Annotated in this window: 92 protein-coding genes, 6 pseudogenes and 1 other annotated feature (1 of these 99 running past the window's edge); of the genes and pseudogenes, 17 read left to right on the forward strand and 81 right to left on the reverse strand. The window is 38.9% G+C overall.

The features are described 5' to 3' along the window. The 24 genes and pseudogenes from polA to IGJ49_RS08170 form a co-directional block, all read right to left on the reverse strand. Positions 1-189 carry the beginning of a DNA polymerase I gene (gene polA / locus IGJ49_RS08055; RefSeq protein ID WP_010735309.1) on the reverse strand. 2,457 nt of this gene lie to the left of the window's left edge, so the window shows 189 of its 2,646 coding nt (coding positions 1-189); the start codon lies at positions 187-189; its stop codon lies beyond the left edge, outside the window. 300 nt (positions 190-489) lie between these two features. Beyond that, on the reverse strand, positions 490-1,170 hold the full coding sequence (locus tag IGJ49_RS08060) for a Bax inhibitor-1/YccA family protein (RefSeq protein ID WP_019722650.1): 681 nt from the start codon (positions 1,168-1,170) through the stop codon (positions 490-492). A 1-nt stretch (position 1,171) separates the two neighbouring features. Continuing rightward, the gene (locus IGJ49_RS08065) at positions 1,172-1,645 is read right to left on the reverse strand and encodes a MaoC/PaaZ C-terminal domain-containing protein (RefSeq protein ID WP_010735307.1); all 474 of its coding nucleotides are present in this window, start codon (positions 1,643-1,645) and stop codon (positions 1,172-1,174) included. Between the two features lie 338 nt (positions 1,646-1,983). Continuing rightward, positions 1,984-3,318 carry a UDP-N-acetylmuramate--L-alanine ligase gene (murC, locus tag IGJ49_RS08070; RefSeq protein WP_349519553.1) on the reverse strand — a complete coding sequence of 445 codons (1,335 nt, stop codon included), beginning with the start codon at positions 3,316-3,318 and terminating at the stop codon, positions 1,984-1,986. Between the two features lie 137 nt (positions 3,319-3,455). Continuing rightward, the gene (locus tag IGJ49_RS08075) at positions 3,456-4,214 is read right to left on the reverse strand and encodes a YdcF family protein (protein ID WP_023519770.1); all 759 of its coding nucleotides are present in this window, start codon (positions 4,212-4,214) and stop codon (positions 3,456-3,458) included. Between the two features lie 21 nt (positions 4,215-4,235). Then, positions 4,236-4,703 (reverse strand): SprT family protein, encoded by a 468-nt coding sequence (locus tag IGJ49_RS08080; RefSeq protein WP_438723050.1) that lies wholly within the window; start codon positions 4,701-4,703, stop codon positions 4,236-4,238. Beyond that, positions 4,700-6,880, reverse strand: coding sequence for a Tex family protein (locus IGJ49_RS08085; protein ID WP_409173419.1), 2,181 nt, complete (start codon positions 6,878-6,880; stop codon positions 4,700-4,702). Before IGJ49_RS08085 ends, IGJ49_RS08080 begins: the two co-directional genes overlap by 4 nt. A 299-nt stretch (positions 6,881-7,179) precedes the next feature. Beyond that, positions 7,180-7,917 (reverse strand): metallophosphoesterase, encoded by a 738-nt coding sequence (locus IGJ49_RS08090; protein ID WP_010735302.1) that lies wholly within the window; start codon positions 7,915-7,917, stop codon positions 7,180-7,182. A gap of 191 nt (positions 7,918-8,108) precedes the next feature. After that, the gene (gene trhO / locus IGJ49_RS08095) at positions 8,109-9,047 is read right to left on the reverse strand and encodes an oxygen-dependent tRNA uridine(34) hydroxylase TrhO (protein WP_023519774.1); all 939 of its coding nucleotides are present in this window, start codon (positions 9,045-9,047) and stop codon (positions 8,109-8,111) included. Positions 9,048-9,241: 194 nt separating this feature from the next. After that, entirely contained in the window at positions 9,242-9,613 is a 372-nt protein-coding gene (locus IGJ49_RS08100) for a VOC family protein (protein ID WP_010735300.1), read from the reverse strand. A 439-nt stretch (positions 9,614-10,052) separates the two neighbouring features. Further along, positions 10,053-10,319, reverse strand: coding sequence for a hypothetical protein (locus IGJ49_RS08105; RefSeq protein ID WP_409173420.1), 267 nt, complete (start codon positions 10,317-10,319; stop codon positions 10,053-10,055). Further along, positions 10,320-10,535, reverse strand: a pseudogene (locus IGJ49_RS08110) (TIGR04197 family type VII secretion effector); the annotation flags it as partial. It abuts the gene before it with no gap. Between the two features lie 198 nt (positions 10,536-10,733). Continuing rightward, complete coding sequence (locus tag IGJ49_RS08115) at positions 10,734-12,125, reverse strand: L-cystine transporter (protein ID WP_438723054.1); 1,392 nt, start codon at positions 12,123-12,125, stop codon at positions 10,734-10,736. A gap of 214 nt (positions 12,126-12,339) precedes the next feature. Beyond that, on the reverse strand, positions 12,340-12,738 hold the full coding sequence (locus IGJ49_RS08120) for a DUF1149 family protein (protein ID WP_010735294.1): 399 nt from the start codon (positions 12,736-12,738) through the stop codon (positions 12,340-12,342). Positions 12,739-12,790: 52 nt separating this feature from the next. Beyond that, entirely contained in the window at positions 12,791-13,411 is a 621-nt protein-coding gene (locus IGJ49_RS08125; RefSeq protein ID WP_196228153.1) for an HAD-IA family hydrolase, read from the reverse strand. Between the two features lie 54 nt (positions 13,412-13,465). After that, positions 13,466-13,915, reverse strand: coding sequence for a hypothetical protein (locus IGJ49_RS08130; RefSeq protein WP_438723056.1), 450 nt, complete (start codon positions 13,913-13,915; stop codon positions 13,466-13,468). Between the two features lie 39 nt (positions 13,916-13,954). Then, the gene (locus tag IGJ49_RS08135) at positions 13,955-14,626 is read right to left on the reverse strand and encodes a hypothetical protein (RefSeq protein WP_375152331.1); all 672 of its coding nucleotides are present in this window, start codon (positions 14,624-14,626) and stop codon (positions 13,955-13,957) included. Positions 14,627-14,836: 210 nt separating this feature from the next. Then, the gene (locus tag IGJ49_RS08140) at positions 14,837-15,124 is read right to left on the reverse strand and encodes a hypothetical protein (protein WP_010735290.1); all 288 of its coding nucleotides are present in this window, start codon (positions 15,122-15,124) and stop codon (positions 14,837-14,839) included. A gap of 1,218 nt (positions 15,125-16,342) precedes the next feature. Beyond that, entirely contained in the window at positions 16,343-16,717 is a 375-nt protein-coding gene (locus IGJ49_RS08145) for a P-II family nitrogen regulator (protein WP_010735288.1), read from the reverse strand. Beyond that, positions 16,714-17,487, reverse strand: coding sequence for a DUF1538 domain-containing protein (locus IGJ49_RS08150; RefSeq protein ID WP_409173423.1), 774 nt, complete (start codon positions 17,485-17,487; stop codon positions 16,714-16,716). Before IGJ49_RS08150 ends, IGJ49_RS08145 begins: the two co-directional genes overlap by 4 nt. Continuing rightward, a complete protein-coding gene (locus tag IGJ49_RS08155) occupies positions 17,484-18,167 on the reverse strand; it encodes a DUF1538 domain-containing protein (RefSeq protein WP_438723059.1) in 684 nt (227 codons plus the stop codon). Before IGJ49_RS08155 ends, IGJ49_RS08150 begins: the two co-directional genes overlap by 4 nt. A 358-nt stretch (positions 18,168-18,525) precedes the next feature. Then, positions 18,526-19,332, reverse strand: a pseudogene (locus tag IGJ49_RS08160) (carbohydrate ABC transporter permease); the annotation flags it as partial. 68 nt (positions 19,333-19,400) lie between these two features. Then, positions 19,401-20,270: a carbohydrate ABC transporter permease gene (locus IGJ49_RS08165; RefSeq protein WP_438723061.1), complete on the reverse strand. Its 870-nt coding sequence runs from the start codon at positions 20,268-20,270 to the stop codon at positions 19,401-19,403. A 355-nt stretch (positions 20,271-20,625) separates the two neighbouring features. Continuing rightward, positions 20,626-21,915, reverse strand: a complete 1,290-nt coding sequence (locus tag IGJ49_RS08170) for an ABC transporter substrate-binding protein (protein ID WP_010735283.1) — start codon at positions 21,913-21,915, stop codon at positions 20,626-20,628. Between the two features lie 226 nt (positions 21,916-22,141). Between IGJ49_RS08170 and IGJ49_RS08175 the strand changes: the two genes are divergently transcribed. After that, positions 22,142-23,641, forward strand: a complete 1,500-nt coding sequence (locus IGJ49_RS08175; RefSeq protein WP_169058828.1) for a response regulator transcription factor — start codon at positions 22,142-22,144, stop codon at positions 23,639-23,641. After that, positions 23,638-25,365, forward strand: coding sequence for a cache domain-containing sensor histidine kinase (locus IGJ49_RS08180; RefSeq protein WP_010735281.1), 1,728 nt, complete (start codon positions 23,638-23,640; stop codon positions 25,363-25,365). The genes IGJ49_RS08175 and IGJ49_RS08180 overlap by 4 nt, the downstream gene beginning before the upstream one ends. A 145-nt stretch (positions 25,366-25,510) precedes the next feature. Here the strand turns inward: IGJ49_RS08180 and IGJ49_RS08185 are convergent, their stop codons facing one another. From IGJ49_RS08185 to IGJ49_RS08195, 3 genes are read right to left on the reverse strand one after another with little or no spacing between them, the layout of a single operon-like run. Next, positions 25,511-26,464, reverse strand: a complete 954-nt coding sequence (locus IGJ49_RS08185; RefSeq protein ID WP_438723065.1) for a beta-galactosidase small subunit — start codon at positions 26,462-26,464, stop codon at positions 25,511-25,513. Continuing rightward, positions 26,445-28,322 carry a glycoside hydrolase family 2 gene (locus tag IGJ49_RS08190; protein ID WP_023519786.1) on the reverse strand — a complete coding sequence of 626 codons (1,878 nt, stop codon included), beginning with the start codon at positions 28,320-28,322 and terminating at the stop codon, positions 26,445-26,447. Before IGJ49_RS08190 ends, IGJ49_RS08185 begins: the two co-directional genes overlap by 20 nt. Continuing rightward, positions 28,306-30,540 (reverse strand): alpha-galactosidase, encoded by a 2,235-nt coding sequence (locus tag IGJ49_RS08195; RefSeq protein ID WP_137072504.1) that lies wholly within the window; start codon positions 30,538-30,540, stop codon positions 28,306-28,308. Before IGJ49_RS08195 ends, IGJ49_RS08190 begins: the two co-directional genes overlap by 17 nt. Positions 30,541-30,653: 113 nt before the next feature. On the opposite strand from IGJ49_RS08195, the gene IGJ49_RS08200 reads away from it, so the two are divergent. Further along, on the forward strand, positions 30,654-31,682 hold the full coding sequence (locus tag IGJ49_RS08200; protein ID WP_023519788.1) for a LacI family DNA-binding transcriptional regulator: 1,029 nt from the start codon (positions 30,654-30,656) through the stop codon (positions 31,680-31,682). A gap of 425 nt (positions 31,683-32,107) precedes the next feature. Here IGJ49_RS08200 and IGJ49_RS08205 read toward each other — a convergent pair whose 3' ends face one another. Together IGJ49_RS08205 and IGJ49_RS08210 are read right to left on the reverse strand one after the other, a co-directional pair. After that, positions 32,108-33,238: a 5-methyltetrahydropteroyltriglutamate--homocysteine S-methyltransferase gene (locus IGJ49_RS08205; RefSeq protein ID WP_438723068.1), complete on the reverse strand. Its 1,131-nt coding sequence runs from the start codon at positions 33,236-33,238 to the stop codon at positions 32,108-32,110. A gap of 83 nt (positions 33,239-33,321) precedes the next feature. Next, positions 33,322-33,553 (reverse strand) — a binding site (T-box leader). Between the two features lie 45 nt (positions 33,554-33,598). Beyond that, the gene (locus tag IGJ49_RS08210; protein WP_010735275.1) at positions 33,599-34,363 is read right to left on the reverse strand and encodes a MerR family transcriptional regulator; all 765 of its coding nucleotides are present in this window, start codon (positions 34,361-34,363) and stop codon (positions 33,599-33,601) included. A 97-nt stretch (positions 34,364-34,460) separates the two neighbouring features. Between IGJ49_RS08210 and IGJ49_RS08215 the strand changes: the two genes are divergently transcribed. Both IGJ49_RS08215 and IGJ49_RS08220 read left to right on the forward strand, forming a co-directional pair. Then, positions 34,461-36,209, forward strand: a complete 1,749-nt coding sequence (locus tag IGJ49_RS08215; RefSeq protein WP_438723071.1) for an ABC transporter ATP-binding protein — start codon at positions 34,461-34,463, stop codon at positions 36,207-36,209. Beyond that, positions 36,196-37,983 carry an ABC transporter ATP-binding protein gene (locus tag IGJ49_RS08220; protein ID WP_010735273.1) on the forward strand — a complete coding sequence of 596 codons (1,788 nt, stop codon included), beginning with the start codon at positions 36,196-36,198 and terminating at the stop codon, positions 37,981-37,983. Before IGJ49_RS08215 ends, IGJ49_RS08220 begins: the two co-directional genes overlap by 14 nt. 65 nt (positions 37,984-38,048) lie before the next feature. On the opposite strand, the gene IGJ49_RS08225 is transcribed toward IGJ49_RS08220, so the two are convergent. After that, complete coding sequence (locus IGJ49_RS08225) at positions 38,049-41,063, reverse strand: bacterial Ig-like domain-containing protein (RefSeq protein ID WP_224434823.1); 3,015 nt, start codon at positions 41,061-41,063, stop codon at positions 38,049-38,051. Between the two features lie 189 nt (positions 41,064-41,252). Here IGJ49_RS08225 and IGJ49_RS08230 point away from each other — a divergent pair, with 189 nt between their 5' ends. Next, positions 41,253-42,740, forward strand: coding sequence for a helix-turn-helix domain-containing protein (locus IGJ49_RS08230; protein WP_194179803.1), 1,488 nt, complete (start codon positions 41,253-41,255; stop codon positions 42,738-42,740). A gap of 300 nt (positions 42,741-43,040) precedes the next feature. On the opposite strand, the gene IGJ49_RS08235 is transcribed toward IGJ49_RS08230, so the two are convergent. From IGJ49_RS08235 to IGJ49_RS08305, 15 genes and pseudogenes are all read right to left on the reverse strand, one after another. Next, positions 43,041-43,547 (reverse strand): DUF3114 domain-containing protein, encoded by a 507-nt coding sequence (locus IGJ49_RS08235; protein ID WP_051377618.1) that lies wholly within the window; start codon positions 43,545-43,547, stop codon positions 43,041-43,043. Between the two features lie 253 nt (positions 43,548-43,800). Continuing rightward, the gene (locus IGJ49_RS08240) at positions 43,801-43,929 is read right to left on the reverse strand and encodes a hypothetical protein (RefSeq protein ID WP_010735268.1); all 129 of its coding nucleotides are present in this window, start codon (positions 43,927-43,929) and stop codon (positions 43,801-43,803) included. A 383-nt stretch (positions 43,930-44,312) separates the two neighbouring features. Then, positions 44,313-44,438, reverse strand: a complete 126-nt coding sequence (locus IGJ49_RS08245; RefSeq protein ID WP_264083012.1) for a hypothetical protein — start codon at positions 44,436-44,438, stop codon at positions 44,313-44,315. Positions 44,439-45,066: 628 nt separating this feature from the next. Then, positions 45,067-45,564 (reverse strand): annotated as a pseudogene (locus tag IGJ49_RS08250) (GNAT family N-acetyltransferase); the annotation flags it as partial. 343 nt (positions 45,565-45,907) lie between these two features. Further along, the gene (gene rlmD, locus IGJ49_RS08255) at positions 45,908-47,272 is read right to left on the reverse strand and encodes a 23S rRNA (uracil(1939)-C(5))-methyltransferase RlmD (RefSeq protein WP_375152339.1); all 1,365 of its coding nucleotides are present in this window, start codon (positions 47,270-47,272) and stop codon (positions 45,908-45,910) included. Between the two features lie 163 nt (positions 47,273-47,435). Then, entirely contained in the window at positions 47,436-48,482 is a 1,047-nt protein-coding gene (locus IGJ49_RS08260) for a diacylglycerol kinase (protein WP_010735265.1), read from the reverse strand. Between the two features lie 9 nt (positions 48,483-48,491). Then, the gene (gene gatB, locus IGJ49_RS08265) at positions 48,492-49,922 is read right to left on the reverse strand and encodes an Asp-tRNA(Asn)/Glu-tRNA(Gln) amidotransferase subunit GatB (protein WP_438723076.1); all 1,431 of its coding nucleotides are present in this window, start codon (positions 49,920-49,922) and stop codon (positions 48,492-48,494) included. Then, entirely contained in the window at positions 49,919-51,391 is a 1,473-nt protein-coding gene (gene gatA / locus IGJ49_RS08270) for an Asp-tRNA(Asn)/Glu-tRNA(Gln) amidotransferase subunit GatA (RefSeq protein WP_010735263.1), read from the reverse strand. The genes gatB and gatA overlap by 4 nt, the downstream gene beginning before the upstream one ends. Continuing rightward, complete coding sequence (gatC, locus tag IGJ49_RS08275; protein ID WP_010735262.1) at positions 51,391-51,696, reverse strand: Asp-tRNA(Asn)/Glu-tRNA(Gln) amidotransferase subunit GatC; 306 nt, start codon at positions 51,694-51,696, stop codon at positions 51,391-51,393. The genes gatA and gatC overlap by 1 nt, the downstream gene beginning before the upstream one ends. A 93-nt stretch (positions 51,697-51,789) precedes the next feature. Continuing rightward, positions 51,790-53,832, reverse strand: a complete 2,043-nt coding sequence (ligA, locus tag IGJ49_RS08280; RefSeq protein WP_438723079.1) for an NAD-dependent DNA ligase LigA — start codon at positions 53,830-53,832, stop codon at positions 51,790-51,792. 20 nt (positions 53,833-53,852) lie between these two features. Beyond that, positions 53,853-56,096, reverse strand: coding sequence for a DNA helicase PcrA (gene pcrA / locus IGJ49_RS08285; RefSeq protein ID WP_438723081.1), 2,244 nt, complete (start codon positions 56,094-56,096; stop codon positions 53,853-53,855). A gap of 599 nt (positions 56,097-56,695) precedes the next feature. After that, positions 56,696-58,627: a PTS fructose transporter subunit IIABC gene (locus IGJ49_RS08290; RefSeq protein ID WP_438723083.1), complete on the reverse strand. Its 1,932-nt coding sequence runs from the start codon at positions 58,625-58,627 to the stop codon at positions 56,696-56,698. An 18-nt stretch (positions 58,628-58,645) separates the two neighbouring features. Further along, on the reverse strand, positions 58,646-59,560 hold the full coding sequence (gene pfkB, locus IGJ49_RS08295) for a 1-phosphofructokinase (RefSeq protein WP_438723084.1): 915 nt from the start codon (positions 59,558-59,560) through the stop codon (positions 58,646-58,648). Next, entirely contained in the window at positions 59,557-60,309 is a 753-nt protein-coding gene (locus tag IGJ49_RS08300; RefSeq protein WP_438723086.1) for a DeoR/GlpR family DNA-binding transcription regulator, read from the reverse strand. Before IGJ49_RS08300 ends, pfkB begins: the two co-directional genes overlap by 4 nt. Positions 60,310-60,563: 254 nt before the next feature. Continuing rightward, a complete protein-coding gene (locus IGJ49_RS08305) occupies positions 60,564-61,889 on the reverse strand; it encodes a hypothetical protein (RefSeq protein WP_438723088.1) in 1,326 nt (441 codons plus the stop codon). 126 nt (positions 61,890-62,015) lie between these two features. Between IGJ49_RS08305 and IGJ49_RS08310 the strand changes: the two genes are divergently transcribed. Further along, positions 62,016-62,165, forward strand: a complete 150-nt coding sequence (locus IGJ49_RS08310; RefSeq protein ID WP_010735255.1) for an SPJ_0845 family protein — start codon at positions 62,016-62,018, stop codon at positions 62,163-62,165. Between the two features lie 67 nt (positions 62,166-62,232). Here the strand turns inward: IGJ49_RS08310 and yihA are convergent, their stop codons facing one another. From yihA to IGJ49_RS08345, 7 genes are all read right to left on the reverse strand, one after another. Then, positions 62,233-62,820 carry a ribosome biogenesis GTP-binding protein YihA/YsxC gene (yihA, locus tag IGJ49_RS08315; RefSeq protein ID WP_029594239.1) on the reverse strand — a complete coding sequence of 196 codons (588 nt, stop codon included), beginning with the start codon at positions 62,818-62,820 and terminating at the stop codon, positions 62,233-62,235. Positions 62,821-62,935: 115 nt separating this feature from the next. Further along, a complete protein-coding gene (gene clpX, locus IGJ49_RS08320; RefSeq protein ID WP_010735253.1) occupies positions 62,936-64,183 on the reverse strand; it encodes an ATP-dependent Clp protease ATP-binding subunit ClpX in 1,248 nt (415 codons plus the stop codon). Between the two features lie 187 nt (positions 64,184-64,370). Beyond that, positions 64,371-65,657, reverse strand: a complete 1,287-nt coding sequence (gene tig, locus IGJ49_RS08325) for a trigger factor (protein ID WP_010735252.1) — start codon at positions 65,655-65,657, stop codon at positions 64,371-64,373. A 151-nt stretch (positions 65,658-65,808) separates the two neighbouring features. Further along, entirely contained in the window at positions 65,809-66,744 is a 936-nt protein-coding gene (locus IGJ49_RS08330) for a hypothetical protein (protein ID WP_010735251.1), read from the reverse strand. 88 nt (positions 66,745-66,832) lie between these two features. Next, entirely contained in the window at positions 66,833-67,510 is a 678-nt protein-coding gene (locus IGJ49_RS08335; protein ID WP_224434897.1) for an RDD family protein, read from the reverse strand. Positions 67,511-67,698: 188 nt separating this feature from the next. Beyond that, the gene (gene sppA / locus IGJ49_RS08340) at positions 67,699-68,724 is read right to left on the reverse strand and encodes a signal peptide peptidase SppA (RefSeq protein ID WP_077151451.1); all 1,026 of its coding nucleotides are present in this window, start codon (positions 68,722-68,724) and stop codon (positions 67,699-67,701) included. An 11-nt stretch (positions 68,725-68,735) separates the two neighbouring features. Then, entirely contained in the window at positions 68,736-69,026 is a 291-nt protein-coding gene (locus tag IGJ49_RS08345; RefSeq protein WP_226076926.1) for a hypothetical protein, read from the reverse strand. Positions 69,027-69,417: 391 nt separating this feature from the next. Here IGJ49_RS08345 and glmS point away from each other — a divergent pair, with 391 nt between their 5' ends. Beyond that, positions 69,418-71,226 (forward strand): glutamine--fructose-6-phosphate transaminase (isomerizing), encoded by a 1,809-nt coding sequence (glmS, locus tag IGJ49_RS08350; RefSeq protein ID WP_153829769.1) that lies wholly within the window; start codon positions 69,418-69,420, stop codon positions 71,224-71,226. A 97-nt stretch (positions 71,227-71,323) separates the two neighbouring features. Here the strand turns inward: glmS and IGJ49_RS08355 are convergent, their stop codons facing one another. Both IGJ49_RS08355 and IGJ49_RS08360 read right to left on the reverse strand, forming a co-directional pair. After that, a complete protein-coding gene (locus IGJ49_RS08355) occupies positions 71,324-72,082 on the reverse strand; it encodes an ABC transporter permease (RefSeq protein ID WP_438723093.1) in 759 nt (252 codons plus the stop codon). Next, positions 72,083-73,012 (reverse strand): ABC transporter ATP-binding protein, encoded by a 930-nt coding sequence (locus tag IGJ49_RS08360; protein ID WP_153829767.1) that lies wholly within the window; start codon positions 73,010-73,012, stop codon positions 72,083-72,085. Positions 73,013-73,106: 94 nt separating this feature from the next. Between IGJ49_RS08360 and IGJ49_RS08365 the strand changes: the two genes are divergently transcribed. Further along, complete coding sequence (locus IGJ49_RS08365; RefSeq protein ID WP_349519610.1) at positions 73,107-73,712, forward strand: helix-turn-helix domain-containing protein; 606 nt, start codon at positions 73,107-73,109, stop codon at positions 73,710-73,712. A 4-nt stretch (positions 73,713-73,716) separates the two neighbouring features. Then, a complete protein-coding gene (locus IGJ49_RS08370) occupies positions 73,717-74,067 on the forward strand; it encodes a hypothetical protein (RefSeq protein WP_438723994.1) in 351 nt (116 codons plus the stop codon). A 73-nt stretch (positions 74,068-74,140) separates the two neighbouring features. Here IGJ49_RS08370 and glmM read toward each other — a convergent pair whose 3' ends face one another. The 4 genes from glmM to nifJ form a co-directional block, all read right to left on the reverse strand. After that, positions 74,141-75,496, reverse strand: a complete 1,356-nt coding sequence (gene glmM / locus IGJ49_RS08375) for a phosphoglucosamine mutase (RefSeq protein ID WP_010735243.1) — start codon at positions 75,494-75,496, stop codon at positions 74,141-74,143. Between the two features lie 23 nt (positions 75,497-75,519). Next, complete coding sequence (locus tag IGJ49_RS08380; RefSeq protein WP_438723097.1) at positions 75,520-76,695, reverse strand: CdaR family protein; 1,176 nt, start codon at positions 76,693-76,695, stop codon at positions 75,520-75,522. After that, positions 76,692-77,576 (reverse strand): diadenylate cyclase CdaA, encoded by an 885-nt coding sequence (cdaA, locus tag IGJ49_RS08385; protein WP_010735241.1) that lies wholly within the window; start codon positions 77,574-77,576, stop codon positions 76,692-76,694. Before cdaA ends, IGJ49_RS08380 begins: the two co-directional genes overlap by 4 nt. 170 nt (positions 77,577-77,746) lie before the next feature. Continuing rightward, positions 77,747-81,424, reverse strand: coding sequence for a pyruvate:ferredoxin (flavodoxin) oxidoreductase (gene nifJ / locus IGJ49_RS08390; protein ID WP_438723099.1), 3,678 nt, complete (start codon positions 81,422-81,424; stop codon positions 77,747-77,749). 291 nt (positions 81,425-81,715) lie between these two features. On the opposite strand from nifJ, the gene IGJ49_RS08395 reads away from it, so the two are divergent. Then, positions 81,716-82,231, forward strand: a complete 516-nt coding sequence (locus IGJ49_RS08395; RefSeq protein ID WP_010735239.1) for a DsbA family protein — start codon at positions 81,716-81,718, stop codon at positions 82,229-82,231. Positions 82,232-82,602: 371 nt separating this feature from the next. Here IGJ49_RS08395 and IGJ49_RS08400 read toward each other — a convergent pair whose 3' ends face one another. The 11 genes from IGJ49_RS08400 to uvrB form a co-directional block, all read right to left on the reverse strand. Continuing rightward, positions 82,603-83,802, reverse strand: coding sequence for a hypothetical protein (locus tag IGJ49_RS08400; RefSeq protein ID WP_148294492.1), 1,200 nt, complete (start codon positions 83,800-83,802; stop codon positions 82,603-82,605). A gap of 380 nt (positions 83,803-84,182) precedes the next feature. After that, positions 84,183-84,995: a hypothetical protein gene (locus tag IGJ49_RS08405; protein WP_155237740.1), complete on the reverse strand. Its 813-nt coding sequence runs from the start codon at positions 84,993-84,995 to the stop codon at positions 84,183-84,185. A 126-nt stretch (positions 84,996-85,121) separates the two neighbouring features. Beyond that, positions 85,122-85,406 carry a helix-turn-helix domain-containing protein gene (locus IGJ49_RS08410; protein WP_023519818.1) on the reverse strand — a complete coding sequence of 95 codons (285 nt, stop codon included), beginning with the start codon at positions 85,404-85,406 and terminating at the stop codon, positions 85,122-85,124. 37 nt (positions 85,407-85,443) lie between these two features. Beyond that, complete coding sequence (locus tag IGJ49_RS08415) at positions 85,444-85,863, reverse strand: hypothetical protein (protein ID WP_010735235.1); 420 nt, start codon at positions 85,861-85,863, stop codon at positions 85,444-85,446. A 202-nt stretch (positions 85,864-86,065) separates the two neighbouring features. Next, positions 86,066-87,001, reverse strand: coding sequence for a DNA-binding protein WhiA (gene whiA / locus IGJ49_RS08420; protein WP_010735234.1), 936 nt, complete (start codon positions 86,999-87,001; stop codon positions 86,066-86,068). Positions 87,002-87,037: 36 nt separating this feature from the next. Then, the gene (locus tag IGJ49_RS08425; protein WP_010735233.1) at positions 87,038-88,033 is read right to left on the reverse strand and encodes a gluconeogenesis factor YvcK family protein; all 996 of its coding nucleotides are present in this window, start codon (positions 88,031-88,033) and stop codon (positions 87,038-87,040) included. Then, positions 88,030-88,914 carry an RNase adapter RapZ gene (rapZ, locus tag IGJ49_RS08430; protein WP_010735232.1) on the reverse strand — a complete coding sequence of 295 codons (885 nt, stop codon included), beginning with the start codon at positions 88,912-88,914 and terminating at the stop codon, positions 88,030-88,032. The genes IGJ49_RS08425 and rapZ overlap by 4 nt, the downstream gene beginning before the upstream one ends. 375 nt (positions 88,915-89,289) lie before the next feature. Then, on the reverse strand, positions 89,290-89,994 hold the full coding sequence (locus IGJ49_RS08435) for an amino acid racemase (RefSeq protein ID WP_010735231.1): 705 nt from the start codon (positions 89,992-89,994) through the stop codon (positions 89,290-89,292). 3 nt (positions 89,995-89,997) lie between these two features. Beyond that, complete coding sequence (locus IGJ49_RS08440; RefSeq protein WP_438723104.1) at positions 89,998-91,263, reverse strand: D-aspartate ligase; 1,266 nt, start codon at positions 91,261-91,263, stop codon at positions 89,998-90,000. Between the two features lie 262 nt (positions 91,264-91,525). Continuing rightward, positions 91,526-94,345 carry an excinuclease ABC subunit UvrA gene (gene uvrA, locus IGJ49_RS08445; RefSeq protein WP_010735229.1) on the reverse strand — a complete coding sequence of 940 codons (2,820 nt, stop codon included), beginning with the start codon at positions 94,343-94,345 and terminating at the stop codon, positions 91,526-91,528. A gap of 9 nt (positions 94,346-94,354) precedes the next feature. Next, positions 94,355-96,349 (reverse strand): excinuclease ABC subunit UvrB, encoded by a 1,995-nt coding sequence (gene uvrB / locus IGJ49_RS08450; protein WP_019723722.1) that lies wholly within the window; start codon positions 96,347-96,349, stop codon positions 94,355-94,357. 198 nt (positions 96,350-96,547) lie between these two features. On the opposite strand from uvrB, the gene IGJ49_RS08455 reads away from it, so the two are divergent. Next, entirely contained in the window at positions 96,548-98,137 is a 1,590-nt protein-coding gene (locus tag IGJ49_RS08455) for an amino acid ABC transporter substrate-binding protein/permease (protein WP_309296177.1), read from the forward strand. Position 98,138: 1 nt separating this feature from the next. After that, a complete protein-coding gene (locus IGJ49_RS08460) occupies positions 98,139-98,876 on the forward strand; it encodes an amino acid ABC transporter ATP-binding protein (RefSeq protein WP_019723724.1) in 738 nt (245 codons plus the stop codon). Positions 98,877-98,936: 60 nt separating this feature from the next. Here IGJ49_RS08460 and IGJ49_RS08465 read toward each other — a convergent pair whose 3' ends face one another. The 5 genes and pseudogenes from IGJ49_RS08465 to lacG all read right to left on the reverse strand — a co-directional run bounded on the left by IGJ49_RS08465 (position 98,937) and on the right by lacG (position 104,018). Next, positions 98,937-100,568 carry a glycosyl hydrolase 53 family protein gene (locus tag IGJ49_RS08465; RefSeq protein ID WP_438723108.1) on the reverse strand — a complete coding sequence of 544 codons (1,632 nt, stop codon included), beginning with the start codon at positions 100,566-100,568 and terminating at the stop codon, positions 98,937-98,939. A 20-nt stretch (positions 100,569-100,588) separates the two neighbouring features. Then, positions 100,589-100,909, reverse strand: a pseudogene (locus tag IGJ49_RS08470) (lactose/cellobiose PTS transporter subunit IIB); the annotation flags it as partial. Positions 100,910-100,986: 77 nt separating this feature from the next. After that, positions 100,987-102,271, reverse strand: a pseudogene (locus IGJ49_RS08475) (PTS transporter subunit EIIC); the annotation flags it as partial. A gap of 18 nt (positions 102,272-102,289) precedes the next feature. Then, positions 102,290-102,601, reverse strand: a complete 312-nt coding sequence (locus IGJ49_RS08480) for a PTS lactose/cellobiose transporter subunit IIA (RefSeq protein WP_010735223.1) — start codon at positions 102,599-102,601, stop codon at positions 102,290-102,292. Positions 102,602-102,617: 16 nt separating this feature from the next. After that, positions 102,618-104,018, reverse strand: a complete 1,401-nt coding sequence (gene lacG / locus IGJ49_RS08485) for a 6-phospho-beta-galactosidase (protein ID WP_010735222.1) — start codon at positions 104,016-104,018, stop codon at positions 102,618-102,620. Between the two features lie 226 nt (positions 104,019-104,244). Between lacG and IGJ49_RS08490 the strand changes: the two genes are divergently transcribed. Together IGJ49_RS08490 and IGJ49_RS08495 are read left to right on the forward strand one after the other, a co-directional pair. Continuing rightward, on the forward strand, positions 104,245-105,021 hold the full coding sequence (locus IGJ49_RS08490; protein WP_023519826.1) for a DeoR/GlpR family DNA-binding transcription regulator: 777 nt from the start codon (positions 104,245-104,247) through the stop codon (positions 105,019-105,021). 10 nt (positions 105,022-105,031) lie between these two features. After that, positions 105,032-105,730 (forward strand): HAD family hydrolase, encoded by a 699-nt coding sequence (locus IGJ49_RS08495; RefSeq protein WP_438723110.1) that lies wholly within the window; start codon positions 105,032-105,034, stop codon positions 105,728-105,730. A 28-nt stretch (positions 105,731-105,758) separates the two neighbouring features. On the opposite strand, the gene dnaJ is transcribed toward IGJ49_RS08495, so the two are convergent. The 7 genes and pseudogenes from dnaJ to IGJ49_RS08530 all read right to left on the reverse strand — a co-directional run bounded on the left by dnaJ (position 105,759) and on the right by IGJ49_RS08530 (position 113,291). Next, positions 105,759-106,925 carry a molecular chaperone DnaJ gene (gene dnaJ / locus IGJ49_RS08500; protein ID WP_010735219.1) on the reverse strand — a complete coding sequence of 389 codons (1,167 nt, stop codon included), beginning with the start codon at positions 106,923-106,925 and terminating at the stop codon, positions 105,759-105,761. A 354-nt stretch (positions 106,926-107,279) separates the two neighbouring features. Further along, complete coding sequence (gene dnaK / locus IGJ49_RS08505) at positions 107,280-109,109, reverse strand: molecular chaperone DnaK (protein ID WP_010735218.1); 1,830 nt, start codon at positions 109,107-109,109, stop codon at positions 107,280-107,282. A gap of 55 nt (positions 109,110-109,164) precedes the next feature. Next, positions 109,165-109,713: a nucleotide exchange factor GrpE gene (gene grpE, locus IGJ49_RS08510; protein WP_010735217.1), complete on the reverse strand. Its 549-nt coding sequence runs from the start codon at positions 109,711-109,713 to the stop codon at positions 109,165-109,167. A gap of 79 nt (positions 109,714-109,792) precedes the next feature. Beyond that, complete coding sequence (gene hrcA / locus IGJ49_RS08515) at positions 109,793-110,836, reverse strand: heat-inducible transcriptional repressor HrcA (RefSeq protein WP_023519830.1); 1,044 nt, start codon at positions 110,834-110,836, stop codon at positions 109,793-109,795. Positions 110,837-111,068: 232 nt separating this feature from the next. Beyond that, positions 111,069-112,250: a radical SAM family heme chaperone HemW gene (gene hemW / locus IGJ49_RS08520; protein WP_349519635.1), complete on the reverse strand. Its 1,182-nt coding sequence runs from the start codon at positions 112,248-112,250 to the stop codon at positions 111,069-111,071. A 358-nt stretch (positions 112,251-112,608) separates the two neighbouring features. Next, positions 112,609-113,051, reverse strand: a pseudogene (locus tag IGJ49_RS08525) (IS3 family transposase); the annotation flags it as partial. Positions 113,052-113,060: 9 nt separating this feature from the next. Next, positions 113,061-113,291, reverse strand: a complete 231-nt coding sequence (locus IGJ49_RS08530; protein WP_438723115.1) for a hypothetical protein — start codon at positions 113,289-113,291, stop codon at positions 113,061-113,063. A 111-nt stretch (positions 113,292-113,402) separates the two neighbouring features. Here IGJ49_RS08530 and IGJ49_RS08535 point away from each other — a divergent pair, with 111 nt between their 5' ends. Beyond that, positions 113,403-113,948: a hypothetical protein gene (locus IGJ49_RS08535; protein ID WP_438723117.1), complete on the forward strand. Its 546-nt coding sequence runs from the start codon at positions 113,403-113,405 to the stop codon at positions 113,946-113,948. 10 nt (positions 113,949-113,958) lie between these two features. Further along, complete coding sequence (locus IGJ49_RS08540) at positions 113,959-114,411, forward strand: hypothetical protein (protein ID WP_375148460.1); 453 nt, start codon at positions 113,959-113,961, stop codon at positions 114,409-114,411. The last annotated feature ends 932 nt before the right edge of the window (positions 114,412-115,343 follow it).

Genomic DNA, 115,343 nt, shown 5'->3' on the forward strand with positions numbered 1-115,343 from the left:
AAAAGCAACCAAAACATGCGTTGGTTGTTCTTTTTGCATGACATTTTCAAACATATTATGAAACGCATAGATTGCGTTGGTATGCAACCCATTACGATTTTTAAAACGTTCCAACGAATTGTGCAACGCAAAGAATGCACGAAAGGCCACACTATTTCCGTCAACGAGTAATAATTTATTTTTAGTCATCCGCTTAACTCCTTACTATAAAGTTCTTTCTCATTCTAACAAAGAATGCCAAAGAATGCGAAAAGAAAAAACGGACAGGCAAAAGGTTGTTAGAAAAGCGGTACGTACTAAGGCGTAAGACACCAGTCTTACTTTTTGAATACCGTTTATCCTAGATTGCGAACAAAGTAATTTAGGATAAAAATAGTGATTACTGGTATCGAGGACCCAAAAAAGAACCCACTAGAATTTGACGATCAAATTCTGTGGATTCTTTCTTTTCATATGAGAGATATTTTTATCTTGCTCTTCGTTTATTGCTTAGTTATTACGTCCAAAGATTCGTAAGAATGCCAAGAACAAGTTGATGAAATCTAGATATAGTTGAAGTGCCAAGAATACGGCAATCCCACTATTTGCTTGTCCATTTGATTGAACATATACATTTGCGATCTTTTGGTTATCATAAGCAGTGATACCTGCAAAAATCACGACAAGTAGTAATGAGATGAACAGTTCAACTGCACTACTTCTTAAAATAAAAACATTCAAGACCATCGCAATGATCACACCGATCAACGCTGCCATTCCGGCACGACCCACACCTGATAGATCTTTTTTAGTGAACATCCCGATTGCTGACATCCCAATGAACATCCCAGTTGCTGAAATAAAAGCAGTTGTGATCGTTCCGATATCATAAAAAGCTAATGTAACAGCTAAAACGATACCATTCAATAAGGAATATGCGATAAATCCACCGATTGCTAAGCTTGGATTTTTTTGTGCTTTTGCTCCTAAAACTAAAACCAAAATGATTTGGACAATCCATAATCCCATAAAACCTAATGGAAAATTATTGATGAAGCTTGCTACTTGATAAGGAAAAACTTGGATCGCTAAATAGGAAGTGATCGCACTCAGCGCTAGACCGATTCCTAAAAATCCGTAGACTTTCGCATAAAAGCGGTTGATACTATTTGATATGATTTGATTGTTCATCTTATTCACCTTCACTTTCAAGAGTTAATTCTTGTTCTAATTCTGGTGGTTGTACCATGACTACTGCATCTAATACACGATTGTCTTGTGTATTCGTGGCCTCCACTGAAATAGTCACAACATTTTTCATCTTATCCACTCGAATGACTTCAAACTGAAAAGTCAATGTTTCATAATGAAAAACCGGCTCGACAAAATTAGCTGAAAAATTCACCACATGAGAACCTGGACCAGGCAAGTGTTTTGACACTGCACTTGTTATGATTCCCATTAACATCACAGTTGGAACAATGGGTTGATGATATTCCGTTTTCTGTGCAAAATCATGTTGGATATATAAAGGATTGGCATCGTTTGTTAATCCTAAATATAATAATAACTGACTATCTTCAATTGATTCTGTTAAAGATAACGAGTCGCCTTCCTCGATTTCATTGATTGTTTTTCCTAATTTACGCGGTTTACTTATGTTCAAGTTTAAACCCTCCAGTTTATTTATTCATTCGTACCAATTGTACCAAATCATACAAAAAACGCAAGTTACAGAACATGCTTTGGTCTTTCACTTATGTAAGCAATCACTTCGATGATCGTACATTATTTATTGAAGACTATAGCATAGTTGAATAAAAACCGTTCGTATTTTGTCTGGATACTTTAGGATTTCTTAATTCGATTGAATACGTACGGTCACTATAAGCAGGCGAAACATTACTGAAAAAGAACTCTACCTATCACCCACAAATAAACGCCAAAAGGGGCTGCCACCTGACAATCCCTTTTGACGCTAACTTCTTTTATTCACTTAGATGATTACAGAACGTTTTTCGTTGTACTGCTCAATAATTTTTCATAGGCTTGTTCAAATTTTTGAACATCACCAGCACCCATGAAAATAATCACTGCTTCGTGGTAGTCTAATAACGGCGAAACGTTATCTTCTTTGATTACTTGACCACCTTTTTTGATTTTTGCCCCTAGGTCTTCGATTTTAACGTCCCCTTGTTCTTCACGGGCAGAACCAAAAATATCACATAGATACACACGGTCAGCTAAATCTAAGGCTTCGGCAAATTCATCCATCAAGGCAATCGTACGAGTAAATGTATGTGGTTGGAAGACTGCAATGATTTCTTTGTCTGGATATTTCTGACGTGCGCCATCAATAGTTGCTTTGATTTCTGCTGGATGGTGAGCATAGTCATCAACGACTGTCATATCAGCCACGATTTTCTCGCTAAAACGACGTTTCACTCCAGGGAATGTCAACATTTCGTCAGCAACTTCTTTCACGTCTAACTTCTCGAAGTAGGCAACTGCAATAACACCAAGTGCATTCAAAATATTATGTTTTCCAAATGCTGGAACTGTAAAGTGTCCAACAAACTCTTCGCCATGGAACACATCAAAAGCTGAACCAGTTGTCGTACGTTCAATATTACGTGCTTGGATATCGTCATCTTCATTCATACCGTAATAATAGATCGGCACATCCGCTTCTAACTTTCTTAGATAGTCGTCATCTCCGTAAGCAAAGATCGCTTTTTTGACTTGTTTTGCCATCGTTTGGAAAGCGGAGAAAACATCATCGATACTTGTATAATAATCAGGATGATCAAAATCGATATTCGTCATGATCACATAATCAGGAGAGTAAGCTAAAAAGTGGCGACGATATTCACATGCTTCAAAAGCAAAGAATTCTGCCTCTGGATCACCATGACCAGTGCCGTCACCAATCAAGTAACTTGTCGGACGAATCCCTGTCAATACATGTGATAATAGACCTGTCGTACTTGTTTTCCCATGGGAACCAGTGACAGCGATACTCGTATAATTTTGGATAAAATCTGCAATAAAATCATGGTAACGGATCACTTCTAATCCAAGCTCTTTTGCACGTTGGATCTCTTCGTGTGAATCTGGAAAAGCATTGCCGGCGATCACGATCATTCCTAGTTTGACGTTTTCTGCATCAAACGGCAAGATAGAGATATTGGCTTTTTCTAAATCTCTTTGAGTAAAGAAATATTTTTCGATATCTGATCCTTGGACGTTTAATCCTTTTTCATGTAATACAAGTGCCAAAGAGCTCATTCCTGAGCCTTTAATACCAACAAAGTGGTACAAATTTTCTTGATTTTTCATTTGAATCCTCTTCTCTTAACTATCATCCATTATTTTATTCATACTTTCAACACGAAACCCATTATCTTATAAACAATAAAAAATTTCAACCAAATTTATTCGGATGATTTTTAGTTCCTTAAATATTAGTGCCCTGATTACCTTTTTAGCGAAACTTTTTCATTCATCGCTAAGAGACGTAAATAAGCAGACCACACCTCATCTGGGATGTCGACATGACCGATAAATCCCGTTCCATTAGGTCCGTAACCTTGGGCATCATCTTTCAAACGAACTATTTCTCCAAATACTAAGGCTTGGAAATAATCAGAAGGCCACAAGTCATTTAGTCTTTGATCAGAGAAGTTGAATCCCTTGGTACTTTCTGTCACTTGTGGAAGTATCGGTACATAATTATAAAAATGAATAGACTCATTGCCCCATTTCTTCTCAAAAGTCGCCTTTGTTCGTCGTTGCAAGGTGGGATCATTCATTAAAAGAACACGTTCAGGTAATGGGCCCTGTGCTTTTAATAAATTGTAAGAAAATGAAGCATTCTCGCCACAATTGGTTGACTTCGTTTCTAACAATAGTGCCTGTTCAGGTAACCTATATTTTTCAAGCAAATAGCGGGCACAAATCTCACTTTCACTTAAACCTTGTTCAAATAAGAATCCTTGTTTTTCAAAATTTTTATAGAGATACTTCGTCGCATGTCCGATCCCACCAACTAAAACGATTTGCGCAACCTGCTGGTTCAAGTAAGCCTTTGCTGCTTCATCTACTAGGACGGGCAGACAATTCCCAGCTAAAATCAGTGTTGGTGCTTTTAGTTCCGAACACTCCTGTGGGTCAGGGTCTGCTAAAAAATCCAATAAGCAATTCCAGTCTGCAATTCTTGATGGTTCACCTGTCATTCTGTTTCTCTCCTCATACAATTATTCAACATCGAAGTACGTGGTTTTTTGCCATACCAATCGTCCTCTACAACGCCCACACAAATAGCGATCTGTATTGATTTTCCTTTTACGATAAATCCATTCAGCACACTTTTGGCATTGATATCCTTCGATTTTTTGCCTTCTATTTGAAGGAATAGCAGGTGCATAACGTAAGCTACCCGTCTTTACCAATAACTGTTTGAAATCTGAGTCACGATGGCGATACCCTTTTCCAGTCAAGTGAAGATGATAATGACACAGCTCATGTTTGATGATCCCGATGATCGTTGCTTGATCGGCTACTGCAAACATCGTCGGATTAAAATCCAAATGGTGATCATTTAAATGATACCTACCACCTGTTGTTTTCAAACGTTTGTTGAACATTGCTTGGTGCATGAACGGACGCTGGAAGCTTGTCCAAGAAATCTCTTCGACTAACTGTTGCAATTCTTCTTGTGTCACGCTTGATCCTCGTAAGGCGAAAGCATCGTCAGACTGATACGCCCTTTGTTCGTATCCACTTGTTCGATCCAAACAGTGACGACATCACCAACGGAAACCACGTCAGTTGGATGTTTGACGAATTTATTGCTTAATTTAGAAATGTGGACTAAACCATCTTGTTTCACACCAATATCGACGAATGCGCCAAAATCGATGACATTGCGAACTGTTCCTTTTAATTCCATGCCGGGTTTTAAATCTTCCATACTCAATACATCTGAACGTAAAAGTGGCGCAGGCATTTCATCTCGCATATCTCGTCCTGGTTGGGTCAACCCCTCAAGAATATCTTTTAATGTTTCTTCACCTACTTGCACTTGTTGTGCCAAGCGTTGTGGAGAAATCTGACTTAATTTTTCAATTGCTTCTTTCGTTCCTAAATCCTTTTCAGATAATTGGTTTGCCTGTAAGATCTCTTTTGCTACTGCATAACTCTCTGGATGGATCGCGGTGTTGTCCAGTACATGTTTGCCACCAGGCACACGTAGGAAACCGATTGCTTGTTCATATGCTTTTGGCCCTAAACGTGGGACCTTCTTCAATTGCGTTCGAGAAGCAAATGCACCATTTTCTTCACGATACGTTACGATGTTTTGAGCAGTCGTCTTATTTAGACCAGAAATATGTTGCAACAACTGAGGACTCGCTGTATTGACATCGACCCCTACTTGGTTCACTGCCGTTTCAACAACAAAATCCAACTGTTCTGCTAATCTTTTTTGTGAAACATCATGTTGATATTGTCCCACGCCAACAGCCTTCGGATCGATTTTCACTAGTTCAGCCAACGGGTCTTGTAATCTTCGAGCAATCGAAACTGCACTCCGTTCTTCGACTTGTAACTCAGGAAATTCTTTACGGGCAATATCACTTGCGGAATAGACAGAAGCTCCGGCTTCATTGACGATGGCATAAAACGCTTGATGTTTGGCTAACTTCAACTGTTCTGCCACAAATAACTCCGATTCACGGCTCGCCGTCCCATTACCGATTGCAACCATATCCACGTGGTACTGATCAATCAATTTCACAAATGCAGGACCTGCTTCGGCTCTTTTTGCTTGATTTGCCGGTTTATGCGGGTAAATCACTTCGATCGCTAAAACCTTACCAGTCGCATCCACCACTGCTAATTTACAGCCGGTACGATAAGCTGGGTCAAAGCCTAAGACAACTTTCCCTTTTAAAGGTGGTTGTAATAACAAGTTACGCAGATTTTCACCAAATATAGCGATGGCTTGCTCGTCCGCTTTTTCGGTCAATTCATTACGGACCTCCCGCTCAATCGCAGGTTGGATGAATCGTTTGTAACTATCGTGAATCGCTAAACGAACAGAATTAGCAGAAGACGAAGCTGTATCAGGAATCAATTGTTTCTCCAAATAAGTTAAAATCGCAGCTTCATCAACCGTAAGATTGACTTTCAACACTTCTTCTTTTTCTCCACGATTGGTTGCTAAGATGCGATGAGAAACAATTTTATGAATTGGTTCAGAAAACTCGTAATACATTTCATATACGCCTTTTTCATCATTTTCTTTGTTCTTGACGGTACTTTCGTATAGCCCCTTATTGTACGTATATGAGCGGACCCATGTTCTGAATTTTGCATTGTCACTTACCTGCTCTGCAATGATCTCATGGGCACCTTCTAAGGCTTCTTCAGGAGACGGAACTTCTTCAGTGACGTATTTAGTTGCTTCGGTCAAAACATCTTCAGATGAAAAGGTCAATAACCAAGTTGCTAAAGGTTCTAACCCTTTTTCTTTCGCAATCGTCGCTTTCGTTCTTCGTTTTTGTTTGTATGGACGATACAAATCCTCTACTTGTTGCATCTTTACAGATTGTGTAATACTTTGTTGTAATTCTGGAGTCAATTTTCCTTGTTCATCAATCAAACGCAAGACTTCGGTTTTACGTTTTTCCAAATTTGCTAAATAAGCATAGCGCTCTTCAATTTCACGGATTTGTACTTCGTCCAAGCTTCCGGTCATTTCTTTACGGTAACGAGCAATAAAAGGCACCGTATTTCCTTCTGCTAATAGATTTAAAACAGTCGTCAACTGTTTTGCTTGATAATCTGCCAATTCTTTCTTTACAAGATCTAGAATCGTTGGATTTACTTTGTCTGTCATTAAATAGCCTCTTTTCTAAGTCGAAATCGATTCCTACTACGGTTTATTCATTAAAAAGCAAGAATCAAAAAATCATACTGATTTATTTTAGCATAGATTCTGGTATTTCTAAATGTAACTAAACAGTGTCTAGAACAAAAATAAAATTCATTTTTGTTTTTAATTTGAAAATGTATAATCGGTTTTCCAAAATCTGACCTTCAGGACTAAGCTAAAAAGCCCAAAAATTTGAAGAACAAATTTCGGGTTTCTCGGCTTATTTATCAGAACTATACACTTTTATCAAAAACTTTTTCTGATCAATCACGTGGTTGCCATGGTCCTTGATTGTTTTGATACTCGATATCTTGGATGATTCCAGTTGGTTCAAAAACGACACCATGCATCGATCCGCCAAAGACAGCCCCACCGTCGATCCCGATTTTCTGATCTTGTATCCACAAATCAGTTGTCTGCATATCTCCATGGAGTAATGGCGTGATCGTATGACCAAATACGATCGTCTTATCAGTCCGATTCTTATGCTCATGAAAAGGCTCTCTGATCCATAAAAAATCTCCAGGGCTAGTATCACGCCAATCTTTTTTAGTTAGATCAACACCCGCATGGACAAAAAGATAGTTTTCCCATTCATAATATAAAGGCAAATTACATAAAAAATCGACCAATTCACGATATCTTGAACGAATCATCATGGCAATCTCAGTTGGTGAATATTCTTCTGCTGCACCTGGATGCAAAAGACTTTCCATTGTTTCTCTTCCACCGTTTCTTAAGTAAGACGGATACCAGTCTTCTGGTTCTTGGAGAAACTGTAAGAAGTACTCTTCATGATTGCCTCGTAAGTAGACCGCACCAGTTTCTTTCACTAACTTCATTCCTAGTAATAAGCAATCTTTTGTTTTTGGTCCACGATCATTCAAATCACCAATCAAGACTAATTGATGAATATGTGGATCATAATGTGTTAATAGCTTTTGAAAAAGATTATAACTTCCATGGACATCACCGATTGCATAGACAAATGGTTTATTCATGACACCACCACCTTTTCATTTGATTATATCGCAATTTTATCCTCATAGGTAGCAACAATTTCCGAATAGTTAAGAGAAAAATCTCCTGATTTCAGATGAAAATGAGAGCCACGAAAATTTGAAGAACAAATTTCATGACTCTCATTTTATTTTATAAACACTAACTACGTCAGCTTTGATTTTTAGAAAAATTATACAAATGCTGCTAAATGAGCGTCGATTTCTTCCGCAGATAGATTTCTTTCTTTGACATAGCGATTATGCGGATGTTTAGCACAGGCTACTGAACATGAGCCTAAATGTTTTTCTTCATTTTCCACTGAGGCTAACATTTGACGATTACACTCTGGATTTCCACAGTTGATGTAGCGTTCGCAAGGAGTACCATCAAACCAGTCTTTCCCAACGATCTGCTTATCTACGCGATTGATATCGACAGCGATACGCTCGTCAAAAACGTACATTTTGCCATCCCATAGTTCTCCTTGGACTTCTGGATCTTTACCATAGGTCGCAATCCCCCCATGCAATTGACCGACATCTTTGAATCCTTCTCTCACTAACCACCCAGAAAATTTCTCACAGCGAATCCCGCCCGTACAATAAGTCACGACCCGTTTTTCCATAAACTCTTCTTTATGGTCACGAATCCATTGTGGTAGTTCTCTAAAGCTACGGATATCAGGACGAACCGCTCCTCTAAAATGCCCGAGATCATATTCATAGTCATTTCGTGCATCGATCACAACCGTATCTTCATCAAGAATCGCTTCTTTAAACTCTTTAGGCGACAAATAAGCGCCCGTCATTTCTTTCGGATCAATGTCATCTTCTAGTTTTAGTGAAACTAGTTCAGGACGCGCACGAACAAACATTTTTTTGAAGGCATGACCCTCGCTAGGATCAATTTTGAAAAATGTGTCAGCAAAACGTTCATCTGCCAACATCGCTTCCATGTATGCCTCAGTTTCTGCGATCGTTCCAGAAACTGTCCCATTGATCCCCTCTTCTGCGACAAGGATACGTCCTTTTAAATTTAGTGATTGGCAAAAAGCAAGATGCTCTTTCGCAAAAAGTTCAGGTTCTGTGATTGTTGTATATTTATAATATAGTAGTACTTGGTAATCCATTTAGTTACTTCCTTCCATCAATTCATTCCATAACAGTATAAAGAAGTATAAATGAAATGACGATATTTCTGCTTGTGTATTTTTGCGCAAGTATAGTTTACATAATATGAATATCGTAATTTTATGTATTCAAAGACACAAAAAAACCGACTAAAATTTCAGTCGGAGTTCTTGCTTCATTCTTACTAAGTAGGTTATTTTCCTGTCACAGCAAAGTAATTGCCATCGGGATCTGCAAAATTGAATACATATTCTTCACCTAAATGGACTAAATCACCTAATGTCACTTCTAATTGTTGCATCTTTTTGTATAAACCAAAAATATCCTCACTATAAAACATCAAAGAAGGTGCCCCACTAGCTGTACCTGGTGAATGCTGTTCGATAAATTCACGATCATATAAAACAAACGCAGTACCCGCATCTTTTGATTGGGCAATCTCAATAATCAATGTACCATCCATTTCTTGACGATCCAACACAACAAAACCGATCTGCTGCCAGAAATTTGCATTTTTTTCAACATCATCTACGTATAACATGATTTTCATTTCATTTGTAAACATCTATTCATTCCTCCACTTTTTTCGTCCTAGCTAGTTTAGCATAGCTGGTACTGAAAATCTATGTTGGAGAGGTACGAATGAGAAAAGTGATTTATGTCATTCATTTTATAAGTAAACTCATCTTTTACTAGTCAAGTCTATGCTATATCATAGTCATCAGTTTTTTTATCTACTATATATTCTTCATTTAAACTTTTAACAATGTGTTTGATGTTAAATCCATAAATTATATCTGTGAACATATCACCTTCTGATACATCACAATCACTACAAAAACATTCAATGGAATATAAGCCATCTGAAAGTAAAATATCAGCTTCTCCTGAGTCTTCATCTATTCAGTTTACTTTTTTTATATTAATCATCTTGTATTATTTCCTGTGATTTTAAAAGATACAATTTCATTAATTAAAACATTGATTTCAAAGTTCTTCTATTTTTATTTATCCGCCCTATATTTTTTTATCCAGTCAAGAGTTTCTTCTTTATTTGTTATTAGAATAATAAAACTTTCTTCCGTAAATTTTACACGGGTGTCTTTTACACTAACACCATGATCCTCACTTATCATATCTATTATCGTTACTTCTCCTTCAGAACTAGCTAATAAATATTGATTACCTTCTAAAAATATTCCCTCGTATTCGTCTCCTTCATACAACTCATCTTTAAAATTACTATTTTTACTAGTATCAGCAGTTTGCAATTGACTAGCTGCGCCTGAGATGGCTGAGGCAATTTGATTGGCTGAGTTTTTGGCGGACGTTATGCTACTTTGAATGTCTTGATTGCCAATTAGCGTTGTACGTGTGTCATTTTGAAGCGATGATGCTTGGTTTAAAGGGGTGGTTGCACTGGTGATTTTTGAAGTGGACTGCTGGGCTTGTGAAGAATCATTGCTGAATGTTCCTCCTCGAATAATATAGGCTGTATAGAACGCTTACACATTCATTATAGCAATACATAACCCTTCGGTGAATAAGAATTGTATTAGATAGTTTTTGTTACCTTATATTTTTATAGATTTTTGTATCAATTATTTTAAGTTTTCACTTTTCGGAATATATTTACAGAGTAAAAAAAGCGAGAGCATTTCGCTCTCGCTTTTTGTTTTTTTTTATTAAGCATTCACGTCAACGACTTTTGCTTCATCTTTGATCACATCTCGATCAAGATCATTGATACGTGCACTTGTAACAATACCTGCTACCATACTGCCACTTACGTTGACAGCTGTACGAGCCATGTCGATCAATGGTTCAACGGAGATAACTAAACCAACGATTGCTACTGGTAAGTTCATTGAACCTAATACGATCAATGAGGCAAAGGTTGCCCCACCACCGACACCAGCTACTCCGAATGAGCTGATTGTTACAATGGCTACAAGAAGCAAGATGAATTGAATGCTAAAGACATCCATTCCAGCTGCTGGTGCAACGATTGTCGCTAGCATGGCTGGGTAAACACCCGCACAGCCATTTTGACCGATCGATAAACCAAAGCTGGCAGCAAAGTTTGCTGTGGCTTCATCCACACCAAGCGCTTTTGTTTGTGTTTCGATATTCAATGGCAAAGCACCCGCACTTGAACGTGAAGTAAATGCAAAACTTAGTACTGGAAATGTTTTTTTCAAGTAGTCGATCGGGCTGACTTTCACACCGATCAAAATCAAGAAATGAACGATCATCACTGCAAACAATGCAAGATAAGACGCTAACACAAATTTACCTAAGTTCAAAATGGCATCAAAATCACTTGTTGCCATCACGTTCGTCATCAATGCGAACACGCCATAAGGTGTCAAACGCAAGACTAACGTCACGATACGCATCACGATACGGTACAAGCTATCGATCATATCAGCAAAGAATGATGCTTCTTTTGGTGCTTTTCGTTTGATTCCTAAGTAAGCAACCCCAACAAATGCCGCAAAGATCACGACAGCAATCGTACTTGTTGCACGAGTTCCGGCAAGGTCTGCAAAAATATTTTTAGGAATAAATGACAAGATTTGTTGTGGGATACTTAATCCTTCCACTGTTTCTTGTCGTGTCGCTAACTCAGAAATACGAGCAGTTTCGGCCGCTCCTTGCGTAAATTCAGCACCTTGAAGACCAAATGCGATCGTCACACCGATCCCGATCAATGCGGAAATAGCCGTTGTTGCTAATAAAGTGGTCAGCACCGTTGCACTGATTTTACCTAATTTTTCTGATACTTTCATTTTTGTAAAAGCCGCAACGATTGAAACAAAGACTAAAGGCATGATCAACATTTGTAAGAAACTAACGTAGCCGTTCCCAACGATACTGATCCAATCCATGGATTGCGTAATAACCTCGTTTTCTACTCCAAAAATCAGTTGCAACGCGCCCCCGAATACGATACCGGCAGCTAGCGCAGTGTAAACCCGCGTTGAAAATTTTGCATGGCGCTTTTGCATACGATAAAACATATATAATAATGCCGCAAAAACTAGAACCACTAAAACTGTGATGAGTGTTGTCATTTTCATCCTCCTCTTAATTTGTAATGACAAGTCCATCTAAGGAAGTAAAGGTTCCCGAGAAGAACTCTTCAGCTCTTCTCCTGAAAATATTTTTTTCAGTGACTTATTCATTCTAGACTATTTCCCGAAATTTTTCCTTACTTTTGCTTACAATTAGTAATAGAAAAAAACACCAGTGATAGCTAATAACTATCACTGGTGTTTTCTCTTAATTTTATTCTTTGGTTTTTTCTTCTTTTTCTGATTGGAAGTTCAATTTCACACCTGGCGCATCCAAGGCGATCTCTGTTACTTCATAGGCCAGACGTTTGACCATTTCAAAAAGTGGGGCCACTAATTCATCGACCTCTTCTTGCGTCACATCATTTTGATCTTGGACTTTGCGATTCAAGATGTGGTTGATTTGACTAACGCTTCCAGATAACACATATGTATCAAATACTAAACGAAATTCTAAACGGGCACCAACGATGCTATGTTCTTTCGGATAGTTTTCAATTGTCTCTTTTAGTGGTGAAAAACCTACTTTTAAGTCAGTTTGTACCTCTTGATCAGGTTTTAAAAAATCATAATGAAAAGCTTCTACTACTTCTTTTTGTCTTCTAATTTCCATTTTATCACTCCTCTGTTTAAATTATAGCATAACTAAAGTTGAAAGGGGATACTTATTCTGCATTCTTTTCGATTGCTAAAATATCCGCTAGATTCGCCACAATATGGTCGGCAGGAATCTCCCCTAAGAAATGATCGATATCATATAGGCAAGTGTGGATCTTTGCGTTGATCCCCGCTTCAATATCTAATCTTCGATCCCCTATCATCATTGTTTTTTCTGGGTCTAAATGATAACGATCGATCAAGTGACTGATTGCATCAGGTGCTGGTTTTCTGGCAAATCCTTGGTCGATACCAATCACTTCTTCGATCAAATCTGCTAGCTCAAAGACTTTTAAAAGTTTCCAAGTAGAAGCCGTTACACGATGTGTTAAAATATAATGTTTTGCTCCCTTCTGTTTTAAACGACGTAAAACCATTTCAGTCTCTTTGAACGGTACTGAGAGTTCTTGATATTGTTCTTCATATTGATGAAACAATTGATTGAAGGAGGCTTCTTCTAATTGATAACTTTCTCGTAGTTTTCTCACCGATTCTTGCTTCATCACGCGATATATTTCCTTTTTTGGTCGTTCGATACCAAAATCTTGTAATGCTTGAGATACTCCTTCAACCATCGCCGGATACGTATCGAACAATGTCCCATCAAAATCCCAAATGTAATTTTTAATCATTCTTTTACTCCTTTTTACTCATTTCACTAGACCTTTGCCTAATATTTTTTCTTATACCTTTATTGTGAATTGCGTGCCGCACTTTTTACAAGTCACTCGAATCTCACCCTTGCCTTTCGGCGCCCTTTGCTTGAGTTGACAAGTTGGACATGAAAAAATCGTGTAGGTAGTGCTAGCTTGTTGTTCGGATTGACGTTTCAGTTTATTTTTCATTTTCGTAAACCAGCTTTTGATCGCAACTGTTTTTTGTAAATACGCTTGATTTTCGTTTGAACGAACATAGATTTTCTTTGAACTAAATCGAGCGATGGTCAAAGCGATAAAAACGAAGAAGAGTAGATAGCCTAAACTGAGAGGCAACCAATATCTAACGACAAAGAAAAATAATCCTAAAACTAAAAATAAACGATTCAATGGATCAAGACGCGCATATCTCCCTTTCATGACTTGTTGATATTTTTGTTGAGCTTTCATTATACGTTGTATCCAAATAGGTCCCATTTTTTTCTCCATTTCTCTTTTATTCAAAAAGAAAAAGCCTTAGTTGGCCTTTTCCATCGTCATTTGTTGTAACACATGACGGTTCCTCATAAAATCGATCACGATCAGTTTTTTTTCATCTTCACGTTTTACTACTCGAAAGGTATCTTGTAAAGGGAATGTTAACTTCTTAGATCGGATTTCCTTCAAGCGTACAAAACGACGGATCAATGAGAGCAATTGTGGAAACTGGATCGATGTGTGTAATAATTCTGGATATTTTTTTAGTAACTGCGTTGTTTTAAACAAATTTCTTTTTCGGCTGATTTGTTTTAAAAAACTTTTTAATATCTTTTGCTGCCGCTGAAAGATTGAAAGAGAGCCTTCTTCATCGATCTGGTAACGCATCTGACGTTGTAGATCTTTCACCGATAGATGTACTTCAGTGGTACCTGACTCTACGTTGATTCCTTGAGGGAAAAGTTCTGAAATTGCTTTGTCCCACTCATTTAATGATACTTCAAGATAGTCATTCAATGGCAGTTGAAGTTCTTGAACAAAAAATTGCTTCGCAGCTTGAATGCCACCTTGTTCATAAATTTCCCCAATCGTCAACCCTTCTAAATGAAACTCCGGCGAAAAATGCAAGACTGTTTTTTGTTCATCGATTTGCGTATAGATGAATGTCGACCGTTTGAGAATCGTATCTTTTAAAACAACTAAAAAATTCATTCTTTTCCCCCTTTTTTCTACTACAAAATAGCATATTTTCAACTGTTTGTGTGCAAATATGCTGAAGATTTCATAAAATCTTATTCTTTGAATTTTATGCGCATATAAAAAACTTTTTCATGGCTCTATTAGTTTTTTATTCATGTATTTGATATTATGGGAGATTCGATAACCGTTACCGAGTATCTGAATCTAAAGGTGTCTGACAACTTATAGATTCATTTCGGCGCGCCTTCTGATTTTTTGCTCGTTAATAAGCCTTGTATTCGTATCATTACTATTTGTTTTACCTATATTTTTAATTGTTGAAAAAATGCTATTTCCCGAAGGGGCCTGTGTAAGCTGTGAGACGTTGATTGCTGTCGTTATTTCCGCGTTTTCTAAGGTAGTTTCCAATGGATGCTCGTATATTAAATTCTCCACATTAACTACTTTCATCACAGCAAGAACAAACAATAGGTCGCCGTTTCCTAGTTGGTCAGCTAGACTTCTTTTCATTGGTGCGCGCTCAAAAAAGTTTCGTCCTAATCCAATTTTCACGAAGACAAGCCATTAGCATCTCAGCATCGGTTATTTGAAGGTTTGCTTTTAACATTTTGTCAGTCAGTACAGCATTCAAGACAGCTTGTTTTGTGACAGTCGGCAATTTTAACATGTCACTTACATTTTCCACAAAAGAATTAACCCCCTCGCCATGAATTAGCTTCAGAAATTTTTTCGTATCTCTTTCGAAGATCTTCTCCACTATCCCTGAAACCTATCGGACTCCTTAGATAACTTATCAAATCGTCCGATGATGCGACAATATGGGTCACTTCGTGCATAAGAGTATCCTTGGGACTTGGCTGCACTTGAATCCTTGGTCTAGTAGCTGGATTCACATGAAAAACTATCAAGCATGAAAATAATTCGACATTCAGGGGCAAACCGCATGACAAACGCATGTGCACTCATGAATCCTTTAATTTGTGAGTAGTGATTCTTTGTCACCCCATCATGCAATAAATCAGTAGAAACAAGCCAAATATTTTTAAAATTAAAATCCTCTATTTGTTGAAGAAGCTGTGCACTTTTTTTCAACTGATAACAAGCGCTTCATAATTTTTTTTACATTTGTTCTTGATTTCTGCATCACCTCGTCTAAACCTTTCGATTAAGTAAGCTTCCGCAGGCGTAGTTGCAAGAGTCTCTTCTTTTGATAGTTCCTTCTCTATAAATTTCTGGAAATCTTCCTGCGCATTTTTAAACTCTACAGTAAATTATTCTAGAAATGGTTTGAGTGATTCTAGCACTTTAGTGATATCGATACCAGAAAATACACGATAATTCGGATTTGAATCTTCGGGGAAATCCCCTTTAATCGCTGAAGTAATTAGCTCTCTTAATTTAGCTTCACCACTAATTACAGAAGACGGGAATTCTGGGACAAACTCTTGATATAGGTTCTACCTGTCTCTGAAATCATCAATCCCAAATCATCTAAAGTTTATCTAATCAAAACTTTCTTTATTCATAATTTTAAGTTATAACCTAAAAAAATACTGATCCAGCAAAATAGACAAGGATTTTTGGTAAAAGAAAAAGCCGTAAAAAACTTAAAATAGCACAAGGTCTATTTTGTTTTTTTCGACTTATTGTCAAAATAAGATTATCAAATTTTAGTATATTTCAAGGTAAGTTCTATTCCAAATTTAGCAACTTGCATTTGGATGAGTTTCAATTATCTTCTAATAAATCTTTCATGTCAACGACTTCGCGATATTGATGGATTTTCGTAATACCAATCACTTTATCGATATCAATACTAAAACAAATACCATTGCCCGGAACATCGATCTTGATACCTTTTCCGATCGCATCCATCACTTCATTTGTCAAAGTATCTGGTACTAATGTCAGAACGATATCCTTTTCCGGTGAGATATCCAACCCTAAGAATTTTCCTGTGTCATGGACTCCAGAACCACGTCCATGTAAAATCGTGCCCCCAGATGCGCCAGCCTTCTTTGAGTAATCGATCACATCTTCCCCAATACCACCATCCACGATCGTGACGATCATCTCGAGATTTAGTGCGACTAAATCATTCATTGTTGTTCCTCCATTTGTTGTAATTTTTCTTTGTTTTTCTGATCTTTTTTGTCTTTTTGTTTATATATGAACCCTAAGACTAATGTCGATAGTATCGGTGTCAATGCGATCATTGCCACCACACCAAAACCATCAAGAATTGGATCTCGACCATCGATCTGTGTGGCGATTGCCACACTCATAGACAAAATAAAGGTAGAACACATCGGTCCTGTGGCGACGCCACCGTTATCAAAAGCCATCGATAGAAAAATCTTGTCAACTTTTGCACCTAAGACAAATGCTAAGCCATATCCAGGGACCAAGAAATAATAAAGAGAAAAACCAGCTAATAAGCGCCACATGGACAGACCGACTGCTAAACCGATCCCAATCGAGATCACTGCTAACATTACTTTTGCATGAATCCGACCTTCACTTAATTCTTCGACTTGTTTGACCATCACATGGATGGCTGGCTCTGCAAAACCTACTAAAAATCCCATAACAAACCCTAAAGGAATCAGGATCTGATTATTCGCTAAAGAAGCAATTGCACTCCCCAGGTGTTGTCCCACTGGTACATAAGCAACATTTACACCATGTAAAAATAGAATTAATCCGATAGTTGTGATCAAAAAACCTTTCATGATATCCAAAAAACGTTTTTTTCTTAATTTAAATGAAAGAAAGTTCATCAGTACAAATAAGATCACGATTGGTGCCACCGCAAGGATGACTTCATATCCGACTTGTCCAATACCTGTAAAAAAAGTGACCAAAAAATTCATTGGAAGATCACCCCCAAGATCATGACAGCCAAGATAGGACCAAGTGAGGCAATACCAACCATTCCAAAGCTATCATTTTCATTTTTCCCTTGGCGGATCATGCTTGTCATTCCACCAGCCAAGGCTAGAATAAACGGAACAGTCACTGGGCCGGTTGTGACTCCACCTGCATCAAAAGCAATTGGCATAAATTCATTACTTGTGAAAAAGGAAGCGATGAGTACCGCAAGATAACCGATCACCATCAATCGATAATACGACAGTTTAAATACGACTCTTAGTAGGGCAAAAGCTAAAAATACACCAGTTCCCACACTGACTATACCGATCAATAAGACTCGACCAATCTCTCCATCCGAAATATCAAATACTTGTTGACCTAATACTTGTACAGATGGTTCGGCAATCGTGATCACGATTCCAATCAGAAAACCCAAACTAATAACGATTGGTAGACTTTTCTTTTTGATCATATATTTACCAACTAAATCACCAACTTCCATCATCGAATAATCCGCACCAAACAAAAAGAGACTCATACCAACCATCATCATGATTGCTCCTAAAATGAATCTTCCCATGCTTTCAACATCTAATGGTGCAAATACAAAGGTCAGGATAACGATCAATATCGTCATGGGCATGATCGCAATGGTTACTTCTTTAAAATTTTTTCTCATGTATCCTCCTCCTTTACTTCTAGTTTACCTGATTAAAAGTAAGTTTACGAGGAAAAACAGTAAGCGATACCATTTTTATGTAAAAACGGTAAAAAAAAACAGCAAAAAAACTAACTAGAGCATCAAAAAAAATCGACGAATATTGTTTTATATCTATGCAAAAAAAGGCTAAAATACATGCTATAAGCAATAAAAGCCAGAAATAGATAAACTATTTCTGGCTTTTACCGCTTATTTTAAATAAGTTTATTTTATAACAAAAGTTATCCGCATATTGTAAATCTAACGGTGACGTTTTTCATATTTTTGATCATTCAAGTGATAGTGCCTGAAAATGAAATTTCAGCCTTATTTCTGTCTATTTGACAGAACCAATCATCCCTTGAACAAATTGTTTTTGTAAAACGAAAAACACGAGTGCAGTTGGTAAGGTCGCAATCACCAGTCCACTCATGATCATGCCATAGTCTGGTGTATAGGATGCCCCCATGGCTGATAATACTAATGGAACTGTTCGTTTATCTGGAGATTGTAATGCCACTAAAGGCCAGAGGTAATTGTTCCAACTACTCATAAACGTGATGATCGCCGCTGCGGCATACGTATTTTTAGCTGTTGGTAAATAGACACGAAAGAAAATACTTAATTCTTTAAGACCGTCTAAACGTGCCGCCTCTACTAGGTCCTTAGGAAAGGATTTCGCGTTTTGGCGGAAAAAGAAAATCAAAAAAGCGGTACTTACTGAAGGTAAGATAACGACTAGAAAACTATTGATTCCTAATATCGTACCATTCAATTGTGAAAACATCCGATATAGCGGGATCATCAATGCCGCAAAAGGGACCATCATCGATAATAACAAAATATTAAAGACGACTTCTTTTCTTTTACTCTTATAGATCTCAAAGCCATAACCTGCCATGGAGGAGATCAATAAAGCAAAAATCGTTGTAACCACAGCGATCATTGCAGAATTAAGTAGAGAGCGTGAAAAATTCAAGTCATTCGAAAAGAGATTTTGGAAATTGATCACTAAATTTTCACCGATCATCAGTTTACCTGAACTAATATCGACTGCTGTATTTGTCATCCCTAAAATCATCCAAACAAACGGGAAAATTGAAATAAAGGAAACGATGACTAAAGAGGTATATTTAAAAATGCTTAAGAGTAACTGTCCGATACTCACTTGCTTTTTTGTAATTGACCGGGGTTGACTACTTGTCATTTCTCTCATTTGCTCTCACTCCCTATTTTAGTTTGAATCACTGATAACAAGACAATAAATAGTACGATAACGAAAGAAACAGCTGCGGCATAACCAAAATTCGGAGTGAATTTATAACTCAAATTATAGATATATTGTGACAATGTCGTTGTTGCATTTGCTGGCCCACCACCAGTGATATTTTGTACCTCATCAAATAATTGCAAGGTACCGATTGTTGAAGTGATCGACGTAAACAAAATGATTGGTTTCAAGTTAGGTATCGTGATTTTAATGAACTGTTGCCACCTTGATGCGCCATCAATATCAGCAGCTTCGTATATTTCTGGATCGATGTTTTGCATACCAGATAAAAAGAAAATCATATTATACCCTGTCCAACGCCATGTGATGGAAATAATGATCAATACTTTTGCCCAGAATGGATGAGTCAACCAACCGATCGGGTTATCAATCAAGCCAATTCCAACTAAAAGGTTATTGATTAAACCTGATTGGGAAAATAAACTTTTCATGATCAAAGAATAGCTGACCATTGAGGTAATACATGGCAAGAAGATCGCTGTTCTGAACAATCCTTTGAACTTCAATTTTTTATCATTCAATAGATTGGAAATAAACAATGCCAAAAACAACATGACAGGAACCTGTACTAATAAGTATAAAAAGGTATTGAAAAATGCTTTACGGAAAGTTGAATCTCCTAACATTCGTTGATAATTTCCTAATCCGTTGAATGTTATGTTTACCGGAGGTCCACTTTGAAAAGAGGTGATCAGCGCTAACCCCATTGGTATAAAAACTAAAATTGAGATCATGATCACTGGAAGGACTAAAAACGCGTTGCCATTTTTAAATAAATCCTTTTGTTTCATATTATTCCCCACTTTCATTACACATATGTCGAAGAAATACATGCCTCACAGAAAGTCAGACAAAATTGCTAGTTATTTTCTTCTAAGCTTTTTACCACTGCCTCAATGATTAGTTCCATCGGACAGAGAATAGCAAACGAGTGGAATTTCTTATTTTTTCGAATACCATTGCTAAAGTTATACGGGATAGCTAACGGTGCGAATGTCTCCTATCGACATTTCAATTAATTGCTTATTCTATAAACGATACCTTCAAACGAAAGAACAATACTCTCGTTGATCCGTTTGAAGAGATCGCCACTTATTTCTTTGTTATTCCATTCATCATAGGTTTACTGTTGACGCTGAATATGACTTAATTGGCTAATTGAGCTTCGACTTGTTTTTGCGTATCTGCCAAAACTTTTTCTGCTGATTCACCATTGATGATTCGGCTCAAGGATTCCGCCACAACAGATTCAATGGCATAAGTTTCATGACCATAGTTCACTTCAGGGATTTCTGCTGTCCATTTTGAAAAGTCATCGAATACTTTTTGATTACTATAGAACTCAGACGGCTGTTGATAAGCTTCTTGGTCATTCGCGCTCAACATAGTCGATACTAAACCGATCTCTTCTGCTAATTTGCCCATCAATTCTTCATTCGTTGCGAATGTCTTTTCCAAGAAATCTTTCGCATTTTCTTCACCAGCTACGCCCTTGATCACATACCAGCCGGCACCACCCAAGTTGGAAGCTTGTGCTTTTTGCATGTTAGCAGGTAGAGCTGGAATCGGTGCGATCTTCCACTTACCTGATTGATCTTCTGCCCCTTGAATGGTTGAAGAATACCAAGCACCAGTTGGTGTAGAAGCAACAGCTCCTGATTGGACCGCCGTAACCCCAGCATTCCAGTCAGATGTTTGTTCGACTAGATCTTCTTTAAGCAAGGTAGCAAAGAGTTCTAACCCATATTTTAATGATTCATTATTTTCGATCGTCACTGTTTCTCCATCTTCCGAGGTATACCATTCTCCGGCTTGTTGCATGATCATGCGCACACGACCTAAATCGGAAGGATTGACTTCAGAGATTTTTTTTCCTGTTTTTTCTTTGACATCTCGTGCAACTTGTAAATAATCATCCCATGTTAAGTTCTTCATATCTTCTTCTGAATAACCAGCTTCTTCTAAGATATCTGTCCGATAGAAATTGGCTGTCACACCTGAGTCAAAAGGTACACCGTAAATTTTATCGTCAACTTTGTTGACTGCAAATTTATATGCGGCAAAGTTATTTTCATCCACAATATCTGTCAAATCAGCAAACGCATCTGGGTAAGAGGTCAGATACCCTTGGATACGGTAGTCTTCGATCAACACAACATTTGGTAAACCATCGGTATTTCCGCTAGCTAATGCCGTATTCAGTTTTTGTACGATATCATCTTGAGACATCGTTACTACTTCTACGTCAACATCCTCATTTTCGTAAAACTCTTTGGCTTCATTGACGGCTTTGATATTAAAGGCTTCATCCCATGCCCAGACCGTTACTTTATCTTCGTTTCCCGAAGCATCACTGGAAGAATTGCCACACCCGGCAAAAAGTGTAACTGCTGCTGTTAGGACGAAAGCACTAGCTAAAATTTGTTTTATTTTCATTTTTATACCCACCCTTTTTAGTGTTTGTTTTTTTCTTACATGCTTATCATAACAGACTTGCAAACGTTTTCTTCGTTGATGATCGTTCTCAAGAAAAATATCCTAAAATAAGAAAAAAGTACAATTTTGTCATCTTTTGATTTAGTAAATGAAATTTTAGACTTGCATTTGTAAACGTTTCCCAGTATTTTTAACTTACGTAACAAAGGAATAGGGGGGAAAAACATTGAAAAATATCGTATTGATCGATGATGAACAGACCATTCTCTCTGGTCTAAGTACCCTGATCGATTGGCCAGCGCACGACTTCCATCTCAAAGGGGCCTTTTCAAAACCACTAGAAGCGCTCGAATTTATTAAGCATCAGCCTCTTGATATCGTCGTAACGGATTTGATGATGCCAGATTTAAATGGTATCGAACTTTCTCGATTGATCAAGAAGGAACAACCTGAAGCAAAAATCTTAGTTTTATCTAGCTATGATGACTTTCAATTGGTCAAAGATTCATTCAAAGAAGGCGTTTCAGATTATTTACTTAAGCCAAAATTGAATCCTAGTGAGTTTTTAGCTTCTTTAAAGAGTCTGGTGGAACAATCTACAGAAGTAAAGAAACCACGTTTGACAGAACTCGAAAAAATGAGTCAGCTACTCAGCACTTATTTGTCCGGAACTTCTCTTGATTTAGGTATATCACGCGAACAATTCCCACATGACTACTTTTTTTTAGTCTATTGTGAAGAAAAGCAATCGGAAAAACTGCGTCGAAGTGAACAATTGATTGCAGAAGCACCACAATATACAAATCAGCTCGCCTCTGTCTTCCCTTTTTCTACGACAGCAAATGATATTGGTTATTTTATCAATGTCGCTTCGAAGAAGGCATTCGATCAGCTGATTGAACGATTTCAGCAAGAACACCAGACAGATTCTTGTCTCTATGTTCTATCTGATGTTCTGGATTTTGAAAACTTTTATTCTGAATTCCTTACATTAAAGCAAAAAAGTAGCGGACAGCACTTTTATCTGACAGATCACTGCGTTATTTGTGAAAAGCTATTATCTCCCCTACTCTCTTCTTATGAACAACAAACAAAAAGTTATTTGACCAAGATCATGAACAAAGATTTTACGTCTGCCATCGAAGAATTGGACAATTACATGAGTAAGGTGCTTGATCAACGTTTGCAACCAAGCTATCTGAAACACGAGATCATCAATCGACTCTATGCCTTGATCAATGCGATCGCGGACGAACATGAAAAAAGAGAAGAAATCATGACACTAAAAATCACAATTCCAGCACAGATCACGCAAGCAGAACGGTGGGATGATCTGGTTTTGATCGTCAATAATACGACGAAGTTATTACGTGAAGTCACCACTACATTCAGAAAAGACAACTCAGATGTGTTGACGTTGATCTATGAGTATGTCCAAGAGAATTATCATCAAGACATCAGTCTACAAACGCTATCCGAAAAATATCATTTTTCTTATAGTTATTTATCAACGATCTTTACAGAAAAGTATGGGATCAATTTTACGAAGTACTTAAAAAAAGTCCGTATCAACCAGGCAAAACTATTGTTGAAAGAATCGAATCTTTCGTTAAGTGATATTGGTCAGCAAACTGGATTTACTGAACTTGGTTATTTTTCTCGGGTATTCAAAGAAGAAACTGGATTGACTCCTTCACAATATCGTAAAGGAATACTGACCGTATGATTAAAAAGCTAAGAGAACACGAGCTTTTGACCAAACTTTTGATCATTCTTTTTATTGCTTTATTCACTCAAGCAGCGACGATTTCTTTGTTTATTTATCAACGCTCAAGAGACGCCTACATCCAACAATTCGATCAATCCAATCGAATGACCTTACAAAAGATCCAACATGATTTTGAAACATTGAATGACAATATAGAGAACACTTTGACATTATTGGCTGAAAGCTCTGCTGTAGAGGGGTATTTCAAAGAAGGCCAACAAACGACTTTGGAGAAAATCAATCAACTACGTACGGTGCAAAAAATGAATGATTCATTGGCACCGATCTTTCCAAACATCAAAGATGATATTTTTCTTTTTGGGGAAAATGGTCGGATGTTCATTAGTAATGACATGGTGAGTGATCTCACTGCTGATGACTTTTTCCAATTAGAGTTGATCCAGAAAGTCAATGAGAATCCAACAGCGACACAAATGGTCTTTACTCAGTTCGGACTGACGAAACGCGATAAACATTCACCAAGTGTCTTGTTTATCAAAAAGCTTAGATCTACTTTGAACCAAACTTATGGTTACGCTGTCGTAGCCATCACTTCTGATGAGTTGGCAAAAATATTCAGCCAATCGGTCGATCCGGAAACCACGCAAATCGATTTTGTGACAGATGAGAAAAAAATCTTTGCTTCAAATGTTCAGAACCGGATCGGAACGACGTTTGATTCATTTGATGAGTTAGTCGAACACGAGACGTTGACCAAAGCCAATCAGCGGATCACTCGTTTACCACTTTACCGACAAAACTCGGCTTTGGTCAGTGAGGTCAATGTCCACTCGATCGCCGATCAAATGAATGTCATTATTCCGATCATCCTTTATAATATTGGAACGCTGATTTTAGGCGGTATCTTAGTGGCGATCTATTTAAATCGCAACACTCGCTCCATCTATCAATTAGTAGATTCATTGAACCAAATCAAAGAACCAGTAGCAGCTACTGTTCCGATCCAAGGAACATATGAGATCCGAACACTCGCTACTACGATCAATCAGCTGCTAACAACGATCAGTGACAATCATACGCAATCTTTACAAAATGAAAAGAAAAAACGGACATTAGAGATACAAGCGATGCAAGCACAGATCCAGCCTCATTTTATATATAATACGTTAACTAGCCTCAAATTTTTAGTGTGGCAACAAGAAAATGAAAAAGCAGTCGCAGGCATCGATAGTTTTATCGACCTTTTGCGCAGTACGATTGGCAATAAAAATGAAATTATCCCTGTAGAAGAAGAACTGAACAGTGTGAGAAGTTATATTGCGATCTTGACACTGCGTTACGGTGATGCGATCTCAACCAAAATCATGGTACCAGAGGAACTTTATTCTTTATATATGCCCAATATGATTATCCAACCGATCATCGAAAATGCTTATTTGCATGCGTTCCAAACGAAGAAAAATGGCTACATCACTTTGTATGGGATGATCCGAGAGAATAAATTGACGTTTGAAGTCATGGATACAGGTGATGGCTTTGATACGGAACAGCCAACGAAAAACAGAGACTATTTTTCAGGTATCGGTAGCAAAAATGTTCATGAACGAATCCAATTACTTTATGGTGAAGATTATGGCTTACACATTGATTCAGTAGTTGGTGTGGGTACATCGGTAACGATCACGTTACCGATCATAAAAAAAGAGAGTAATACTGAATGAACGTGGAGACAGAAACAATCCCTTCATAAAATCAGGCGAACTACTTCTTTCATGACTTTTAAGTATCAACCGCAACTCATAGAACCCACTAAAAATCCATTCTGCGGATCTTTCGTGGGTCCTATTTTTGATGTTCCAATTTACATTATTTAATGATAAAACTAAATTCGTGGTCTTCTTCACCACTAATATGATAGGCTTCTTCTACATCCGCTCCCCATGAATCAATACCTCCGACTCCTCGGACTTTCGCCAACATCGTGACAACCGTTCGCCGTTCCGGTGGTAGTTCCTCCATGTGTGTCGCCTGTTCTAATTCTTCTGCTTTGAATGGTAATGCCGCAAAAGCAAATGGCGAATCCTTTTGTTCAAATCTTAAGGAAAACTCTTCCTGACTTTTATCTGCATTATTCAAGGTTGTCTTGCGCGTAATCTCTAACCACTTGGTATCCATATGGACGCCACAATCTTGTGGCACTAAATAAGGTGGGATTGGCAAGCCCTTCACATGATAGACCCCTGGTGCGCCACCAGCTTTACGATCCGGATAAGTTTCACCTGACAGGCCTTCATAATCGAAATGAGTGGCTTTTGTTGGCATGATCATGCGAAATCCTAATACTGGCAGCTCGGGTAATCCTTCCTTGCCATGATAGTACATGTTCACGTGTAGATCCCCTTGTTCGTTGACACGATACGTCATATCGACGGTCGTTTGTGGGGTTGTGTTGACTGCCAATGTGAAAGTGATCTCGACTGTATTTGCATACTCTTGGTTACTATAACGATTGTTGACTGGTGCGATCGGCAGTTCGATGGCTTGGTCGTTTATTGCAACATGGATTGCTTCCACTTTTAGATACAACCCTGCGCCAAGCCACATACTAGAGCGATACCCAAAGCCATTTCCTCGATCATTATCTGTCAATGCTCGCCAAAAAGTCGGTTGCGTTTCACGATAAAGCCATTCTTTTCCATTCTTTTTAAGTGATTCCAAACCACCTCTGGTGTAAGAGAAAATATAATGTTTTTCTTCTGTTTTGATTCCTAAAGTGCAGTCGCCATAAATGATTCTCAATTTAGGATCTGTATTTGCCATAATAGTATCTTACCTCCTGTAATGCTGGTTTTTCTTGTCCATTTGCAAAAACGATGCCGTTTCCGGAAAACTCATAATCACTTGGACGATCATCAAAATCCCCGCCGTAACGCATGACTTTTCGATTGGTCACTGGATCAAGTACCTCAAGTGCTTGATCTTTAAAATCCCAAATATATCCGCCTTGATACATCTCGTATTCATCTAATAATGCCATATAAGAACCTAATCCACCTAAAGAATTTCCCATATCGTGCATGTACTCGCACAAGATATATGGTTTATCTGCCTGATTCTCTAGATAATCAGCGACCGCCGCAGGTGTTGCGTACATACTACTTTTCATATCCGAAACAGAAGCTTCAAATGTGGGATCAACATAATTCCCCTCATAGTGAACAAAACGGTCTGGATCAACCTTCTTGAAGTATTCATTCATCAACCGAATATTCTCCCCTACATAGGACTCATTGCCTAAGGACCAGAACAAGATACTTGTATGGTTCTTGAACGTTTCAAAATGGGTTTTTGCTCGATCTAGCACCACTTCTCGCCATTGCGAAATGCCTCTTGGTACATTATAGGATGGCTCAAAAGCACCCATTTTTTGCCATGACCCATGTGATTCTAGATTGGTTTCTGCCATCACGTGGATACCTGCTCGATCGCAGAGGAAATACCAAGGAATCTGGTTGGGATAATGTGAGGTCCGGACGCCATTGATGTTGGCATTTTTAATCACTGCCAAATCCTTTTCCATGTCATCTAAGGTGACCGCACGTCCTGTTTTTTCACTCCACTCATGACGATTGACTCCATTGATGATCAAGCGTTTTCCATTCAGATACATCACTTTATCTTTTAACTCGATCTTGCGAAACCCGAATGGATACTCGACATATTCAGTCACTCCGTCACGGTCCCTGGTTTCAATTTCAAACGTATAGAGATTCGGCGCAAAATGATCCCATAATACCACTTCACCTAAATCAATACTGAGCTGCACTGTTTCGCCTATCGCTTGCTTTTCTTCATAGATCGTTTGTCTGTCTAAATCAAGGACCCGTACCTGTAAGTCGCTTTCAGCTGTAAGATTTTCAAAAGATAAGGACACATCCAATTTTCCTTTTTGATACGTGTCATCTAATTGAGGACGTAACCACAAGTCTTCTAAATGATTCTTGCCACGAGCAACTAAGACGACATTTCGAAAAATCCCAAAGAAACGGAAAAAATCTTGGTCTTCTAAAAAGGCAGCTGTGCTACGTTTGTGGACTTCGACTGCCAAACGATTCTCTTCTTCAAGATAAGGGGACAAATCAAATTCAGACGGTGTAAATGAATCTTCTGCATAACCGACGAAATGACCATTCAACCACACATACATGGCTTGTTCGACACCTTCAAAACGAATCGTGACATCTTTTCCCTTCAATCCCTCTGCTAATTGGAAAGTCGTGACATAGGACCCTACTGGATTTTCTTCAGCTTGAGAGAACATCCCTGCCATTTCCTTTTCTGAAGCAGTTGTATAAGCGGGACGACGAAACTCATGACCTTCCCAAGGATACATCGTGTTGATGTAATGGATCTTATCAAAATCACTTAGTTCAATGTGGCCAGGCACATGGATCGTGTCGAATGAACGATCATCAAAATCTTGTTCAAAAAACTCTTTGGGGCGCTTTTCTGCATTTTCAGAAAAATAAAAGCGCCATTCACCATTTAGCGACTGTAGTCGGGAACTTTGACTTCTTATTTCTTCTTTTGAACCGTAGACCGTATGATCACTGTGTGCCTTTCGCTGATTCACACGAAAAACTTGTGGATCATCTAACCAATCAATTGATGCTTGCATGTTCTTCTTCCTCTCCTGTAACTATTTTCTCAAAGTGAAAAATTTCTGTTTGAAAATCTCCGTGAAAATCAGGGAGATAAAACCCCATCGTCATTAACTCCGAGCCTGAATAAATCAATGAACTTTTACGTTCACGATACATCCCTTCCTCCAAACCAACCAAGCGGATCTCATGAAAAGGCGGTTGTCCAGAAGTTAATCGTCGTGCCATAAAGACCATGATCTCCTTTTTATTTGGAGAAACAAATTGCCACGCCGCAATGTTTTGTTCAAAGGGATTTTCTAAGCGGTCAAATTTTCCTTGTTGGATTGTTTGACGAATTTCTTTATACGTGCTGATCTGTTCTTTGATGATTTTCTTTTCTTGTTCGTCTAATGCGGTCAAATCTAGTTCATAACCAAATACCCCGCTCATCGCTACATCCCCGCGTGTCTTTAAATCTGTCACACGTCCACTTTGATGGTTAGGCGATGCAGAGACATGGGCACCCATGGATGAGATGGGATAGCCGAGACTCGTGCCATATTGGATATCGATCCGTTCCATTGCATCGGTATTGTCACTTGTCCAGGATTGTGGCATATAGTAAAGAATTCCTGCGTCAAAACGGCCACCCCCACCTGAGCATCCTTCCCATAAGATATCTGGGTAAGCTGTGATCAACTCTTCTAAAAGGTTATATAATCCTAAAACATACCGGTGATAGACCTCTCCTTGATTCTCCACGTAAGCAGAGTAAACATCTGATAAGGAGCGATTCATATCCCATTTCACATAATCGATCGGTACCTTATCCAAAATCTTTCGTAATTGCTGACTGATCGAATCTCGCACTTCTTTTCGTGTAAAATCCAAAACAAATTGCGACCGAGATGCTGCAGGCGTGCGTGCTGGTTCTTGCATCAAATAATCAGACGCCTGACGATACAATTCAGAATCGATCGAAATCATTTCAGGCTCCACCCATAGCCCAAATTTGAGGCCTCTTTCATGAGCATACTCTGCAATTCCCTTCAATCCATTCGCCAATTTCCCTTCATATTCAAACCAGTCTCCTAAAGAAGAAGTATCTGCATCTCTTTTCCCAAACCAGCCGTCATCTAAGACGAACATTTCCATACCTAACGCTGCTGCTTCATCGATCAGTGCTTCGATTTTTTTGCTAGTAAAGTCAAAATAAGTCGCTTCCCAATTATTGACCAAGATTGGACGTGGTTCGTACTGATACTTCCCACGTGCCACACGTTCTCGCAACAGCTCATGATGTATGTGGCTCATGCCATTTAATCCTTCGTCTGAATAAGAAAGGATCATTTCTGGCGTTTGAAACGCTTCATCGGTTGAAAGTTGCCATTGGAACTGATACGCATTGATGCCACCAACGATTCTTAGTTGATCGATTTGATCTTTTTCGATCTCGAACGCATGATTGCCAGAATAGATAAACTGTAGACCGATGGCTTCTCCAAGAACTTCCGTTGTATGGGTATGTGTCAAAGCGATAAAATTGTTCATTTGGTGACTGCTGCTTCCTCGTCGACTTTCAAATGATTTCACCCCCTCAGTGATCCGTTGTCTTGAAATCAAACGCTCTCTAGCGTGGGCTCCAGGTAAGGCGATCACTTCAGTAAATCTGCCCGAATTCGTCATATCTAATTGAAAAGAAGCTGCTTTATCTAACCAGATCATTTGTTCCGTTTGATTACGATACTTAGCAGATCGAACGATGGCCCCTCGTTTTTCATAGATCGTATAAAATAGATCTACATAAATTGGTAAATCGCGATCTTTCAATGTAACACATAACGTTTGTGCCTCTTGTTCATCCAATACATAGGTTTGTGGTAATCCTGTAAGCTTTGGTTTACCTTGGATGATCTGATACGTTTCATATCTTAAATCAAGCAAGCTAGAGCCATTCTCACGTGTGATGATCGTGGCTGGAATGCGATAATCCATACTTCCGTGTCCCGAAAATTCTTGTGGCAGCGTATCTTTTGAAAATGCCCGCTCATCATGCAAAGGAACATTTCCTGAAAAACCACGATCTCTTCTTGGGTATTTTTTGTTATTAGTATAGTTACTCACTTTTTTACCAAAATGAACATGGGTCAACACACCAGATTCTTCAATTTTCATCACATAAGAAATCAATGGATTCGACAAATGAAAAACATTTGTATCCGAATCGAATGCAATCAACGATTGTCTTTTCATTTCTTCACCTCACAAATTTTTAGAAACCGTTTACTTTTTAACTAACTCCTGTATACTGTTTACTAAACATATTTGTCAATAACTTTTTTTATATTTCTTAAAGGAGTGATTTTATGGTAGGGATTCGTGATGTCGCTCGAAAAGCGAATGTCTCTCCTGCAACTGTTTCACGCATATTGAATCAAGATAAGACAATCCATGTCGCACCAGAAACAAAGAAACGGATTTTTGAAGTTGCAGAAAAATTGAACTATGATATCAATAAACGAAAATATATCAAAAAACGAATGCCATCGATCGGTGTGATCTCGACGATCAGTAAGGCAAGTGAAGCACAAGATGTCTATTACAAAGAATTACGTATGGGATTAGAAGAAGAAGCAAACCGCCTGCATATTGGCATGAATCGCATCTACAATCTCTCTGACAATCCCAAGGAATGGAAAGACTTAGATCAACTAGGAGCGATCATCGTAGTTGGAACAGTGACGAAGCAGTCGATCACTGATCTATTGACACAAAATCAGCATTTGATCGTTGTTGATAATCCTGATATCCAACAAGAAGTCGATATGGTTTATGGAGATTTGGAGCGAATGACCAAAGCTGTTTTAGAGTTGTTTCTAGAGAGTGGGCATCAACGGATCGCCTATATCGGTGGCTACCAAGTCGATATGGATGAACGAGGAGGCAAGACGATCAATCCAGATGAAAAACGCATCCGTGCCTATTTGCATTTCATGTCCGATCACCAGTTACAAGATTACAGTACGCACTATCTGGGAAATTGGACCGAAGAAGACGGTGAACGATTAGCTGAAGAGCTGATCCAAAGCTCTGATCCACTACCAACCGCACTCCTTGTAGGAAGCGATCCAATGGCAATCGGCGTCTATCGCACAATGAAAAAACACCATTTGGCCATCGGTAAAGACATCATGATCGCCAGCTTCGACAACATTGAAGCAGCCAGTAAACTAACTCCTGGCTTGACCACCGTCCAAATCAATGCCAATTCCATCGGTAAAGCCGCCGTACGCTTAGCCGTCGAAAGAATCGACCAAATCCGCGACGAACCCATTATTTTGACCTACCCCACCCGATTAGTGGTAAGAGAAAGCTTTGTGCCAAAGAGGTCGTGAAAGGCGCGTTCAGCACTGAGGCATAAGATAAAAAAATAGAAAATGGCTCTTTCATTTTTTATTTTTTTGGCTTATGTCCGAAGTGTTGCGCCTTGAACACCGTTTATCAGAGATCGTGAGAAAGCCGGTCAGCTCCGAGCAGTAAGGCGGAAATTGGGAAAATAGCTTCTCATATTTTTTCAATTTTCGACTTAATGTCGTAGGAGTTGGCTTTCGAACACCGTTTATCGAATGTCGTGAAATGAGCGCTTTGACCTGAGCAGTAAGATAGGAAATCGGAAAATAGCTTCTCATATTTTTCGATTTTTTAGCTTAGTGTTGAATATCAGCTCCAATAATTGATTTTTTTCAGCAAAAAAAAAACACTAAAAACAACTGGGTTGTTCTTAACGTTTTTTCTGAATACTTGGTTTATCGGCGTTTACTTAATTCCAGACCTCTTCTGCAATACTCTTGATCAACGCAATTTTCTGCCATTGCGCTTCTTCTGTCAAGATATTCCCTTCTTCGGTGGAGGCGAACCCGCATTGTGGGCTTAAACATAATCGATCTAAAGGGATGTAACGAGTAGCTTCATAAATTCGCTCAATGATTGTTTGACGATCTTCAAGTTCGCCGGATTTTGAGGTTATCAGTCCTAATACTACGAGTTTTTCTTCACTAACTTTCGCAAGTGGTTCAAAACCGCCTGAACGATCGTTATCATATTCTAAATAATAGGCATGAACATTTTCTTCCGTAAATAATGGCTCAGCTACAGCATCATACCCGCCAGCTGCTGCCCAGGTGGAGTGGTAATTCCCTCGACAGACATGGGTATTCAAAATCAAATCTTGTGGTTGATTTCCAAGAACCGCATTATTGATTTGTAAATAGGTCTGCGCCAACTCTTTGCGAATCTTGCTTTCCTCTTTATCACTCTCTGCTAAAAATCCTTCTGGTAAAGGTGCTACTAATACGCCCCACGTACAATCATCCAATTGGATCGTTCTGGCGCCTGCTTCATATAAATCTGCGATCACTTGCCGATAAGCTGTTACGATATCTTGAAAAAGTTCTTCGTTTGTCGGATAGATGGCACGAACATGAGGCAAAATGTCTGGACGTAACAACTCCACTAACAGTTGAGCTGGGGCTGGAATGGTTTGCTTTACTTCGATGCCCTCGGTCGTATAGTTACGGGTAAACCGAAAATGGTCCACAAAAGGATGGCTCTCTCCTGTGATTTTTTCTGTTACAATCACCGTTCCTGGACGTGCCTCTTCTCCGTTAAACTGATAACCACGCTCAGGTACAAAAAACTCGATACCTTGTAAACCAAAGAAAAAGTCCAAATGCCACCAACTCCGACGAAACTCACCATCTGTCACCGCATGTAAGCCAGCAGCTTCTTGTTTTTTGATCAGTTCGATAATGGTTTCATCTTCTATCTCTTTCAAATCAGTAGCAGAAATAAGCGATTCGTTATATGCTTTTCGTGCTTTTTTTAACTTTTCTGGGCGCAAAAAGCTCCCAACGATGTCATAACGAAATGGGGATGTTGAACGAGTAGTCATAAAAAAATTCCTCCTTAGATTGCGTAGTAGATAAAGACCTGATGAAAACAAAAAAACACTCATCCCTTTTGCCAAGTCTTGACAAAAGGGACGAATGCGTCGTGTTACCACCCTTATTTGCATTATCCTCACAAATAATGCCTCAACGATACCATCAGATATCCGGCGAGTTAACGGTCGCAGTCCGGTTTTACTCATTTACTAGTAAAACAAGCTCCAAGTTCATCTTCACTAAGGTTTATGGTCTCCTTTTTCACCCACCGGAGTCTCTTTTTACCGTTGACCGTTAGTTACTCTTCTCTTCTACGCTTTGATATTGTCAATTACTATCCCATGTTTACTTCCGAATGTCAACTAATCCTACTTTCCCTCATTTACTTCGATCCAAGCTCGGTAATATTCAAAGGAAATCTTTTCCTTTGTCGTATGGGTCAACAAGTATTGACCAATCGTTTGTCCTAATCGATAGCCTTGCTTTTGCAACCTGTCTTTTACTTCAGATAGATTATTATTTTTTGTGTTGTTCACTTCGACTTTTAGTAGAAATCGCACGTACTTTTTCGCAGGATCATTCTGCCAGATCGTCTGTGAACCTGGGAGTTCTTTCGTGTGCTCGTCCGTACAGAACCCATAAATACTATTCTGATTATTTTCTGGAAAATAAATCACGAAACTTGAATAATTTTTTAGATATTCCTTTGAATATAAGAGGTCATCAGATGCTGCCACGACGATTTTTTGAAAGGGAATTTCTTCTTCAGGAAATTTATCTGGTTCACTATCGATCATTTCTTTCAACTGTTTTTTTCTTGATAATACTTCTTTATGTTTTTGTTCTAAGATTTTTTTCTCATGATCCAAACGCTGTTCCGTTTCAGCTAAAATGTCGTACATCTCATTTAACGATTTACTATATAGATTTTTCATTTGCTTCATGGGAATATCGAGTTTTCGATAAAAATTGATGTCATATACTTGAAAAATAGCATCGATATCAAACAACCGATACCCGTTTTCCTCTTCTCTTGCTGCATGGATCAACCCTTCTGCATCCCAATACCGAATGGTTGATCGAGGGATATCCAATAACTCCGATACTTCCCCAATCGAATACAATCGTTTCATACCTTTCACCTCAATGATAGTTTATGCTTTTTTTTCTTGACCTTCAAGTAACTTTAAGGTGTAGAATGCGTATTTGTCGGGAAAAGGAGGAAACACAATGACATTATTAAAAACATCTATAAAAAACAATAAAGGAATTGCTTTACTTACTCTTTTATTTATCTGTTTACAACTGCTAGGAACCCTTGGTGTGCCAAAGTTAGTAGCTGATCTCATAGACACAGGGATTGCAAGTGGCGAAGTGAAACAAATCCAACAGATTGGAATTCAAATGTTACTTGTTGCTCTATTAGGCTCTTTTGCTGCAGTTGCCTCAAGCTACTGTTCTGCTTTGTTAGCCGCACGATTTGGCTATCAGACACGAGCAAGTTTTTTCAATAAATTCCAACAATTGTCGATGAAAGATGTCGATCAATTTAATACCGGTTCACTATTGACCAGGATGACCAATGACGTAGATAACGTCCAACAAATGATCGTCATGTTCTGTCAGATGATCATCCCTGCACCAATTATTTCATTATTTACGATTCTGATGATGTTGGAGCATTCCGTCAAGTTGACATTGATTACGTTAGGCTCGATCTTCATCTATGCGCTGATCACGTATTATTTGATGAAAAAAGGAACCCCTTTATCTTTGAGTATTCAACCGAAGATGGATCGTGTCACGACAACGTTGCGTGAATTCTTTACAGGTGTCAATATGATCCGTGCCTTCAACAATCAAGACTATGAAGAAAAAAGAACAAATGAAACCTTTGAAAATTACGCGCAACAGATGATCCGAGTCAATCGAATCTTTGCTTGGGTCACACCGATCGCCTTTTTACTCATGGGTATCGTTTATGCATCCATTTTGTGGTTTGGTGGAGGCTTGGTGGCTAATGGTAGCTTACAAATCGGTACAGTAACTGCCATTGTGGAATATTCGATGTTGACACTTGCCTATTTAATGATTGCCGCAATGGTTTTTGTTATCGTACCAAAATCAATCTCTTGTCTTAAACGAATCGAAGAAGTATTACAAGCTGAAATCGAAATCAAAGACCCCGACCAACCAGAAACTTTATCCTTCGATCCAGTCGATGATACTTTCTTATCCTTCGAACATGTGACGTTTCGCTACAACGAAAACGCCGATCCTGTATTGGAAGACATTGATTTTATTGTACCAAAAGGAAAAACGACAGCCATTGTTGGTGGAACAGGTTCAGGAAAAAGCACGATTGCAAAATTACTGTTACGTCTAAACGATGTTTCAAATGGACAAATCAAATTCGCAGGCACCCCGATCACAAAAATGAACCAAGAAACGCTTCGAAGCTATATTAGTTATGTTCCCCAAAAAGCATTTTTATTTAGTGGAACGATTCGCAGTAATCTATTGATGGGGAACGAACATGCGACAGATGAAGAACTAACCAAAGCAATTCGCATCGCACAATTGGATGAAGTATTAGAAAACCTACCGGATCAATTGGACAGCTTTGTGGCTCAAGGCGGAGATAATTATTCTGGCGGCCAAAAGCAAAGAATGTGTATTGCTAGAGCGTTAGTCAAATCTGCTGAAATCTATGTCTTTGACGATAGTTTCTCTGCATTGGACTATCGAACCGATGCTAAGTTACGTGGGGCGTTGCAACGTGAAATGGCAGATAAAACACTGATTATCATTGCACAACGTCTAAGTACCATCATAAATGCTGATAATATTATCGTTTTAGATGAAGGACGGATCGTTGGACAAGGCACTCATGAAGAATTGTTGAAAAATAATCGTTCGTATCAAGAATTTGCGAAATCACAAGGTATGTTAAAGGAGGGAGTCGATGGAAATGACTAAAACAACGATAAAAAAACAAAGCTTGAAACGTTTCTGGCGAATGATCCAGCCTGAACATAAAATCTTCTATGGTTCATTACTTTGCAGCTTGGTCGGTAATACATTAGTCGTTGCTATGCCACTAATCATGGGTATCGGGATCGATCAACTACTCGGGCGGATCAAAGAGGTTGGACTTAACCATATGACAGTAACAGATGTAAAAGAAACATTGCTTTTACCAGTGATCCTGTTGATACTCTTCTCCTTACTAAGTAGTATCACTTCCTTTATTCAAGAACGAGCGATGGCTTCATTAAGTGAACGAGTGACCTTACGTGTCCGTAAAGAAGTTACAAAAAAATTCAAAGCTCTTCCAATGGCTTTCTATGACCGTCATCAAGTTGGTGATATCATCAGTCGAACAACTACAGGTTTAAATCAGCTATCACAAGTATTGCTCACAGGGATCAATCAACTTTTCACCTCTCTTGTAACGATCCTATTAGCTGGTATCATGTTGTTTTACATCGATATCAAATTGACTTTACTTGTTCTTATTTTGATTATGATCAGCACAACTGTTACAACAAAATTCGCAAACAAGAATAAACAAATTTCTGATCATAACCAAGAAGAACTGGGAGATTTGAATAATAAAGCAGAAGAATATCTAACTGGGAATTTGGTGATCAAAGCCTTCAACCAACAAGCATTAGCGATTGATGAAGTCAAGAAAGCAAATGAAAAACAATCGCAAGCTTTCAAAAAAGCGCAGTTCATGAATTTTGCGATTTATCCAGCCATCCGTTTGATCAATCAATTAGCATTTATCGCAAGTGCGGTCATTGGGGCAATAGCCGTTTTATCTGGTGGGATCACCATTGGTTTCTTACAAGCGTATTTGCAGTATATCAATCAAATATCAGAACCAATCTCCACTGCTTCATATGTCATCAATTCTGTACAATCAGCCATGGCATCCATCGAACGAATCTTTGAGATCATGGATGAACCAGAAGAAGCAATTGATCATGCAGTAGAAAATCCCATCATTGCACCACAAGGAGCAATTGAATTCAAACATGTTCGTTTTGGTTATACATCAGAAAAACCATTGATGAAAGATGTCAACTTCTCGGTCAAGCCACAACAAACGGTTGCCATCGTTGGGCCAACTGGTGCTGGAAAAACAACTCTTGTCAATCTTTTGATGCGTTTTTATGAAATTAATGACGGTCAGATTTTATTCGACGGTCATGACATCACCGATTTGCCGCGCCATGAATTGCGGAATCTATTTGGCATGGTACTACAAAATACTTGGTTATTCGAAGGTACTGTTGCAGAAAATATTGCTTACGGCAAAAAAGAAGCAACCAGAGATGAAATCATTCAAGCAGCTAAAATTGCTCAATGTGATCATTTTATCCGTACGCTGCCACAAGGTTATGACACCATTATCTCAAGCGAAAATGGGTCGATATCTCAAGGGCAACAACAGCTCTTAACGATTGCACGAGTCATTTTAGCTAATCCTGCAGTCGTCATTTTAGATGAAGCAACGTCAAGTGTCGATACACGTACGGAAGCCTTAATCCAAGAAGCGATGGATGCTTTAACTAAAAACCGGACCAGCTTTGTGATTGCCCATCGTCTGTCAACGATTGAACATGCGGATATGATCGTAGTGATGCAAAACGGAGACATCATTGAAACAGGAACGCATACAGAGCTATTGCAACAACCGACACTTTATGCAAGCTTATACAATAGCCAATTTCAAAATAGTTGAGCGATAAAAAACCAACTTAGTCTAGGATCACTCCGAAACTAAGTTGGCTTTTTGATTTTAAAGAATCAATCTTTACGATTTTTCTTTTTCTTGTAGATATAGGTTCCGATTGCTCCTCCAACAAGAGCAAAACCAAGAACGGTTGCACTAGATCGGATCTCACCAGTTTTTGGTAAATTTTTTGCTGCATTTCCTTGGACTTGTTTTTTTGAGGTTGCAGAGGTGTTGGCTGTTTTCTTTTGCTGAGTATTCCCTCCGCCTGTGTTGGCATTTCCTCCGGCAGTCCCTCGTTTACTCACTGTCACTTGACTTGTTTCTGAAACTGAACCATTCGTGTAAGTGATCGTATAGGTTCCTTCTTTGTTGGTATCAACATCGCCTGACACCATATTCTGGTCAAATGCGAGAGTGAACCCTTCGCGATTTGTTGCGGAGACAAAGCCATCGCTTGGGTCCCACGTATCACCGATATATAATTGAAGATCCTTTGTTACAATCGTTTCTCCGTTTTCTTTTACAACCACCACAACTTCTTCTGTTGCTCGACCGTTGGTATAAGTCAACGGATAATCGCCAGCTTTAGTTGTATCTACCGTACCACTAACCATGCTTTCATCAAAAACGATCATTTCCCCATCTTTGTTTGTAGCAGATACAAATTGATCACTTGGCGCCCACTTATCACCGACATAAATGCTGCCATTTTTTGCTTGGATCGTTTCTCTATTTTCAACCACGGTCACTGTGATTTTTTGAGAGGCTTCTCCATTCGTATAAGTAATGATGAAGTTTCCTGTTCGTCCGGTATCAACGGTGCCTGACACCATACTTTCATCAAATGGCAAAGTGTCACCTGCTCTATTGGTCGCTGAGATAAAATTATCGCTTGGATGCCAAACATCCCCTGTGTGGATTCTTGAATCGATCGCCTTGATCGCTTCTTGACTAGCAATGACGGTCACTGTGATTTCACGACTGAGTCTCCCAAAAGTATAGGTGATCTTGTACTCACCTACTTGTGTCGTATCGACTTCGCCGCTGACCATATTTTCATCAAAGGCAACAGCTTCTCCCGTTTTATCAGTAGCGGAAACAAAATTATCACTTGGTGTCCAAGCATCCCCTACAATGATCGTCGAATCTGTGACTTTAAGGGTTTCTTGACTTTCTTCGACAGTCACATTGATCTGTTGACTCGCAGATCCATTGGTATAAGTCACTGGATAGACTCCTGCTGTCGTCGTATCCACAGTACCACTGACCATACTTTCATCAAAAGGAATTGATTCTCCATTTGGATCGGTCGCTAAGACAAAATTGTCGATTGGTTCCCAACTATCACCAACATAAATCGTTGAATCCATTGCGCGGATCGACTCACTAGCGATTGGTTGCCACACATAAGTATCCGCCATACTATTTTGATAAGTTGTCATCAGTGAAGAGGAGCTTAATACATATTCACCAAGTGGGACATCTTCTGTGCCAGATCCCACATTTTGCCAGTAACCCGTATGCTCTTCTGTAGCGAGCAACTCTGGAATATTGGTATCGGTTAAAGAATAGAACTGGATACCTAAAGAAATTTTAGATAAGGAGATTGTACCAGCAAACATCTCTTGCTGCAATTGCACCTTGCCAGTTTTAAAATGTGATAGATCCAATTCAGTGATATTTTGGCAGTTTCTAAACATTCCTCGCATAAATCGAAGATTCTCCGTATCAAAACCACTGACATCGATTGCTTCTAAATTGAGACATTCTGCAAACATAAAACTCATTGTTGTCACGTTAGTAGTTGAAAAGTTCGTAACATCTAACGCCGTCAGACCGGAACAACCGAAGAACATATAGTACATGGAAGTCACGTTTTTCGTATCAAAGCGACTAACATCGAGTTCTGTCAAACCGGAACAGCCATGGAACATATAATGCATGTACATAACGTTGCTCGTATCAAAATGTGTCACATCTAACGCTTGTAATCCCGAACAGCCATGGAACATGAAGGACATTTCTGTTGCTTGACTCGTTACAAAACTAGAAAGATCCAGTTGAGCCAATCCGGAACAACCGCGGAACATATGACTGAAATTCGTCACGTTGGCTGTTTGAAAACCAGTTACATCCAATGTCGTCAAGGCAGAGCAATCATAAAACATGTAGCTCATGTTCGACACGTTCATCGTGTTAAAACTGGATAAATCTAATGAAGTCAATCCGCCCATCCCATAAAATATATGACTCATTTCAGTGACATTCGCTGTATTGAAGTTGCTTAGATCGAGCGTGCTAACAGAAGACACCCCATTGAACATATAGTTCATCGAACGAACATTTTGGGTATCAAAAGCTGTAAGATCCAATGAAGTCAGCTGCTGGCACCATGCAAAGAAATAATCCATATTCGTGACTTGACTTGTATCTAAACTGGATAAATTCTCGATCGTCGTTAGCTGATTCAAATCAAAAAACAATCCTAATGATTCAGCATTTGCTACCACGGGTCCAGTAAGAACAATTTTTTTGATGAGTGAACGGTGAGGAAACCAAGGTGCACGAGCCGCCGACGTTGTTTCTCCTAATGTCCCTGCATCTATGTACAATATACCTTCTTGGTCGATTCGCCATTGGCTGGTACCGAATACGCCAGAATCAACTTGATCATCTACCTCCTGTATCTCACAAACTGTGCGAGCATCTGGATCTGGGATCACTGGTTCACTCGCAGCTTTAGTGACTTCTTCTCCAACAGTTGAAGCAACAGTCGAATCCGTAGTCGATTGCTCTGTCACGGTGGTTACATCTGTTGTCGCTTCCATCGTTGGTTCTGTAGGGGGTTCTGACGGAACAGAGACTGATGATTCTAGGATTTCAGTTTCTTGCTGTTCTTTCGTCTCTTCACTTTTTATTGCTTCCATAGTGACGTCTTCAGCTTGTTCTTCAAGCGTCGAAATAGCCACCTCTTCTGTCATTTGTCCACTGTCTAAATGATCAGCAAATGTCGTGATACTCTGTTGGGATGCGTTCATAAGTAATAACATTGAAGCTGTCATTTTTACTATTTTTCTGTGGTCCATTCCTTATTCAACTCCTCAAATTATAGAAAGATAAAAAAACATACAACTAAATTCTAACGTAATCTGTGAAAGAAAATTTTTTATTTTTTTTTTTTGAAAAAAATATTTGAGAATCGATTTGTATTTCCATAATAAGAAAGATAAAATAAAACAATCGAATAAGAGTCACCCAAACGAAAGGAGCAATTAATGGAACCTTTTTTCAAACTACATGAAAATAAACAATTACATCGCCAAATCAATATTCTTACTTATTTGAGAAAACGAAATGACATCACTTCGATCACAGAACTAGTTCAAGAAATAGGCTGTACACCTCCAACTCTACGTTCAGATATCCAAGCATTGCGTGCCAAATTACCACCATCGATTCATTTGCAATCAATCAAAATGATCGGTTACCGCTTAAAAATACCCGATGGGGAAACACTGGATACCTATCTTTTATCTCTTGTTAGAGAAACGATTACTTATAAAATCATTGACCGTAGCCTTAAGGGAAATCAACAATCCTTCGAAGCCATGCGCTTGGAGTATCATTTGTCTAGTTCGGCTTTACGCAAAATCATTCAACACATGAACCATGAACTAAAAAACTACCGAATCCAACTCTCTCCCAAAAATGGTGATCTTGTTGGAAAAGAAAACGAGATTCGTTTTTTCTTTTTTAACTTTTATACGAGTTTTCGACGAACGATCATAACAGATCATTCCTATCTATTCTCTCAGGAAACATACAAAGTCATGTTCGCTGAACTAGAGCAAGTATTTCAGTCTCATTTACATATTAGTAATTTTCGTGCAACGTTATGGTTGTCCATCTTAAAAGAAAGATGGTTGCGTCGTAAACAAGGTGAAATCCCCTCAGAAACATTGAGTATGATCCAGTCTAGAAAAAGCTTCAAAAGGTTCTCAAAAAAAATCACTCCTTTTCTGAGAGAGATTCTTGGGATTCAACAGCTGTCTGTAAATGAACTAGTTTGGGCTTATTTGATTGCTTTACACTGTATTTCCTATAGCTCATCGAACTATCAAGAGACAAGATCGCATAAAGCGACCCATTACCAAGAAGAAGCACCAGCCAAAAAATGGATCAAGCAATTTTTACTCGACGAAGCGCTGATTGACGGTACAACAAAGGAAGGTATTGAGCAAATGAGTGCTTACTTAGCTAATTTACGCTTGCTTAATAAAATCACTGATGGTTTTGAGAATCACCCATTGGCAATTGATCATTTAGTCGATCCATCCTTTGAATTACTCTATCACTCCTGGCAAGACCGATTGCAGCAACTCAAATGGCAAGAGATCCTACCAATGACCTGCATAAAAGACGTTGCACTATCCTTAAGTATGATCCAATCCTCCTATCAGCAAATCCAAAGAAGGAAAAAGCAAACAATCGTCTTTACTTTTCATGGAGATGCTGGCTATGATAATTTTTTAATGGCTATGATCCAAAAGTGGCTACCTGAAACGTATCACCCTCTTTTTCTTTTTGATCAACCGATTAAACAAACAAAGATCGACGAGTTAGAAGCTTGTCTCATCGTCAGCAACTATGATCTTACGGAGAAAATGACCTGTGAAGTGATTCAAATTGCCCAAATACCGACCCATGAGGAGTGGAAAGATTTGAAACTACACTTGATTGAACGGGCTTCAAGTCATTCATAGCATAGTATCCAGGAACCACTCGACTTTTGCTGTAGACTTAGGGAGAAACGTCTAAAATCCCCCCCTAAGTCTAAGACTTGCGGCTATTCACAAATGAAGCTACTAGACTATGGATGCCAACCAAAGAAGGTAAAACGAAGTGTGAGAGTCTTTCAAAATAGTTTAAGACAGCGAAACACTTGAAATAAATCTTCCTTGTGGTTACGTATAAGATAAACACTTAAAATGGTCACCACAAGCACTAAAACAAAGACATCGATCTGTTTATATGTTCTCGTCTGCATAGAAGGTTCTCTCCTTTCATCTGACTTTTTTGTTCATTGTTCTTTTTCTTTGTCTATGACAAAAAAGAACAAAAAAATGAAACGCCAAAAAGAGTAACAATCCAAGAATCATCGGCGAAATATTAGGGTGCCGATGGAAGTATTCTGTGATACTCGCGCTGATCCAACCTTTTTTTGCTTGTTGACGAACCTGATGATCAAGTTTTTTTGAGGGGGAACTATCTAAAAGTTTATGCAATCGATCATTTTTGCTGGCATAATTAAACGATTCTCCATCAAGTAATTCTTTTCGCAAGTCGAAATGAAATGAATAGTGTGCCGGGTTACTATCTACTCGACCATTTTCCATTTTTAATACATTCCAGCTACTCACAAAGTCCCCTTCAGGATTCAAGATAAATTCAGAGTGAAAGCCTCTATTAACCAATATTTTTCGGTTTTCTCTGCCGATGATACTTTCTTTGAATGTTTTGTTTTTGGGATATTTATTGTGAAATCGAGCGGGAGAATACTGCTGTTCCACTCCCCATCGTTTCCCATATTCCGCTAATGCCTCCTCTCAATTAATGTAATTTAAAAAAATTAAAATAGATAACGTATTTTTTTCAAGTAATCAGTTCTCTCTACTTTTTTAACCATTAATCCTTTATATTTGTATGAACTTTTATGTTTTTAAAGACCTACTTCTTTATTTTAAGACAAAAAAACACCAGTGATTAATCACTGATGTCAGTTTTTATTAACAAATAATTTAGCCGATACTCGTCAGGCGTTTACTATTTATTATAGATTTTAGGTCCTTTTCTCATATTGCTACGATCATTTTTTGGAGTAGCCATCTTTTCTACTCGACCGCCACCTTGTTTCTTTTTGATTATTTCAAGCATTTTTTCTTTTGAATTCATCTGTTTCCCTCTTTTACTCTATTCACTTTTTTACTACTATGATACACACTTCGTTATTGTAACACATTTTTACTTGGAAACTTCAAACTTATTGATTTCTTTATGATTTTATCATAAAAGCGCACGGTTTTTGTGTGTTCATCACAGGATAAGATCACGTAACTTTTCTCATTATAAAAACCTAATACAAAAAGCAGATGAAGAGCACTAACTTGTTGCTGCCTGGAAGTTGATTGGTGCAATTGTGGCATGATGAGGAATCGCCGTAACAACTAGAAAAACCAATGCTTTGGCCAATCGTTGCGGTGTGCGATACGCTTAAACTGCTTTGACAAACGCAAGAAAAGCACCAATGGTGGAATTTCCAGTGATCAACGGGAAATTCACTCGGCGCAAACGATAAAAATGCCACCACCAAAAATCACTGCACTTTCATCTAGAGCAGCACCGAGGTTCAGTAACGCATTTTTTAAGATCGTCAAAATAAAAGAAAAAAGATGAAAACTCATCGTTAATACAAGACCCCAAAAAGTTTTCTGATAAATCTCTTATAAAAGTAAGCAGCTATTGAAATAGCTCACGACGTTAGGTAAATAAGATCCAGTTAATGGTTGCAATATATAGAGGTTTCATAAATGGTATCAGCAAAACGATATCTAGCCTTTTTTTCTCTGTGATCTTTGTCCTGACCGTCAAAAAAGCTAATAGTAACGCAAGCACAGTCGAACAGATCACGACTGCAATGCTTAATAACAACGTACTGATGATCGTTTTTCCTACATCCAGTGATCCATCATAGACTAAAGCACGATAAAATATGACGCCGATAGGAATCCCTGTCAGTATGACTAAGAGAAGTCATATGGGAACTAACGCCCCACATGTCGAATTTTAATCATGTATGTTCATTGAGAAGACTCCACGACGGAAAAGAACTCGCTCGTGATATCAGAAGCGTGTTCCATCATCCAGTCCCAAGCCACATCCAATCATGTTGATATTTGATAAGTTTCCCTATAATCGATTTATCCTGTATTTCTAGCGCTTTTTATCAGAGCATAAATTATGGTAATTTTTAGGAAAATGATCTAAAGTTACTTTGACCCTATATAGATATGAGTCATCATTCGACAAACTTTAGTTATTTTTCACAATATTTGTCCCTGCCAGTATATTCAAGATTGGACCCCAAAAACGTTTAAAAATCTTTTGATAGTTTTCAATTTCAAACACTCCATTAGTAAAAAGGATCTCTAGTTTCTCTCCCCCCATCTTCACAATGTGATGGTCTGGTCGATAGCCATTCCTAAGATAAAATGCTTTACGGATTTTTCTTTGCTCATTGTTGCTAGCAGCTGGATTTTCTGCCTCTAAATTTAATACAATGCAATTATCTGTATAGTTCTCTTTGATATGTGATAATACTTGCGCCCCGTAGCCTTGACTGCGTAAGTCTTGAACTACCGCTAAATACCAGAGGTACGTCAAGTTTTCAAATGTAATGAGATACGCTAGACCGATAAACTTTTCTTCATCGTAATAAGCAATAAAATCGATACCCTCTCTCTTTGAACGCTTCAGCAATGTTCCCATAGGCACTTGTTCAGATTTTGGAAAAGCTGAATGATATAAGTGCTCGACTTGCTGAAAGTTCTGCCATTTGCTTGGTCACCATTTTTATTTTTATCATGTAAGGACTCCTTTTACACATTGGATTTTTATTTTTTTATCTGTCCTCTGATGAGAAAGAACGTTTACTCGAAATTTTTTTATAACTGAACGATATACTCTCTATTTATTATACACTATATTTATAAAGCATTAAAAGATTTATGTCAGTCTTAAAATAACTCTCTTTACTTTCAAATCGCTTATTTCACTCAAACAATTGTATAAAAAAAGACGTTTCTTTTGACAGAAACGTCTTCTAAAATGAGTGTATAGGATATAATGCCTTGCGCTCATCTATTTAAATCACTTACCCTTTGCGTAATAATCCGACACATTCTACATGGTGCGTTTGTGGGAATAAATCAACTGGTTGGACTTTTTCTAACTGATAACCGTCTTCTGCAAACAACTTCACATCTCTAGCAAAAGTTGCAGGATTGCATGAGATGTAAACGATTCGCTCAGGAGCCATCTCGATCGCTGAATCAATAAAGCGTGCGTCTAAGCCTTTTCTTGGAGGATCGACAACTAAAACAGTTGGTTTGATTCCTTTTTCTTGCCATTTTTTCATGACTGTTTCCGCTTTTCCAACTTCATAATGCGCATTTTCGATTTTGTTTGTCAACGCGTTGAACTGCGCATCTTCAATCGCTGCTGGTACGATTTCCATGCCATAAACATTTGCTACTTGATCCGCTATGGATAAACCAATCGTTCCAATTCCTGAATATGCATCAATCACGACATCCTCTTTTTTCAATTCAGCAAATTCGATCGCTTTTTGATACAATACTTCGGTTTGTAATGTATTGACCTGATAAAAGGATTTAGAAGAAATACGATAGGTCTTACCAAGTAACTGATCTTCGATATACGATTGACCAAAAAGAACTTTTTCTTTTTCTCCTAAAATGACATTCGTTTTTTCTTCGTTGATATTTTGGATCACTGACACTACTTCCGGTAAAGCTTCATGGATAGCTTCAGCGATTTCTTTCGATTTGAAGAATTTTTCTTTTCGAGTGACTAAAACCACCATCATTTGATGCGTGTAATGACCTCTACGAACAATGATATGACGAATTTGTCCTTCATTTTTTTCTTCATTGTAGCCACGTACTTGGAAACGTTGCAAGATGTCTCTTACCTTGATGATGGCTTGATCGATTTGTGGGTCTTGGATGAAGAAATCTTCTATTTCCACTAAGTCATGACTATTTTTCTTGTAAAAACCAGTCACTAATTCGCCTTCGACGCGACGAACAGGAATCTGTGCTTTATTCCGATAGCCTGTAGGTTCTTCCATAGCGATCGTTGGTTGTACTGTGACTTCAGGCATTATAGCGATTTTAGCTAAAACATGTTCGACTTGTTTTTGTTTGAATACTAATTGTTGCTCATAACTTAAATGGGCTAAAGGAGCGATTCCTGTACGCAATAGAACATTACTAGTGATTTCTTGACGGTCTGGTGACGTCGTCAACCAGTTTTCGACCTTACCGTAGCCAAATTTATTGCCTGCTTTTACGACAAGGATCTCCACTTGTTCACCTGGCAAAGCATTTTCAATAAATAATGGATAGCCATCAATTTTCGCAACACCTAATCCTTCGTAACTTAAATCGATGATATCAACAGTATACCGTTCATTTTTCTTAATTGTTTGTGTCATTTCATTACTCCTATTCTTTTGAATGGTTTCTAATTTTGTCCGTTCAACAAAGGAAAGAGCTGGGAGATCCATTCATTCCCAGCCCTTTTTTCTTCAGTCTATTGGAAAAAACAAGTAATCCTATGATCTTTGCTTTTTCCTTCTAATAGTCGTCCAATCCTGCTCAGTTCTGATCCTTGTCAGCAATTTTGCCATCGCCATCGATATCTTCATCCGTCAAACGTTCTACTTCTTTGACGAATTCTTTGCTAACTTCTTCTAGCTCTTCTTCCTCAAAACCAGTGATTGCCTCATCTGGAATTTGATCTGTATTTGCATAAAACTCGATATGCTGATGAAGATTTTGAAAATGCATCGGAGCATTCCCACCGTATTCGCCATCTAAATTGATCATGACAGGGCGATTCGCATTATCTTCGGTTTCAACATAAAGAGAACTTGTTTTCGTATAGATGACTCTTGGATCATCGACATGCTTCCCTCCATTGAGCATTAAGGCAGCAATGTGTAGGATCTCAAAAATATTCGCCGTTTTGACGATGATCAAAGAGAATTTTCCATCATCTAGCTTTGCATCAGGCGCAATTTGTTCAAAGCCACCAACGGAATTCGTCAACCCTAAAAAGAACATCGAAGCATTGCCATTATATTCGCCTTCGTCATACTTCAAGTGCATCTTGATCGGTTTGACACGTGGTAACATTTCTGCTCCTTTTGCCAAATATGCAAGATAGCCAAAAATACTTTTCAATTCGGAAGGAACTTCATAGGTCAATTCTGTCAAGTAGCCACCAGCTGCAATATTGATGAAATAGCTATTATCGGATTGACCGATATCCATTTTGACTGTTTGATTCTTTTTGATGACTTCTGCTGCTGCCTTGATATTATCTCTAGGAATCTTCAAGGCGCGAGCATAGTCATTGGTCGTTCCCGCTGGAATGATCGCCATTTTAGGTCTAACTTCCAATGAGGCGATACCATTAACGACTTCATTGATCGTCCCATCGCCACCAGCAGCAACGACAAGATCAAAACCTAACTCAGCGACTCGTCGTGCTTCATTTTTTGCCGAGTCCTGTTCCGGAGTCGTTGCATAAGCACTTGCTTCATAGCCCGACTCCTCCAAAGCTTGGAGGATGTCGGCAAGATTACGTTTTAACAATTCTTTACCTGAGACCGGATTATAGATCACACGCGCTTTTTTCATAGCATCCCTCTATCGTTTCGCTAATTCTTCATTTAGCAATTTGTTGACCACACCTGGGTTTGCTTGTCCTTTAGTAGCTTTCATGATTTGTCCAACTAAGAAACCTACTGCACGGTCTTTTCCGTTTTTGAAATCATCAACAGATTGTTGATTGTTATCTAAGATTTCATTGATGATCGGTAATAACTTCGCTGGGTCAGATAATTGGACCCAACCGTTTGCTTCAACAACACTTTGTGCATCTCCGCCATTCATGATCAACTCACGAAAGACTTTTTTCGCAATTTTAGAGCTGATCGTGCCATCTGCGATCAAAAGAATCATACCCGCTAAGTTTTCAGGTGTTAGTTTCGTTTCAGCTAATTCCAATTTCTCACTGTTTAAGTATGCTGATACTTCACCCATCAACCAGTTGGAAGCTTGTTTGGCATCTGCTCCGTTTTCCAATGTTGCTTCAAAGAAATCAGACATTTCTTTTGATAGCGTCAATACTTTCGCATCATACTCTGGTAAGCCTAATTCGCTGATGTAGCGTACACGACGAGAAGCTGGCATTTCTGGTAAGCTTGCTTTCACTCGTTGGATCCATTCATCATCGATCACGAATCTTGGAATATCAGGTTCTGGGAAATAACGATAGTCACTTGACCCTTCTTTGACACGCATCAAGATCGTCTTATTCGTCGTTTCATCAAAGCGACGAGTTTCTTGTTGGATCTCTCCACCAGATAATAATACTTTTGCTTGGCGTTTTTCTTCAAATGCTAAACCTTTTTTGACAAAAGAAAGGGAGTTCAAGTTTTTCAATTCTGCTTTTGTCCCAAATTCTTCTTGTCCATAAGGGCGTAAAGAAATGTTCGCATCACAACGCATTGAACCTTCTTCTAATTTCACGTCACTGACTTCAGTAAATTGGATCACAGAACGTAAAGCTTCTAAATAAGCATAGGCTTCTTCTGGTGAACGCATGTCTGCTTCTGAAACGATCTCGATCAATGGTGTTCCTTGTCTGTTTAGATCGACATAAGAGTATCCACCGATGCCGTGCATGTTTTTTCCTGCATCTTCTTCTAAATGTACACGTTCAATGCGGATTCTTTTCTTTTTACCTTCTACTTCGATCTCGATCCAGCCATCATGACCGATTGGTTGATCGAATTGCGAGATTTGGTAAGCTTTGGGATTGTCTGGATAGAAATAGTTTTTGCGGTCAAAATGAGTATCTTTCGAAATTTCGCAATTCAATGCTAACGCTGCACGCATCCCAAATTCCAGCGCTGCTTTATTCATTACTGGTAAAACTCCAGGGTATCCCCAGTCGATCACATTGGTGTTGCTGTTTGGTTCAGCACCAAAATGCGCAGGAGCTGGAGAGAAAATTTTTGAGTTGGTTTTTAATTCCACATGGACTTCAAGTCCAATGACTGTTTCAAAATTCATTCGGCTTTCCCTCCTAAAATAGCTGGTTGTTGACGATGGAACTCTGTCGCTTGCTCAAACGCATAAGCTGCTTGATACATGGTTTTCTCTTCGAAATAATTACCGATGATCTGTAAGCCAACTGGTAACCCTTCCGATAAGCCTGCAGGTACTGACATACCTGGTAGTCCTGCCAAGTTCACTGGGATCGTCAAGATATCACTCATATACATCGTGATTGGGTCGTTGATATTTTCACCAAGACCGAACGCAACTGTTGGTGAAGAAGGGCCGATAATCAAATCATAATCCGCGAAAACTTTTTCAAAGTCACGCTTGATCAATGTACGGACTTGTCCTGCTTTTTTGAAATGCGCGTCATAGTAACCTGCACTCAATGAGAACGTTCCTAACATGATCCGGCGTTTTACTTCTTCTCCGAAACCTTCAGAACGTGAATTGACATAAACGTCATCCAAGTTCTTGACATCTTCTGAACGATATCCATAACGAATACCGTCAAAACGTTGCAAGTTCGAACTAGCTTCAGATGAAGCAATGATATAGTAGACAGCCACGCCATATTTTGAATGAGGTAAGCTAACTTCTTCTACTGTTGCACCTAATGAACGGAATGTTTCAGCTGCTTTAAGAATTGCTTCTTTCACGCCTTCATCGACACCTTCACCTAAGTATTCTTTAGGTAAAGCAATCTTCATTCCTTTAATATCACCAGACAAACCTTCTGCAAAGTTAGGGACAGATACACCAGATGAAGTACCGTCTTTTTCGTCGTAGCCACTGATTGCGGTCAATGCTAATGCGTTATCTTTGACTGTCCGGGTCATTGGACCGATTTGGTCTAAAGATGAAGCAAATGCAATCAAACCGAAACGGGAAACACGACCATAAGTTGGTTTCATTCCTACGATTCCATTGAAAGCGGCTGGTTGGCGGATACTTCCACCAGTGTCACTACCTAGAGAAACTGGCACTTGTCCTGCGGCAACTGCAGCTGCTGAACCACCAGATGATCCGCCAGGAACTTTTGTTTGATCCCAAGCGTTCTTTGTTTTTTTGAAGTAAGAAGTTTCGGTACTTCCGCCCATTGCAAATTCATCCATGTTCAATTTACCAACAGGGATCATGTCTGCTTCGTATACTTTTTCCATGACTGTCGCATCGTAGATCGGTTCAAAATTATAAAGGATCTTTGAAGCTGCTGTCGTTAAAAGATCTTTCGTCACGATATTGTCTTTGATACCGATCGGGATACCTGAAAGAACATTGTTTTCGTCGATACCTTTTTCGTCCAAAGCTTTGGCTTGGGCTAAAGCTTTCTCTTCATTCAATGTGATGAATGCATCGATCGCGGGTTCTGTTTCCTTGATTCGATCAAATGTAGCTCTCACTAAGTCTTGTGCAGTGATTTCTTTTGACACTAATAAGTCGTGTAGTTCTTCTAATGAACGATTGTATAATTCTGTCATTATGCGCCAGCCTCCCCATTATCGATGATTGCTGGTACTTTGATGAAACCATCTTCTTTTTCTGGTACATTTTTTAATAATTCATCTCTGCTCCAACCTAGTTGTGCACGGTCTTGTCGCATGACGTTGACAGTCTCAACGACGTTTGATGTAAATGGTACGCCTTCTGTGTCTACTTCTTCCAGCATTTCTACCATGTCAATGATTTTTCCTAATTGGTCAGTAAAACCTGCGCGCTCTTCGTCGGCAAATTTCAATTTGGCTAACTTCGCTACATGTTTTACTTGTTCTTCACTAATCGCCATAGTACCCCTTCTTTCCTAAATGAAAACTTTGCTTCTTATTTTAACATAAGAAATTCGCATTCTGAAATTCTTTCTTGAAATTTATCTGAAAAATTATTCTGCTTCCTCAGCAGGATGACTCTCCGCTAACGCTTCAGCCATCTGATCTTCCGTCCAAACCTCGACACCTAACTCTTGGGCTTTCGTTAATTTACTACCTGCATCTTCGCCAGCGACAACGATATCCGTTTTTTTAGAGACGCTGCCAGTGACTTTTCCACCAAGGTTTTCAATCGTTTCTTTGGCTTCTTCTCTTGTGAATCGAGTTAATTTGCCTGTCAACACGATCGTCTTGTTTTTGAACGGCGATTCTACTTCTTTCAGCTGTGTCGAACGAATGCCTTTGTATTCAAGGTTGACACCTGCTTGTTTAAGTTCTTCCATCAACTCGTGGACTTCTTCGTTGTCAAAATAAGTCACTACACTATCTGCAATGATATCCCCGATCGTATCTAATTGGATGATCGATTCAAAATCGCTGCGACTCAACGTTTCTAAATCGCCAAAATGCTCCGCTAAGATTTTCGCTGCTTTTGCGCCAACGTGACGGATACCTAAACCAAAGATCAAACGTTCTACCGAGTTCTCTTTGCTATTGTCGATTGCTGTTAAAATATTATTCGCTGATTTTTCTTTGATTTTATCTAACGTCAATAATTCTTCTTCTGTTAGTTTATAGAGATCAGCAACATCAGCGACTAACTTCTTGTCATACATCTGTTCCAAGACTCTTGGTCCTAAGCCATCGATGTTCATCGCATTTCGGGAAACGAAATGGTTCAGTCCTTCTTTCATTTGTGCGGGACACTTTGGATTGATGCAACGCAAGGCAACTTCTTCATCTAAATGAACCAACTCACTGTGACAGACAGGGCAATGTTCGGGCATTTTATAAGGCTCGCTGTCTTTTGGACGTTTATCTAAAATGACTTGTGCGACTTCAGGGATGATATCCCCTGCCTTGTAGATTTGGACAGTATCATTCAAGCGGATATCTTTCATTTGGATATAATCGCCATTATGCAGACTAGCACGGCTGACTGTCGTACCAGCCACACGAACCGGTGTCATGATTGCTGTCGGTGTCACTACACCCGTTCTGCCGACCGTCCATTCGATTTCTTCGATGACCGTCTCTACTTCTTCTGGCGGAAACTTATAGGCCGTCGCCCACCGTGGAGCTTTGACCGTAAAACCTAATTGGTCTTGCAATGAAAAATCATTGACTTTAATAACGATCCCGTCAATCTCGTAAGGGAGATCTTTACGTTTTTCATGGTATTCTTCAATGAACGCCCAAACTTCGTCGATTGAATGACAAAGACGTTTTTCATGGTTCGTATGGAAACCGATTTTGTCTAATTCTTCTAACGCTTCGTATTGCGTCGTCGCTTGCATCGGTCCAAAATCTGCTACGGTATATAAGAACGTATCAAGATTCCTTTTCGCTGTGATCTTGGAATCTAACTGGCGCAATGAACCTGCTGCTGCATTACGAGGATTGGCAAAGACTGGTTTGCCTTCTTCTTCATTTTTTTGGTTCAATTTAACGAATGAACGTTTCGGCATAAAACATTCACCACGTACTTCGATACTCATCGGTTCTTTTAATTTGATTGGAACAGAACGCACCGTTTTTAAGTTTTCTGTGATATTTTCGCCGACCGAACCATCTCCCCGAGTTGCTCCCCGTACAAACTCACCATTCTCATATCGTAAAGATACCGATAGTCCATCGATTTTCAGTTCACAACAATAAGCGACTGGACGGCCGATTGCTTTTTGGACACGTTGATCAAATGCTAAGAGTTCTTCTTTATTGAAGACATCGTTCAAACTATATAATGGAATGTCATGTGTGACTTTTTCAAATGAGGAAAGAATCTTTCCACCTACTCGTTGGGTCGGTGAATCTGCGGTGATCAGATCTGGATATTGTTCTTCGATCGCCACTAATTCGGCATAGGTTTGGTCATAGATATAATCTTCTACCGTTGGCTGGTCCAACACATAATACTCACGAGACCAACGATCTAACTGCACTCTGAGTTCTTCTGCTTTTTTTATCGCTTCATCGATCGTCATTTCGTGTTCCATCTTTTTCTCCCCCTATTGAACTAAACTTTTTCGATTGGTGCAAAAGCGGCTAATACACGTTTGACTCCTTGACTTGGAAATGCAATATCAAGCTCAAGGTCTTTTGCATCACCACTAACTCTAACCACTGTACCAGGTCCCCATTTTTTATGTTTGACTTTATCTCCTGGCTTCCAACCACCTGTTTCGCCACCTGTAGCGACTTTTGCTGATACACCTGCTTTTGTCGGCTGTTGGTACTTAGGTGTCGCGTTATTCGCACGAAGAGGCGACGGCTGAGAGGCATTGGAAGTTGGTCGCATCCCGTGGATATCTAATAATTCTTGATCGATTTCTTCTAAAAATCGTGAAGGTCGATTGTATTGCGTACGACCATATAAAGTCCGTGAAAACGCATTGGTCATAAACAATGCTTCTTCTGCCCTGGTGATCCCTACATAGGCCAAACGGCGTTCCTCTTCCAGTTCACTTTCCTCCATCAAGGCACGAGAAAGTGGAAAGACACCTTCTTCTAGACCGATCAAAAAGACGACTGGAAACTCTAGACCCTTCGCAGCATGTAAGGTCATCAATGTCACTTGCTTCGTTTCTTCTTCTAAGCTATCGATATCTGATACAAGTGCAAGGTCATTTAAAAAGACGACCAGCTTGTCCTCTGGCGAATCAGCATTCTCTAGCCCTTCTTTTTCAAATTGTTTATCAAATTCTTGAGTCACCGTCAAAAACTCTTCTAAGTTTTCGATACGTGCTTGGGATTCTAATGTATTTTGGATTTTTAGATCATCCAAATAGCCACTACGTTCTAAGACTTCTTTGGTTAACTCTGTAACGGTCAAATAAGGGATCATTTCAGTCAATTGATGCATCATCTCGCCAAAAGAGCCTAACTGTGTTCCTGCTTTTCCGCCGATGTTCGCTAACTCAACATTTCTTGCAGCCTCTAGCAAGGGCCATTCGTGCATCGTGGCAAAGCTACGAAGTTTTTCCACCGATCCTGGTCCAATCCCACGTTTTGGTGAGTTGACGATCCGCTCAAAACTCAATGAATCTTGAGGATTTGCCATCACATTAAGATACGCCAAAACATCTTTGATTTCTTTTCGATCATAGAATTTGTGACCTCCAACCATTTTGTACGGAATATTGGCTTTCAGTAAGGTTTCTTCCATGACACGTGATTGGGCATTTGTTCGGTAAAGAATAGCAAAGTCTCCATAATTGCGACGATTCGTCTGGATCTCTTCTTGCATTCTTTCTACAATAAAACGTGTTTCGTCACGCTCATTGTCTGCTCGATAGTACGTGATTTTGTTACCGTCTTGGTTTTCTGTCCAAAGATTTTTGGGTTTACGATTGCGGTTGTTTTCGATGACTTGATTCGCTGCATTCAAGATCGTTTTCGTTGAGCGATAATTTTGTTCTAAAAAGATCACCGCGGCATCTGGATAATCTTTTTCAAAATCCAAGATGTTTTGCATATCTGCTCCACGCCAGCCGTAAATACTTTGATCTGCATCCCCAACTACACAAAGATTTCTGAACCGTCCAGCTAATAGATTGACTAACGTATATTGTGCGTGGTTCGTATCTTGATATTCATCTACATGGATGTAATGGAATTTATTTTGATAATACGTCAATGAATCTGGATGCTCGTCAAATAAACGGATCGTATTCATGATCAGATCATCAAAATCCATACATTGGTTGTATAGGAGTTCCTTCTGGTATGCTGCATAACATTTTGCGGCAATTTCTTCATAATAACTGCCTTGCATTTTGGCAAAAGCCTCTGGTGACAACAAACTATTTTTTGCTTGCGAGATTGATCCTAACAAGCTTCTTGGATCGTATTTTTTAGGATCGATATTCAACTCTTTCAAAATTCGTTTCATCAATGATAATTGTTCCGAAGAATCAATGATCGTAAAGTTTCGATTATAGCCGATATAATCCACATCTCGTCTTAAAATACGGACACACATCGAGTGAAAGGTAGAGACCCAGACATCTTCGCCACCTGTTTCTAAAATGGCATTGACCCGTTCTTTCATTTCTTTCGCCGCTTTATTGGTAAAGGTGATTGCCAAAATATTCCATGGATTCACTTCTTTTTCTTCAATCAAATAAGCGATTCGATGAGTCAAAACACGTGTTTTTCCACTACCGGCACCAGCCATTAATAAAAGCGGGCCATCTGTATGTAGAACCGCTTCTTTTTGACGAGGGTTCATTCCCTTTAATAAGTTTTCTTTGGATGACATTCACAACATCCTTTCTATTATCAATCCTTCTAATTATAGCATTAACCCCCTATTCGATAAAGGGAATCTTCTTGTAAAACGTCTTCAACATCACATTAGTCATTGATTCAAGAATAGTCTGACGCATGGTTAAATCGCTTCAGCAAAAAGCCAGAATTTGAGACAACATAAAGGGCCACTTAACGTTTTTGCGATACTATTCTTCAGTCACTAGAAATAATTTTTCAACCTATTGAGAATACCAGACCAATTACATCTTAGAGAATCAGATTTGATTATCTACTAACACAAGTAAAAAAAAGAGAAGTCGGACATTAGTTCTCCCCCACGCCTATAACCGAATAAACGGCGGGAACAAAAGTCCCCTCTTCGGAAATAAGGCTAAACCCTTCCGTCCCAACCTCCTTCACTATTTGATTGAAAAATCTTCACAGATTCATTCCGATTCGACTTTCCCTTACACGGACTTCAAGTCCATGAGATCATGTTCGAGCTTCCTTTCACTCTCACTATACTTGATTACAAGAAAATAGTGGACAAGATATTCCGTCGAATATCTTACCCACTATGCTTAGTCTGTTTTATATTTTTAATAAAGATTAGGCTACTTTAACAGCATCTGGTGATTTTCTTAAAGCACCATAAATTACTCCAGAAACAATTGCACCAATTGCAATGAATACAAGATACATAATCGGATGACTTAGTAAGAAGACAACGAAGATCCCGCCATGTGGTGCTAACAATTTGATACCAAATGCTCCCACTAAACCACCTGTCAATGCAGAACCAATAATGAAACTTGGAATGGCTCTGATTGGATCAGCTGCGGCGAATGGAATCGATCCTTCGGTTACGAAGGAGAGCCCCATAACAATGTTTGTCAAGCCAGCATCTTGGTCTGTTTTACTGAATTTATTTTTAAACAAACGTGTTGCAACGAAGATAGCTAATGGTGGAACCATTCCTCCTGCCATAACGGAAGCCATCACAACACTACCACCGGTTGCGACAGTGGTTGCTAATGTTGCTGTACCGAACACATATGCTGCTTTATTGATTGGTCCACCTAGATCGGCAGCCATCATCCCAGCAAGTAACGCACCTAATAATGCAGCATTTGAACCGCTAAGTCCAGATAAGAAACTATTCAAACCATCATTCAGTGCTTTCATCGGTACATTGACCATCAACATCAAGAAACCGGTAATCAATAATCCAAAAACAGGATAGAATAGAATCGTTTTGATTCCTTCAAGTGACTTAGGCAAGTTTTTAAACAATTTACGTAAGAAGACGATCACATAACCTGCTAAGAAACCACCGATCAAGGCACCTAAGAACCCAGCACCGCCAGTATTTGCTAATGCTCCCGCTGCAAAACCAACGATCAATCCAGGACGGTCACCAATACTTGAAGCAATGAATCCTGCTAAAACTGGTAACATAAAGCCAAATGCAGCTTGTCCAATTTGATTGAACCAGCTTGCTGCTTGGTTGTAATTCCCAAGGTTTGCTAATTGATCTTGTGGTACACCCATGAATTGGTCGACCATGAATGATAATGCAATGGCAATCCCACCACCGATAACGAATGGTAACATGTGAGAAACACCGTTCATCAAATCTTTATAGATTCGTTGGCCGATCGTTCCATCTGCATTTCCTTCGTCAGAAGATTTTTCTTTTCCATCACCATGGAAAACTGGTGCTGAGCCACTGACAGCTAAGTTGATCAATTCTTCAGTTTTTCGAATACCGTCACTTACTGGACGATTGACTAATTCTTTTCCGTCAAAACGATTCATTTCGACTTTTTTATCAGCCGCAATGATGACGCCATCTGCACGAGCAATATCTTCAGCAGTCAAACGGTTTTTGATTCCTTCTGAACCGTTTGTTTCAACTTTGATCTCAACACCCATCTCTTTGGCTTTTTTCTTCAGCGCATCTTCAGCCATGTAAGTATGGGCTATCCCTGTCGGACATGCAGTAACTGCAACAACGAATTTTTTATTAGATGAAGTCGCTGTTTGTGCTGCTTCTTCTTGTTCTGCTACCGCTTCTGCTTCTTTTTGTTGTTCAGCTGTTTGGAACAATTCTTGGACTTCTTCCGGTTTTCCTGCTTCTTTTAATTTTCCAACAAAATCTGGATCGATCAATAAACGTGATAAGGCAGCTAATGCTTGCAGATGTGTGTCGTTTGCTCCTTCTGGTGCGGCGATCATAAAGAATAAGAAAGTTGGTTGACCATCTAGTGCTTCATAATCTACGCCTTTATTGCTTTTCGCAAACAAAACTGTTGCTTCTTTGACAGCAGCATTCTTCGCATGTGGCATAGCAATGCCATCGCCTAGCCCAGTGGATGTTTGAGCTTCACGAGCTAAGATCCCTTGTTTATAAGTTTCGATATCTGAGATACGACCTGCATCATACATTTTTTGGACCATTTCATCGATGGCGCCTTTTTTATCAATTGCCTGTAGATCCATGATCATCGCATCTTTAATCATTAAGTCTTTGATTTCCATGATTTATCCCCCACGATATTAATCAATTTTTGTTATTTCTACTTCTGGTAACAATTCATCAATGAATGGGCGAACCGCTAAATCATCCGAAAAAGCAGTTGCACTTCCACATGCCACGCCCCACTTGAACGCTTCTACCGCATCTCTATGTTTGCTATATGAACCGATAAAACCAGCAATCATCGAGTCTCCGGCACCCACTGAATTTTTCAATGGTCGAACTAATACATTGGAACGGTAGGTTCCTTCTTTTGTGAACAATAAAGCACCATCTCCAGCCATTGAAATCAACACATTTTTTACTCCTTCTGCCAATAATTTCTTGCCGTAAGGAATGATATCTTCAACGGAACGGAATGTCACATCATACAATTCAGCTAATTCGTGATTGTTTGGTTTGATCAACAACGGTTCTTTTTTTAATGCTTCTTTCAAATCATCGCCGGTAGTATCGATCACAAACTCAGCACCTTTTTCACGGATGATCTCAATCAATTCTTGATAGAATCCAGCACGTAAACTCGCAGGTGCGCTTCCTGATAATACCACGATATCGTCTGCTCCAACAGTTGCTAATTCTGCTTTCAAACGTTCAATGGCTTGATCCGAGATTGTTGGTCCTTGTCCATTGATCTCTGTTTCAGAATCAGACTTTAATTTGATGTTGATCCGAGTATCTTCTTCCACTTGTGTAAAAGCTGTTGCGATTTGTTCTTCTTTCAACCAGTCAGAAATAAAATTCCCAGTGAAACCACCAAGAAATCCTAAAGCGGTCGAATCAGAATCGATGCGCTTCAAAATACGGGAAACATTGATCCCTTTTCCTCCAGGGACTTTGAAATCTTCGGTCATTCGATTTAAATCACCGAGTTTTAATCCATCTACTCGTACGATCAAATCGATGGATGGATTAAGCGTTACTGTATAAATCATTGATTTGCCTCCTTAATTGTCGTCCGTTCACTGTAGTCGTCAAGAAATTCTAGTGGACAACGCTCGGTTATGATCGTGGCATCTTGCAGTGGTGCAACAGAAACAAAGGTTTGCTTATTGAACTTCGTATGGTCAAGTAAAACATAACTATCTTGGGCATTTGTAATGGCTAAGCGTTTGACAGCTGCTTCTTCTGGATCTGGGGTAGTAAACCCACGTTCAAGATGAACGCCATTCATTCCCATAAATGCTTTATTAAAATGGTAAGCCTGTAATTGGCTAAGTGTATTAGCTCCTAACACTGCATTCGTTGAGAGTTTCACTTGGCCCCCTAGGACGACCGTTGAGATTTGTAGATCAACTAGCGCGGCAGCATGTTTCACTGAATTGGTCACAACAGTGATCTGTTTATCTTTTAAAAAAGGAATCATCTCTAACGTGGTTGATCCTGCATCAAGATAAATGACTTCCTCATTGTTCACCAGTTCTGCTGCTAATCGTGCAATCATTTGCTTTTCATGAACGTTTTTGAGCGTTTTTTCACTCATGTTTTGTTCAAAACCTAAAAGATCCTCTTTTTTTGCTCCTCCATGGATACGTTGCAATAAACCTTCATCTTCTAACTCTTGGAGATCCCGTCTAATCGTTGATTCAGAAGCATCTAACAAGACTACTAACTCTTGGGATTTGACAATTTTATGTTGTTCCAATAGTTGTAGAATTTTCTGTTTACGTTCTTCTGTAAGCATTTCCACGATCACCTCACGATAGATTCTAGCATATTTTTATTTGACATTCAACAATATTCATTCAAAAACATTCAAAAACGATAAAAATCTTGAATACACACGTAACTTCAATTACAAGTAAGAAAGCATCCACAAAATCATACTTCAATTTTTATGGATGCCTTCTGATATTTTAGATTTTAAACTACTTTACCATTTCACTTTTCCGATCATCTCAGTATGATCCGGCTTTTCTTGCAAATTATTGAAATCAGCTAATTTTTCTGCATCAATAGATTCCCAGACAATTCCGCTTGATCTAACAAGACGACCCGAAGACGTTTTTTTCCTTGAACTGCATCAAAGCTTAAACGTCCTCTTCTCTTGCGTATTCGTTTGAATTGGATCTCTGATAATCGATCGCGGATCTCCTCGATGGGAAAATCAGCTAAAAACTTGGTCGGCAAGTAAATGCGCAATGAGGTCAAATAGTCTTGGTACATTTCATCGGGGGCTTCAACATTCAAGTATTCATTAATATAATAACTATAAGCATCGATTCCCTTATCTAACATGAATGTTGGATCGATCACTTTATAACAGATCAACTGGCTATGGCTTTCATCGACCCAAGGAAAAAATGCTTGACGATTCAGGACACCTCTCGCTCTTTTTTCTTTGTAATCGTAAGTAGCAAAATCATAGCTTCTTGTTACGAAAAATGTTGCTTTCTTCTTTTCTGTTGGTTGCATCAAATGATTTTGATACTGGACCGCTTGCAAGGAGTCCTGAGTATAGGCATACTCGACAAATGGCTCTTTCAGTAAACCAACGCCGTTGTCCCACGACAAATGATCAAAGCCTAATTGATCTCGATAGTATTGTTGAAATTTTAAATTCGCTTCACTTTGCCAACGAAATGGCTCGCGATACAACTGGATACCAATGACTTGATTCTCGTATTGGGTGATTTCCTCCACCTGTTGCATTTCCAAAAAAATCTCTTTAGGGATCAGTCGATAATAATATTGACTATAATACATTTCCCAACAAGAAGTAAAACAACGCCCTTCTACGATTAGATCATAACCGGGAAACTGGTTACAATCTACCTCAATCTGCCCATTTCGACCTTTGATTTTAGGCAACTTCTCGATGTTCTCGGCAGATTCAAAGGATAAACGCTTTTCGATTTCTTTCGTATTATGATATAAATATTCTTCGACACTTCTCATATAAGCAAAAATACCATTTTTTTGCATTTTTGTTTGAAGATAGTTTCGAATCACCGATTCATTTTTTTGAAATACCTGCCACAAAAACTGATAATCAATTTGGAGATGATGATAGCCAAATTCGAAACGGCAAGTGAGATCATTCTGATAAATTTCAAACCAACCGATCTCTTCATCAGAGATTTCTTCTAAGGCTTTTTTTAGTGCAATTAAGGTATATGATTCTTTCGAATGACGAGAGGATTGGAAAAAGTCAGGAGTAAGCAAGATAAGAGTCAGCATGGACCAATCATAGGCTTCTTCTTTTTCGTTCGTACAATCTCTGGTCAACACGAGACGGAACATCATTTTTTCTTTCGACACCATATTTCTCACCTCTCTCAAATCTATTTATAATCAAATTATAACGAATAATAAAAAAAAACTAAAACTTTTCGTCTTATGCCACCGATTGAGGGGTAGCATGTTAAAATAAAGAAAGAGGTGATAAACATGGGATTGAAATTTGAGCGTACAGATAATTTCGACAAACTATTTGAATCTTTTGGCGTTGATCCGGAAAAGACCGTTGCTCCAAAAGAAGACATTGACCGCTTTTTAAAACCAAAAAGCGACCCAAAAAAAGACAAAAAAAAGAAATAAACAAAAAAGACTTGATATTTAGCTTTTGAAAGTTTGCCTTTCAACCTAAGTATCAAGTCTTTTTTGTTTACTCGCTGATCGCGTCTTCGATCGCTTTCCACGCTTCTTCTTTTCCTTGTTTAGTTACAGAAGAAAATAAAATGAATGTGTCATTGCGATCGAAATTCAATGCTTTTTTAATTTCGCTTTCGTGTTTGTTCCATTTTCCACGAGGGATCTTATCTGCTTTTGTCGCAACAACGATCACTGGGATATCATAGTATTTTAAGAATTCATACATTTGGATATCTTCTTGCGATGGTTTATGGCGAACATCCACCAGTGACACCACAGCTTTTAATTGTTCTCTCGATGTCAAATAAGTTTCGATCATCTGTCCCCATTTCGCACGCTCAGTTTTAGAAACTTTCGCGTAACCATAACCTGGAACATCGACAAAATGCAGCGCATTTTCGATCAGATAAAAATTCAGGGTTTGTGTTTTCCCTGGTTTACCTGATGTACGTGCGAGATTCTTTCGATCGATCAGCGTATTGATAAAGGAAGATTTCCCGACATTTGAGCGACCTGCTAAGGCAATCTCTGGTAGATCTGTTTCTGGATATTGTTTCGGTGCAACAGCACTGATCACAATATCCGCATGATGGACTTTCATATGCTCTCTCTCCTTCAAAGCGGCAAAGTGGCTCAATCCCTCTCCACTTTCTTCGACAGAATGAAAAGGAGTAGTCGAAAAAGCTGCTAAAACTTTCACGACTGCTCCTTTCATTTTATCCCGCTTTTTTTTCTGAGTCTTTGTAAATAACTGTTGGTTTGCCGGTAAGTTCGGCAGCTTCTTTTGTAATGATCACTTTTTCGATCGTTTCATCAGAAGGAATATCAAACATGACATCCATCATGATTTCTTCGATAATCGAACGCAAACCACGTGCACCAGTATTACGCTCAATTGCTTTTTTCGCAATGGCTTTTAGTGCTTCTGGTTCAAATTCTAAAGCAGTGTCATCTAGTGAAAGTAATTTTTGGTATTGTTTCACTAACGCATTTTTCGGTTCCGTCAAGATACGAACTAAATCGTCGGTTGTTAGTTTTTCTAACGCAGCCATTACAGGTAAGCGTCCGATAAACTCTGGGATCAAGCCGAACTTCAATAAATCTTCAGGAATGATATGTTGCATGACACTTTCATTTTCTGAGAGTTTTTGGTTTTGTGTACCGAAACCAATCGTTTTCTCGCCCATACGATTTTTTACGATTGTTTCGATGCCATCAAACGCACCACCGACAATGAACAACACATTCGTCGTATCGATTTGGATGAATTCTTGATGAGGATGTTTGCGTCCACCTTGTGGCGGCACACTGGCAACTGTTCCTTCCAAGATTTTCAGTAAGGCTTGTTGTACACCTTCCCCTGATACATCGCGTGTGATCGATACATTTTCGCTTTTACGTGCAATTTTGTCGATCTCATCAATGTAGATGATTCCTTTTTCCGCACGTTCAACATTGTAATCAGCAGATTGCAAAAGTTTCAATAAGATATTTTCGACATCTTCACCTACATAACCCGCTTCTGTCAAACTTGTTGCATCAGCAATGGCAAATGGTACATTCAATGTTTTTGCTAATGTTTGCGCTAAGAATGTTTTACCTGAACCAGTTGGACCGATCAGGCAGATATTGCTTTTTTGCAATTCGACATCATCGCTGTCTTTTGCTTCTTGATTGACACGCTTATAGTGATTGTAAACAGCTACAGCCAATGAACGTTTTGCACGTTCTTGTCCAATCACATAATTATCCAATACTTCAAGAATCTCAGAAGGTTTCGGTACTTCAGTAAACTCTCGTACTGCTTCTTCATAGAATTCTTCATCAATGATTTCTTTACATAGGTCGATACATTCGTTACAGATGTAGACCCCCGGACCTGCTACGATTTTCTTTACTTCTTCTTGTGTTTTACCACAAAAAGAACAGCGTACAGTCTCATTACCACTTGGATTATCATACATGGTCTTCACCCCTTAACTTGCGTTGATTCGCAAGAAACTATCAAAGACTTTACAGTCTTTCCCTATCATACCATAATTTAAAAAAAAGCAAAAGTATCAAAGAAGTTTAAAACAAAACGAAAGAGTCTAGGCTTCATCTAAGCGCCTGGACTCTTTCATATAGATGCAGATCAACAATTCTATTCGCTTATTCTGCTTCTTTTGCTGTACTTGTAATCAATTCGATTGCTTTTTTCATGATCACATCATGTTTTAGCATATCTTCTGTCAATACACGTTTGATTTGGTCAATTGGCATATTGTAAGTTTCTGCTAATTCTTGGATCTCTGCAGTGATTTCTTCTTCTGTTGCATCTAAGTTTTCAGCAGCTGCTACAGCTTCGATCACAAGGTTTGTTTTTGTACGCATTTCTGCTTCTTCTTCAAACTGTTTGTGCAAGTCTTCTTCTGTTGAACCAGTTAATTGGTAGTACATTTCTGGTGAGATTCCTTGACGTTGCATGTTGTTTAAGAATTCGTCCATTGAACGGTGAACTTCATCATGGACCATAACATGTGGAAGATCAACGATTTCCGCATTTTCGACTGCCAATTTGATTGCTGCTTCATCTTTTGCATCTTCTGCAGCTTTTTCTTTCGTTTCAGTCAATTCTTTCATGTATTTTTCTTTTAATTCTGCTAATGTAGATACTTCATCGTCTACATCTTTTGCGAACTCATCATCTAGTTCAGGTACTTCTTTTGTTTTCACTTCGTGGATCGTTACTTTGAAGACTGCTTCTTTACCCGCAAGATCTTCTGCTTGATAATCTTCTGGGAATGTCACAGTAACATCTAAGTTTTCGCCTGATTTGTGGCCAACTAATTGGTCTTCAAAACCAGGAATGAATGAACCTGATCCTAATTCAAGTGAATGGTTTTCGCCTTTTCCGCCTTCAAATGCTTCATCGTTGATGAAACCTTCAAAATCGATGACAACAGTGTCGCCATTTTCAGCTGCAGCATCTTCTTTGATGACTAATTCAGCTTGCGCTTCTTGTTCACGTTTAATACGTTCTTCAACGTCTGCTTCTGTTACTTCGCGGTCTTGTTTTTCAACCACTAAGTCTTTGTAATCACCTAATTTTACTTCAGGTTTTACAGTTACTTCTGCTGTGATTGTCCAGTCTTGACCTTTTTCCATGCTTGCTACATCGATCTTAGGTTGAGAAACTGGATCGATTGCTGCTTCTTTAACAGCTGCTTCATATGCTTCAGGTAAGACAGCGTTCAATGCATCTTCGTACAATGCTTCTTCTCCGTACATACGGTTGAATACTTGACGAGATACTTTTCCTTTACGGAATCCAGGAACGTTCAAGTTTCCTTTTACTTTATTAAAGGCAGTTGTCAATCCTTTTTGGATTTGATCTTGCCCGATCGTAAATGTTAAAACACCATCATTTGTGCCTTTTTTTTCGAATGTTGCAGTCATTTATTTCCCTCCGAGTTTAGAAATTCATTTGATACATCAAAAACGTTTCATGCATACCTTTAAATAGTACACTAACCCTTCCAAATTGTAAACATATTGAACGAGGGGAATCCACGTTTTTCATGACTTTTTTATCTTTTCCTCTGTTTTTTTACGTATTGAATAATAATAGTTCTGTCATTATTTTATTTCTTTTTTCAGTGAATTCGTGTTGTTCAGATGCTAAAAGATCCTCACATGGCTGATTCGTATAGGTTGCTACTGTTTGTTTGAACCATTTGTCAAGATTTCCAATGTAGCTATCATAGATCGGATAAACGATTGCCGATTGCATCGCAAACTCTTCTTTCAAGTTCTCACTCATTAAGGCGTCTTCTCGTTCATATGCTTCCGCCATTTGTTTGATTCGTCGATAGGAAGTTTGCTCTTCTGGACGCACCATTTTCTTTGGTATCACTTCGATCAACTCTTCCTCGATCGTCAAGTATGCAACTGGTGCTGCTTCTTCGACTTGAACGAGCGACTCAAGCAACTTAGCCCTTACAAGAACATGGACCGTTTTTAAAACGATCAACTTTCTAGCGGTCTGGATAAATTCGTGGTAAGGCAGTTGCTCGATTTCTTGAATATAACTCAACTGGGTAGTTGGTTTTTCAAAAGGTAATTTTTCTACCAGTTGATAGATTTCACGAATCTTCTGTCTTCGCATCTGTCCGACTAATTCTTCTGATTGTTGGATTTTCAACAAAACTGCTTGCTCAAAATCATCGGGAAAATCAGCACTTGCAATCAATTTTCGTGCATATAAAAAATCTTTTGCTGTAATCAGTAGATCAAAGTAAAAAGTAGCCAATTCTTCATTCATCAAATACTGTTTTTCATGCAAAAGTGCTTGATGAAGTGCTTCTTCCCACATATCCAATTCTGATAGTGCCAACACGTATAACGTATTCGCTTCAAATGTTGCTTCAAGTTCATATGCACGTTCAAACAGCTCTTTTGCTTGACTGTACTGATGATCTGTTAATGCCTGTTGGCCAATACGCATCAAATTGTCGTATTTATCAGGAAAATCGATCGGTCTCACTTAGGTTCTTCCCTTCAATGTTTTATCATTTGTCTGACACGACTTATTGAATAATAACCATATTCAGCCATTTTCTCTACCTAAAGCATCAAGCATTCATCTCTTGATTAAATGCTTTGATCATATTGATGGTTACTACACTCGTATTTGAGAAATAATCACCGATGTGTTGTTTTTTCTTACTAAAGATAACTGGGAGATAGCCGATAAAAAGTAACGGAAATCTCAAAATGAAGCGACAAGCGCCCTCACGGACTAATACTGTACTCCATGAAAGTTCCTCTTCATCAAAACTGATCACTCGAATACCAAAAATCATTTTTCCAATCGTCTGTCCGTGATTCCATTTCGTCAATAAAATAAAATAAGCTAAATAGGCGATCAACGACAAACTACCATAGATACTCAAATAAGAATCAGAAACTTGAAGCCATCCTAGGTTCACTGCGATACCTAACGTTAAGCGAGTGATTGACCCAATACAAATCAAATCAACCAAAAACGCAGCAAAACGAACCCAAAAACCGGCAAAGAAATAATAAGGAAAACGATTGATACTTGGTTCCTCGGTTTTTTGTTCTGTATATTTTTTCCATTTTTTCTGATTTTCTTTGATCTCAGTTTCTGACAGTGGTTTTTCTTCAAAGGAACTTAGCACCTTTTGAGAAAATCCCGCATCTGGTCCTACAGCCGGTTGGTCATTTTTTGCTTGTGCTGCAAACTCAAGTTCTTCCGAAGAGCTACTTGTGTTTTTGTCAGCTGTAATTTCGTCTTTAGGAGCGACTAAAGCGTCTACTGTATCCTGGCTTCTACTAGTAGGATCTACTAATTTATTTTCTTCTACCTTAAAAACTTGTTTAGATGATCCCTCTGTACGTTCAGCTACTTTCGGTTCCTCATTGGTTTTTGAGCGTTCTTCGGGTGTTGACGCGTTCGTTGATTTCTCATTCATGCTTACTCACCTCCATATAGATACATTGCTCTTGGAGATTCTGCTGTTCCTAGACTTTCAAGTAATGACAAGATCTGACTTGTTTCAGAAGCTTGCAACCCTTGTAATTCTGCTAATTTTGCACCAAACCAAGTATTGCCAAATCCAGTAGAACTAGTTGAGTATTCGACTAACTCAGCATCTTGTAGATCAAGATCTTCTCTCATCGCAGCTAAAGCATCTGTTGGATAGCCGATTTCGTCCACCAAACCTGCTTCTTTCGCTTGTACACCGTCGTAAATACGACCATCTGCGACTTTTTTCACTTCATCTTCTGATTTGTTTCTTCCTTCACTAACAACTTTAACAAAACGATTATAGGCGTTATCGATGTAAGCTTGCAACACTGCATGATCTTGCTCAGTTTCAGGTCGAGTAGCCGATCCCATATCTTTTAGTGCGCCACTTTTTACTGTTGTATCTTCGACACCGATTTTTTCAAGTAAGCCCGAATAGTTGAGTCCGGACATAATGACACCGATTGAACCAGTTACTGTTTCTTCCGTTGCAAAGATTTTATCTGCTTGTGCGGAAATATAGTAACCACCACTGGCAGCCATATTTTTCATGCTGACATACATCGGTAGATCACGTTCTGTTCGGACCTCGTTGAGTAAGTTGGCAATTTCTGCACTTTCATAAACTCCGCCACCCGGAGAATTGACTTCCAATAAAATCCCACTGACGCGTTCATCGGCTTCGATCGCTTCAATTTGTTTCAAGAAGTCTTCATGATTATAACTCTCAGTAGCAAATAAACCAGAAGAGCCTCCACTAGCTATGGCACCATCAACGGACAATTTTGCGATCCTTCCCATGCCACTGCCTTCTTCAAGTACCACCGGTGACATTTCATCGTCCCCATATAACCAACTATTGATGTTCCCCATCTGCACCTCTTCTTGCGGTTGCGTCAAACTTGATGATACCAACGAAACAACCAATAAGCCGGCAGCAATCAGTACTGCTATCCAACGTTTCTTATTCATTTTACACGCTCCTAATATAGATTTCTAATCACGATCACCGTTTCAGAACTAGGTTTCGCATTCATCTTTTCTGCTTTTTCTTCAAGGGTGTAACCAGTAAACTGTTCGTGGGTCAATTCATCTTCAACGACAAACTGTTGCGCATGTTCGATTTCGAACGCATCAGGGGCGATTTCTTGGATACTGTCCCATCCGGTATCCAAAAAGATTTTAGTGTCATCCGTCACGTGTTCTGTTTTTTCAAATGCTGCAATTTGTTTTTTTAACATCCCCAACGTCATGATTTCTATCTTCTCTTCCATCTTTCATCCTCCTTCTATCTATAATTATTGTACCGAACTACAAGAAAAGATGATAGTCGAATTTGATATTTTTCTTTCGCCCATCCCAATTAGATATATACCAATTTATTTTTTTGTCTTTTTCATTGACAAACCTCACACATTAACGTTATGATTTTAGATGTTTCCAAAGAAAATAATAACAGGAGGATAATTAGACCAATACGGAATAGCGCCAGGTCTGTTTTAACAGATGACGAGGAAAGGGTTGATCGAAGGATTCGGCGGATGGCCCTAGGGACTGCATCCTAAAAAGAAACATAAAAACTACCTGTGAAGGTAGAACAAAAGGTTTCTTACGCAGTTGGAAACGCTAATATCAAGTTTATAACAGAAAGTAGGATGTTTTTTTATGTGCGGAATTGTTGGAATGATTGGATTAGAGAACGTGACACCAGGGTTGATCAATGGTTTAGAAAAATTAGAATATCGCGGGTATGATTCGGCGGGTATCTTTGTCTCAAATGGAAAACAGGACCATTTAGTCAAAGCACGCGGTAGAATCCAAAACCTTAAAGATAAATTATCTCCAGAAACCACTGGTACAGCAGGTATCGGTCATACAAGATGGGCAACTCATGGGGAACCCGCTGAGAAAAATGCGCACCCCCACCACTCACAAAGCGGACGTTTTGTTTTAGTCCACAATGGGGTGATTGAAAATTTTGAAGAATTGAAACAACAATACGTAGCCACTGATGACTTCATCGGCGAAACAGATACGGAAATCGTTGTTCATTTGATTGAAAAATTCGTGGAAGAAACGCAAGATACACAAGAAGGATTTAGAAAAGCGCTAGAAGTCATCGAAGGTTCTTACGCTTTTGCCTTGATGGATCGCACAGCTCCTGAAACAATTTTCGTTGCCAAAAACAAAAGCCCTTTATTGATCGGTAAAGGCCAAGGATTCAATGTGATCGCAAGTGACGCGATGGCGATGCTTGCTTACACTAAAGAATTTATTGAAATCGAAGACCAAGAAATGGTGATCGTTCAAGCAGATGATATCACGATCCAAACAATGACTGGTACGATCATAGAACGTGATTCTTATGAAGCACAAGTAGATGCTTCTGACATTGAAAAAGGAACATACCCTTACTATATGTTGAAAGAAATCGACGAGCAGCCGATCATCATGCGTAAAATCGCGCAAACCTATGTGAATGAGGACAATGAAATTCCTTTAGATCACAAATTGATGGATGAACTGTTAGCAAGTGACCGTATTTACATCGTGGCATGCGGCACAAGTTATCATGCAGGATTAGCGAGCAAGCATTCCTTCGAACAAATGACTGACATTCCAGTAGAAGTCCATTTGGCCAGTGAGTTTGGTTATACCATGCCTTTATTATCGAAAAAACCATTCTTTATCTTTTTAAGTCAAAGTGGCGAAACCGCTGATAGTCGTCAGGTGTTAGTCAAGATCAATCAATTAGGTCATCCTTCATTGACGATCACGAACGTTGCTGGTTCTACGTTATCAAGAGAAGCTGGCTTCACTCTGTTGCTACATGCAGGTCCGGAGATCGCTGTTGCTTCAACTAAAGCATATACTGCTCAAATCGCTGTACTAGCTTTACTTGCAAAAGCAGTCGGTGATCAAAAAGGCAATAAACGTTCATTGACATTTGATGTAGCGCATGAATTGAGTATGGTAGCGAATGCGATGGAAACAGTAATTACCCAAAAAGATGAACTCCAAGAACTAGCTGCGGAATTCTTGAATGACACGCGCAACGCTTTTTATATCGGTCGTAGCAACGATCACGATGTCGCTTTAGAAGCTGCTTTGAAACTAAAAGAAATCAGCTATATCCAAGCAGAAGGTTTTGCTGCCGGTGAATTGAAACACGGTACCATTGCACTGATTGAAGAAGGCACACCAGTAATTGGGATTATTAGTGAGGAAATCACAGGGGCTCATACACGTGGCAACTTAAAAGAAGTTGAAAGTCGTGGTGCAAAAACCTTAGTGATCGCGTCACATGGATTAGAAAAAGAAACGGATCAATTAGTGATTCCTGCTGTCCATCCATACCTTTCTCCTCTTGCCATGGTCATCCCGACGCAATTGCTTGCTTATTACGCTACCCTATTGCGTGGATTCGATGTAGACAAACCAAGAAACTTAGCTAAATCAGTCACGGTTGAATAATTGTCCGATTAAAAAATAAGTAATCAATAGCAAAAAATCCAGTGAGAAAAACGAAAAGTTTGTTTTCTCACTGGTTTTTTTATTGTAGTTCGATAAGTTATTTCCACCTCACACACTTATTAAAAGCCAATAATGCTAAGAAACTAAAAATCAAAATCAAACTAATACTCCATAAAAATGCTTGCTTTAATGGTGGATTTGGGAGACCTAGTAGCAACCCTCGAAGTGCTTGGATGATTGGTGTCATCGGTTGGTACTCAGCAAATAGTCTGATCGCTGTAGGCATATTTTCAGTCGGTGCGAATCCTGAACTTAAATAAGGTAAGATGGTAGTCAGGAGAGTAAATAAGCTTGCCCTTTCTGCTGATTTCGCTAATAACCCAAACAAGGCCGAAATCCAAGTAAAGGCAAGGATAAAACAAAGAATGAGCAACCAAACAAGTAGCCATTTTGCAAAGGTGGCGTTTGGATGAAAACCGATGAGCAATGCCACGGCTAATACGACAAAACTGCTCATCACACTTCTAAAGGCAGCTGCAAATACATGTCCATTTAGAAATGCTCCCCTTGAAAGATTTAGTGTTAGGAGTCGTTCAACCATACCAGAACGGACATCTTGGTTAATGACTAACCCGACGACAGAAGCACTTTGAGCAATACATTGGACTAACACTCCGGGCAAAACAAAATCAACATAAGATAGCTCACCTACATCCATCGCTCCTCCAAGTACATAAACAAAAAGCAACATCAATATCACTGGGGTTAGTAGTCCACCGATAAATGTTTCCAGGCTAAGAAAAGATAATTTAATATTACGTTTAAATAATGTATTTGTTTCTATGATTGCTTTCAATTAGACCACTCCTTGTACTAATTTTAAAAAGATGCCTTCTAAAGATGCATTTTTCTGCTGGAAATTTGTGATCCTGATCGGTAATCGTTTTAACTCGTTCAGAAGATCAACTGAATCATTGAAATGATCCCCTACATTGACAGTCACAGAAAGTTTTTCTTCATTTTTTGTCAGTAGTCGTCGTTTAAAATGTGCAGAAAGTAGATTAAAATCCTCTATGGTCAATACATTGATCTCCATTTTCTGTTTGTCATATGTGCTTTTGATCATTTGTGGCGTAGCATTCACAATGATTTTACCTTCATGTAATATAGCCACTTTATCTGCAAGATACTCTGCTTCTTCCAAATATTGCGTAGTCAAAAAAATAGTCCGCCCTGATATTGCGGTTTCTTTGATCAATTGCCACGTTGCGATTCGGTTCTGGGGGTCCAAGCCTGTTGTCGGTTCATCGAGAAAAATCACTTGCGGATCACCGATAAAACTCATCGCTATATCTAAACGTCTTCGCATTCCACCTGAATAATTTTTAACTAGTTCTTGGCTGTATATTTGCAAATCAAACCGTTTCAATAAGTCACTGACAACCTTGTGCTTATCTTTCACATGACGAAGAGCTGCAATCATTTTCATATTCTCGTAACCTGTCAACATCTCATCAACTGCGGCAAACTGTCCAGTCAGACTAATAGCTTCTCGCACTTTAACTCCGTCTTTCAGTAGATCATGTTCATTGATTCGAACTTGCCCTCCATCAAAAGGAAGAATCGTAGTCAAAATTTTACAAAGTGTTGACTTTCCAGCCCCATTAGAGCCTAAAAGAACAAAAATTTCACCACGTTTAACCGTAAAATCTACGCCTTTTAATACTTGTTTTTTACCAAAATCTTTTTTTAGATCAATACTTTCGATTATTTTTTCTTTTTGCATGGCTTCTTCCTCGTTTCTATAAGATAATTCAACTATATATAAAATTAGAAGTATTATTTATTTTAGTTCAATATATTGAAAAGAAGGTGCGCGTATGAAAAGTTACGGAAAAACAATTAAAGAAATTCGCTTAAGTAAAGGGATTTTACTTAAAGGACTGGCGGATAAACAGCTATCGATGTCTCTTCTTTCTCAGTTTGAAAATGAGAAATCAACGATCTCATGCGAGAGATTCCATCACTTATTGTCAAAGTTACAAGTAACACTTGATGAATTTATATTGATGCAAACTGGGAATACTTTTTCTGCTTCACAATTGGCGATTATCGAATATATGGAATATATGTATATCGAAACAATCCAAGACTGGATAAAGTTAGAAGAACAGTATGAAAAATTGTATATTTATTACCAAGAAAATTATTCTTTAGAATTGGATCATGTGTTACAATTATTTCGTTTTGATTTGGCAATGAAAAAGGAGATTATTCAAGATACGCCTGTCCTTGAAGCATATAAAAAGCATAATCATTACTTAGAACCTGCCAAACACTATTTATTGAATACTGATACTTGGGGTATCTACGAGTTAAAATTATTCGCCCGTATCTCTATAGCAATTGAACCTTCTCTATTATTTCGTTGCTTGAAAAATTGCGGTCAAGAAAAGTCAGCGTTTATCCAAAATACCGGGAAATAAAGATATTCTCTATCAAACCTTTACAACAATATTTTCGGTCTTTTGTTTCTTCGAAGAAGTAGCTTACGCTAAAGAAACATTCAAACTATGGAAAACATGGGTCTTTAAAGAAGAGCACATCGAACAAGCCATTTTTATTCCTTTTTATGAAGGTTGGATTGCTTTTTTAGAAAACGATGTGTCTCTTGCTGATCGAATGATGGAACAATCACTCCATCATTTAGAAACATTAGGCATGTCAAAGTCGTTAAAAGGTTACCGAATTTTCAAACAACTCATTCTAACCAATGAATTCCCCGGAATCATTGTAAATGATCCCCTATTTGGCGATTTTTTAGATATCAAAAATTACTAAAGAACGTGCATTTGATCAAAAGAAAAGAGAATCAACATCCTCTACTTGAGGGTTGATTCTCTCATCGTACGTTTTAATCGATTCCAATCTCAGCTTTGACAACTGCTGCGATTTTGTCAACATAATAGTTTACTTTTTCATCAGATGGTGCTTCTGCCATCACGCGTAGTAATGGTTCTGTTCCGGAAGGGCGAACTAAGATACGTCCTTCACCGGCCATTTCAGCTTCTGCTTCTTCAATGACTTGTTTGATTGCAGGAACTTCCATTGCACCGTTTTTGTTACTTACACGGATATTGACTAATTTTTGCGGATAGATCGTTACTTCTGCTGCTAATTCTGATAATTTTTTACCAGTTTGTTTCATGATATTCAACAATTGGATCCCAGAAAGCATACCATCTCCAGTTGTATTGAAATCTAAGAAGATCATATGACCAGACTGTTCGCCACCGAAGTTGTAGTCATTTTTACGCATTTCTTCGACCACATAGCGGTCGCCCACTTGTGTCACAACATCTTTCAAACCGATTTCTTCGACCGCTTTATGGAAGCCGAGGTTACTCATGACCGTTGTAACGATCGTATCTTTTTTCAGACGATTTTTAGCTGACAAATATTTCGCACAGATAAACATGATCTTATCGCCATCTACGATATTTCCTAATTCATCCACCGCAATGATACGGTCGCCGTCGCCGTCAAAGGCAAGACCGACGTCTGCTCCTTTTTCTACTACCATTTCTGCTAGACGCTCAGGATGCGTTGATCCGACACCGTCATTGATGTTCAAGCCATTCGGATTTGTTCCCATCGTGTAGAAATCAGTTTCCAAATCAGCAAACAAGCGATTGACAGATGTTGCTGTTGCACCATTTGCCGCATCTACACAGACCGTTAAGCCCGAAAGATCGCCGTTGATCGTCTGTACTAAGAATTGTGAATATTTCAGCAACCCTTCTGGGAACTCTTCGACTGTACCTAATCCCTCAGCAGAAGGTCGTGGTAATTCATCGACTTCCGCATCTAACAATGCTTCGATTTCTAATTCTTGGTCATCATCTAATTTAAATCCATCTGCACCAAAAAACTTGATGCCGTTATCTTGAGCTGGATTGTGTGAAGCAGAAATCATGACACCTGCGCTTGCTTTTTGCAAACGTGTCAAGTAAGCCACTCCTGGTGTAGAGATCACACCTAATTGAAAAACTTCGATCCCGACAGATAACAGACCAGAAACTAACGCTTCTTCAAGCATTTGACCTGAAATTCTTGTGTCACGTCCAACCAATACACGTGGACGTTTTCCATCTTTCTCATGTTGGCTCAGTACATAACCGCCGCAACGTCCTAATTTGAAGGCCAATTCCGGTGTTAGTTCTTTATTCGCTTCTCCACGGACACCGTCCGTTCCAAAATATTTACCCATAGCTGTAAATTTGCTCCTTTAACTTAATTTTCCGATGAATCCTCTTGACTATTCGGTTGACTACTTGATTGTGTCGTCTCACTTGATGATTCATTCGACCCTTCACTCGATGTTGACTGCGTCTCTTCAGACTGACGTGTCGTCGATGACGAAGAGTTCGCAGGTGTCGACCCTGCACCAGAAGTTGTACTTCCTCCCGAATTTCCGGAATTTCCCGAATTAGAACGGCTAGTGTTTTCCGTGCTTGTTTTCAGGACCGGTGTAATCTCAACATCGATTGAAGGTGGTGTGATACTAAGTCCACTCTCTACCGGAATATCAATATTTCTTGTCGTCCGGTGGACGATCCCAGAAATATCGATTGGTATCGTGATGCTATTTCCTAGTTGAGCCAGTTGACTCTCTGAACCAGTGACTTCTGCTTCAATGTCAGAGAAACTGAAATCGTAACTCTCCACATTATCTGCGGGGGTCCCTTGTGCTGTTCCATAAAGTCGAATCGTTTTCGTAGGCTTTGTTACCGTTGCTTTTGCAGTGACTTGCACTGGATCTGAAACAATACTTAAAGGTTCTCCTGCACTATTCAATGCTTGAACAGTGACTCTCGTATCGACCCCATCGTCCGTGATCATCGCAGGTTCGATCCTCGCTACGACCTGTTGGATCTCTTCCAGTGTCTGATCGCCAGTCGTGACCGTCACTTTTTTTGGTGATAATTCAAGGTCATTCAATTCGAATCCAGCTGGAGTTGATTCTGTTGTGAGTAAAGGCGTGACCTCAAATTCTTTTGTCACTTTTTTCTCGATAGTCACTGTGATCGTATCCGGCTCTAGTTTTGCTTTGACTGCACTGCTCAGATTTCTGATTTTCAATGGTACTTCATGTGTTCCTTCACCTAAACCAGTGAGATCTGCTGTCACCCGAAACATTCTTGTATCTTCAATTGCTTCGGCATTCAACTGAACACGATTGGCACTGGACAACTTCGCTGTGACCATACTCTCATATCCATGGATATAATATTGATCCGTATCGTATAAAAGTTGTACTGACACATCAGAAACGTTTTGCGTATAGGCTTCATTTCCTGACAGCGTGTCTTGGACAGATTGTCCATTTGCATTAAAATACAGCACAATACTGAATAATAACGCAACAAACGCATATAAGATACTTTTACGCCTATCTTTTGAGATCATTTGTGATCCCCTCCTTTAGTCATCACGTCTAAGAAGGTTTGGAGCGTATTTTTATTTTTGTTTTTTTCTTCGACGATCAAATTTTTACGCAAGATCGTCAAATATTCTTCTTGAGATAAGCCAGGCATCAATTGGTTATCCAACGTAATGCTGACATCTCCTGTTTCTTCTGAGACAACGATCGTAATCGCATCGCTCGCCTCACTGACTCCGACAGCCGCTCGGTGACGGGTTCCGAATTCTTTCGGAATCAACATACTTTCAGATAAAGGCAAGTAGGCACTGGCTACTGCAATTTTTCCATCTTTTACGATCACTGCACCATCATGCAGCGGTGTATTCGGAATAAAAATATTGATCAGTAATTCGCCAGTGATATCGGCATCTAAAGCAATCCCTGTTTCGATATATTCATCCAACCCGGTGTGGCGTTCGATCGTGATCAAGGCACCGATTTTACGTTTGGACATATATTGGATCGCTTTGTCGAAAGAAAGGATCATCTGTTCATCTTCTTGCTTCTCACTCTTCGATTGTTTGAAAAGTGAGCTACGACCGAGGTGTTCTAATCCACGCCGTATCTCTGGTTGAAAAATGACGATAGCCGCAATCACACCATACGTGATCACTTGATTCATCAACCAAGATAAGGTATGTAGACCAATAATCTCGGCTAAGATCCGAATAACAACAAAAATCCCTACCCCTTTTAGCAATTGGATTGCTTTTGTTCCTCGCAATAGTTGAATGAGTTTATAAACTAAATACCAAACAACCAATACATCGAGTATGTTCACCAAAAAATTCTGAGAAAACAAGTCACCGGAAAACATTTGTCGCCAATAGTCTAAATTAAAAAGTTCTCCGATTTGAAATGACATAGACAGCCTCTCTTCTCTTTTGAGATTTCCTCTTTAGTATATCATATGTTTCCTCAGAAGAGACTTATCTGCTTGGAATTTCCTAACAAAAACCAATTTTTTTCAAGAAATTTACATTTTCCATTTATTCACCAATAAGTTATTCTATTTCCTTGGATCGTTTCGTTTTATCATTCTTTGGTTTTTCTTCGTTCCGCTCTAGCGGCACGTCTGGCAGCACGTCTAGCTTCTGCTTCCGGATCAACCGTTCGTCCTTTTTTGACTCTCGGTTTTTCGATCTCTGGACTTTCAGTACCTTCTGTCGGTTCGATCTTCGCTTTGATTTTTTCTAATTGACCAGTCATCGCCGCATAGTTGTAAAACCGTTTTTTCGCATCTTGGATCGTTTTATTGAATAACTGCTCCGCTGCCTGCGGATGAATCGTTTCAAGCGATGAAAAACGGACTTGCTTGCGCATGAAGTCAGCCATCATGGTAAAATCAGGCTTTTTATAGTCTAGCGTCATCGGCGTTTTCTTCTTTTCGATCAATTCAGGATTATAGCGATACAACGACCAATAGCCTGAAGCCACTGCTTCTTTTGCTTCTTTGATCGATTCTTTCATTCCACCTAGTAACCCATGAGCAATACATGGCGTATACGCAATGATCAACGATGGTCCAGGGAATTTTTCTGCTTCTTCAAATGCTTTGATCGTTTGCATTTGATTCGCGCCTGAAGCGATCTGTGCTACATACACATTCCCATATGTCATCGCCATCATACCTAAATCTTTCTTCGAAGCATATTTCCCATTTGCTGAGAATTTAGCGATTGCTGAAGCAGGTGTAGCTTTCGAGACTTGTCCACCTGTATTGGAATAAACTTCGTTATCCATGACTAAAATGTTTACATCTGCGCCACTTGCCAAGACGTGATCGATTCCGCCAAAACCGATATCATACGCCCAGCCATCACCACCAATCATCCATTGACTATTTTTGACAAATAGATCTTTTTCTTGGTAGATCGTTTGTAATTCAGGAACAGCTTCAAGCTCATTTTCGATTGCCCCACGTAATTTAGCTGCCCGTTGTTGGGTTCCTTCGCTTTCAAACATATGCGCCAACCAATCTTCCATCAATTCACGTAGTTTTAAGGAGACTTTAGACATCACTTTTTTCATCGTTTCTGCTAAAGCTTCTCTTCTTGTTTGTGCGGCTAAAAGCATCCCATAACCAAATTCAGCATTGTCTTCTAATAATGAATTTGACCACGCAGGTCCTTGCCCACAATCATTTGTGGTAAATGGTGAAGCCGGCACTGCTCCGCCCCAAATAGATGAACAACCTGTCGCGTTGGCGATCATCATACGGTCACCGAACATCTGTGTCAATAGCTTCACGTAAGGCGTTTCCCCACAACCGGAACATGCCCCGGAAAATTCTAATAAAGGTTGATTGAACTGTGTTGATAGCACTGTATTTTTGCCTTTGATCGGATTTTCTTTTTGTCGCAAGGTCATCGCAAATGCCCAGTTGATTGCTTGTTTCTTTTGTTCTTCATAGGGCTTCATCACTAGTGCTTTACCTTTTGCTGGACAAGCTTCAACACATAGGCCACAACCAGTACAGTCTTCGACAGACACTTGGATGCGATACTTCAAACCATCTGGCCCACGCATTTCTCGAACAATGAACCCTTCCGGTGCTTCTTCTAGTTCTTCCTCATCGGCTAAGAATGGTCGAATCGCTGCATGAGGACAAACGAACGAACATTCATTACACATCGTACAGCGCTCACTGATCCATTCAGGTACTTCAAGTGCTACTCCGCGTTTTTCGTAAGCAGTGGTTCCTAAAGGCATATCGCCTCGTGTCATTCCGTTTTCTGCTAAGGTCCTCACTGAGAGCTGATTTCCTTCTTGAGCGTTGATTGGTTCAAGGATGTCTCTGATATAGCGATTTTGAGTATTTTTCTCCTTATCAGGAAGCGCCAATGTTGCCCATTCAGCCGGCACTTCGACTTTATGCAACAATTCCACTGTACGATCGATCGCCTTGATATTTTTTTCAACGATCGCTATTGATTTATGACCATAACTCTTCAAGGCTTCCTCTTTCAAAATCGGTAGGACTTCTTCGAAAGGTATGATATTCGCCAACTTGAAAAATGCTGTTTCCATCGCCGTATTGATCCGCCGACCTAGACCTACTTCTTGCGCCAAACGCATCGCATTGATCGTATAAAATTGGATCTCATTTTCAGCTAAATATCGTTTTAAATGGGTCGGTAGATGCGTAGCTAGTTGTTCGTCTGACCAAAGTGTATTCAATAAGAAAGTCCCCTTAGGTTTCAACCCTTTGACTAAATCATAGCTGTGAAGATAAGCAGGGGTATGACAAGCTACAAAATCGGCATGTTCGACTAAATAGGTCGAACGGATCGGTGTATCGCCAAAACGCAAATGTGAAACAGTCAGACCACCTGATTTTTTTGAATCATAGTAAAAATAGCCTTGTGCGTATTTGTTTGTATGGTCACCAATGATTTTGATCGCTGATTTATTTGCTCCAACTGTTCCATCAGATCCAAATCCCCAGAATTTCGCTTGGAAAGTATTCGCTTCAGTCAAATCAAGTGATGGGCCAACCTCCAAAGAACAGTAAGTTAAATCATCAATGATCCCGATCGTGAAACGTTTCTTCATATCCGTTTTTTCTTTTTTCAATTCATCATATACCGCTACAATCTGATCAGGGGTGACATCTTTTGAACCAATGCCATAACGTCCGCCGATCACTTTCAGATGACGTTCTGCATCATATAACGCACTTTGAACGTCTAATAATAAAGGTTCTCCCCCTGCTCCCGGCTCTTTACTGCGATCTAGAACAGCAATTGCCTTTACGGCATTCGGTAGTTTTTCAATCAATGTTTCAATTGGAAACGGACGATATAAGTGGATATTCAAGAAGCCGACTTTACGACCGTTTTGGTTCAAGTAATCAACTGTTTGTTGGATCGTTTGCGCAACTGATCCCATTGAAATAATGACTTCTTCTGCGTCAGCCGCTCCATAATAAGTGACCAGATCATAAGAAGTTCCTCGAAGTTCATTGATTTTATCCATATACTTTTTCACGATTTGGGGCAAACGATCATAGTATCGGTTGATCGTTTCTCGTTGTTGAAAGTGGACATCAGGGTTTTGATTCGTCCCACTGGTCTTCGGCCGATTAGGATTCATTCCACGTTCACGAAAGGCCTCCAATTTTTCTTGAGGAATCAAAGGAGCTAATTCATCATATTCCAACACTTCGATTTTTTGGATTTCATGACTCGTTCGAAAACCATCAAAAAAGTTAACAAAAGGGATTTCTCCTTCTAAGGAAGCTAGATGCGCAACTGGCGCTAAATCCATCACTTCTTGGACGCTGCTTTCCGCAAGCATCGCAAATCCTGTTTGGCGAGCGGCCATCACATCGCCATGATCACCAAAAATATTCAACGCATTCGTCGTCACTGCTCGACTAGCTACGTGAAAAACACTAGGTAAAAGTTCACCGGCTATCTTATACATATTTGGGATCATCAATAATAATCCTTGTGAAGCAGTGTACGTTGTTGTCAATGCTCCGGTTTTTAATGACCCATGTACGACACCAGCAGCACCAGCTTCTGATTGCATCTCTACGACTTTCACTGGTTGTCCGAAAATATTTTTTTTACCTGAAGCTGCCCATTGATCAACCAGTTCAGCCATTGTTGAACTAGGCGTAATTGGATAGATCGCTGCTAATTCTGTAAAGGCATATGAAATATATGCCGCAGCAGTATTCCCATCCATCGTCTTCATTTTCCGCATGTTTCATCACCTTTGCTCAATTTATCTAAATAATCTTTATTATTATACCGTAAACGAACAAAGAAAACCTCCTAATTTTGAAAGAAAAATCACATGCTAAAGATATGACAGAAATGCTTCGACCAGAATCGACAGGTAAAAAATAAAAAAATAGCTTTTCCCTTCTTACAACTTTTAGCTTTTTAATCTAGGAAATGAGAGATTAACGATTCACACACATTTATTTCTTTGAACAAATCATTGTCTTTTTCAGGGCAAAGTTATTACAATAGAATAAAGAGGTGTTAAAAAATGGATATTTCAATTATTGATGCAACAAAAACAAACAAAACTACTGGAATCATGTACGGAAACGAAAATGCACCAAAACAAATGATCGAATTTGTTAATCTTGCTTGTCCTTATTGTCGACAATGGTTTATCGAATCTTATGACATTTTAGAAGAGGCGGTTCAATCTGGAAGACTCTTACGAATCATCAAATTGTTCGACAAAGAAAAACCTAGTTTACAAAAAGGAAATGTGATGCATCATCATATCACTACGACGGATGGAAAAGTCGCATTAAAACAAATCAAAGCGATTTTCGATGCGCAAGATGAATGGAAACAACTTGATTTAGCCGGCATTGCCGAATATGCAACAGAAACACTTGGTTTAACCGAACAAGAAGACCAAGCAACTACTCAAGCAATCATTGATGAAGCAAATGCTGCTCACATCCAATTCGTCCCTACTGTAATCATCGATGAACATATCTTTGATGAATCGATTACACCAGAAGAATTGAGTGAATTGGTTAAATAATTCATCATTTGATCATTCCTTGATGTTCAAAATCAAAAATAGACTGAAAAGCGATTGGCTTTTTCGGTCTATTTTTTATCGTTGTAGTAACGAAGTATGCTTGGTTGAACGAAACTGTTGCGGCTTTTCTTGGAGGACCCGCTTGATATTCTCTACTTTTGCTTGTCGTTTGATTTCCTTTTCTATTTCCTTGAATTTTTTTAGTTTCTCCACATCATTTTTACGTTCACTGATTTTTTTATGCTCATTTTATTATTGCGCTTCGAGATGACTCGAACTGACTCTATGCTTACCCCATGTTTCATGGCATTAGTGACCTTATCGAGATACCTAGCATCTGCAAGGATCGCTGATTTTTGTTCATCTGTAATTCAATACTTTTTGTTAGATAATCTTGTCAGTCTTTTCAATGATCGCCTTTTACTGATGACTAATGATTTTTTTACCGAAAGTAGCTGCGCAATTTGGCTGTTTGTTTTTCCTTCCCCAATCATCCGCTTAACATCTTGCGTTTGCTCCTCTGTCAAATAACTATTTGTCCGTTTTTTGATATTGGGATAGTTTACTAGATCCGCTTGAAACGTGATTTGATAGATATTGGTCAAATTAGTATTGAATTGCTTTGCGACAGCTTCTGTTTTCTCCCCGTTATTAAGCTTCGTTAAAAGCAGGTGATTTCTAATTGCACAAGTTTTATGGTGATCCAAGTTAAGAGAGAGACCAATTTCGGCCATTGATTTCCTTTTTTTTAATTCCTCCATAAATTTGGCACATGCTTCAACTGAAAACAACGTCAGTGGCTCAGTTTTATTCTCTTTCTTATCTTTTTTCATGGGCTGTTTTACTGCTCGATTATGATAAACGACTTTCCGAAGTGCAGTAGTTTTCATATTGAACTTTCTAGCTAAGATCCTTGCTTTGATTCCACCCTCGCGATAATACAAAATTCGCTGATTCCTAAGTTTTCTTAGTTCATCCACAGGTGTATAAAATCGCTTGCTGATTTCTACTAGTGGCTGCCTTTGCTCGAATGCTTGTTCAATATGACGCGTGCGTGTCCGAATCACAAATTTTTGGTTGATATTCAATTGCTGGGCAATGATTCTTGTTGGCTTTCCTTGTTCTAAGCTCGCGACAATTGCTTGTTCTTGTCGATTGATATTTTTTAGCCATTTCTTACTTTCTTTTGTGACATGACCTTGCAAGGCAAGTGGTTGGCTAATTTTCTGACGAATACGTAAAACATCTTCAACTGATAATCGAAAAGTAGTGGCAACATCTTCTGGATGAGTCATTTGTAATCGTCTTAAAATGGCTTGTTCTCGTATCTTTTCTACACTACTCTCTGCCAATCTCCACCTGTGTGCAACTTCTTTGATAGTCAATTTTTGAACTAACTTTTTCTCGATCATATGATTTCGAATAGTAAGTATCTGTTGATGCTCCATATGTAGCTTTTTAGCGAGATCATTCTTTGAAGCACCGTTTATTAGATGATGTTTGATATAGTTATTGCGTACCTCTCGAATTTGATCTAGCGACATATTCAATCGGTGAGCGATTATTTCCATACGCGTACCTTTTTTGATCTGTCGTATAATTTCTCTTTTTATAACGAATCTGACCTGCCAAAGAGTAAGGTGATGTTTTTTTATGATATATGCGTTCGTTTTGCGATGTCTTATTTCCGCTAATACGTCTTGTTTTTTTCGATTGCTTGCGTACGTATTTGAAATCTTCTTTTGGATGTCACTACCTGTTTTTCATAATCACTCATTTACAGTTTCCTCCTAACTTGTTTGTTTCATTCTCTCGTTATAGGAGTATTTCTTTGATCGATCTTTCTTTTTTTCAACATATGCTAAAAAGAGATCAAGGGAATGATTCTACTTCGTCTTGATCAAAAAGAGTGCTAATGCTCTTTAGAATACTGTCCATTACTCGTATCTATTTATTCACGTTGTGTCATCAATTTCGTTTTTGGCATTTTTTCTTTTTGAATAATTTGCTGGATATTGCGGATTTTCGCTTCTTCTTTCACCTTAGTAAGTAGTTCATCCATCTTTTGTAGTGCCTTCATTTTTGCTGTTTTTCGTCTTTCTTGGATTTCTCTCCCCTTGATTTCTTCAAACCTAGTAGCCAAAACGCGGATGGTCGACTCACTAACCCCTGATTTCGAAGAATTCACAAAAGGAGTCATGTAGTTTAGGTCTTGCATGATCTGCTTTTTTTGTTCTTTTGTGACTCGATGCTTCATCTTGATTGTTCCTTTTTGTGATTTCATTTTTGTTTGCACACATCTGACCAGCGAGTCTTTGATTCCTAGTACTTCAGAGATTTCTCTGATCGTCATCTTGCGATTGAGGCAGTTTCTAACTGTTTGCACTTGTTCAGGTGTCAAATAATCTAAAGTACGTCGTTTGATATTTGGAAATTCTGCCAGATTTGCTCGGAAAATAACTTCACGAACATTTTTGATATCCATTTTGAATTCTTCTGCGACCGCTTGAGTGGATTCTCCACTGTTCAATTTTGTTAATATCCCATGATTTCTCACTTTATAGATCAGGGGGACGATTACTCCTAATTCTTTTCCCAAAGCCTTCGTTATTTTTGTTTCTTTGATTCGTTTCAGAATTTCTTGTCTTGTCTCATCAGACACTACTGAAATATCAAATGTTTTTCGAGAGCTTGCTGTAGTATGATCAAGCTTACTAGAAGCATTATTCCGACACAAAATCGATCCAACTCTGGATAATGACACATTAAATCTTTTTGAAAGAAGACTACTCGTTTTCCCTTGATCGCTTTGTATCAATAGACGAACATCTCTTAGTCGATAGAGTTCCTCGATTCCAATGTGGAATCGCTGACTGATTTCTTGGCCAGTCTATCCAGCTTCGAATGATTTTTCGATTTCCCGATTACGGATATCAATGACTGCTCGTTGACTGATCATTAATTCTTGTGCTACAGCTTTTGTTGTTTTGCTTTCTTCAAGTAAACTTAGCATCTTCGCTTTGCGTTCCTCTAATTGATCCAAGAGATTTTTGTTCGCGGAAGACAACTCTTTTGTCTTACTATTTGATTCTAGCGAACGTTGCTTGATCAAAAATACTTGTTCCATTGATAAATTGAAATCTCTGGCAATTTCTTCAGGATGTTGTTCTTTCAATCGTTCGATAATCTGTTCATTTCTGATTGAACAAATTTTATTGACTGATAACTGTGAATCTTTTGCTACTTCTGTTAAACTCGATCCTTTTATTGCGAATCTGCAAGATTTGTTTTTCACTCATCTGAAATTCAGCTGCTAATGCTGCTATCTCTCCATTTTTTGCTAATGCGGTATAAATATAATCATTTCGATACTTACGAACTTGTGAGACTGTCAATTTCAACCGATAGGCAATTTTTTTTTGGCTTTTTTGCCCGATAATCTCTTGGATTGCCAGCTTTTTCTTGGTTGTATAGAGGCGCTCTCTGCTGATTTGATACTTGTTCATGATGTCTTTTTCCAACTGACCTGATATTAACTCACGATAAATGGCTTGATCACGCTTTTCTTTTAGGTCTCTTGTAGGATATAGTTCATCTATTTTACGTTTCTTACTTTTATGTGCTTCTTCCATAATGCAATCTCCTCCTCACTATCACTAATTTACATTCATTATAAGTACCTAAACTTTAGATTCAGGCCCATTTTTAAGAAAAAGAAAAAAAGTGGTCTGACATCTATCCTCTTGCTTCGATGGACCCTAAAAGCAAAAGACAAATTAGTCAAACCACAATATGTTTATATTTCCATTAAATGAACAATAAATTCATTGTTCGTTAGGATGCTTGTTCCTTTAATTTTTCAGCAAATTCGTTGATTTTTCGAATCCGATGATTGATCCCTGATTTCGAGATCGCTCCGGATGGGATCATTTCTCCTAGTTCTTTTAAACTGACTTCAGGATGTTGCAAGCGTAATTCAGCAATCTCTTGTAACTTTTCCGGAAGTGCTTGTAAACCCACTCGTGCTTCGATCAATTCAATATTTTCAATCTGCTTTGATGCTGCATCAATGGTTTTGTTCAGGTTAGCCGTCTCACAATTGACTAACCGGTTCACTGAATTTCTCATATCACGCACGATCCGCACATCTTCAAAGCGCAACATCGAATTTGTTGCCCCAATCAGAGTCAAGAAATCAGCAATTTTTTCGGCCCCTTTTAAATAAGAGATATAGCCATTACGTCTTTCTAGTGTACGCGCGTGTAAACCATAGTAATTCAACATATTACAAATATCTTGGTTATGTTGTTCGTAGATCGAATAAATCTCTAAGTGATAACGACTTGTTTCCGGGTTATTGACTGAACCCGACGCCATAAATGCGCCACGTAAATATGAACGCATCTTTTGTGCATTTCCCATGATCTCATCGGAAACATGCCCATTGAACATCATGCCATCCATGATATCCAGATCCATCAATACATTTTTTGTTCCTTGTTTCAAGCGAACGATGTAGACATTATTCTTCTTTAATTTCATTTTCTTGCGTACGAGCAGTTCGCTTCGTACTTGATAATGATCTTTTAAAAGTGAGTAGATCCGTCGAGCAATTGCGGCGTTTTCTGTCTGTACATTCAAGATGAATTGCTGGTTGACGATTCCAAGTGAGCCATTCATTCGTAATAACGCGGCTAATTCCGCTTTTGCATGTTCTCGATGGACTTCCAAACCAGTCAATTCCTTCTTGACTTCAGCTGCAAATGACACGTTATCCACCTCCTTTTCACAAAATTTTTCCTTTAATTACTTTGAGCCAAAGACGATACGAAATAGTTCTTCAACTACCTTTTCACCATCATGGAAGACCCCGCCATTTTTCAACTCTAAAAAGTCTGTCGAAATGACCCGACAATTTTCTTCTCTTAAGCCATTAAAATCATGTGCTACTTGGACAAGGTATTCATCGTAGATTTCCGGGTCCATGTAATCTTTTGGTACTTTTTCTGTATTGACTAAAACAGTATCGATAAAGGGTTGGTCTAAATGTTGATGCAACACACGAATATGGTCTGCATCTGAAAAATGTTCTGTTTCCCCTTTTTGTGTCATGATATTACAAATGTACACGACCTCTGCTTTCGTTTGAAGCATGGCTTCACCAACTTCTGGTATGACTAAGTTAGGAAGAATACTCGTGAACAAGCTTCCCGGTCCTAAGACGACCATATCTGCTTCCATGATCGCAGAAACGACTTTGCGGCCTGCTTTGGCTTCACTTTCGTCTTCTGTATTACGCACGAATACCCGATCGATCGTTTTGCGGTCAAGAGCGATTTTAGATTCTCCGATCGCTGTCGTTCCATCTTTGAAGACCGCATGTAAAGTCAACGGCGTTTCAGAAGAGGGATAGATGTGACCATCCACGTGCATCATTCGAGACAATAGTTGCACTGCTTCATAAGTACTCCCTCTCATTTCAGCAACTGCCGCAATGATCAAGTTACCAATGGTATGATTGGCTAAAAATTGGTCTTCTTTTTTGAAACGGTACTGAAAGATATCTTCGTAAAATTGAGGCATATCAGATAGCGAGACTAACACATTTCTTAAATCTCCTGGAGGAGCCATCGCAATCGACTGGCGAATCTCACCGCTGCTACCGCCATCATCTGCGACAGTCACGATTGCCGTGATATCGGCTCCTTGATTACGTAGACTTTTCAAAATAACAGGTAAGCCTGTACCGCCTCCGACTACAACGATTTTGGGTTTTCGAATTCGGTAAGTTTTCATTTTCATGAGCGGTTCACCGTCTCTTTGCGCTTATCTTTGTCACGATGAGTTACATTGACTTTATATGTTTCACTAAGCGCTTGAGATAACCTTTCTGTTAAAGCAACTGAACGGTGTTGTCCACCCGTACAGCCAATTGCTACAGTCAAACTGCTTTTTCCTTCTTTGATATATCCTGGCATGACTGTCTTTAATAAATCAAGGAATTTCAAATAAAATAATTCTGTTTCGTCAAAGGACATGACGTAATCATAGACTGGTTTATCTTTCCCAGTCAATGGTCTTAAATCAGCGATATAATGAGGGTTCGGTAAAAAGCGAACATCCATTACAATATCTGAATCAATCGGTAATCCATATTTGAAACCAAACGAAACAAACTCGATGCGAAATCCTTGATCATCTTTTGTTTTAAATGTTTGATTGATTTTTTCACGTAGTTGTCGTGGAGTTAAAGTCGTCGTATCAATAATGACCGAAGCTTGTGCTTTGATGTCATTTAAAATCGCCCGTTCCTTACGAATACCTTCCGTTACTAGACCATCCATCGCCATCGGATGTGTTCTTCTGGTTTCTTTATAACGAGCAACCAACTCTTCATCAGAAGCATCTAAAAATAAGACAGAGGTATCGATGAAATTTGTGTTTTCGATCTCGATCAACATACTTTGGATCTCTTCAAAGAAAGAGCGTGAACGTAGATCCACACCAAGTGCCATTTTTGTGACTTTCCCCGATTCCTTGATCAGTTCCCAGAATTTCGGGATCAGTGTTGGGGGCATATTATCGATACAAAAGTACCCCATATCTTCAAAGCTTTGAATGGCCACAGTTTTACCTGCACCGCTCATTCCTGTAATGATTACTAGTTCTAAATTATCAGCCATCCGTATGGCCTCCTCTCTCGTTCTCCTATAAAATTATATCATCCCGGGCGTATCATTGCTAGTTTGAATTCGATTTCTTTTGATTTTATTCAAAGACTGTGAAACAAAAACAAATCACTTCAAAATAAGCACGAAAAGTGAGTGGGACATTAGTCCTCTCGCACATTCTAAAACCGAATAAATGGCGAGAACAAAAGTACGCTCTTCGGAAATAAGGCGCCATCCACAAAAATTTGAAGAACAATTTTCGTGGATGGCGTCTTATTTCTCGAGGGGAAACATTTCTGTCTCTAACTCTTTTCGCGCTAATTTATAGGAGCTGAACCCCTGTGGATCAAACTCAGCCCACAACTATTATTACACTCAAAACCTATCTTACTTTCGAGCAGATAGTGCCATCTCGATTGTTCGATCAGCTAATATCGACTGCGCATCGATCACAGGATAAGGATTATCGGAGGCAACTTCTTGCATCAAAGACAATTCTGTACAGCCTAAGATGATCTTTTCACATGCCAATCGTTGAACGACTTCTTCTAAAATCTCAAAATAAAGTTCTTTGTTCAAGCGATCTGCTTCTTTGATTTCATGATAAATCAAGTAGTTCACTTTTTCTTGTAGTTCTTGGTCAGGAATCACCACGTCAAATCCTAACGCTTTGATTTCTTTTTCGTAAACGCCGGCAAGAATACTTCCTTGAGTTGCTAAAACAGCTACTTTACCCGTTGTTTTTTGACGGACAAGCTCTTTTGCCGCTTCTCGTGGCATATGCAAAATCGGAATCGTCGTCTCTGCTTGTAAGTCATCAAAAAAGTAATGAGCTGTATTACAAGTCAAAACAATGAAATTCGGTTGTAGTAAATTTTGTTTTTTGACATCCTCTACTAAATAAGAGACAGGATTTTCTTTTGTTTGATCCAAAATGTAGGCCGTTCGATCAGGAACTGTCGCATGATTGAACAATACATAGTTCAAATAATCCTGATCTTTGGCGGCTTTGACACGATGATTGATCAAGCGTACAAAGCTTTCCGTTGCCATCGTTCCCATCCCACCTAAGATGCTGAAAAAATTCTCCATGAACTAGCCTTCTTTCGAATGAAAGTATTTTTTAAATCTTGGAATATAGTTTCGGAACATATAAGTCATCAATACCCAGCGTTTAAGTGAATGATCTTTCGCATAAAACACAGTCGTTCCATAGCGTTTTTCTTTGATCAACTGCAAGGCACGTTGTTTTTGTTCGTTCTCTTTGGCATAAGTCAAAAAGACTTTTTTAGGCACGCCAAGCCATAGCTTCGCTTGGTCTGATTGGTTCGTTCCGTAGGTCGTTTCCACGAATGGCACACCAAAGACACGGTCTTCTGTTAGAAAACGTGCTAAATTCAGACCATTAAGCGTAACAAAGAAACTACTTCTTCCTTGACGAAGATTGATCTCAAATAATTTATATTCCCCATCTCGTGGGTCATATTTCATGTCGAAGTTTGCAAAACCAGTGTACTCGATTTTTTCTAGAAATGCTTTGATCGTTTGGTAGATCTTCTCGTTATAGTCAGGCATGATCACCACATAGTTTCCGATAGACGCTGGTGTTGGGTCTTCAAGTAATGGATGTCCTAGACACATCATTCGTACTTGATGCTGGTCATCAACGTAGGCATTCAAAACACGCATATTGCTGTCATCCCCAGGAATAAAATCTTGTGCGATCATTTCGCTCTTATAACCTGCTTCATAGATCCGACCTAACATCAAATCAAATTCCTCGCGATTATCAATAATAAACGCTTTTTTTCGTCCCTCAAATTGGACAGATAAATATTCCACACTATTTGCCGGTTTTAGTGCTACAGGAAAATTGAAAGGTAACTCTTGTTCCAAGCGGCCATTGTTCAACATTTCTTTTCGAATGATCAATGTTTTGGGATAAGGTAACTGATATTCTTCACATATCTCATAAAAACTCACTTTATTCACTAATCGCTCGAAAAGTGAATAATCGATATAAGGACATATAAAAGTTTCAGACAGCTCCTCTTTATGCTGAGATATCAACTCGGCATATCCATCGCCACAAGCTATCAGTAAATATTTTTTATTTTTATCCGTATATTTTTCTTTTGCTAAACGTCTCATCGTCTCTATAAAAACCGGATCTTGATCAAATCCTGGAATCACTTCAACGTTTACGATTTTGCTATAGCGGGTAGGCGCTAATTGATTCGACGCATAGGATTGACAAACTGTGCCATATGCCTCGTGAAATGAACGGGCCATACCATAAACGTTCATATCGCTACCTAATAAAATAGGGATAAATTCATTTTTTTCATTACTGTTCATCATTATCTCTCACTAACTTAATAATCTCTTGTTTTTTCTTTTACAATTACACAAGGAATATCATACCATAAAGAAAAAAGCAATCAAAGGAATCTCCTCCGATTGCTCAATTCTTTTTTGAACGGATTGAACTTATAGGAAGTTTTTATCTATACCAATAAGTGTAGAAAGAACTACCATATAAAATATTCTAGAATATTCATGAAAAGAAAACAATACATATTGTATTCTTTTAATATTTTTTTAACTATCATCATCACTTTTATTATTTTCCCATGATTTTTTTCAAATAATGTCCTGTATAGCTTTCTTTGACTTTCACTAATTCCTCTGGTGTACCAGTCGCTAGGATCGTACCGCCACCTTCGCCACCTTCAGGTCCTAGGTCGATCAAATGATCCGCTGTTTTGATGACGTCTAAATTGTGTTCAATGACTAACACAGTATTTCCTGCATCAACCAATCGTTGCAAAACATGCAATAAACGAGCAATGTCATCAGTGTGAAGCCCTGTAGTCGGCTCATCTAAAATATAAAAATTCTTCCCATTAGAAATTTTGTGCAGTTCACTCGCAAGTTTCATTCGTTGCGCTTCTCCGCCGGACAATGTCGTTGCTGGTTGTCCCATCGTGACATACCCTAAACCAACATCAACGATCGTTTGTAGTTTTCGATGGATCTTAGGGATCGGTTGGAAAAACTCAACGGCATCTTCAACCGTCATCTCTAAGATATCCGCAATACTTTTTCCTTTGTAATGAACTTCTAATGTTTCTGAGTTATAACGTTTCCCATGACAGACTTCGCATGGGACATACACATCTGGTAAGAAATGCATTTCGATTTTGATGATCCCATCCCCGCGGCAAGCTTCACAGCGTCCACCTTTCACATTGAAACTGAAACGACCTTTTTTGTAGCCACGCATCTTCGCTTCATTAGTTTGAGCAAACAGATCACGGATATCATCAAAAACACTCGTATAAGTCGCCGGATTACTTCTTGGTGTCCGACCAATCGGGCTTTGATCGATATCAATGATTTTTTCGATTCCTTCATAACCAGTTATCGTTTTGAACTTTCCTGGTTTGGCTGAATTACGATTGATTTTTTGTGCTAATGCCTTCTTCAAGATACTGTTCACAAGCGTACTTTTCCCTGAACCAGAGACTCCAGTGACCGCCACGAACTCACCCAAAGGAAACTCGACGGACACGTTTTTCAAGTTGTTTTCTGTCGCACCTGTGATCTTGATCGCTTTCCCTGTACCTTTTCGTCTTGTTTCAGGAACAGGGATCGATTTTTTGCCAGACAGATATTGTCCGGTCAATGAATGTTTATCCTTCGCAACTTGAGCTGGGGTTCCAGCAGAAACGATCTCGCCACCTTGATGTCCCGCACCAGGCCCAACATCGATCAAATAATCAGCTGCACGCATCGTATCTTCATCATGTTCCACAACCACTAAGGTATTGCCAAGATCACGCATTTTCTTCAATGAACCGATCAAGCGATCATTGTCCCGTTGATGCAAGCCAATGGAAGGCTCATCTAAGATATAAAGAACTCCCGATAGATTTGAACCGATTTGTGTGGCTAAACGAATCCGTTGCGCTTCTCCGCCTGATAAAGTGCCCGAAGCACGACTAAGTGTCAAATAATCAAGACCCACATTTTCTAAGAATGACAAACGATCATTGACTTCTTTTAGAATCGGACGAGCGATGACTTTTTCTTGCTCTGATAAAGTTAGATTTTCAAAAAATTCAACGGCATGTTGGATCGACAACTCATTCGTCTGACCAATATTCGTACCATTGATCTGTACGGATAAAGCTTGTGGATTCAACCGGTAACCGTCACAAGTCTTACACGTCAATTCTGTCATGTAAAGACGCATTTGTTCTCTCGTAAAATCGCTGTTCGTATCATGGTAGCGACGTTTGATATTGGTCATCACCCCTTCAAATGACGTTTCAACATCTCTCACTCCTCCAAAATCATTTTCGTAGTGGAAATGGAAGGGCTCTGAGGTACCATTCAACACGATTTCTTGATGTTCAATAGGTAAGTCTTCAAATGGTGTATCCATATCGATGCCATAACTTTCGCACGCTTGAGCCAGCATTTGTGGATAATATTGCGAACTGATGGGATTCCAAGGGATGATTGCTCCTTCGTTCAATGTTTTTGTTTTATCTGGGATCACTAGATCGATATCGACTTCTAATTTGACACCCAAACCATCACAATCCGGACATGCGCCAAATGGTGCATTGAAAGAAAATAAGCGCGGTTCTAATTCTCCCACTGTAAACCCACAGTACGGACACGCATAATGTTCGCTAAAGAGCATTTCTTCTTCCCCGATCACATCGATCAGTACATAGCCATCCGCTAAACGAAGCGCTGCTTCGATAGAATCGAATAAACGAGAGCGGACGCCTTCTTTGACCACGATTCGGTCAATCACGATCGCGATATCGTGTTTTTTATTTTTCTCTAATTCAGGTACTTCGCTAACGTCATAGGTTTCTCCGTCTACACGAACACGAACATACCCTTCTTTTTGGACACGTTCAAATACTTTTTTGTGTTGTCCTTTTTTCTTTACCACGATCGGTGCTAAAATTTGGATCTTCGTCCGATCAGACAGTTCTAGCACTTTGTCCACCATTTGTTCGACGGATTGACTGGTGATCTCGATATGGTCATTTGGACAGATCGGATGACCGACCCGAGCAAACAACAAACGTAAATAATCATTGATCTCTGTGACTGTCCCTACGGTAGAACGAGGGTTTTTACTGGTTGTTTTTTGATCGATCGAGATTGCTGGGCTAAGTCCATCAATACTATCGACATCCGGTTTATCCATTTGCCCCAAAAATTGACGGGCATACGCAGATAAACTTTCGACATATCGGCGTTGTCCCTCTGCGTATAATGTGTCAAAAGCAAGTGAACTTTTCCCTGAACCGGATAATCCGGTGACGACCACGAATTTATCACGTGGGATCGTCACATCGATATTCTTCAAATTGTGCGCTCTTGCGCCATGAATAATAATTTTATCGTTAGCCATGTTTACCCCCTACTCAGATGCTTTTAATTCAAGAATCATATCACGCACATTGGCTGCGGTCTCGAAATCCAATGCTTTCGCTGCATCTTTCATTTCTTTTTCTAGTTTCATCAATAGTGTTGCTTTTTCTTCTCTTGTCATCTCTTCATAAGAAACTTGTACCGTTTCTTTTGCATCATCTTCTGATTCTTTCGTAATCGAGATCAAGTCTCGGATTTCTTTGATGATCGTTTTCGGAACAATACCATGTTCCTCATTGTATTGTTGCTGGATACTACGACGTCTTGACGTTTCGTCCATGGCCAAACGCATAGAATCAGTGACTCTGTCCGCATACATGATGACTTTACCTTCTGAGTTACGTGCCGCACGTCCGATGGTTTGGACTAACGAACGTTCACTTCGTAAGAACCCTTCTTTATCGGCATCTAAAATAGCGACTAACGATACTTCAGGGACATCTAATCCTTCACGTAGTAAGTTGATACCAACTAATACATCGAACTCACCTAAACGAAGGTCGCGAATGATCTCTGTTCGTTCTAATGTTTTGATATCACTATGCAAGTATTTCACTTTGATCCCTAACTCTTTGAAGTAATCGGTCAAGTCTTCTGACATCTTTTTCGTCAACGTGGTCACGAACACCCGTTGATCTTTTTCGACCCGCTCATTGATCTCACCAACTAGATCATCGATTTGACCCATGATCGGTCGTACTTCGATGACTGGGTCTAATAATCCTGTTGGTCGAATGATTTGTTGGACCACTGTGTCTGTTTGTTCGTACTCATAAGGTCCAGGAGTAGCTGAAACATAGACGATCTGGTTGACATGTTTCTCAAATTCTTCTAGACGCAAAGGACGGTTATCTAGTGCAGATGGCAAGCGGAAGCCATAATCGACTAGCATTTGTTTTCTCGCACGGTCTCCGTTATACATTCCACGGATCTGTGGCATCGTCACATGAGATTCATCAATGACCATCAGCGCATCCTCAGGGAAGAAATCTAATAACGTATACGGCGGTTCGCCTTCTTTACGACCATCCATATGACGTGAATAGTTTTCGATCCCTGAAGTATAGCCCATCTCTAACATCATCTCGATGTCATAGTTCGTCCGTTGTTCTAAGCGTTGCGCCTCTAGTAATTTGTTCTCATTACGTAACACAGTCAAGCGTTGTTCCAGTTCTGCTTTGATATTTGCGACCGCATGTTCCATATGATCGTCATCGGTCACAAAGTGAGTGGCTGGGAAAATAGCGACGTGCTCTGTTTCGCCTAATACTTCACCTGTCAACGCATTCACCTCACGGATTCTTTCGACCTCATCACCAAAAAATTCCACGCGTAATGCTCGCTCATCACGTGAAGCCGGAAAGATCTCCACGACATCACCACGCACTCGAAAACGACCGCGCTGAAAATCAATATCGTTTCGCTCAAATTGGATGCTGACTAGATCTCGGATCAATTGATTACGGTCCATCTCCGCACCTTGTCTGATCGACACGACTTGTTTTTGATATTCGAATGGTGAACCTAATCCAAAAATACAAGAAACCGAAGCAATCACGATCACGTCATTTCGTTCTAACAATGAACTTGTGGCGGAATGACGCAATTTATCGATTTCATCGTTGACACTTGAATCTTTTTCAATGTACGTATCACTCGAAGGTACATAGGCTTCTGGTTGATAATAATCATAGTAAGAAACAAAATATTCGACCGCATTATTCGGAAAGAACTCTTTGAATTCCCCATATAATTGGCCAGCTAGTGTCTTATTATGTGCAATGATCAAAGTTGGTTTATTTACTTTTTCGATCAAATTAGATATCGTATAGGTTTTCCCTGTTCCGGTCGCACCTAATAAAATCTGCGCTTTTTTACCCTCATTTACACCTTCGACCAACTGCTTGATCGCTTCTGGTTGATCGCCGGCTGGTTGGTATTTTGACACCAACTCGAAATGACGGGAGGTATCTCTTTCAATCATTTTTCGTCCTCCTTTTCGTTCATTCCTTCTCTCATTTCATCAAAAAAAAGAAAAGGAAAGCAAAGGCATTCCTTGTTCTTCTATTATATCACGGCGAACATACTTTCGCCAATTGAAAGTTTCAGATCTTATAGTTCATCTCTTTCTTTTATTACATGTCACATTTTCTTACATACCATGTAATAAACTGCTACTTTTTTGAATTATTTTTTCTTGGAATCTTGTGTTAGGAATATCTTTTCGCCTATAATAGTTAAATATGGAAATTATCGAAATTTATATAGGAGGTTATTTATGAAAAAAAGAAACATGTTACAGACATTCCTTTTCATAATGACAGGACTTGTTACATTCGCTCTGCACACGCCTGTGCAAGCTGATGAGACGCAATCGACTACAGCAACTAGCGAGACGATGCAAAAAATAGAACCTAAAAAAGACGTTTATGTGATTGCAAGTGATTCGGCCTTCGCTCCATTCGAGTATCAAAATGCGGATGGCGAATATGTGGGGATCGATGTCAGCTTAATGGAAGCTATCTCAGAAATGCATGGGTTCAATATCCGCATGGACTTCCGCGGTTTCTCTGCTGCGTTACAAGCATTGGAATCTGGACAAGCAGATGGAATGATCGCGGGGATGACGATTACAGATGAACGTAAAAAAACGTTTGATTTTTCAGACCCTTATTTCCAAAGTGGTATCCAAATCGCAGTCAAAAAAGGCAATACTTCGATCAAGTCTTATGAAGACTTAGATGGAAAAACAGTCGGTGCGAAAGTCGGTACCGAAAGTGCAGATTTCTTGGTCGCTAACCAAGAGAAATATGGCTACGAAATCAAATATTTCGATGCTGCAGATCAACTATATGACAGTTTGAGAGTCGGAGCAATTGACGCAATGATGGATGACTATCCAGTAATCGGTTATGCGATCAAAAATGGTCAGGAATTAGAAACGCCGATCGAACGAGAAACTGGTGGCTCTTATGGTTTCGCAGTGAAAAAAGGAGAAAATCCTGAATTATTACAAATGTTCAACGAAGGATTAAAAGAATTAAAACGAACAGGTCAATATGATGAGATCATCAATCAATACATCTCTACAGATGAAAGTGCAGCAGCACCAGCTGTTGATGAATCGACATTGACTGGCTTGATCCAAAACAATTACAAAGCGCTATTGAAAGGCTTATGGCAAACGATCCTATTAACCTTGATTTCATTTGCACTAGCTTTAGTTGTCGGCGTAATCTTCGGTCTTTTCAGTGTTGCACCGATCCGCGCCTTACGAACAGTTGCCAGCATCTATGTAGATATCATTCGTGGAATCCCGATGATGGTACTTGCTTTCTTCATCTTTTTCGGTCTACCAAGTATCGTCGGCTTTACGATTCCTGACTTTATTGCAGGGATCATTACATTGACCTTGAACGCGAGTGCCTATATCGCTGAAATCGTACGTGGTGGGATCAATGCAGTTCCAACAGGACAAATGGAAGCTTCACGAAGTTTAGGTCTGTCTTATAACCGTACGATGCAAAAAATCATTTTACCACAAGCATTTAAAATCATGATTCCATCGTTTGTCAACCAATTCGTGATCTCATTGAAAGATACGACGATCATTTCAGCGATCGGTGTGGTCGAGTTGTTACAAACTGGACGAATCATCGTTGCTCGGACCACTCAAAGTACGTATGTTTACTTGATCATCGCAGTAATGTACTTGATCTTGATCACTGCATTGACGAAATTCGCGAAAGTTTTAGAAAAGAAGGTGAAATAAGATGACAGAAAAAATCTTAGTCGAACATCTTGTAAAAAAATATGGAGACAACACTGTCTTGAACGACATCAACGTGTCGATCAATGAAGGCGATGTTGTTTGTGTGATCGGACCTTCTGGTTCAGGTAAAAGTACTTTTTTACGTTGTTTGAACCGTTTAGAAGATCCGACATCCGGTGATATCATCATTGATGGTGCTCATTTGATGGATAAAAACACAGATATCAACTTAGTAAGACAACATATTGGCATGGTATTCCAGCATTTCAATCTTTTCCCACATCTTTCTGTGTTGGAAAACATCGTTTTAGCACCGATGGATCTAAAGAAACTCTCTCGTGAGGAAGCAGAGAAAAAAGCAATCAAATTGTTAGAAACAGTTGGTTTAGAAGACAAAAAAGATATGTACCCAGATAACTTATCTGGTGGACAAAAACAACGGGTTGCTATCGCTCGTGCATTAGCTATGAATCCCGATATCATGCTCTTTGATGAACCTACTTCAGCCTTGGACCCAGAAATGGTCGGCGATGTATTGAATGTCATGAAAAAATTAGCGAAACAAGGAATGACTATGGTCATCGTGACACATGAAATGGGCTTTGCTAAAGAAGTCGCTAACCGTGTCATGTTTATAGATGGCGGCAACTTCCTTGAAGATGGCACACCACAACAAATCTTTGAAAATCCGCAAAATGAGCGAACGAAAGATTTCTTGGATAAAGTATTAGATATCTGATCGACTAAAAAAGGCCTCTAAGAACGTCTGGAAAAACCAAGCGTCCTTAGGGGCTTTTTACTATTGATTTTTAACGAATGTTACATGATCCACCGATACCCATCCTTGCGCTTTTACATCAACATAAATGCCAATCTCACTCGTGCCTGAAGTAACCGGGATATCTTTGATCGTTACCTTCGTCCACTCGCCACTTTTAGTGATCGAAGTCTTCAGTTCTTTCCCACCATGATTTTTGACATACACCTGACTAGTGGTCAAATCGCCGCCTGCCATAGTATAAGCAGTTAATGTGTAGGTTCCCTTGCTTAATCCATTAACCGTTTGATATATCGACATTTGATACGCTTGATCATCCCAAAAGGTTGCTTTATACGTTCCGGAAAACCCACCAGTTTCAGTTTTCAATGTATCGATTGCTGCACCATTGCCTCGCCACACCGACCAATTGGACGGTGCGTTCGTGAAACCGTCATTTTCAAAACTAGGATTTTTCAGAAGATTTTGCTGTCTCCCGGCTTCTTGAAACGCCTTTAAGCTGGAAAGTGCTTGCCCATTGAAATCAAACATCGCTTGGTTGTCCCACTCATTTCCTGTTTGAGATTGTACGCCTAGATAGTTCATTCCAGCAGCTGTTGCCCAAGAGACATTGCCGTTATACCATAGAGGTTCCCAGTAGAAGAATCCGTTTCCTTTCTCATTTGGCACGGTTTGGATACGGGTCACCAAATCATTCAAATATTCTCTTTGTCCTGCTGGTGTTGCCGCATAGCCTCCTGCAATTTCCTGTTCAGGTCCAAAAGCATTGGGCATACTATCCGCACTGGCAGTTGTGTGTCCATACGCAGTCTCTACCACATTGACTTCTTTATCATATCTGGCACTGATCGTGTTCATTGTTGTTTGTAAGGCATTCATCGAGCCATGCCAATAAGGATAATAGGACAGGCCGATCAAATCGTAATCCACCCCACGTTTTGTAATCTCATCAAACCACCAAGTAAATACATCTGTATCTCCACCATCAGCTAAATGTAGCATGATCGGCGTGTCGACTGGTTGTGTTTCTTTTACTCCCCGAATCCCAGACTTCAAGAAAGTGGCTAATCGATCAAACTCGCCACCACCTTCCCCCCATGATTTCCCATGTGGCCAAAGCATGCCGCTATTCAATTCATTACCTATCTGGACCATATCAGGATATACGCCATTGTTTTTCATTTCTGTCAATACACTTTTCGTATAACCGTATAAGGCTGCATCAAGTTGCTCAAAGCTATAGTTTTCCCATGCTTTCGGTAGGTTTTGTTTGCCAGGGTCCACCCAGAAATCACTATAATGAAAATCAAGTAACACTTTCAATCCTAGGTTTTTCGCACGTTTCGCCAAAGCAATCGTTGTTTTCAAATCATTCGTGCCTGCACCATATGAGTTCCCTTGATCATCATAAGGATCTTGCCATAATCGCAAACGAACATAGTTGACGCCATTGTTCTTTAGAATCTGTAATGCATCTTTTTTCACACCATTTTCGTAATATCCTGCACCAGATTTTTCCATATCTGCTAATATCGAGATATCTGCTCCTCGTATCAATTCCTTTGCCTCCACTTGCTTTGTGCCTAATACTACACTGACTAATGAAACAAATAATCCGACAACCAACACTCGCCAACCTTTTACTTTGTTCATTTAACGATCTCTCCTTTGATTTAAAATTGATCTAAAACAAACCGAACAGCTTTCTCAGGATCTCTTGTCAAACCAATGTATTCTGCACCTTTTGTGGCAACCAATTTAATCCCTAAACGATCTGTGTCTTCCTTGATATCCTCATAGTAAGATTGGACTTGCGGCGCCAAGACGATCATATCAAAGTCTTCCATCATCTCGTAATGAGAACCATAAGCACCTGCTAAAGCACTGATTGGTGCATCAAATTCTTTTGCTCCTTCTTTTAAGGCATTTGCAAGCATAGCACTTGTACCTGCACCTGCACATAAAACTAATACATTGATTTCTTTTCCTGAATCACCCAAAGAACTCGCTTCTGTTGCCAATACTTCATTCGCCGGAATCGTCACAGTCACTTTTGTTTCGTTTTCTTGCATGGCTACTTGTTCTGCTTGTCGTGCTTCTTGCTCGACTAACGTTGCATCATACGCCTTACAGAATGGGAAGTAGATTGCAAAGTCGACGAGAATCAAGACGGCTGCTAATACAAACGCCAAAACCCCCATGCCGGTTCCCAAAACTAGTCCAATCGGCGCTGGCGTTGCCCAAGGTAAGACATACATGAAACTATTCATTCCAAACACATCAACAAAAAACTTGAACAAGCAAACGTTTACAATCGGTGTCAATAAAAACGGAACAAAGAAATACGGATTCAAAATCATCGGTGCCGCAAACAACAACGGCTCATTCACAGCAAAGCTGACTGGAATAACTGAAGCTTTACCAACGGCTTTTAACTGTTTGGATTTTGCAAACAGCAAAAAGATAAACGGCACGACTAAAGTCGCACCTGTTCCACCCATCGTTCCGACAAAATTTCCTAAACCAACAGTCAATACATGTGAAGCTTGTTCCCCAGAATTAAACAGTTGTAAATTGGTTTCGACATTCGCATAAATGATCGCTGCAATCGCTGGTTCAACAATCGATGGGCCATGCACACCAACAAACCAGAAAAATGCCATAGCACCCCAGATCACGGCTATCCCCAAATAGCCATCTGCTGCTGTAAATAGTGGTTGTAATAAAGTGATGATGGCTTCTGCAAAAGAGATGCCAAAAAGACTACGTGCAGCTAAGTCGACCAACACGGCGGCAAAGACCGAAAATGAAAATGGAAAAATATCGCGGAACGTTTGAGAAATCGTTCCTGGCACTTCTTTTGGCATCTTGATCGTAATATCTTTTCGTACACAAAACTTATAAATATTTACAGTAATAAATGCAGCGATGAACGAAGCAAGTAATCCTTTCGTCCCCATATATTCCGTTGAAAAACCACCTTCGATCGGTGAGACACTCAACAATAAGAAACTAACTAAAGAAGCAAGCATCACCGATGTGGTATTGATGATTTTATTTTTCGGCATTCTCCGATTCATCGATTCAGCTAAACAACGTGCAGTAGTTGTAGAAACTAATATGCCCACGACCCCCATCGAATAATTGTAGATTTTCCATAACCAGGTCGATACTCCTTCTGGCCATTGAAAACCAAAAATCTCAGGAACTGCCGCAATCAAAATAAAGATACTTGAAAATAAAATTGCAGGCATAGCCGTCAAGAATCCATCTCTGACCGCACCTAAGTATATATTACGTGAGATTTTTTCAAAGATCGGTTTGCCTTTTTCAATTTGCTTGATGATCCCATTCATGCTTTTCACTCCTAGTGATTATTTGTTTTTATATAACTCAATAAAATCTTGGATCAAATCTCTTAGCAATAAAGTAGTCATCAAGTGATCTTGTCCATGGATAAAAATAAATCCCATATCCATATCTTTTCCTGAAGCTTCTTCTGCTAAGATCTTCGTTTGTGAATTATGGGCTAATGTCAAATTCTCATCTGCATCCTTCAAGGCTTCTTCCACACGATCAAATTTCCCTTGACGTACTTCTCTTAATAATGTGAGTAACGTACTACGTGCATCCCCTGAATAAGCCACGATCTCAAAACCTAACATTTGCAATTCTTCTTTATTCATCTTCCATTCCTCCAACTTAAATGATTGTTTTTGTTTCACTGACGAATTTGTACCAATAGGCGGACTCTTTAGGGTAACGTTTTTGTGTTTCGAAATCGACATAGAAGAGTCCGTATCGTTTATTGTAACCATTTGACCAAGAGAACAAATCCATTAACGACCATAGGAAATAGCCTTTCACGTTGACTCCAGCAGATATAGCTTGGCTCAATGATTCTAAATAAACTTTCAAATATTCGATCCGTGGTTGGTCCATGATCACACCATCATCGAACTGATCTTTGAATCCCATCCCATTTTCAGTGATGTAGATTTTATTGTAGTGGGGATAATCTTCCTTGATACGTAACAATAAATCATATAACCCTTCTGGATAGATCAACCAGTCCCAATCCGTTCGAGGGATCCCTTCTTTATAGATCCGTTCCCCAATTCCTTTTACTTTATAAACAGAAGTTCCTTTGTCCCCTGTGCCATTATGATGGATCGCATTCTCTCCATGATACGCTTTGACAAAGTGGCATTGATAATGGTTGATCCCCAAGTAATCATTACGATGTGAGGCACGCTTCATCTCCGCCAGATCCTCTTCAGGAAACTCATAACTTGCGTCGTTCGCTTCACAAATCTCAGCAAGTGCTGACAATGTTTCATCAGAGTAATATCCTAAGTAAGTGGCATCTAAGAGAAAACGGATCGACAACGCATCATCTAAGAATGCTGCATGTTGATCTTCCAAAGCGTCCGATGCAGGATATTTCGTTTCTAAGGAATGAACCACACCAATTTCACCGGCGTATCCCTCGTCCTTGAACAAGTTCACCACTCTTGCGTGCGCATACATCATGTTATGCAAACAAGCAATGATTTTGGTAAAATCATAGGTGATTCCTGGTGGAAAAATCCCTAATAAATATTGATTCGTTGCCACTGGATAAATCTCGTTGAAGGTACTCCAGTAACGCACTTCTTTAAATTCTTTAAAGCAAAATTTTGCATATGCAACAAATGCTTCTATATTGTCTCTATTTAAAAAATCACCTTGATCAAATAAAACTTTCGGAGTATCAAAATGATGGAGCGTCACAAAAGGAAGTACACCATGTTTCTCACAAGCTGCAAAGACCTTATGGTAAAATGCCACACCCTCTTCATTGACTTTCCCAGTTCCATCAGGAAAAATACGACTCCACGCAATGGATAAACGTAACCCATTCACACCAAACTTTTCACATAATTCAATATCTTTTTCATATTGATGATAGAAATCACTTGCCGGATCAGGACTGAATCTTCCTTGTTTCTCTAAAAACTCGTCCCAAGCAACTTCACCTTTTCCGCCTTCTTTTGTTGCACCTTCTACTTGGTATGCCGCTGTTGCTCCGCCAAAAATAAAATCTTCTGGTAATTTCAGCATCTCTTCCCCTACCTTCTTGTCTACTAATTTATATGACAACACGAATTGTAATCGCATCCAAAACATTTGTCAACAAAAACAAACAAATTCAATCAAAAAATTGCATTTATTTAAAATAAAAGTGGCAATTGTTTGTTTAGGTTGATTATTTTTGTTTGCACATGTTTGTTTTTGTTGACCTCCATTCTATTCTATGGTAGATTATTTGTGAATTGGGAGTGATTAGATGTTAAAAAGAGAGCGCTTACTAACAATTAGTGAGATGGTGAATAAAAAAGGAATTTTAACGGTCAGTGAGATCATCGAACAATTGAATGTCTCTGATATGACCGTTCGTCGAGATTTGGATGAGCTAGAAAAGTCAGGAAAATTATTGCGTATCCATGGCGGGGCTCAAAGTCTTACCTATACCCTCGACCAAGAATTATCACATACAGAAAAATCAGTCATGCAAATCAAAGAAAAGCAACAGATTGCAGCAACTGCTGCACAGTTGATCAATGAAGGCGATACAGTCTTTTTGGGCCCAGGAACGACGATCGAGTTATTAGCTTCTCACTTGATCCACAGAAAATTGCGGATCATTACGAATAATTATGCCGTTTTTGAAGTGTTAGCCCAAGCAGAAGTTCCCGAAATTTTGTTGATCGGTGGCGATTTTCGAAAAAACACTGGTGCATTTGTCGGCCCCATCACCAACGATAACCTCAGAAAACTGAAGTTCACCAAATCTTTTATCAGCGCTAACGGTGTGCATAATGAAGCAATCTCAACCTATAGTACTGAAGAAGGCGAAGCCCAACAAATTGCATTGAACCATTCGAAAAATAAATACTTATTAGTGGATCACCAAAAATTTAATCGCGATGACTTTTATATCTTTTATCAATTACATGATTTCGATTTATTGATTACTGATCCACACATCAAGTCACATGTGAAAGATCATTATTCGCAATATGTCCAAATAAAATTAGCGGAATCGCTAGAAAATGAACTTTAGGAGTGAACGTATGAAAGGAATTATTTTTGATTTTAACGGGACGATGTTCCAAGACTCCCATTTACATGAAGCGGCTTGGGTCCAAATGATCCATCATTATTCTAAAAAAGAGCTTTCTGATGAAGACATTGTTAAAAATATCCATGGACGTACCAATAGCGAGATATTGAATTATTTTATCTCACCTACTTTATCTAAGGAAGAAGTCGAGAAACTATCAAACGAGAAAGAGGCATATTATCGCACTCTTTGCTTAGAAAAACCGGATGATTTAGTGCTTACGCAGGGATTGATCGGTACTTTGGATATATTGAAAGAGGAGGATATCCCGATCACCATCGCTACAGCGACAGTCAAAGAAAACGTTGAATTTTATTTCGAGATTTTCGATTTAGCGCGATGGTTTGAATTTGACCAAGTCGTTTACGATGATAATACTTTTCCAGGTAAACCACAACCTGATATCTTTATCAAAGCTGCCCAAAAATTGGCTCTTGAACCAAAAGACTGCTTGGTCATTGAAGATGCTTATTCTGGACTTTTAGCAGCCAAGCGTGCAAATATCGGTACGATCATCGCCATTGATCCATTTGGAAAAAATCGCCAGTTATTCTCCGATCAAGAACTAAGAAAAGATGGTATGATAGAGAATTTTGATGATTTCTATCTCAATTTCTTCTCCACTGCAACTTCATCAAAAAAAAGATAGACGTATGATCGTCTATCTTTTTTTGTATTTATTTACGTTTTTTTCCGCCAAACGCATCTTTTACTTTATCAAAAAAACCATCTTCTTGTTGCTCTTGAACATGCATGCCGCCTGCTTTAGCAAACGCACGTAAAGCTTCACGCTGTTCCTCATTGAGGTTTTTAGGTGTGATCAATTTCACACGTACATGTTGGTCCCCTGTAGAACCACCACGTAAACGCGGCGCTCCTTTGCCACGTAAACGGAAGTTCGTTCCCGTTTGCGTACCAGCAGGGATTTTCAATTTGACATCCCCATGAACAGTTGGCACTTGTACTTCATCGCCTAATGCCGCTTGCACGAAGCTTAATGGTAACTCATAATAGATCTCTGAGCCATCGCGATCGAAGATATCACTTTCTTCTACTCGGAAGACCACATATAGATCTCCGAATGGGCCTCCATTTTCGCCTGCTTCACCTTGTCCTGCTAAGCGCATTTGTTGTCCTTCTTCCACACCGGCTGGTACATTCACTTTGACCGTATGTGCTTTCTTCTCATGACCAGAGCCATGACAAGTTGGACATGGTTCTTTGATCTCTTTCCCAGTGCCTCGACACACATCACAAGTTTGGCGGCTCATCACACGACCAAGTGGCGTTTGACGTTCCACATTGATCGTTCCAGAACCATGACATTTATGACAAGTCGTCGGTTGTGTTCCTGGTTTTGCACCATTTCCGCTACACGTGTGACATATTTCTTCACGGTTGTATTTGATTTCTTTTTCTACCCCAAAGATTGCTTCTTCGAAGGATAAATTGACTGTATATTGTAGATCTGATCCTTGACGAGGGGCATTTGGATCAACAGATCTTCCACCACCGCCAAAAAACGAATCAAAAATATCTTCAAATCCACCAAAGCCAGCTCCACCACCGGAGAAGCCGCCAAAGCCACCAAAGCCGCCGCCACCTGCGCCATAATTAGGATCAGTTCCGGCATGTCCGTATTGATCGTAAGCCGCACGTTTTTGTGGATCACTTAAAATCTCATAAGCCTCGGAAACTTCTTTGAATTTTTCATCAGCATCAGGCTCTTTATTGATATCTGGATGGTATTTCTTTGATAACTTTCGATAAGCTTTTTTTATTTCGTCTTCTGAAGCTCCCTTTGACAGCCCCAAGACTTCGTAATAATCACGTTTTGTTGCCATAGGCTTTCCTCCTATTGGTTCTCTTCATTTCCACGTCGTTTGTTATCATATCACACTTTGATCGAAACAAAAACCGGAAATTTCGAAGTATCGACTAAAGAAGAAAAAATCGATCATTGATTTCTATGGCATGAAGAAAAGAAAACATTTCTCTTCTTGATCCAAAGAAAAATCATAATTGATGACTTGTTTCTTTACACTAGCGATGCTTCTAAACTCTATAAAATAAAGTGATACAAGATTATTCCCTCGGAAATAAGCCGAAGAATCGCGAAAATATGAGAAGCTATTTTCGAATTCTTCGGCTTATTCTAAGCGGGACTTGATCTCTTTAAGTGAAACTAAATGAACTGATTATTTTTTGTCGTCATCGACTTCTTCAAAATCAGCATCTACGACATCATCCGCTCCGCCTTGGGCAGCTTCAGGATTTTCTTGAGCTTGTTGTTGTGCCGCTTGTTCATATAATTTAACTGTCAAGTTTTGCACGATTTCGTTCAACGCATCACGTTTTGTTTTCATTTCTTCGATGTTGTTTGCTTCTACTGCAGCTTTCAACTCGTCACGAGCTGCCTCAGCTTTTTTCACTTCTTCTTCGTCAACTTTACCTTCTAATTCTTTCAAGGTTTTATCAACTGAGAATAGCAATGCATCGACATCGTTACGTAGATCCACTTCTTCTTTACGTGCTTTATCTGCTTCTGCATTAGATTCAGCATCTTTCACCATGCGTTCGATTTCTTCGTCTGTTAGACCTGAAGAAGATTTGATCGTGATTTTTTGTTCTTTTTGTGTACCTAGATCTTTAGCAGATACATTTACGATACCATTTTTATCAATATCGAATGTTACTTCGATTTGAGGGATACCGCGTGGTGCAGCTGGAATATCTGTCAATTGGAAGCGACCTAATGTTTTATTGTCCGCAGCCATTGGGCGTTCCCCTTGTAATACATGGATATCTACCGCAGGTTGGTTATCCGCAGCTGTTGAGAATACTTGTGATTTACTTGTTGGGATTGTCGTATTACGATCGATCAATTTTGTAAATACGCCACCCATCGTTTCGATACCTAATGATAATGGTGTTACGTCTAGTAAAACAACGTCTTTTACATCACCAGTGATCACGCCACCTTGGATTGCCGCACCCATCGCTACAACTTCATCTGGGTTTACTGATTTGTTTGGTTCTTTTCCTGTTTCTTTTCTTACAGCTTCAACAACCGCAGGAATACGCGTTGAACCACCGACTAAAATCACTTCATCGATTTCTGATTGTGACAAACCAGCATCTTTCAATGCTTGACGTACAGGAACTTTCGTACGTTCCACTAAGTCAGCTGTCAATTCATCAAATTTTGCACGAGTCAATGTCATTTCTAAGTGCAATGGACCAGCATCGCCAGCTGTGATAAATGGCAAGCTGATTTGAGTGCTTGAAACACCTGAAAGATCTTTTTTCGCTTTTTCAGCAGCGTCTTTCAAACGTTGTAAAGCCATTTTATCTTGACCTAAGTCAATGCCATTTTCTTTTTTGAATTCAGCAACCATATGATCAATGATTTTGTTATCAAAGTCATCTCCACCTAAATGGTTGTCTCCAGCAGTAGATAATACGTCGAATACGCCATCGCCTAATTCAAGGATCGATACGTCGAATGTACCACCACCAAGGTCAAATACTAAGATTTTTTCATCGCGATCTGTTTTGTCTAAACCATAAGCTAGCGCTGCCGCAGTCGGTTCATTGACGATACGCTCTACTTCTAAACCTGCAATTTTACCAGCATCTTTAGTTGCTTGACGTTGTGCGTCGTTGAAGTATGCAGGAACAGTGATAACTGCTTTTTCTACTTTTTCGCCTAAATAATCTTCTGCGAATCCTTTAATGTATTGTAAGATCATTGCAGAGATTTCTTGTGGTGTATATGATTTACCTTCAACATCCACTTTATAACCAGCTTCACCAATATGGCGTTTGATGGAAGAAATCGTATTAGGGTTTGTTACTGCTTGACGTTTTGCTACTTCCCCTACTTGGATCTCACCATTTTTAAATGACACAACAGAAGGTGTTGTACGGTTTCCTTCTGGGTTTGCAATGATTTTTGCTTCATTTCCTTCTAATACAGCTACTGCTGAGTTTGTAGTACCTAAGTCAATTCCGATAATTTTACTCATAATCAACGTCTCCTTATCTTATTACTAAGTTGTTTGTTTCTATTCCATCATGACTTTATTGCGCAACGATAACCATTGTCGGTCTCAATACGCGGTCATGTAATTTATAGCCTTCTTGTAACACTTCAACGATCGTATCAGCAGGTAATTCATCTGTTGCTGGCACGGTCTGAACTGCTTGATGCAATGTCGGATCAAAAGGTTCACCTTTTGCAGGGATTTTTTCGATTCCCTCTTCCTTCAATGCATGTTTCAAACTTTCAAGAACCATCTCGACACCTTTTTTCAAACTTGCACCTTGCTCATCAGATACTTCTGTTGCTAAAGCACGTTCTAAGTTGTCGATCGAAGGTAATAATTTTTTGGCTAAATCTTGTGAACGATATTTTTGCAATTGCTCTCGTTCGTTTTTACCACGATTTGCCATATTAGCGATTTCTGCTCTCGCACGCAAAAACTTGTCTTCCATTTCATCAAATTCAGCTTGGAGATTTGCAAGTTCATTTGCTTCTTCTTCCACTTCTGAAACTTCTACTTCTTCCGTTTCTGGATCTAGCTGCGTATCATTCAATTCCTGATCTAATTCTTCATGGTTTTCTTTCATGATGCAGTCTTCCTTTCATTATTCAGTCAGATGCTTGATCGCTCAAATCGAAAAAACGATCAGTCACTTTTGTGATTGTTTAAAAATCCGAGCGATCAAGTGTGCGATAATAATCAGCGAGTTTGTGCGCCAATTCTTTTCGATAGACATCGACAAGGCCTAACATTTTGGAATATGGCATACTAGTTGGTCCTAGCAATGCAATGGTTCCACGTCCATGGCCGACGATTTCATAACTCGCTTGGATCATACTCATATTTTGCAATAGGTCATTGCCTATTTCCGAACCGATTTTGATATGTATCTTGCTATCCATCGGTACGATCATCTGTGTCAGTTCATAGGAATCTGTCATAAATGAAAACATTGACTTGAACTGATCCACATCTTGCAACGGTTCATAATCCAATAAGTTCATTTGGCCACTCACATAAACTTTATCTTCAAACGCATGACTCAATACCGTATCAAAGAGATTTGACATCCCTTCCGTTGTTTGAAAATATTTATGCAAGATCATTGGGATCTCCGTGCGTAATTTGTTGTATACCGTCACTAACGGATCTCCTACCAAACGGTCATTGACAATACGAACCATTTTTTCTAAGTCCTGACTACCTAAGTTTTCAGGAAGAGTAAAAACCTGACTTTCAACGTTCCCATTATCAGTCACCACGATCGCAATCACCTGACGACTGTTCAATGGCACGATGCGAAAACCGGTCAAACGGCGATCTTTAATCTCGGGTCCTAACGAAAAAGTAGTGTAACTAGTCAACTCAGATAAAATCTCAGCTGATTGTTTGATGATTTCGTTGATTTCATGGAATTCCTTGTTTAAAGACTGTCGAATTTGGTGCAAATCATCATTTGCTACACGAGCAGGTCGTAACAGATGATCCACATAATAACGATAACCTAGCGCAGACGGTATACGTCCAGAAGAAGAATGTGTCTTTAAAAGTAGACCTTCATCCTCTAAAGCTTTCATATCATTACGGATCGTCGCTGGACTTGCCTCGACTCCTTCCGCCATTAACGTTTTGGAACCAACGGGCACCCCACTACTCGTATAGTTTTGGATGATCAGACGTAAAATATCACTTTGTCGCTGTGTTAACATCTTTCTCACCTCTCATTAGCACTCTTAGCTTCTAAGTGCTAACCCACTTATAAATATAGCAAGAAGACTAAAAAGTGTCAAGGAAAAGAACCCACTTTTTTAGCACTCTGCCACCGAGAGTGCTAATCAATTGTCAACTTGCTTAAAATACCGTCATATCAGTCTTTTAATCATAAAAAAAATGATCAAATCGTTTTTTTATTTCGTTGTTATAAAAAATTTAAACAATCATTCAGTCGTTTATCAAGTCCTTATCCAATAAAAACCGTTCGAAGACATTATTTCCCAAAAAAGTTCCTTTTTGTGTCAAATATACTCGGTCTTCTTCATTCACTAACAACTCTTCTGCTACTAACTCATCCAGGACAGATTGATACAACGATTCAATCGATCGACCATAACGCTGTAAAAAGTGTTGCTTCTCAATGCCCACCTTTTTTCTTAAACCAAGAAACATCTCTTCCTCAATTTGATTTTTACGAGATAACTCTTCACGTTCTAATACCGGTAGCTCACCTTCACGTAACGGACGCAAATAATGTTGGATCGGACCTTTATTTCGATATCGCGTATGATCCAAATAGCCACTTGCCCCTGCGCCAAAACCGAAATAGTGATCATTATTCCAATACATCAAATTGTGTTGCGATTCATGACCAGCTAAACCAAAGTTACTGATCTCATATTGATGACGTTGGTGTTTTTCCATCGCCGCAATCGTTTCTTCAAACATCCGTGTCTCCGTCTCTTGATCTGGTAATTGCAACCGACCTTGTCGAACCCAATTCATAAACATCGTTTTATTCTCTAAAATCAATGAATAAAGAGAATAATGAGGTAATTCTAAGGCTAATGCCCGCTCCAAAGTATCAAGATAGCCTTCTAACGTCTGCCCAGGTAACGCATAGATCAAATCAATGCTGACATTTGAAAAATTTTCCGCCTCTAAAAATCGCATTGTTTCATAGACATCTTCCGCCGTATGTTTTCGACCAATTTTCTTTAATAAGCGATTATCAAAGGTCTGGACCCCCATCGATAAACGATTGACCCCATAATTCTTCATTACTTGTAGCTTTTCCCTGGTCAAATCACCAGGATTCGCTTCCACCGTAAACTCTTTTCCTTCATTAAAAGGTAAGATCTCTCTGGCACCAGACAATAGTCGATCGAGCTGCTTAGCCGATAAAGAAGTTGGCGTTCCACCACCAACATACAGCGTCTCCAATTCATTCACCGGACGACGCTCCATCATGATCGCCATTTCCTTTAGTAGCATTTCGACATACTCATCCACTGGTTGACCTTCTAGAAACACTTTATTAAAGTCACAGTAATAACAGATATGTTCGCAAAATGGAATATGGATATAAGCAGAAACCTTATGTTCTGCGGATTTGTTTGTTTCTTTCATTGTTTTTTCTTTCTCCTTACGTCAAAAAGTCGTACCGCTTTTCGACCACTCTTTAAACGGTGTTCAAGTGCCAACTCCTTGAAATAAGCCAGCAATTTTCAAAACATGAAAAGCTGTTTTAAAAATTGCTTTCTTATTGTCATCGGAGCTAACCGGCACTTTCACGACCTCTTATATACGCATACTAAACGTATTTAACAAACAAATCCACTAAAAAATCCAAGAATCGGTTTCTTGGATTAGTTTTTCTTTAGTTGTATTGGAGACTTGTTTGTAAATTTCCAGTGTGGTTTTCATGTTGGCGTGCCCTACACGTTCTAGAATGTATGCGTTTCGTGTTATAGTAAGTTTCAATCTATTTAAATATCTCCATTTGAGCCTGATCAATATCTCTAAATTGAGCATCATTGATCAGCTCTCTTTTTATCGTTTTGTAAAAAGATTCCATTAAGGCATTATCATAAGGTTTTCCTTTTCGGCTCATACTAGAGCGTGCTTCTTTTTTTCTTAACACCGATTGGAATTTAGCGCTTGTTTATTGTGAGCCTTAATCAGTGTGAATAATAACCCCTGGTCCAGGCTGCTCTTTTCCAAATGCTTGAAGAAAAGAGTCCACAACTAATTGACCTTTCATTCTAGGTGACATAGACCACCCAACAATTTTTCTCGTACAGATATCAATAAATATAGATAAATAAAGCGTTCCTTCTTTCAGAGTGATATAGGTAATGTCTCTTAACCAAATTTTATATTTTCTGTGGCCTTGAACCTTTGTTGATTAACAAAATTGGGTTGTGAAAGTGGCTCGCACTACATAATTTCCCTCTGAAAAAAAGCATACTCAGCCTCTCTGCGATGTTGATCATAAAAGATATAAAAAGTAGTTTCTGCCTTACGTATTTTTGCTCTTAATAATGCTTTTATTTTTTCTGAATCAAAATCTACAAAAGACAATTCACATAACACATGCTGGATCATTTCTTTGTAACGACCCATATATTCGCCAAATTTGATTGGTTTTCCAAGTTGTTCAAATTTCATAATACAATACTTTTCTGTTGCGCATACTTATCGTCATGGAATATTTAGATACAATATATTCAAACCATGTTATTATATAATTTGAGGAGAGTGAAATAATGAAAAAAATATTTGGTTGTTATTACTTGTATCAACGATTACTTTATTTGCTGGTTGTTCTATCAAAGTACCGAGCCAACCACAAAAAAAGTTAGTTCTACAACGAGTAGTACGGTTGAACAAACAAAAATATCAAGCAGTGAACCAACTTCTGAATCATTATTAAAAGAATATCCTGCAAGTGAATGGCATCCTGGAAAAATGGATATTCAAGGTATGATTAATGCTACTCAAGGCAACGAAACTAAAGCTTTGCAGGATGCCTCTATGGTTGCAGAATTGAGTTTATCACCTTATTTTTCTGATAATACTGACAAAGCTGAAATTGAGTTAACTAAAACAGGAGATAACTTCTATAGTCTAAGCATTACTAATAATTATTTAGAGAGTGAACAAGATTTAGAACGTTTTGAAAAGAACTCAGAGCTTTTGATGGCACAACAACCAGTAAATAAATCAATTAATCTGTATATATTTACTCGAACAGGAATGGGACTGAGTCGCCAAGTGGTTACTAGTTATCAATTAAAAGATGATGGTACTATCGCAAAAATTTAGACTAAAGTTAATGAATAGTTTTGCAGACTTCTTTGATCAGCAAAATATAATTGACGATAGAATAATCTATGGTTTTTCTGAAAATGTTAAATATGTATATTTAAAGGATTTCATTATTATTATACAAACTAGTAACATACCTGGTCTAGATGTATCAGACTACCTGGTTAATTCCTTATTTATTTCATCCCAACCAATTGCATTAATTGATAATTTAAATATCATAAAATCCACTTTTTCCTTTGACTCATATGAAAGATGGAATCAAAGTTCTCCAATCACAATATCTATAAATAAAGCAGAAAATTCTGAATCTGTAAACTATGGTAAGGAAAATCTAAAATCAATTGAAAGCTCATTTCTAATAGAGGTTGATACAATGGAATTTTCTAAAAGAGCTATACTATCAAGGAGACATATTGATGGATTTACAAAATTTGAAATTTCTCTAAAAAAATTTTGAAATAAAAGTTTTAAACGACAGTCTACTTCCTTTTTAAAGATTTTAAAGATAGTTTACTTAAAATCAATAATTTTTATTCAATTTTTTTTGGGACGAAAACTAAATTATAGATATTTAAAAATATTTACAGATTCACAAGAAATTATCTTACCCACGGAGATTCAGTAAGTAAATATGAATTAGCCATTACCAATCCAATAGAATTATATATGTAACTCTAAAATTACAATGTATCTTAGATATTCTTATGCTAAAACAATTAGATTTCGACGAATTAACAATTATAAAAAATATTTCTAGATACGATGTTCCTTATCAGAATCTTTTCTATCATAATAATTCTATCCTACCGTAAAAATTTTATACTCTCTTTTTCATAAATAATCGGGCTTACAACCGATTATTTATGAAAATAAACATAATACACTTTATGCTGAATATAAATTGTAATCAAAGAGAAATAATATCAATTAAATACTAATTAAAACGTATTAGTATTAAGATAAATGCTAATGTAAAAAAAACTATATAAACATAAAACCTATATTTTGTTAAATAATCTTGTGTTTTCATATAATCTGATCTTGACAAACTTTTCCCAAGGTTTTGTCGTACTAATTTTTTTATTCTCCATAAAAAGCTAATGCCTATACTAAAACACAACAGACTTAAGAAACATAAGCCTATTCGGATCGCGAAATATATCAATTTAACCTACCTACATCCTTTTCAATATGTACTGTTAAAGGCTTATTCCAAAAGATAACTATTATTTTTCTGACGATTCTAGCTATACCTTCTGCAAGAATTCTCTTTACCATAGTTCATAGTAGTACCAAGAAAATTTTAATTACAAAAAAATTATTAATCTTTAGAACTTTTTTTACATAATATACAAAAAATCATAAACCTTTAAGCCACACGTTTAATAT

It is taken from the genome of Enterococcus sp. AZ171 (assembly GCF_051714005.1).
GTDB classification, from domain to species: Bacteria; Bacillota; Bacilli; order Lactobacillales; family Enterococcaceae; genus Enterococcus_B; species Enterococcus_B pernyi.

What these genes read in the sequence shown, in the direction of transcription:
- IGJ49_RS08395 (WP_010735239.1), top strand. Translation starts at nt 81,716, where the DNA reads ATGGATATTTCAATTATTGATGCAACAAAAACAAACAAAACTACTGGA.
- yihA (WP_029594239.1), bottom strand. Translation starts at nt 62,820, where the DNA reads ATGAAAGTCCATCATGCGGATATTGTGATCAGTGCTGTTGCACCGAAA.
- IGJ49_RS08210 (WP_010735275.1), bottom strand. Translation starts at nt 34,363, where the DNA reads ATGAAACGATTGTATTCGATTGGGGAAGTATCGGAGTTATTGGATATC.
- IGJ49_RS08245 (WP_264083012.1), bottom strand. Translation starts at nt 44,438, where the DNA reads ATGAGTTTTCATCTTTTTTCTTTTATTTTGACGATCTTAAAAAATGCG.
- IGJ49_RS08305 (WP_438723088.1), bottom strand. Translation starts at nt 61,889, where the DNA reads ATGGTGTCGAAAGAAAAAATGATGTTCCGTCTCGTGTTGACCAGAGAT.
- lacG (WP_010735222.1), bottom strand. Translation starts at nt 104,018, where the DNA reads ATGCTGAAATTACCAGAAGATTTTATTTTTGGCGGAGCAACAGCGGCA.
- IGJ49_RS08230 (WP_194179803.1), top strand. Translation starts at nt 41,253, where the DNA reads ATGGAACCTTTTTTCAAACTACATGAAAATAAACAATTACATCGCCAA.
- IGJ49_RS08345 (WP_226076926.1), bottom strand. Translation starts at nt 69,026, where the DNA reads ATGGAAGAGAAGATAGAAATCATGACGTTGGGGATGTTAAAAAAACAA.
- trhO (WP_023519774.1), bottom strand. Translation starts at nt 9,047, where the DNA reads ATGGATTACCAAGTACTACTATATTATAAATATACAACAATCACAGAA.
- IGJ49_RS08300 (WP_438723086.1), bottom strand. Translation starts at nt 60,309, where the DNA reads ATGCTTACAGAAGAACGTAAACAGAAAATTCTACAACTATTGGAACAA.
- IGJ49_RS08170 (WP_010735283.1), bottom strand. Translation starts at nt 21,915, where the DNA reads ATGAAAATAAAACAAATTTTAGCTAGTGCTTTCGTCCTAACAGCAGCA.
- IGJ49_RS08495 (WP_438723110.1), top strand. Translation starts at nt 105,032, where the DNA reads ATGAAAGGAATTATTTTTGATTTTAACGGGACGATGTTCCAAGACTCC.
- IGJ49_RS08380 (WP_438723097.1), bottom strand. Translation starts at nt 76,695, where the DNA reads ATGATCTCAAAAGATAGGCGTAAAAGTATCTTATATGCGTTTGTTGCG.
- IGJ49_RS08225 (WP_224434823.1), bottom strand. Translation starts at nt 41,063, where the DNA reads ATGGACCACAGAAAAATAGTAAAAATGACAGCTTCAATGTTATTACTT.
- uvrB (WP_019723722.1), bottom strand. Translation starts at nt 96,349, where the DNA reads ATGATTGAAAGAGATACCTCCCGTCATTTCGAGTTGGTGTCAAAATAC.
- IGJ49_RS08135 (WP_375152331.1), bottom strand. Translation starts at nt 14,626, where the DNA reads ATGAATTTTTTAGTTGTTTTAAAAGATACGATTCTCAAACGGTCGACA.
- IGJ49_RS08465 (WP_438723108.1), bottom strand. Translation starts at nt 100,568, where the DNA reads ATGAACAAAGTAAAAGGTTGGCGAGTGTTGGTTGTCGGATTATTTGTT.
- IGJ49_RS08115 (WP_438723054.1), bottom strand. Translation starts at nt 12,125, where the DNA reads ATGACAACACTCATCACAGTTTTAGTGGTTCTAGTTTTTGCGGCATTA.
- sppA (WP_077151451.1), bottom strand. Translation starts at nt 68,724, where the DNA reads ATGAATAAGAAACGTTGGATAGCAGTACTGATTGCTGCCGGCTTATTG.
- IGJ49_RS08165 (WP_438723061.1), bottom strand. Translation starts at nt 20,270, where the DNA reads ATGAAACAAAAGGATTTATTTAAAAATGGCAACGCGTTTTTAGTCCTT.
- IGJ49_RS08195 (WP_137072504.1), bottom strand. Translation starts at nt 30,540, where the DNA reads ATGAAAAGACAATCGTTGATTGCATTCGATTCGGATACAAATGTTTTT.
- IGJ49_RS08100 (WP_010735300.1), bottom strand. Translation starts at nt 9,613, where the DNA reads ATGTTTACAAATGAAATGAAAATCATGTTATACGTAGATGATGTTGAA.
- IGJ49_RS08480 (WP_010735223.1), bottom strand. Translation starts at nt 102,601, where the DNA reads ATGAATAAAGAAGAATTGCAAATGTTAGGTTTTGAGATCGTGGCTTAT.
- rapZ (WP_010735232.1), bottom strand. Translation starts at nt 88,914, where the DNA reads ATGGCTGATAATTTAGAACTAGTAATCATTACAGGAATGAGCGGTGCA.
- hrcA (WP_023519830.1), bottom strand. Translation starts at nt 110,836, where the DNA reads ATGTTAACACAGCGACAAAGTGATATTTTACGTCTGATCATCCAAAAC.
- IGJ49_RS08155 (WP_438723059.1), bottom strand. Translation starts at nt 18,167, where the DNA reads ATGAGAAAAAATTTTAAAGAAGTAACCATTGCGATCATGCCCATGACG.
- IGJ49_RS08490 (WP_023519826.1), top strand. Translation starts at nt 104,245, where the DNA reads ATGTTAAAAAGAGAGCGCTTACTAACAATTAGTGAGATGGTGAATAAA.
- IGJ49_RS08540 (WP_375148460.1), top strand. Translation starts at nt 113,959, where the DNA reads ATGAATAGTTTTGCAGACTTCTTTGATCAGCAAAATATAATTGACGAT.
- IGJ49_RS08215 (WP_438723071.1), top strand. Translation starts at nt 34,461, where the DNA reads ATGACATTATTAAAAACATCTATAAAAAACAATAAAGGAATTGCTTTA.
- cdaA (WP_010735241.1), bottom strand. Translation starts at nt 77,576, where the DNA reads ATGTCATTTCAAATCGGAGAACTTTTTAATTTAGACTATTGGCGACAA.
- clpX (WP_010735253.1), bottom strand. Translation starts at nt 64,183, where the DNA reads ATGTATGATAATCCAAGTGGTAATGAGACTGTACGCTGTTCTTTTTGT.
- IGJ49_RS08360 (WP_153829767.1), bottom strand. Translation starts at nt 73,012, where the DNA reads ATGCAAAAAGAAAAAATAATCGAAAGTATTGATCTAAAAAAAGATTTT.
- pcrA (WP_438723081.1), bottom strand. Translation starts at nt 56,096, where the DNA reads ATGTCATCCAAAGAAAACTTATTAAAGGGAATGAACCCTCGTCAAAAA.
- IGJ49_RS08220 (WP_010735273.1), top strand. Translation starts at nt 36,196, where the DNA reads ATGGAAATGACTAAAACAACGATAAAAAAACAAAGCTTGAAACGTTTC.
- IGJ49_RS08205 (WP_438723068.1), bottom strand. Translation starts at nt 33,238, where the DNA reads ATGACTACTCGTTCAACATCCCCATTTCGTTATGACATCGTTGGGAGC.
- IGJ49_RS08090 (WP_010735302.1), bottom strand. Translation starts at nt 7,917, where the DNA reads ATGAATAAACCATTTGTCTATGCAATCGGTGATGTCCATGGAAGTTAT.
- IGJ49_RS08130 (WP_438723056.1), bottom strand. Translation starts at nt 13,915, where the DNA reads ATGGGACCTATTTGGATACAACGTATAATGAAAGCTCAACAAAAATAT.
- IGJ49_RS08190 (WP_023519786.1), bottom strand. Translation starts at nt 28,322, where the DNA reads ATGCAAGCATCAATTGATTGGTTAGATGATCCACAAGTTTTTCGTGTG.
- IGJ49_RS08120 (WP_010735294.1), bottom strand. Translation starts at nt 12,738, where the DNA reads ATGGAAATTAGAAGACAAAAAGAAGTAGTAGAAGCTTTTCATTATGAT.
- dnaJ (WP_010735219.1), bottom strand. Translation starts at nt 106,925, where the DNA reads ATGGCAACAAAACGTGATTATTACGAAGTCTTGGGGCTGTCAAAGGGA.
- pfkB (WP_438723084.1), bottom strand. Translation starts at nt 59,560, where the DNA reads ATGATTTATACAGTAACGCTTAATCCATCCATCGATTTGATCGTACGA.
- IGJ49_RS08365 (WP_349519610.1), top strand. Translation starts at nt 73,107, where the DNA reads ATGAAAAGTTACGGAAAAACAATTAAAGAAATTCGCTTAAGTAAAGGG.
- IGJ49_RS08440 (WP_438723104.1), bottom strand. Translation starts at nt 91,263, where the DNA reads ATGATGAACAGTAATGAAAAAAATGAATTTATCCCTATTTTATTAGGT.
- IGJ49_RS08075 (WP_023519770.1), bottom strand. Translation starts at nt 4,214, where the DNA reads ATGACAGGTGAACCATCAAGAATTGCAGACTGGAATTGCTTATTGGAT.
- IGJ49_RS08200 (WP_023519788.1), top strand. Translation starts at nt 30,654, where the DNA reads ATGGTAGGGATTCGTGATGTCGCTCGAAAAGCGAATGTCTCTCCTGCA.
- gatB (WP_438723076.1), bottom strand. Translation starts at nt 49,922, where the DNA reads ATGAATTTTGAAACAGTCATTGGACTTGAAGTCCATGTGGAATTAAAA.
- IGJ49_RS08530 (WP_438723115.1), bottom strand. Translation starts at nt 113,291, where the DNA reads ATGAAATTTGAACAACTTGGAAAACCAATCAAATTTGGCGAATATATG.
- IGJ49_RS08145 (WP_010735288.1), bottom strand. Translation starts at nt 16,717, where the DNA reads ATGAATGATTTAGTCGCACTAAATCTCGAGATGATCGTCACGATCGTG.
- tig (WP_010735252.1), bottom strand. Translation starts at nt 65,657, where the DNA reads ATGACTGCAACATTCGAAAAAAAAGGCACAAATGATGGTGTTTTAACA.
- IGJ49_RS08150 (WP_409173423.1), bottom strand. Translation starts at nt 17,487, where the DNA reads ATGAATTTTTTGGTCACTTTTTTTACAGGTATTGGACAAGTCGGATAT.
- IGJ49_RS08240 (WP_010735268.1), bottom strand. Translation starts at nt 43,929, where the DNA reads ATGAATTCAAAAGAAAAAATGCTTGAAATAATCAAAAAGAAACAAGGT.
- ligA (WP_438723079.1), bottom strand. Translation starts at nt 53,832, where the DNA reads ATGGAACACGAAATGACGATCGATGAAGCGATAAAAAAAGCAGAAGAA.
- glmM (WP_010735243.1), bottom strand. Translation starts at nt 75,496, where the DNA reads ATGGGTAAATATTTTGGAACGGACGGTGTCCGTGGAGAAGCGAATAAA.
- IGJ49_RS08425 (WP_010735233.1), bottom strand. Translation starts at nt 88,033, where the DNA reads ATGAAAATGAAAACTTACCGAATTCGAAAACCCAAAATCGTTGTAGTC.
- IGJ49_RS08460 (WP_019723724.1), top strand. Translation starts at nt 98,139, where the DNA reads ATGACAGAAAAAATCTTAGTCGAACATCTTGTAAAAAAATATGGAGAC.
- rlmD (WP_375152339.1), bottom strand. Translation starts at nt 47,272, where the DNA reads ATGACACAAACAATTAAGAAAAATGAACGGTATACTGTTGATATCATC.
- IGJ49_RS08260 (WP_010735265.1), bottom strand. Translation starts at nt 48,482, where the DNA reads ATGAAAAAAGCGCGTGTGATCTATAATCCGGTCTCAGGTAAAGAATTG.
- IGJ49_RS08290 (WP_438723083.1), bottom strand. Translation starts at nt 58,627, where the DNA reads ATGGAAATCAAAGACTTAATGATTAAAGATGCGATGATCATGGATCTA.
- IGJ49_RS08415 (WP_010735235.1), bottom strand. Translation starts at nt 85,863, where the DNA reads ATGGAAGAAGCACATAAAAGTAAGAAACGTAAAATAGATGAACTATAT.
- IGJ49_RS08185 (WP_438723065.1), bottom strand. Translation starts at nt 26,464, where the DNA reads ATGGCAAATACAGATCCTAAATTGAGAATCATTTATGGCGACTGCACT.
- gatA (WP_010735263.1), bottom strand. Translation starts at nt 51,391, where the DNA reads ATGACAGAATTATACAATCGTTCATTAGAAGAACTACACGACTTATTA.
- gatC (WP_010735262.1), bottom strand. Translation starts at nt 51,696, where the DNA reads ATGGCGATTAGTGAAGAACAAGTAAAACATGTAGCGAAGTTAGCCAAA.
- IGJ49_RS08310 (WP_010735255.1), top strand. Translation starts at nt 62,016, where the DNA reads ATGGGATTGAAATTTGAGCGTACAGATAATTTCGACAAACTATTTGAA.
- nifJ (WP_438723099.1), bottom strand. Translation starts at nt 81,424, where the DNA reads ATGCGGAAAATGAAGACGATGGATGGGAATACTGCTGCGGCATATATT.
- IGJ49_RS08140 (WP_010735290.1), bottom strand. Translation starts at nt 15,124, where the DNA reads ATGAAAAGAAGTCTAGCTGACCAACTAGGAAACGGCGACCTATTGTTT.
- IGJ49_RS08085 (WP_409173419.1), bottom strand. Translation starts at nt 6,880, where the DNA reads ATGACAGACAAAGTAAATCCAACGATTCTAGATCTTGTAAAGAAAGAA.
- glmS (WP_153829769.1), top strand. Translation starts at nt 69,418, where the DNA reads ATGTGCGGAATTGTTGGAATGATTGGATTAGAGAACGTGACACCAGGG.
- hemW (WP_349519635.1), bottom strand. Translation starts at nt 112,250, where the DNA reads ATGAAAGAAACAAACAAATCCGCAGAACATAAGGTTTCTGCTTATATC.
- IGJ49_RS08435 (WP_010735231.1), bottom strand. Translation starts at nt 89,994, where the DNA reads ATGGAGAATTTTTTCAGCATCTTAGGTGGGATGGGAACGATGGCAACG.
- IGJ49_RS08060 (WP_019722650.1), bottom strand. Translation starts at nt 1,170, where the DNA reads ATGAACAATCAAATCATATCAAATAGTATCAACCGCTTTTATGCGAAA.
- IGJ49_RS08180 (WP_010735281.1), top strand. Translation starts at nt 23,638, where the DNA reads ATGATTAAAAAGCTAAGAGAACACGAGCTTTTGACCAAACTTTTGATC.
- murC (WP_349519553.1), bottom strand. Translation starts at nt 3,318, where the DNA reads ATGAAAAATCAAGAAAATTTGTACCACTTTGTTGGTATTAAAGGCTCA.
- uvrA (WP_010735229.1), bottom strand. Translation starts at nt 94,345, where the DNA reads ATGGCTAACGATAAAATTATTATTCATGGCGCAAGAGCGCACAATTTG.
- dnaK (WP_010735218.1), bottom strand. Translation starts at nt 109,109, where the DNA reads ATGAGTAAAATTATCGGAATTGACTTAGGTACTACAAACTCAGCAGTA.
- grpE (WP_010735217.1), bottom strand. Translation starts at nt 109,713, where the DNA reads ATGAAAGAAAACCATGAAGAATTAGATCAGGAATTGAATGATACGCAG.
- IGJ49_RS08400 (WP_148294492.1), bottom strand. Translation starts at nt 83,802, where the DNA reads ATGGAAATAATCGCTCACCGATTGAATATGTCGCTAGATCAAATTCGA.